Source organism: Glutamicibacter nicotianae (assembly GCF_002797775.1).
Lineage (GTDB): Bacteria > Actinomycetota > Actinomycetes > Actinomycetales > Micrococcaceae > Glutamicibacter > Glutamicibacter nicotianae.
The window spans coordinates 3153041-3266733 of record NZ_PGEY01000001.1 but is presented as its reverse complement, the minus strand read 5'-3'; the positions used below and the strand labels follow the sequence as shown (position 1 = coordinate 3266733).

Annotated in this window: 99 protein-coding genes, 1 tRNA gene, 1 other RNA gene, 2 pseudogenes and 5 riboswitches (2 of these 108 running past the window's edge); of the genes and pseudogenes, 58 read left to right on the top strand and 45 right to left on the bottom strand. The window is 62.6% G+C overall.

Annotation, left to right across the window (positions count from 1 at the left end):
* Both ATK23_RS15205 and ATK23_RS15200 read right to left on the bottom strand, forming a co-directional pair.
* Positions 1 to 128, bottom strand: the 5' portion of a protein-coding gene (locus ATK23_RS15205; RefSeq protein ID WP_066143760.1) for a VOC family protein. The gene continues 238 nt to the left of window position 1, outside the view; 128 of the gene's 366 nt are visible here — the first part of the coding sequence; it begins with the start codon at positions 126 to 128; its stop codon lies beyond the left edge, outside the window.
* 127 nt (positions 129 to 255) lie between these two features.
* Positions 256 to 343 (bottom strand) — tRNA-Ser (locus ATK23_RS15200).
* 188 nt (positions 344 to 531) lie between these two features.
* Between ATK23_RS15200 and ATK23_RS15195 the strand changes: the two genes are divergently transcribed.
* The 10 genes and pseudogenes from ATK23_RS15195 (at position 532) to ATK23_RS15150 (ending at position 12271) form a co-directional block, all read left to right on the top strand.
* Positions 532 to 2073, top strand: a complete 1542-nt coding sequence (locus ATK23_RS15195) for an HNH endonuclease signature motif containing protein (RefSeq protein WP_083515682.1) — start codon at positions 532 to 534, stop codon at positions 2071 to 2073.
* Positions 2074 to 2165: 92 nt separating this feature from the next.
* Positions 2166 to 2262: signal recognition particle sRNA small type (gene ffs, locus ATK23_RS15190), an RNA gene on the top strand.
* 28 nt (positions 2263 to 2290) lie between these two features.
* Positions 2291 to 3208 carry a tRNA glutamyl-Q(34) synthetase GluQRS gene (gluQRS, locus tag ATK23_RS15185; protein WP_066143754.1) on the top strand — a complete coding sequence of 306 codons (918 nt, stop codon included), beginning with the start codon at positions 2291 to 2293 and terminating at the stop codon, positions 3206 to 3208.
* Positions 3209 to 3220: 12 nt separating this feature from the next.
* Complete coding sequence (locus tag ATK23_RS15180; protein ID WP_083515681.1) at positions 3221 to 6697, top strand: DNA polymerase III subunit gamma and tau; 3477 nt, start codon at positions 3221 to 3223, stop codon at positions 6695 to 6697.
* A gap of 90 nt (positions 6698 to 6787) precedes the next feature.
* Positions 6788 to 7378, top strand: a pseudogene (gene recR, locus ATK23_RS15175) (recombination mediator RecR); the annotation flags it as partial.
* A 391-nt stretch (positions 7379 to 7769) separates the two neighbouring features.
* Positions 7770 to 9392 carry an MFS transporter gene (locus tag ATK23_RS15170; protein ID WP_066143745.1) on the top strand — a complete coding sequence of 541 codons (1623 nt, stop codon included), beginning with the start codon at positions 7770 to 7772 and terminating at the stop codon, positions 9390 to 9392.
* Positions 9393 to 9400: 8 nt separating this feature from the next.
* On the top strand, positions 9401 to 9877 hold the full coding sequence (locus tag ATK23_RS15165; protein ID WP_066143742.1) for a MarR family winged helix-turn-helix transcriptional regulator: 477 nt from the start codon (positions 9401 to 9403) through the stop codon (positions 9875 to 9877).
* A gap of 144 nt (positions 9878 to 10021) precedes the next feature.
* Entirely contained in the window at positions 10022 to 10231 is a 210-nt protein-coding gene (locus ATK23_RS15160; RefSeq protein WP_066143739.1) for a hypothetical protein, read from the top strand.
* A 20-nt stretch (positions 10232 to 10251) separates the two neighbouring features.
* Entirely contained in the window at positions 10252 to 10803 is a 552-nt protein-coding gene (locus tag ATK23_RS15155; protein ID WP_066143736.1) for a hypothetical protein, read from the top strand.
* Between the two features lie 181 nt (positions 10804 to 10984).
* Positions 10985 to 12271: an aspartate kinase gene (locus ATK23_RS15150; RefSeq protein WP_038991922.1), complete on the top strand. Its 1287-nt coding sequence runs from the start codon at positions 10985 to 10987 to the stop codon at positions 12269 to 12271.
* Between the two features lie 69 nt (positions 12272 to 12340).
* On the opposite strand, the gene ATK23_RS15145 is transcribed toward ATK23_RS15150, so the two are convergent.
* On the bottom strand, positions 12341 to 13948 hold the full coding sequence (locus ATK23_RS15145; protein ID WP_066143734.1) for an alkaline phosphatase D family protein: 1608 nt from the start codon (positions 13946 to 13948) through the stop codon (positions 12341 to 12343).
* Between the two features lie 178 nt (positions 13949 to 14126).
* Between ATK23_RS15145 and ATK23_RS15140 the strand changes: the two genes are divergently transcribed.
* The gene (locus ATK23_RS15140) at positions 14127 to 14882 is read left to right on the top strand and encodes an aminoglycoside 3'-phosphotransferase (RefSeq protein ID WP_083515680.1); all 756 of its coding nucleotides are present in this window, start codon (positions 14127 to 14129) and stop codon (positions 14880 to 14882) included.
* A 10-nt stretch (positions 14883 to 14892) separates the two neighbouring features.
* Here the strand turns inward: ATK23_RS15140 and ATK23_RS15135 are convergent, their stop codons facing one another.
* A complete protein-coding gene (locus ATK23_RS15135) occupies positions 14893 to 15564 on the bottom strand; it encodes a response regulator (RefSeq protein ID WP_066143728.1) in 672 nt (223 codons plus the stop codon).
* Positions 15561 to 17255 (bottom strand): sensor histidine kinase, encoded by a 1695-nt coding sequence (locus ATK23_RS15130; RefSeq protein ID WP_066144147.1) that lies wholly within the window; start codon positions 17253 to 17255, stop codon positions 15561 to 15563. The genes ATK23_RS15135 and ATK23_RS15130 overlap by 4 nt, the downstream gene beginning before the upstream one ends.
* Before the next feature lie 186 nt (positions 17256 to 17441).
* Here ATK23_RS15130 and ATK23_RS15125 point away from each other — a divergent pair, with 186 nt between their 5' ends.
* The 4 genes from ATK23_RS15125 (at position 17442) to ATK23_RS15110 (ending at position 22024) form a co-directional block, all read left to right on the top strand.
* Entirely contained in the window at positions 17442 to 18866 is a 1425-nt protein-coding gene (locus tag ATK23_RS15125; protein WP_066143725.1) for a CitMHS family transporter, read from the top strand.
* A gap of 255 nt (positions 18867 to 19121) precedes the next feature.
* Positions 19122 to 20015 (top strand): LysR family transcriptional regulator, encoded by an 894-nt coding sequence (locus ATK23_RS15120; protein WP_066143723.1) that lies wholly within the window; start codon positions 19122 to 19124, stop codon positions 20013 to 20015.
* Between the two features lie 167 nt (positions 20016 to 20182).
* Complete coding sequence (locus ATK23_RS15115; RefSeq protein ID WP_083515678.1) at positions 20183 to 21565, top strand: LCP family protein; 1383 nt, start codon at positions 20183 to 20185, stop codon at positions 21563 to 21565.
* A 78-nt stretch (positions 21566 to 21643) separates the two neighbouring features.
* Complete coding sequence (locus ATK23_RS15110; RefSeq protein WP_245858455.1) at positions 21644 to 22024, top strand: twin-arginine translocase TatA/TatE family subunit; 381 nt, start codon at positions 21644 to 21646, stop codon at positions 22022 to 22024.
* Positions 22025 to 22251: 227 nt separating this feature from the next.
* Here ATK23_RS15110 and ATK23_RS15105 read toward each other — a convergent pair whose 3' ends face one another.
* The 3 genes from ATK23_RS15105 to ATK23_RS15095 form a co-directional block, all read right to left on the bottom strand.
* A complete protein-coding gene (locus tag ATK23_RS15105) occupies positions 22252 to 23382 on the bottom strand; it encodes a ferrochelatase (RefSeq protein ID WP_066144142.1) in 1131 nt (376 codons plus the stop codon).
* Between the two features lie 223 nt (positions 23383 to 23605).
* Positions 23606 to 24955, bottom strand: a complete 1350-nt coding sequence (locus ATK23_RS15100; RefSeq protein WP_066144139.1) for a TIGR01777 family oxidoreductase — start codon at positions 24953 to 24955, stop codon at positions 23606 to 23608.
* 183 nt (positions 24956 to 25138) lie between these two features.
* The gene (locus ATK23_RS15095; protein ID WP_066144136.1) at positions 25139 to 25696 is read right to left on the bottom strand and encodes a DinB family protein; all 558 of its coding nucleotides are present in this window, start codon (positions 25694 to 25696) and stop codon (positions 25139 to 25141) included.
* A gap of 78 nt (positions 25697 to 25774) precedes the next feature.
* On the opposite strand from ATK23_RS15095, the gene ATK23_RS15090 reads away from it, so the two are divergent.
* From ATK23_RS15090 to ATK23_RS15080, 3 genes are read left to right on the top strand one after another with little or no spacing between them, the layout of a single operon-like run.
* On the top strand, positions 25775 to 26674 hold the full coding sequence (locus ATK23_RS15090; protein ID WP_066143722.1) for a 3-methyladenine DNA glycosylase: 900 nt from the start codon (positions 25775 to 25777) through the stop codon (positions 26672 to 26674).
* A gap of 32 nt (positions 26675 to 26706) precedes the next feature.
* Complete coding sequence (locus tag ATK23_RS15085; protein WP_052253837.1) at positions 26707 to 27138, top strand: hypothetical protein; 432 nt, start codon at positions 26707 to 26709, stop codon at positions 27136 to 27138.
* A 47-nt stretch (positions 27139 to 27185) separates the two neighbouring features.
* Positions 27186 to 28763, top strand: a complete 1578-nt coding sequence (locus ATK23_RS15080) for a cation:proton antiporter (protein WP_066143719.1) — start codon at positions 27186 to 27188, stop codon at positions 28761 to 28763.
* Here ATK23_RS15080 and rlmC read toward each other — a convergent pair.
* Positions 28760 to 29890 carry a 23S rRNA (uracil(747)-C(5))-methyltransferase RlmC gene (gene rlmC / locus ATK23_RS15075; RefSeq protein WP_066143717.1) on the bottom strand — a complete coding sequence of 377 codons (1131 nt, stop codon included), beginning with the start codon at positions 29888 to 29890 and terminating at the stop codon, positions 28760 to 28762. The genes ATK23_RS15080 and rlmC overlap by 4 nt on opposite strands.
* 179 nt (positions 29891 to 30069) lie before the next feature.
* Here rlmC and ATK23_RS15070 point away from each other — a divergent pair, with 179 nt between their 5' ends.
* Complete coding sequence (locus ATK23_RS15070) at positions 30070 to 31059, top strand: ankyrin repeat domain-containing protein (RefSeq protein ID WP_083515677.1); 990 nt, start codon at positions 30070 to 30072, stop codon at positions 31057 to 31059.
* 18 nt (positions 31060 to 31077) lie between these two features.
* Here ATK23_RS15070 and ATK23_RS15065 read toward each other — a convergent pair whose 3' ends face one another.
* Positions 31078 to 31488: a YchJ family protein gene (locus tag ATK23_RS15065; protein ID WP_066143708.1), complete on the bottom strand. Its 411-nt coding sequence runs from the start codon at positions 31486 to 31488 to the stop codon at positions 31078 to 31080.
* A 220-nt stretch (positions 31489 to 31708) separates the two neighbouring features.
* Here ATK23_RS15065 and purS point away from each other — a divergent pair, with 220 nt between their 5' ends.
* The 9 genes from purS to ATK23_RS15020 all read left to right on the top strand — a co-directional run bounded on the left by purS (position 31709) and on the right by ATK23_RS15020 (position 42017).
* Complete coding sequence (purS, locus tag ATK23_RS15060) at positions 31709 to 31960, top strand: phosphoribosylformylglycinamidine synthase subunit PurS (RefSeq protein WP_038991933.1); 252 nt, start codon at positions 31709 to 31711, stop codon at positions 31958 to 31960.
* Complete coding sequence (purQ, locus tag ATK23_RS15055) at positions 31960 to 32712, top strand: phosphoribosylformylglycinamidine synthase subunit PurQ (protein WP_038991934.1); 753 nt, start codon at positions 31960 to 31962, stop codon at positions 32710 to 32712. Before purS ends, purQ begins: the two co-directional genes overlap by 1 nt.
* The gene (gene purL / locus ATK23_RS15050) at positions 32709 to 35024 is read left to right on the top strand and encodes a phosphoribosylformylglycinamidine synthase subunit PurL (RefSeq protein WP_066143705.1); all 2316 of its coding nucleotides are present in this window, start codon (positions 32709 to 32711) and stop codon (positions 35022 to 35024) included. The genes purQ and purL overlap by 4 nt, the downstream gene beginning before the upstream one ends.
* Positions 35025 to 35173: 149 nt before the next feature.
* Positions 35174 to 36553 (top strand): AraC family transcriptional regulator, encoded by a 1380-nt coding sequence (locus ATK23_RS15045; protein WP_066143703.1) that lies wholly within the window; start codon positions 35174 to 35176, stop codon positions 36551 to 36553.
* Positions 36554 to 36749: 196 nt separating this feature from the next.
* The gene (gene fepB / locus ATK23_RS15040; protein WP_066143702.1) at positions 36750 to 37772 is read left to right on the top strand and encodes a Fe2+-enterobactin ABC transporter substrate-binding protein; all 1023 of its coding nucleotides are present in this window, start codon (positions 36750 to 36752) and stop codon (positions 37770 to 37772) included.
* A gap of 10 nt (positions 37773 to 37782) precedes the next feature.
* Positions 37783 to 38802: a FecCD family ABC transporter permease gene (locus ATK23_RS15035; protein ID WP_066143699.1), complete on the top strand. Its 1020-nt coding sequence runs from the start codon at positions 37783 to 37785 to the stop codon at positions 38800 to 38802.
* Positions 38799 to 39818: a FecCD family ABC transporter permease gene (locus ATK23_RS15030; protein ID WP_066143696.1), complete on the top strand. Its 1020-nt coding sequence runs from the start codon at positions 38799 to 38801 to the stop codon at positions 39816 to 39818. Before ATK23_RS15035 ends, ATK23_RS15030 begins: the two co-directional genes overlap by 4 nt.
* A 14-nt stretch (positions 39819 to 39832) precedes the next feature.
* On the top strand, positions 39833 to 40681 hold the full coding sequence (locus tag ATK23_RS15025) for a siderophore-interacting protein (protein ID WP_066143694.1): 849 nt from the start codon (positions 39833 to 39835) through the stop codon (positions 40679 to 40681).
* A complete protein-coding gene (locus ATK23_RS15020) occupies positions 40665 to 42017 on the top strand; it encodes an alpha/beta hydrolase-fold protein (RefSeq protein WP_167550525.1) in 1353 nt (450 codons plus the stop codon). Before ATK23_RS15025 ends, ATK23_RS15020 begins: the two co-directional genes overlap by 17 nt.
* A gap of 56 nt (positions 42018 to 42073) precedes the next feature.
* Here ATK23_RS15020 and ATK23_RS15015 read toward each other — a convergent pair whose 3' ends face one another.
* The gene (locus tag ATK23_RS15015) at positions 42074 to 42694 is read right to left on the bottom strand and encodes a GerMN domain-containing protein (RefSeq protein WP_245858453.1); all 621 of its coding nucleotides are present in this window, start codon (positions 42692 to 42694) and stop codon (positions 42074 to 42076) included.
* A gap of 209 nt (positions 42695 to 42903) precedes the next feature.
* On the opposite strand from ATK23_RS15015, the gene ATK23_RS15010 reads away from it, so the two are divergent.
* Positions 42904 to 43947 (top strand): LLM class flavin-dependent oxidoreductase, encoded by a 1044-nt coding sequence (locus ATK23_RS15010; protein WP_066143690.1) that lies wholly within the window; start codon positions 42904 to 42906, stop codon positions 43945 to 43947.
* Between the two features lie 16 nt (positions 43948 to 43963).
* Positions 43964 to 44635, top strand: coding sequence for an NADPH-dependent F420 reductase (locus tag ATK23_RS15005; protein WP_083515673.1), 672 nt, complete (start codon positions 43964 to 43966; stop codon positions 44633 to 44635).
* On the opposite strand, the gene ATK23_RS16755 is transcribed toward ATK23_RS15005, so the two are convergent.
* The 3 genes and pseudogenes from ATK23_RS16755 to ATK23_RS14995 all read right to left on the bottom strand — a co-directional run bounded on the left by ATK23_RS16755 (position 44627) and on the right by ATK23_RS14995 (position 46558).
* Complete coding sequence (locus ATK23_RS16755) at positions 44627 to 44986, bottom strand: oxidoreductase dimerization domain-containing protein (protein WP_322787552.1); 360 nt, start codon at positions 44984 to 44986, stop codon at positions 44627 to 44629. The two genes, ATK23_RS15005 and ATK23_RS16755, sit on opposite strands and share 9 nt — an antisense overlap.
* 84 nt (positions 44987 to 45070) lie before the next feature.
* Positions 45071 to 45994, bottom strand: a pseudogene (locus ATK23_RS15000) (FAD-dependent oxidoreductase); the annotation flags it as partial.
* A gap of 216 nt (positions 45995 to 46210) precedes the next feature.
* Complete coding sequence (locus tag ATK23_RS14995; protein WP_066143687.1) at positions 46211 to 46558, bottom strand: zinc ribbon domain-containing protein YjdM; 348 nt, start codon at positions 46556 to 46558, stop codon at positions 46211 to 46213.
* A 207-nt stretch (positions 46559 to 46765) separates the two neighbouring features.
* On the opposite strand from ATK23_RS14995, the gene ATK23_RS14990 reads away from it, so the two are divergent.
* From ATK23_RS14990 to ATK23_RS14970, 5 genes are all read left to right on the top strand, one after another.
* Positions 46766 to 47959 (top strand): siderophore-interacting protein, encoded by a 1194-nt coding sequence (locus ATK23_RS14990; protein WP_083515672.1) that lies wholly within the window; start codon positions 46766 to 46768, stop codon positions 47957 to 47959.
* 83 nt (positions 47960 to 48042) lie between these two features.
* Positions 48043 to 49206 carry a Fe2+-enterobactin ABC transporter substrate-binding protein gene (fepB, locus tag ATK23_RS14985; RefSeq protein ID WP_157801666.1) on the top strand — a complete coding sequence of 388 codons (1164 nt, stop codon included), beginning with the start codon at positions 48043 to 48045 and terminating at the stop codon, positions 49204 to 49206.
* A 144-nt stretch (positions 49207 to 49350) separates the two neighbouring features.
* Positions 49351 to 50058, top strand: coding sequence for an HNH endonuclease family protein (locus ATK23_RS14980; protein ID WP_066143678.1), 708 nt, complete (start codon positions 49351 to 49353; stop codon positions 50056 to 50058).
* 170 nt (positions 50059 to 50228) lie between these two features.
* Positions 50229 to 50441 carry a hypothetical protein gene (locus tag ATK23_RS14975; protein WP_100339297.1) on the top strand — a complete coding sequence of 71 codons (213 nt, stop codon included), beginning with the start codon at positions 50229 to 50231 and terminating at the stop codon, positions 50439 to 50441.
* Between the two features lie 175 nt (positions 50442 to 50616).
* Complete coding sequence (locus ATK23_RS14970; protein ID WP_083515670.1) at positions 50617 to 52647, top strand: 5'-nucleotidase C-terminal domain-containing protein; 2031 nt, start codon at positions 50617 to 50619, stop codon at positions 52645 to 52647.
* A 65-nt stretch (positions 52648 to 52712) separates the two neighbouring features.
* On the opposite strand, the gene ATK23_RS14965 is transcribed toward ATK23_RS14970, so the two are convergent.
* The 12 genes from ATK23_RS14965 to ATK23_RS14910 form a co-directional block, all read right to left on the bottom strand.
* Positions 52713 to 53036 (bottom strand): putative quinol monooxygenase, encoded by a 324-nt coding sequence (locus ATK23_RS14965; protein WP_038991945.1) that lies wholly within the window; start codon positions 53034 to 53036, stop codon positions 52713 to 52715.
* A gap of 4 nt (positions 53037 to 53040) precedes the next feature.
* Positions 53041 to 53460 carry an MmcQ/YjbR family DNA-binding protein gene (locus tag ATK23_RS14960; RefSeq protein WP_066143674.1) on the bottom strand — a complete coding sequence of 140 codons (420 nt, stop codon included), beginning with the start codon at positions 53458 to 53460 and terminating at the stop codon, positions 53041 to 53043.
* A gap of 10 nt (positions 53461 to 53470) precedes the next feature.
* Positions 53471 to 53887 (bottom strand): CoA-binding protein, encoded by a 417-nt coding sequence (locus tag ATK23_RS14955; protein WP_038991947.1) that lies wholly within the window; start codon positions 53885 to 53887, stop codon positions 53471 to 53473.
* A 103-nt stretch (positions 53888 to 53990) separates the two neighbouring features.
* Complete coding sequence (locus ATK23_RS14950; protein ID WP_066143671.1) at positions 53991 to 55409, bottom strand: NtaA/DmoA family FMN-dependent monooxygenase; 1419 nt, start codon at positions 55407 to 55409, stop codon at positions 53991 to 53993.
* 2 nt (positions 55410 to 55411) lie between these two features.
* Positions 55412 to 56653 carry an acyl-CoA dehydrogenase family protein gene (locus tag ATK23_RS14945; RefSeq protein ID WP_066143668.1) on the bottom strand — a complete coding sequence of 414 codons (1242 nt, stop codon included), beginning with the start codon at positions 56651 to 56653 and terminating at the stop codon, positions 55412 to 55414.
* A 38-nt stretch (positions 56654 to 56691) separates the two neighbouring features.
* The gene (locus ATK23_RS14940) at positions 56692 to 58314 is read right to left on the bottom strand and encodes an ABC transporter ATP-binding protein (protein WP_066143664.1); all 1623 of its coding nucleotides are present in this window, start codon (positions 58312 to 58314) and stop codon (positions 56692 to 56694) included.
* A 28-nt stretch (positions 58315 to 58342) separates the two neighbouring features.
* Positions 58343 to 59230: an ABC transporter permease gene (locus ATK23_RS14935; RefSeq protein WP_083515669.1), complete on the bottom strand. Its 888-nt coding sequence runs from the start codon at positions 59228 to 59230 to the stop codon at positions 58343 to 58345.
* Between the two features lie 14 nt (positions 59231 to 59244).
* Positions 59245 to 60201 carry an ABC transporter permease gene (locus tag ATK23_RS14930; protein WP_066143661.1) on the bottom strand — a complete coding sequence of 319 codons (957 nt, stop codon included), beginning with the start codon at positions 60199 to 60201 and terminating at the stop codon, positions 59245 to 59247.
* A gap of 11 nt (positions 60202 to 60212) precedes the next feature.
* Positions 60213 to 61844: an ABC transporter substrate-binding protein gene (locus ATK23_RS14925; protein WP_245858451.1), complete on the bottom strand. Its 1632-nt coding sequence runs from the start codon at positions 61842 to 61844 to the stop codon at positions 60213 to 60215.
* A gap of 124 nt (positions 61845 to 61968) precedes the next feature.
* A riboswitch (SAM riboswitch) is annotated at positions 61969 to 62060 on the bottom strand.
* Between the two features lie 294 nt (positions 62061 to 62354).
* Positions 62355 to 63266 (bottom strand): MetQ/NlpA family ABC transporter substrate-binding protein, encoded by a 912-nt coding sequence (locus ATK23_RS14920; RefSeq protein ID WP_066143656.1) that lies wholly within the window; start codon positions 63264 to 63266, stop codon positions 62355 to 62357.
* A gap of 33 nt (positions 63267 to 63299) precedes the next feature.
* On the bottom strand, positions 63300 to 63995 hold the full coding sequence (locus tag ATK23_RS14915; protein WP_066143654.1) for a methionine ABC transporter permease: 696 nt from the start codon (positions 63993 to 63995) through the stop codon (positions 63300 to 63302).
* The gene (locus tag ATK23_RS14910) at positions 63992 to 65011 is read right to left on the bottom strand and encodes a methionine ABC transporter ATP-binding protein (protein ID WP_066143650.1); all 1020 of its coding nucleotides are present in this window, start codon (positions 65009 to 65011) and stop codon (positions 63992 to 63994) included. The genes ATK23_RS14915 and ATK23_RS14910 overlap by 4 nt, the downstream gene beginning before the upstream one ends.
* 92 nt (positions 65012 to 65103) lie before the next feature.
* Positions 65104 to 65195, bottom strand: a riboswitch (SAM riboswitch).
* Positions 65196 to 65479: 284 nt separating this feature from the next.
* On the opposite strand from ATK23_RS14910, the gene ATK23_RS14905 reads away from it, so the two are divergent.
* Positions 65480 to 66343 carry an SDR family oxidoreductase gene (locus ATK23_RS14905; protein WP_066143647.1) on the top strand — a complete coding sequence of 288 codons (864 nt, stop codon included), beginning with the start codon at positions 65480 to 65482 and terminating at the stop codon, positions 66341 to 66343.
* A gap of 216 nt (positions 66344 to 66559) precedes the next feature.
* Positions 66560 to 68383 carry a gamma-glutamyltransferase gene (gene ggt, locus ATK23_RS14900; RefSeq protein ID WP_066143644.1) on the top strand — a complete coding sequence of 608 codons (1824 nt, stop codon included), beginning with the start codon at positions 66560 to 66562 and terminating at the stop codon, positions 68381 to 68383.
* A gap of 83 nt (positions 68384 to 68466) precedes the next feature.
* Here the strand turns inward: ggt and ATK23_RS14895 are convergent, their stop codons facing one another.
* Positions 68467 to 69870 carry an LLM class flavin-dependent oxidoreductase gene (locus tag ATK23_RS14895; RefSeq protein ID WP_066143642.1) on the bottom strand — a complete coding sequence of 468 codons (1404 nt, stop codon included), beginning with the start codon at positions 69868 to 69870 and terminating at the stop codon, positions 68467 to 68469.
* Between the two features lie 58 nt (positions 69871 to 69928).
* The gene (locus tag ATK23_RS14890; protein WP_066143640.1) at positions 69929 to 71260 is read right to left on the bottom strand and encodes an acyl-CoA dehydrogenase family protein; all 1332 of its coding nucleotides are present in this window, start codon (positions 71258 to 71260) and stop codon (positions 69929 to 69931) included.
* A 15-nt stretch (positions 71261 to 71275) separates the two neighbouring features.
* Positions 71276 to 71367: riboswitch (SAM riboswitch) on the bottom strand.
* Positions 71368 to 71634: 267 nt separating this feature from the next.
* A riboswitch (SAM riboswitch) is annotated at positions 71635 to 71737 on the top strand.
* Between the two features lie 5 nt (positions 71738 to 71742).
* Between ATK23_RS14890 and ATK23_RS14885 the strand changes: the two genes are divergently transcribed.
* The 4 genes from ATK23_RS14885 (at position 71743) to acs (ending at position 76522) form a co-directional block, all read left to right on the top strand.
* Positions 71743 to 72558 carry an ABC transporter ATP-binding protein gene (locus ATK23_RS14885; protein WP_038992052.1) on the top strand — a complete coding sequence of 272 codons (816 nt, stop codon included), beginning with the start codon at positions 71743 to 71745 and terminating at the stop codon, positions 72556 to 72558.
* 84 nt (positions 72559 to 72642) lie between these two features.
* Positions 72643 to 73665 carry an aliphatic sulfonate ABC transporter substrate-binding protein gene (locus ATK23_RS14880; protein ID WP_066143637.1) on the top strand — a complete coding sequence of 341 codons (1023 nt, stop codon included), beginning with the start codon at positions 72643 to 72645 and terminating at the stop codon, positions 73663 to 73665.
* Between the two features lie 6 nt (positions 73666 to 73671).
* Positions 73672 to 74499: an ABC transporter permease gene (locus tag ATK23_RS14875; RefSeq protein ID WP_066143634.1), complete on the top strand. Its 828-nt coding sequence runs from the start codon at positions 73672 to 73674 to the stop codon at positions 74497 to 74499.
* 61 nt (positions 74500 to 74560) lie between these two features.
* Positions 74561 to 76522 (top strand): acetate--CoA ligase, encoded by a 1962-nt coding sequence (gene acs / locus ATK23_RS14870; RefSeq protein ID WP_066143631.1) that lies wholly within the window; start codon positions 74561 to 74563, stop codon positions 76520 to 76522.
* An 84-nt stretch (positions 76523 to 76606) separates the two neighbouring features.
* On the opposite strand, the gene ATK23_RS14865 is transcribed toward acs, so the two are convergent.
* A complete protein-coding gene (locus tag ATK23_RS14865; RefSeq protein WP_083515668.1) occupies positions 76607 to 78484 on the bottom strand; it encodes a BCCT family transporter in 1878 nt (625 codons plus the stop codon).
* Between the two features lie 663 nt (positions 78485 to 79147).
* On the opposite strand from ATK23_RS14865, the gene ATK23_RS14860 reads away from it, so the two are divergent.
* Together ATK23_RS14860 and katG are read left to right on the top strand one after the other, a co-directional pair.
* The gene (locus tag ATK23_RS14860) at positions 79148 to 79600 is read left to right on the top strand and encodes a Fur family transcriptional regulator (RefSeq protein ID WP_174520621.1); all 453 of its coding nucleotides are present in this window, start codon (positions 79148 to 79150) and stop codon (positions 79598 to 79600) included.
* 79 nt (positions 79601 to 79679) lie between these two features.
* The gene (katG, locus tag ATK23_RS14855) at positions 79680 to 81860 is read left to right on the top strand and encodes a catalase/peroxidase HPI (RefSeq protein WP_066143628.1); all 2181 of its coding nucleotides are present in this window, start codon (positions 79680 to 79682) and stop codon (positions 81858 to 81860) included.
* Between the two features lie 98 nt (positions 81861 to 81958).
* Here the strand turns inward: katG and ATK23_RS14850 are convergent, their stop codons facing one another.
* The 3 genes from ATK23_RS14850 to ATK23_RS14840 form a co-directional block, all read right to left on the bottom strand.
* Positions 81959 to 82588, bottom strand: coding sequence for a methylated-DNA--[protein]-cysteine S-methyltransferase (locus ATK23_RS14850; protein WP_066144126.1), 630 nt, complete (start codon positions 82586 to 82588; stop codon positions 81959 to 81961).
* Positions 82585 to 83082 carry an RNA polymerase sigma factor gene (locus ATK23_RS14845; RefSeq protein WP_066143625.1) on the bottom strand — a complete coding sequence of 166 codons (498 nt, stop codon included), beginning with the start codon at positions 83080 to 83082 and terminating at the stop codon, positions 82585 to 82587. Before ATK23_RS14845 ends, ATK23_RS14850 begins: the two co-directional genes overlap by 4 nt.
* Positions 83083 to 83197: 115 nt before the next feature.
* Positions 83198 to 83758 (bottom strand): histidine phosphatase family protein, encoded by a 561-nt coding sequence (locus ATK23_RS14840; protein WP_066143622.1) that lies wholly within the window; start codon positions 83756 to 83758, stop codon positions 83198 to 83200.
* Positions 83759 to 83868: 110 nt separating this feature from the next.
* Positions 83869 to 83980: riboswitch (SAM riboswitch) on the top strand.
* A 97-nt stretch (positions 83981 to 84077) separates the two neighbouring features.
* Here ATK23_RS14840 and ATK23_RS14835 point away from each other — a divergent pair.
* Together ATK23_RS14835 and ATK23_RS14830 are read left to right on the top strand one after the other, a co-directional pair.
* On the top strand, positions 84078 to 85451 hold the full coding sequence (locus ATK23_RS14835) for an O-acetylhomoserine aminocarboxypropyltransferase/cysteine synthase family protein (RefSeq protein ID WP_066143620.1): 1374 nt from the start codon (positions 84078 to 84080) through the stop codon (positions 85449 to 85451).
* Complete coding sequence (locus ATK23_RS14830; RefSeq protein ID WP_066143617.1) at positions 85451 to 85945, top strand: CoA-binding protein; 495 nt, start codon at positions 85451 to 85453, stop codon at positions 85943 to 85945. The genes ATK23_RS14835 and ATK23_RS14830 overlap by 1 nt, the downstream gene beginning before the upstream one ends.
* A gap of 130 nt (positions 85946 to 86075) precedes the next feature.
* On the opposite strand, the gene ATK23_RS14825 is transcribed toward ATK23_RS14830, so the two are convergent.
* From ATK23_RS14825 to ATK23_RS14815, 3 genes are all read right to left on the bottom strand, one after another.
* Positions 86076 to 86792, bottom strand: coding sequence for an NADPH-dependent F420 reductase (locus ATK23_RS14825; protein ID WP_083515667.1), 717 nt, complete (start codon positions 86790 to 86792; stop codon positions 86076 to 86078).
* Positions 86793 to 86835: 43 nt separating this feature from the next.
* A complete protein-coding gene (locus ATK23_RS14820) occupies positions 86836 to 87762 on the bottom strand; it encodes an NADP-dependent oxidoreductase (protein WP_066143616.1) in 927 nt (308 codons plus the stop codon).
* Between the two features lie 112 nt (positions 87763 to 87874).
* A complete protein-coding gene (locus ATK23_RS14815) occupies positions 87875 to 88345 on the bottom strand; it encodes a MarR family winged helix-turn-helix transcriptional regulator (protein ID WP_066143613.1) in 471 nt (156 codons plus the stop codon).
* 78 nt (positions 88346 to 88423) lie between these two features.
* Here ATK23_RS14815 and ATK23_RS14810 point away from each other — a divergent pair, with 78 nt between their 5' ends.
* The 4 genes from ATK23_RS14810 to ATK23_RS14795 all read left to right on the top strand — a co-directional run bounded on the left by ATK23_RS14810 (position 88424) and on the right by ATK23_RS14795 (position 92855).
* Complete coding sequence (locus tag ATK23_RS14810; protein WP_066143611.1) at positions 88424 to 89191, top strand: SDR family oxidoreductase; 768 nt, start codon at positions 88424 to 88426, stop codon at positions 89189 to 89191.
* A gap of 33 nt (positions 89192 to 89224) precedes the next feature.
* Positions 89225 to 90607: an FAD-binding oxidoreductase gene (locus ATK23_RS14805; RefSeq protein WP_066143608.1), complete on the top strand. Its 1383-nt coding sequence runs from the start codon at positions 89225 to 89227 to the stop codon at positions 90605 to 90607.
* 84 nt (positions 90608 to 90691) lie between these two features.
* Positions 90692 to 92020, top strand: a complete 1329-nt coding sequence (locus tag ATK23_RS14800; protein ID WP_066143605.1) for an MFS transporter — start codon at positions 90692 to 90694, stop codon at positions 92018 to 92020.
* 79 nt (positions 92021 to 92099) lie between these two features.
* Positions 92100 to 92855, top strand: a complete 756-nt coding sequence (locus tag ATK23_RS14795) for a polysaccharide deacetylase family protein (protein ID WP_066143600.1) — start codon at positions 92100 to 92102, stop codon at positions 92853 to 92855.
* Positions 92856 to 92875: 20 nt separating this feature from the next.
* On the opposite strand, the gene ATK23_RS14790 is transcribed toward ATK23_RS14795, so the two are convergent.
* The 5 genes from ATK23_RS14790 to ATK23_RS14770 all read right to left on the bottom strand — a co-directional run bounded on the left by ATK23_RS14790 (position 92876) and on the right by ATK23_RS14770 (position 98681).
* Positions 92876 to 93307 (bottom strand): SRPBCC family protein, encoded by a 432-nt coding sequence (locus ATK23_RS14790; RefSeq protein WP_066143597.1) that lies wholly within the window; start codon positions 93305 to 93307, stop codon positions 92876 to 92878.
* Positions 93308 to 93449: 142 nt separating this feature from the next.
* A complete protein-coding gene (locus ATK23_RS14785; RefSeq protein WP_038991978.1) occupies positions 93450 to 93824 on the bottom strand; it encodes a hypothetical protein in 375 nt (124 codons plus the stop codon).
* 132 nt (positions 93825 to 93956) lie between these two features.
* The gene (locus ATK23_RS14780) at positions 93957 to 95585 is read right to left on the bottom strand and encodes a tetratricopeptide repeat protein (RefSeq protein ID WP_066143594.1); all 1629 of its coding nucleotides are present in this window, start codon (positions 95583 to 95585) and stop codon (positions 93957 to 93959) included.
* A 23-nt stretch (positions 95586 to 95608) separates the two neighbouring features.
* Positions 95609 to 96889 (bottom strand): AAA family ATPase, encoded by a 1281-nt coding sequence (locus tag ATK23_RS14775; RefSeq protein WP_066143591.1) that lies wholly within the window; start codon positions 96887 to 96889, stop codon positions 95609 to 95611.
* 136 nt (positions 96890 to 97025) lie between these two features.
* Entirely contained in the window at positions 97026 to 98681 is a 1656-nt protein-coding gene (locus ATK23_RS14770; protein WP_066143588.1) for a thiamine pyrophosphate-dependent enzyme, read from the bottom strand.
* A 367-nt stretch (positions 98682 to 99048) separates the two neighbouring features.
* Here ATK23_RS14770 and ATK23_RS14765 point away from each other — a divergent pair, with 367 nt between their 5' ends.
* Positions 99049 to 100563, top strand: a complete 1515-nt coding sequence (locus ATK23_RS14765) for a sodium:solute symporter family protein (protein WP_066143585.1) — start codon at positions 99049 to 99051, stop codon at positions 100561 to 100563.
* A gap of 104 nt (positions 100564 to 100667) precedes the next feature.
* Here the strand turns inward: ATK23_RS14765 and ATK23_RS14760 are convergent, their stop codons facing one another.
* Positions 100668 to 101957, bottom strand: a complete 1290-nt coding sequence (locus ATK23_RS14760) for an adenylosuccinate synthase (protein ID WP_038991981.1) — start codon at positions 101955 to 101957, stop codon at positions 100668 to 100670.
* A 264-nt stretch (positions 101958 to 102221) separates the two neighbouring features.
* Here ATK23_RS14760 and ATK23_RS14755 point away from each other — a divergent pair, with 264 nt between their 5' ends.
* Complete coding sequence (locus ATK23_RS14755) at positions 102222 to 103019, top strand: MerR family transcriptional regulator (RefSeq protein WP_066143582.1); 798 nt, start codon at positions 102222 to 102224, stop codon at positions 103017 to 103019.
* Here ATK23_RS14755 and ATK23_RS14750 read toward each other — a convergent pair.
* Positions 103016 to 104251, bottom strand: a complete 1236-nt coding sequence (locus tag ATK23_RS14750; protein ID WP_066143579.1) for an ROK family transcriptional regulator — start codon at positions 104249 to 104251, stop codon at positions 103016 to 103018. The genes ATK23_RS14755 and ATK23_RS14750 overlap by 4 nt on opposite strands.
* 133 nt (positions 104252 to 104384) lie before the next feature.
* Between ATK23_RS14750 and xylA the strand changes: the two genes are divergently transcribed.
* From xylA to ATK23_RS14735, 3 genes are read left to right on the top strand one after another with little or no spacing between them, the layout of a single operon-like run.
* Positions 104385 to 105572 carry a xylose isomerase gene (gene xylA, locus ATK23_RS14745; protein ID WP_066143576.1) on the top strand — a complete coding sequence of 396 codons (1188 nt, stop codon included), beginning with the start codon at positions 104385 to 104387 and terminating at the stop codon, positions 105570 to 105572.
* A gap of 41 nt (positions 105573 to 105613) precedes the next feature.
* On the top strand, positions 105614 to 107068 hold the full coding sequence (gene xylB / locus ATK23_RS14740) for a xylulokinase (RefSeq protein WP_066143573.1): 1455 nt from the start codon (positions 105614 to 105616) through the stop codon (positions 107066 to 107068).
* Between the two features lie 33 nt (positions 107069 to 107101).
* Complete coding sequence (locus ATK23_RS14735) at positions 107102 to 107635, top strand: TetR/AcrR family transcriptional regulator (protein WP_083515665.1); 534 nt, start codon at positions 107102 to 107104, stop codon at positions 107633 to 107635.
* A 9-nt stretch (positions 107636 to 107644) separates the two neighbouring features.
* On the opposite strand, the gene ATK23_RS14730 is transcribed toward ATK23_RS14735, so the two are convergent.
* From ATK23_RS14730 to kynU, 3 genes are all read right to left on the bottom strand, one after another.
* Entirely contained in the window at positions 107645 to 108268 is a 624-nt protein-coding gene (locus tag ATK23_RS14730; RefSeq protein ID WP_066144123.1) for a thymidine kinase, read from the bottom strand.
* A 105-nt stretch (positions 108269 to 108373) separates the two neighbouring features.
* Positions 108374 to 109756 (bottom strand): amino acid permease, encoded by a 1383-nt coding sequence (locus ATK23_RS14725; protein WP_066143564.1) that lies wholly within the window; start codon positions 109754 to 109756, stop codon positions 108374 to 108376.
* 123 nt (positions 109757 to 109879) lie between these two features.
* The gene (gene kynU, locus ATK23_RS14720; protein WP_066143561.1) at positions 109880 to 111160 is read right to left on the bottom strand and encodes a kynureninase; all 1281 of its coding nucleotides are present in this window, start codon (positions 111158 to 111160) and stop codon (positions 109880 to 109882) included.
* A gap of 197 nt (positions 111161 to 111357) precedes the next feature.
* On the opposite strand from kynU, the gene ATK23_RS14715 reads away from it, so the two are divergent.
* The 4 genes from ATK23_RS14715 to ATK23_RS14700 form a co-directional block, all read left to right on the top strand.
* Positions 111358 to 111774, top strand: coding sequence for an Lrp/AsnC family transcriptional regulator (locus ATK23_RS14715; RefSeq protein ID WP_245858449.1), 417 nt, complete (start codon positions 111358 to 111360; stop codon positions 111772 to 111774).
* Between the two features lie 71 nt (positions 111775 to 111845).
* Entirely contained in the window at positions 111846 to 112250 is a 405-nt protein-coding gene (locus ATK23_RS14710; protein WP_066143556.1) for a hypothetical protein, read from the top strand.
* Positions 112243 to 113691, top strand: coding sequence for a sensor histidine kinase (locus tag ATK23_RS14705; RefSeq protein WP_245858447.1), 1449 nt, complete (start codon positions 112243 to 112245; stop codon positions 113689 to 113691). The genes ATK23_RS14710 and ATK23_RS14705 overlap by 8 nt, the downstream gene beginning before the upstream one ends.
* On the top strand, positions 113688 to 113693 hold the start of the coding sequence (locus tag ATK23_RS14700; RefSeq protein WP_066143553.1) for a response regulator transcription factor. It continues 663 nt past the right edge of the window; the window shows 6 of its 669 coding nt (coding positions 1-6); it begins with the start codon at positions 113688 to 113690; its stop codon lies beyond the right edge, outside the window. The genes ATK23_RS14705 and ATK23_RS14700 overlap by 4 nt, the downstream gene beginning before the upstream one ends.

Sequence of the window (113693 nt, the reverse complement as noted above, 5' to 3'; positions counted from 1 at the left end):
TCGGATCCAATGCTGACCAATCCGGCTTCTTCTTCCAGCACCTCGAAGTCCAGTGCTTCGCACCAGAACCTGGCCACCAGCATCGGGGTGGCGCAATCGACAGCGATCTCGCTCAATACACTTGCCATAGTCTTACCTTGTCGAAAGATTGCTAAACAGTTGCCACGGATACTACCCCTCAGATTCGGGCAATGCCGGCAAGCAAAAAAATAATGTCTCGGGACATCGTTCGTACGATGTCCCGAGACATTACATTGGCGGAGGATAGGGGATTTGAACCCCTGAGGGCGTTAACCCAACACGCGTTCCAGGCGTGCGCCATAGGCCGCTAGGCGAATCCTCCTCAGTTTGCTCCGAGGAGCAGGATCCAGCATATCTAAATTCTCGCTCAATCACGAATCGAGCACTCCCCCGACGATCCCCGGAGCATCTCCAAGGTGCCAAACCCCTGAAATTCGGCGGTATTTCACCTTTTCACCACCTCGATTCTTTCTTTGAAAACCGCAGTTTGAACAGACCGATACTGTAAGCATGAGTAAAAGAGAGGCATTTCACAGCCAAGATGATCCTCGGCGGCTGCCCATTAGCCCTCCGGGGACAAGGCGCATCCCCGGAATTGACGGGCTTTGGGCAGCGAACCTGGATAAGGACAATCTCTTTACCCAGATTGCCGCCACCGCCACACACCTCTACGAGCAGCCACCGGTCACAAGTTCCGCCCAAGGGCTGGAACGGCTGAAGGCCATTGCACGGTTGCACAGCATGCTCGATGCTGCCGAGGCAGCAGTATTGGCCGATAGCTACGAATATTTGGTTGCCGAGACAGTCAGCCAGGGATCCCAAGAACCTCTGCTGGATGACCTTGGGGAAATTGAAGAGCCCGTTGAAGATCAATCCGCATATTTCTACGGCGTCAATCGTTCCGATGAATCGCTGATCCGTTCATCTTTTGTCGCCGAAGCAGCGGTGGCCCTGCGATCCTCAGAAAGGAAAGTCCAGGACAAGTTATTCTTTGCCGAAGGGCTGCGCCATCTTTGCCCAGATATCTTGGACGCGCTGAGCGTCGGCGAGATCACGACGAGATCCGCGCAAGAGATCGTCAAGCACTCCCAGGATCTAGCACCCGAGGATGTGCAGCTGATGCAGCAAACCTTGCTGCCGATAGCTCGGCAGGCCACCGACTCCGCAGTTGCCCAACGCGCTCGGAAAATGCATGAACGCCTGCACCCCAAGCCGATCGAGGAACGCCACAAAAAAAGTGCAGAGGACCGCAAGGTCATCTATTGGCACGAGGCCAATGGCATGAGTGTCATCCAACTCCACCTGCCAGCAGAAAAAGCATTGGCCATCATCAATACGGTCAATTGGCATGCAGTACGCAATGCTGATCCAGCTGATCACCGGACCGAACAGCAACGACGGCTGGATATTATCTGCGATGCCTTGCTCGATGGCTGGCCGGCAACCGAAGGGACCCCGCTGAAAGCCCGTGTCGCTGTCACGATTCCTGCCCTGGAAATGCTCGCTGATCCTAAACGCGCATTGGCGGATCTCGAAGGCTACGGACCCATCCCCGTAGGGACGGCACTGCTGATTGCCAAGGATGCCCCGTCTTTCATCAAGGTGCTCACCGACCCCTGGTCCGGGGCGGCCATAGACGTCGGCCGCGAAAAGTACCGTCCGTCGAAGGCACTGCGTGATCTGCTGCGGAGCCGAGATGTGGCTTGCAGATTCCCAGGATGCAATCGGCCAGCCGAATCAGCTGAGATAGACCATATCGATGCATGGGCCAAGGGCGGGCATACCACCCGGAGCAACACTCATCTATTGTGCAAGCGGCACCAGATGTTCAAGCATGTGCTGGGGTGGCAGGCGACATACCTTCCGGACGGTTCGGTGAACTGGCGGTCCCCCAACGGCATGATCTGCGTTGAGCTTCCCGGCAGCGTCACCAGCGTGCAGAACTTCGATTTCGAGAAAGAGCAAACGCCCATGCTGCCGACCATCGAACTCAATGACCGTGTTCGCCGCGTGCTTGGCTGGTTAGAACCGCCTGAAGAAAGCACCGCCTGAGAACTAACAGCAACCCTGCTCAGGATTGGCCAGTTGAGATCAAGCGCACGCCTGCCGATTTTATCCAAGCGCCAACCTCAGGTAGTATTTTGGGTGACCCCTCGTGTGGTGTCATCCTGTTGAACTCCCCCAGGACCGGAAGGTAGCAAGGGTAGATGGGCTCTGGCAGGTGCATGAGGGGTCTTTTACTTTCTTACGCAAGCCGAATGGAGTCCACGTGGGCGCTGGCCGTTTCGCCCCTAGCCCTTCGGGGCCGCTCCATCTTGGCAATTTGCGCACGGCAATTCTCGCCTGGCTTTTCGCCCGCTCCACGCAACGCGAATTCCTGTTGCGCATTGAGGACCTGGACCGTGTTCGTTCCGGCGCCGAAGCCACCCAGATTGCCGAGCTAGCGTCCTTGGGCATTGACTTCGACGGTGACATGCTCCGCCAGTCCGACCGCCTTCCGATATATCTTGAAGCCGTTGAGCGGCTCAAAGCGCGCGGTCTGGTCTACGAATGCTACTGCTCGCGCAAGGATATTGCCGAAGCCGGAAGCGCTCCGCATGCTGCGCCCGGTGCCTACCCGGGAACCTGCCGCAATCTGAGCGCCAGCGAGCGCTCGGCCAAAGCGCAGAACCGCCCGGCCGCCTTGCGCCTGCGTTCAGAAGTGAACGAATTTTCCGTTCACGATGAACTATTCGGCGACTACACCGGCGCGGTTGATGATTTTGTCCTGGTGCGCAACGACGGCGCACCAGCCTACAATCTTGCGGTGGTCGTCGATGATGCTTTCTCAAGCATCGACCAGGTCGTACGCGGAGATGATTTGCTCTCTTCCGCGCCACGTCAGGCCTATCTGGCAACGCTTCTGGGCCACCCAATCCCCTCCTATGCACACGTCCAGCTTGCAGTGAATGCCAAAGGCCAGCGCCTGGCCAAGCGCGATGGCGCAGTAACACTCGAAGAGATCACCGAACAAGGTGTGCATCCAGCCAACGTTGTGGCGGTTTTGCTAGAGTCATTGGGCTTGCCCAGCACAAGTTTGCAGGCAGCCTTGGAAGCTTTCGATCCGGCGAATCTGCCACGCGAGCCGTGGATCGTCGAACCAGAGAATATTGTCCAACAGCTGATGCCCAGGGCATCAGGAAACTGATAGGGAACCGGTGTGAGTACAGCGCTTTATCGCAGATATCGTCCCGATACGTTTGGCGACGTCATCGGGCAGGAGCACGTTACTGCGCCCTTGATGACGGCTCTGGAGAAGAACCGCGTCAACCATGCGTACTTGTTCTCCGGCCCGCGCGGTTGCGGCAAGACGACTTCTGCCCGCATCCTGGCCCGCTGCTTGAACTGCGAGCAAGGTCCTACTCCGGTTCCTTGTGGCACCTGCCCAAGCTGCGTGGATCTGGCCAATGGCGGACCAGGTTCGCTGGATGTCATCGAGATCGACGCGGCCAGCCACGGTGGCGTCGATGACGCCCGCGACCTGCGCGAGCGCGCAACGTTCGCGCCTACCCGCGACCGCTACAAGATCTTCATCATCGATGAGGCCCATATGGTCACCGCGGCAGGCTTCAACGCCCTGCTGAAGATCGTTGAAGAGCCACCGGCGCACATCAAGTTCATCTTCGCGACAACCGAGCCGGAAAAGGTCATTGGCACCATTCGCTCGCGTACCCACCACTACCCATTCCGCCTGGTTCCGCCCGAGGCGCTGCTGGCGTACCTGCAAGTGCTCTGCGAACGGGAAAGCGTCGCAGTAGCCGAAGGCGTGCTGCCGCTGGTGATCCGTGCTGGCGGCGGTTCGGTCCGCGATACCCTCTCGGTGCTGGACCAGCTGATCGCTGGTGCCCGCGATGGCAGCCTTGATTACGAGACCGCAGTTGCGCTGCTGGGCTACACCCACTCGACGCTGCTCGACGAGGTCACCTTGTCGCTGCACGAATCCGATGGCGCCGGGCTGTTCGGCGCGATCGACCGCATCATCCAGACCGGTCTGGATCCTCGGCGCTTCGTTGAAGATGTGCTGGAGCGCTTCCGCGATCTGATCATCGCCAAGGCGATGCCCGAAGGCCTTGAGAAGATCTTGCGCGGCGTGCCAGAAGACCAGCTCGAAGCCCTGCGTTTGCAGGCGGGACTGGTCGGCGCAGGCGAACTGTCGCGATGGGCAGACGTCACCAACAAGGCCCTGAGCGAGATGACCGGCGCTACCTCGCCTCGGCTGCACTTGGAATTGCTGGCGGCGCGCTTGATGCTGCCGGGTTCGCAGAACTCCGACAGCTCCTTCGCTGCCCGTCTAGATCGCCTGGAGCGCCATGCGATGACCGGTGGAGCGCTGCCTGCGCTTAATGAAGACGACGCAGAGGGTGCTGCACCCTCAACGAATGCTGCCCCGAATCCTGGCGCCGCGCGTCAGGGTGCTGCCGCTGTGCGCGAGGCCTTGGCCGCTGCCAAGTCCCGTCGAGGCGCTGCCCCGGAACCGGCTGAAGAGCAGGAACCACAGGTCCAGTCGGCCCAGGCTCAGCCGCAGCAGGATGCGCAGGCTCCCGCACCGGCACAGCAGCCTGCGCAGCACGCAGAACCAGCGCAGGCACAGCGCACCGAGCAGCCGCAGCAGTCCATGCCGCCACAGCCACAGCCACAACCGCAGCCGCAGCCGCAGCCGCAGCCGGCTGATGATGACCCAAATGCCCCGCTGGATCCTGGCGCGGCAGCTTCCCTGAACACCGGCGAAGCCGCTGACTGGGGCGCCACTTGGGGGCCAAAGGGCGAAAACTACTCGGTGACCACCGAGGTGCAGCCTGGTCCGAGCATTCCGGCAGCCCGTCCGGAAGGCGTGGCACCATTCAGCTTGGTTCCTGATCCGTCCAGTGGTGAAGATCTGTCGTTCGGCACCGGTGTCTCCATCGATAACGTGAAGCAGAATCCTGCCATGGCCGAATTCGCACGTCGCGCGGCAGCCAACCGCGCAGCACAAGCACCGCAGCCTGCCCAGCCGCAGCAGTCGCAACAGGCGCCGGAGGCCAGCAAGCCTGGCATGAATGCCCAGCGCAACGCTGCCCATCCGGCGCAGGAACATGCCCAGCGCCAGCAAGCAGAACGCGAAGAACAACAGCGCGCCGCACAAGAACAAGCACAACGCGAGCAAGCAGAACGCGAAGCACAACAGCGCGCCGCACAAGAACAAGCACAACGCGAGCAAGCACAACAGCAACAACGGCCGCAGTCTCCCCAGCAGCCTCAGCACGGCGCACCCGGCGGAACCCCGCAGGGCCAGCAGCCAGCACCACAGGGCGCCGGCTCGCCGGTGGCGATGTTCCAGCAGGCGTGGCCTACGATTCTGCAGCAGTTGCAGGGCAGTTCGCGTGTCCTGCATTCCATGGTCGCCACCTATGGCTCCGTGGCAGGCTTCGATGGCCGTACACTTACCTTGGCGTTCAGCAACACCGGCCCCATCGTGAATCTGCGCAACCGGCCGGATTTGATGAATACATTGACCGGAGTCCTCTCCCAGGTCGCAGGTTCGCCAATCGAAGTGGTCCTGACCGAAGGCGGATCCAACCCCAACGGTGGTGGTTCCCCAAAAGGTGAGCGCCGGCCAATCCCGGCGCCAACCCCAGCACCAACTAAGTTCACCAAGGCTGTAAGTTCTGCTGGGGCTGCTGCGCGCGCCGCAGCACGGGCCCAAGCTGCCGCTCCGGCACCGCAGCAGCGTCCTGCCTCTGCAGTGCAGACCTCGGCACCAGCCGCACCTGCGCCACGCGCCCATGAGGGGTACGCCAGCTCCTACGATGACGTTCCGCCACCCGCGGAAGAGCCGTATTTCGACGAGCCGCCGTTCCCGGATGACCCGTACTATTCGCCGGCTGGCTCCGTCCCGGTGGCACCGCAGGTTCAGCCGCAGCAGCAGTCTCCGGCCCCGGCTGCCCAGCCAGAGCCGGTGGCGCCCGCCCCGGCAACCAGTGCGCCACGCAGTTTCGACGGGCCTCCGGTGGCCCCCAAGCCCCGGATGACTGCCGGCATGGCAGCGCGCCAGGCCGAAGGCGGAGTTCCGAATATTGCGCGCCCGGTGTCTTCGACTCCGTTGCACCCGGACAGCACCACCGATTCCTTCGAGGATCTGGCGGTTGATGCACCAGAACAGCCGGCTCCGCAAACTCCAGAGCGATCGGTTCCGGAGCCTGCGCCCGCCCCTGCACAGCCTCAGGTTCGCCCACGCGAGCAGGAGCAGCCCCGCCCGGAGCCGGTTGCACCGGCGCCTTCGCCAGCAGCCCCGGCACCCGCTCCGCAGGCGGCACCGCGCTGGGGTGCTCCGCAGCCTGAGCCTGAACCAGCCCCCGCTGCATCGGCACCGGCAAGCACGGGCCGCATGAGCCGGTACCAGCAGCTGATGAACCAGGCGAAGAACGCACCAAGCGCGCCAGCGCCTGCCCAGTCGGCACGCGGCTGGGGCGGCCCGGCATCGGCTCCCGATCCTGCCCCGGTGCAGGAGCCGGAGGAGTTCGTCCCCAGCGACGATGACATCGAGGTCGAGGATTCGGCACTGATCGGCGTTCCAGCCGTGGAGCGCCTGCTTGGCGGGATGGTCATCGAGCAGCGCGACGTGAACGGGAATGTAGTGGAAATCAAACGCAGCTTGTAGCCGGCACCACGGCGAGCTGTCGGAGTGAGACACTAGGGTGTACCACGGAACAATTTCAAGGTAGTGAAGCAAGCTAGAAAGTAGGCGCACGTGTACGAAGGTGCTGTACAGGAATTGATCGACGAGCTCGGTCGCTTGCCTGGCATCGGCCCGAAGTCGGCTCAGCGCATTGCTTTCCACATTCTCGATGCCGATGCCGAGGACATGACCCGGCTCGCCGCCTCGATCCAGCTGGTCAAGGAAAAGGTGAAATTCTGCGAGATCTGCTTCAACATCTCGGAGCAGGATACCTGCGCCATTTGCCGCGATGAGCGCCGCGATGGAACAAAGATCTGCATCGTGGAGGAGTCCAAGGACGTCCTGGCCATTGAACGCACCCGGGCGTTCTCCGGCAAGTACCACGTGCTCGGCGGTTCCATCAATCCGCTGGCAGGCATTGGCCCGGAACAGCTGCACATCCGCGAGCTGGTCACCCGCTTGGCCGATGACTCGATCACCGAGCTGATCCTTGCCACCGATCCGAATCTCGAGGGCGAAGCCACCGCCGTGTACCTGGTGCGCGCGCTGGCTCCCTTGGGCATCCGCATTACCCGCCTGGCTTCCGGCCTGCCGGTGGGCGGCGATTTGGAATACGCCGATGAAGTGACCTTGGCCCGCGCCTTCGAAGGTCGCCGGTCCGCCGGCCGCACCGCACCCGGCCCGGCCCGGCTCAAGGCAGAGAAGCAGGAATCCGAGCAGGAAGCACCGCAGGCAGAAGCCGGGGATGCCGCAGAAAAGCCGAAGGCGCAGCTTTCCGAGCCGCGCCTGCTGCGCGTTGCCGGCGACACTGGCGAAGCGTCGTCGCATCCAGTTGTTCCCGAGATGGACAGCCGCCGCAGCCACTAATTCCCGCAGTTCTTGAACGCCCTGCACTCGACCGCTTCACCGGCATGAGTGCAGGGCGTTTTTCCATTCCTGCAGCGCGATGTGCGGTGAAACACGCTTAGTTGATAAAGGTCAACTATCGTCGTATAGTTGACATCAATCAACCATTCAGGCTTTCCACGCCTGACCCTATTTTTTTGGAGCTTTAATGACCGCAACCGCACCGGTCGCCAAGCCCAAGATGACTCACCGCGAAATCCTCACTGCCCTCACGGGCATTCTGATGGGCATGTTCGTCTCCATCTTGGCCAACACCGTTGTTTCCAGCTCGCTGCCGCTGATCGTCTCGGATCTCAACGGCAGCCAGACCTCCTACACCTGGGTGGTCACCGCCACGCTGCTGGCGACCACCATCGCCACCCCGATCTGGGGCAAGCTCGCCGACCTGGGCAACCGCAAGCTGCTGCTGCAGATCTCGCTTTCCATCTTCGTCCTGGCCTCGGCCTCGGCAGGCTTCTCGCAGGACACCAGCTTCCTGATCGCCATGCGCGTGGTCCAGGGCCTGGCTGGCGGTGGCGTTGGCGCCTTGGCACAGATTGTCATGGCCGATTTCCTCTCCCCTCGTGAACGCGGCAAGTACATGGGCCTGTTCGGCGCTGTCATGGCCGTTGGCACCGTGGGCGGCCCGTTGATCGGCGGCTTCGTTACCGATGCCATCAACTGGCGCTGGAACTTCTTCATCGCCTTGCCGTTCGCCATCGCCGCGGTCATCCTGATCCAGCGCACCTTGCACCTGCCGGCCATTGCCAAGCGCAAGGTCAAGATCGACTACTGGGGCATCGTCCTGCTGTCCGCCGGCGTCTCGCTGCTGCTGATCTGGATGTCGCTGGGCGGCTCCCAATTCGAGTGGGCCTCGGCGACCAGCTACCTGATGATTGCCGGCGCGGTAGTCCTGCTGGCACTGTTCATCCTGGTTGAGACCAAGGCTACGGAGCCGCTGCTGAGCCTGGGCCTGTTCAAGAACCGCACCTTCACCTTCGCGGTCATCGCCTCGCTGGCCATTGGTGTTTCAATGTTCGGCACCTCGGTGTTCCTCAGCCAGTACATGATCATGGCCCGTGGCGCATCAGCCACCATGGCCGGCCTGATGTCCTTCCCGCTGATGGGCGGCTTGCTGGTCATCTCCACCATCGGCGGTGCGCTGATCTCGCGCACCGGCAAGTGGAAGGCGCTGGTCGTCACCGGTTCTGTGCTGGTTGTCATCGGCTTGTTCCTGCTGGGAACCATCCACTACGACACCAACTATGCGCTGGTCGCTACCTACATGTTCATTCTCGGCGCCGGCATGGGCCTGGTCATGCAGAACATGGTGCTGGTGGTGCAGAACTCGGTCCACGTCAAGGAACTGGGCGTAGCTTCCTCAGCCGTGAACTTCTTCCGCACCCTAGGCGGCACTGCAGGTACCGCGGGACTGGGCGCCGTACTGGCGACTACCGTGCCGAGCATGATCGCCGACCGCCAGTACGATTTGGCCGCAGCCCTGGCCTCCCTGGGCGACCAGGCCAAGGAACTGACCGCGGCTCTGGGATCCGGAAACCTGCCTTCGGTGGCCGCGATGCCTGAACCGGTCCGCGTGATCTTCGAGTCCATCTACGGCGATGCAGTGCCTTCGCTGTTCTCCATTGCCGCTCCACTGTCGCTGATTGTCGTCGTGGCTGTCTGCCTGATCCCCAACCAGTCGCTGAAGACCCAGACCGCAAGCGAGCGCATGCAGGACCTGGACGCTGAGGACAAGGGTGCGGGCAAGGCAGAAAAGCCAGCCGGCAACTAGGAGATCCAGTGCAGGTTCCTAGCAAAGCTGGCGACGCCCCGGTGGCAGAACGCCCCGATCTGTACGCAAGTGCCGAACAAGAGCTGTTCTCGCTGATCGCGCTGACGGCGCGCGCCAAGCGGGAACTGGCCACCCGGCTCGACAGCAGGCTCACCCCAGGCTATCTACCGGTGCTGGGCATGATCCTGCGCAGCCAGCGCATCACCCAGTCTGAAATCTGCGAAAGACTGCTGGTCGACAAGGCCTCGCTGTCGCGAATGATCACGAAACTGGAACAGCTGGAATTGGTCAAGCGTGAAGTCGATCCGGAAGACCGTCGGGTGTCCCACCTCCTGCCTACCGATCTTGCGGAAGAACGGTGGCATGAAACCTTCCAAGGATGGCGCACGGAACTGCGCTCGCGGATGACCGGTTGGGACGACGAGGATCTGTCGAAACTCATCGATCTACTCAGTCGCTTGAACTTGGAAATCCAGTCCCTGTAGTTCGCTTCGCCCTCTGGCCGGTCTTCTCGGAAATACCGAGAAGACCGGCCAGAGAAGCTTAAATTCCCTTGCTTGCAGGGGCATTCCTCCGCGCTGAAATGTGCAGCAGCCATCCTGTCGGTTCGGGTTGCTACGTTCATGCACATGAGCGAATCCTTGAGCAAAGCAGAGAAAATCGAAGACCACACCGGTTCAAGCATGGGCGAATGGGCAGGCACGATGGACGCCGCCGGCCTGCGCGACTTGAAGCAGAGCGAACAGGTGCAGATGCTGCTTCCACTGATGAAGGACCGCGATGAAAGCCAGAGGCTTCTCTGGGCCCGGCGCATTGCCTCCGAGTACCGGCAGCTCTAAGCGGGTCGTAGACTGAGCTCATGGCAATCAAAAGCAGCAACACGTCAGCCATCGCCAATGCCACCGGCATCGAGTGGGACCAGTGGTGCGCCAAACTGCGTGCCGGCGGAGCCGACGAGATGACGCATAAGGAGATGGCCGGACTGGCCATCACCGGCATTCCCGCAGCAGTCGAAAATCCAGAATGGTGGGCCCAATCCGTCGCGGTGGCCTATGAGCAGCACATCGGAAAGCGCGTACCTGGCCAAGCCCAGGACGGCACCTTCCAGGGCTCGGTCAGCAGCACCATCGATGCCGATTTGGATACGGCACTGGAGCGCTGGGTCGCCTGCGTGAAAGACCGCAAGGAATTCAACGGGAACGAACTATCCGAACCTGCACGCACCAGCGGTTCCGAGCGCTGGCGCTACTGGCGGGCGGACTTCAGCGATGGCACCAAGGCACAGGTAGACATTGGGCTCAAGGGCGAAAAATCCTCGGTAGCCATAAACATCACTAAGGCTGAATCACCTGAGCAGGTGTCTGAATGGAAGAGCTTTTGGCGACAAATTTTGGCTGAATTCAAGGGATAGCCACTGCTTTTCGACAACTCACACTGGGGTTTCTAGGCAATATGACCAATGGTTACCGCCCCAACTAGGACATGGCACCTCGTAGCTGTCACAATATTTATCTGGTAGATGCCTCACGCCAAAGTTCTATCAGCAACCCCCGGCGGCGAGGCACAGCTTTCAACAGGTGGAGTGAGTGCCCATGGGCCTAATTGTTCAAAAATTTGGCGGTTCTTCCGTTTCAGATGCCGACGGCATCAAGCGTGTAGCGCGCCGAATTATTGATACCAAGTCCAAGGGCCATGACGTCGTCGTCGTTGTTTCCGCAATGGGCGACACCACCGATGACCTGCTGGATCTGGCAGGCCAGCTCACCGACAATGCACCTGCCCGCGAAATGGACATGCTGCTCTCCGCCGGTGAACGCATCTCGATGTCGCTGCTGGCAATGGCCATCAACCAGTTCGGCGAGCAGGCCGCATCATTCACCGGCTCGCAGGCAGGCCTGATCACCGATTCGACCCACGGCAAGGCCCGCATCATGGAGGTCTCCCCGCAGCGGGTGCGTCGGGCCATCGACCGCGGATTCGTTGCCATCGTCGCTGGATTCCAGGGCATGAGCAAGGAATCCAAGAACATCACCACCATGGGCCGTGGCGGCTCGGACACCACTGCCGTGGCACTGGCCGCGGCTCTGGGCGCCGATGTCTGCGAGATCTACACCGATGTGGACGGCGTCTACACGGCCGACCCACGCGTGGTCGCCTCGGCAAAGAAGATCGAGAAGATCACCAGCGAGGAAATGCTGGAAATGGCCGCCAGCGGCTCGAAGATCTTGCACCTGCGCTGCGTTGAATACGCTCGCCGCTTCGGCGTGCCGCTGCACGTGCGCTCCTCATTCAGCACCAACGAGGGCACCTGGGTGCTCCCGGATCCCGAAGACAAAATCAAAATTCAAGAGGGAGAACCCTTGGAACAGCCAATCATCTCAGGTGTCGCCCACGACCACTCCGAAGCCAAGGTCACCATCATTGGCGTACCTGACATTCCGGGCAAGGCCGCACAGATTTTCGGTGTGATCGCCGCTGCGCAAGCCAATATCGACATGATTGTGCAGAACATCTCGACCCGCGGCTCTGGTGCCACCGATATTTCCTTCACCCTGCCGATGACCGAAACCAAGCACGTGCTGGAAGCGCTGAATACCGCAAAGCCTGAGATTGGCTTCGAGGATATCGAGCACAATGACGAGGTTGGCAAGCTCTCGCTGATCGGCGCAGGCATGCGCTCGAACCCAGGCGTATCCTTCACCTTCTTCGAAGCACTGCACCGTGCAGGGGTGAACGTGGACATGATCTCGACGTCCGAAATCCGCATCTCCGTGGTCACCGATGCCCACAAGCTCAATGACGCAGTACGCGCAATCCACACCGCGTTCGATCTGGACACCGACGTGGAAGCCACCGTCTACGGCGGCACCGGACGCTAAGCGCTGATTAGCCAAGCGAAGAACGCCTGCGAAACAATTCCTGTTTCGCAGGCGTTTTCATTTTGGTTTCTACTTGGCCGGTTCCAGCGTCTTGGTGTAGACGATGTCGCCCAGCCCATTGCGCAGCGTGACGGTGAACAAGTCCTGATCGTCAAGATCGACGTGGCCGAAGAACTGGCCCTTGCCATCGCGCGGCGACTGGTTCGTGGTGCCTGCGAGCGAGAAGTCCACACGCGGCCCGAAAGTACCGTCCATCTGGTTCGGCCCGAAGGAACCGGCATTCACTGGCCCGGCCACGAATTCCCAGAACTCATTGAACTCGCGGAATGCCGCGCGTTCGGGCGAGTAGTGGTGGGCTGCGCAGTAGTGGACATCGGCAGTCAGGAAAACGACGTTCTTGATGCTGCGGTCCTTGACCGCCTTGAGCAGCCGGGCCAATTCCAGCTCGCGGCCCAGCGGTGCCCCGTGGTCAGCGTTGGAAATTGATTCCTGGGCTTTGCCATCTGGAACGATGATGCCCAGCGGAAGGTCATTGAGAATGACCTTCCAAGTGGCCTTGGACTTGGCTAGGGAATCCACCAGCCAATTCAGCTGATCTTCGCCGAGAATGGATGTGGACTTCCCTTCCATTCCAGCGGTGTTCTCCGACTTGTAGCTGCGCATGTCCAACGCGAACAGGTCAAGCGCAGGGCCGCGGGAGATCTTGCGGTAAATTCGAGCCGCCTCGAAACCGGTGCCAGGGCGCAGGGCGCGCGGGTCGGCGATGGGCTGGTATTCCTGCCAGGCCTGGCGTCCGCGAGCTGCCAAGGTGTTGATATCGCGAACGGTGTAGCGCTCATCTTCGATGATCTCGCCCGGCCACCAGTTGTTGTGGGTCTCGTGGTCATCCCACTGGGCAATCACCGGGACTTCGGAATACATGGCCCGCACGTTGCGGTCCATCAGGTTGTAGCGGTGCCGGCCGCGGTACTCGTCCAGGGTTTCGGCCACCTTGGAGACTTCTTCGGTGACCAGGTTGCGCCAGATCTGGCCATCAGGCTCCACGACCTCTGCGGCGATCGGGCCATCGGCGTAGATGGTGTCGCCGCTGTGCACGAAGAAATCCGGCTTGGTCGCATGCATGGCCGCGTAGGCGCGCATGCCGCCGATCTCTTCATTGATGCCCCAGCCCTGGCCAGCGGTGTCGCCGGACCAGACAAAGCTCTGGGCTCGGGAGGCGTCATGATTGCGGCGACCGGCCAGTGCAGGTGCGGTGCTGAACCAGCCATCCTGCGTCTCGCCAAGGGTTCCATTGTCGTCCTCAAAACCGATGGTGACTGCGAAGCGGGTTCCGGCAGGCAGATGCTGGGCATTGATCTTTGCGGTGAAGTCGGTGGCCTCGCGGGCGTAGGCGCCGTGCAGTGTCCTGGCGAATGATCCACGGCCGCGGATGATTTCCCCGGTCTCGTCTACCGCGCGCAGTTGAGCACGCAAGCGGCCTTCGCCGGAGCTGCGTGCCCAGAGCACGGCATTGCTCGTGGAGACATCACCCATGGAAAACCCGCTGGTCAGGCCAAGTCGGGAACGCACGAGGCGGGGGCTGCTGGAAGCCAGCGCTGCTCCCGTCGGCCCGACCAAGGTCAGGGCGCTGGCACCGAGAGCACCGGTGAGCAATTTGCGACGCGAAATATCAGTCATGCGCCTCAGTGTTCACGACTCGATTAGCCGTTTCCTTGAGCCAAGATGAACACAAGAAGAAATTATTTCCTGGCAATCCAGTGGCTGTGCACGAGCGAGCGCACCTGCGCGAGTTTGCAAGCCGCTTGGCGTTCCTCCAGCCTGCCACCGGAACTCCGATTGCTGGCAGACTTGGACAATGAGTTCAACGCGAGTGATTTCTGGCCCGCCCTCGGCGGATCATCCTGTTCCCCCGGCGGTGCGCGCAGCAGCTGGTCCGGCAGAAATCGAGGGTATCTGGCAAAACGCGCTTGGCGGAGTCACCTACCGCATCGGCTCGGGCGAACAGATACGCTTCGCCAAGTGGTCACCGGGATGCCCTCCGGAAGCGGAAGGCGATCTGAAAACTGAAGCCCAGCGCATGACATGGGCAGGAAAATTCATTCGGGTCCCGGAAGTGCTCTCCTGCGAAGAACAGGCTGACGGCCAGCTGCTCATCCCCGCCGCATTGCACGGGCACAGCGCAGCCAGCAGCCTGGGCAAAAGCGACCCTGCGCGTTCAGCCCACGCTGTCGGCCACGGACTGCGGCAAATGCACGATGCCTTGCCCATTGGAGCATGTCCCTTCGACTGGGATCTGGAATCCCGTATTCAGCATCTGCCAGCCGATCAGCAGGCCGAGTTTCTCGACAACGCCCCGGAACTGGATCTTGTGGTGTGCCATGGCGATGCGTGCCTGCCAAACACGATCATCACCGACGACCATGAATTCAGCGCGCATGTGGATTTGGGCATGCTGGGACTCGCAGACCGCTGGGTAGATCTGGCCATTGCCGCGTGGAGCTCCGAGTGGAACTACGGGCCTGGTTTCGAACAGTACGTCTACGCGGGCTACGGCATCGAACCGGATGAGCGGAAGATCTCTTTCTATCGCCGGGTCTGGGACGCCGCCTAGGGCGCCTTCGCTAACGTGCCACGTATCGGTGTTCAGGTCGGCCACGGGTTCCGTATCCAAGCTGGAGCTCCAGGGATTCATTGGCCACCAGCGCCGCCAAATAGCGTTGCGCTGTCGCACGGGCAACCCCCACCGCTTCTGCAACCTCGGCAACGCTCATCGGTTCGGCCGCTTCTTTCACGCAGGAAAGCACTGCATGCTCGGTCGGGGCGGCGCCCACTGACGCACTGGATTCCTCGCCGCCTTGGAGCGACCGGTACAACCGGTCCACGCCCTGCTGGTTGAACTCCGTGGTCCCGGCCAATTGGCGGCGGTAGCGCGCCCAGCCTCTGAGCTTGGAAGCCAGGGTCTTGGCATCGAAAGGCTTGATGACGAAGGCCAGCGCGCCTGAGCGCAGCGCCTTGTCGATGTTCTTCGGCTCAATCGCCGCGGAGATCATGATCGCATCGACATCGAGTTCTCTGAGCAGCTCGATTCCGCTCACATGCGGCAGGTAGAGGTCCAGCAGGACCAAATCGGGTTTCAGGCTCTGCACCAATTTGGGGACCACGCGCGGATCCTGCACAGGTTCCAAAGCCTGGAACCCGGGGATGGCATTGACCATCTCCGCATGCAGCTCGCCAACCCGGAAATCGTCATCAACGATCAGCACCCGATAATTTCCGCTGCTGTTCTCGTTCAAAGTTGCACTCCTTCACTGTGGTCATTTTCTGAACTGGATGGTTCAGCCAGCACCGCCGGCAAGCGTGCTGCAAACACTGCACCTGAACCATCGGTGCCGCGATCCGCGATCCAGACATCCCCGCTGCGGGACTGGGCGAGCCGCTTGATCAGCGGCAGTCCTACGCCACGCCCATGCTCGTTGCCCAGATGGGATCCGGTGCTGACGTCCCGCGCGAAGACATCCTCGTCGGTGGTGATGCCAGGTCCCGAATCGGCCACGGCAATGTGCAGGGTGTTCCCCTCGGACAGCAGATCGATTTCCACCCAGGGTTCAGCATCCGCACTAAGCGCCGCGGTGAAGGCGTTATCCAGCAGATTTCCCAGGACCGCGGTGGCATCCTGGGCATCATGGGCCGAGGCGATCTGCCCGAAAAGCATGGATTGCGGGGACACCCGCAGTTCGATACCCAATTCGTGGGCACGCACCGCCTTCGCCGAAATGAACGCCGCGAGGTAGGCATCCTGGATGGCCTCCAGCCCGGGAACCTGGGCGATCTTCGGCCCTGCTTCCATCACCTCGCGCAGGTAGTCTTCGGCCTGTTCAATCTTCCCCAGATTGATCAACCCGAGGACCGCATGCATGCGATTGGCGAATTCATGGCGTTGGGCGCGCAGCGCGTCGGCCATGTCCTGCACCGCGTCGAGCTTGGTGCCCAGCGCTTCGAGCGTGGTGACGTCATGCAGCAGCACGACCAGCCCGAGATCCACCCCGTCACGGACCACCTTGTTCACGCGGGCGATAAGCGAATTCCCATTCGCCCCGATGCGAACCGGCGCGGGGTCGCATTCCTTGATCGCCTTGACCAGCCGGGGATCCAGGCCAGCGGATTCGAAGTGGCGGCCCACCACGTCTTCCAATTCCGTGCGGTGCGGCAGGCCCAGCAGCTGCCGGGCAGCCTTGTTGCGCACGGTGATCCGCTTGTCTGCGCCAATGCCCATGACGCCTTCGGTGACACCGTAGAGCACAGCCTGCTGGTCCCTGACCAGCTGGGCGATTTCGGCCGGTTCCAGCCCCAGGGTCTGGCGCTTCAAGCGGCGGACGGTCACCCGTCCGGCGAACACTGCCACGCCCGCGGCGAGCACCGCGAACAAGACGATCCAGGCGAAGGATTCAAGCAGCGCCCCGGTCAGGGAATCAGTGGTAACGCCCACGGAAACCTCGCCGACAACGGCACCCGAGGCAGCATAGATCGGGACCTTGGCGCGCACCGATTCCCCGAGGGTTCCGTGTTCCCGGGAAACCGCTTCAATGCCCTCCAAAGCGACCGGGTCGGTGGAAACCATCTGGCCCAGTTCTTCGGGGTTCGGATGGCTCAGGCGCAGTCCGCGGTCTTCGGTGATCACCACGAAATAGGCTTGCTCCTGCTCGATGACGGCGTCAGCAAGACGTTGCAGCTCTCCCTCGGCGAGCGCCTGCGGATCCAGCTTGTCCTGCTGGGCGTAGCGTGAAACCTGCTCGACGACTTCCGGCAGCACCGCCACGGTGCGGGCGATGGTCAGCGAAGTGTCCTCCGCTTTCGAATACACCCGGTCATAGCTGGCGAAAAGCGTTCCTGCGGTAACCAGGACAATCAAGACACCTACGACCAGGAACTGCAGTCGCATGATGCGGGAGGCGAAATGCCGGGTGCCGGCGCCAGAACGGAACATGCCACCCAGCATAAGCCCATCCTCCCACGCTCGTGATTTTAATGAGCAAAAAGATGGCAAAGAACTTAACCGTTCAACAATAAGCACAAGACGCGTAAAGTGAGCACCGCCACGTACCTTGGATTAGTGCCTCGCCCGGCTTGCGGGGCCAAAGGATTCACTCACACTGAAATGGAGGTCGGGTCAATGCTTGTTGCACTCGGATTCCTCATGGTCGCCACCTTCATGGTGCTGATCATGACAAAGCGCATGACGCCCTTGCTGGCATTGATTCTGGTACCGACCATCTTCGGCTTATTCACCGGTGCCGGATTCGGCCTGGGCGACATGGTCATGGACGCAGTCAAGGACATGTCCGGAACCGCAGCCCTGCTGATGTTCGCGATCATGTACTTCGGCATCATGATCGACGTCGGATTGTTCGACCGCCTGGTCTCCGGCATCCAGAAACTGGTTGGCAACGACCCGGCCAAGGTCGTCATGGGCACCGCGCTGCTCACCGCAGTCATCTCGCTGGATGGCGATGGATCGACCACCTTCATCGTGGTCACCGCCGCCATGCTGCCGATCTACCAGCGCCTGGGCATGAGCCCAGTGGTCCTGACCTGTGTCGCCGGCCTGACCAACGGCACCCTGAACATCGTTCCGTGGGGCGGCCCAACGGCCCGCGCCGCCGCGGCACTGGGTGTGGACGCTTCGGAAATCTTCGTGCCGATGCTGCCTTCGCTGGGCATTGCCCTCATTGTCATTGCCCTGTTCGCCTGGCAGATGGGTGTTTCCGAGCGCCGCCGCCTGCAGCGCGAGCGTCCGGAAATCTGGGGCACCGAGCTCGGCGGCGGCAACGTTGCCACCCCAACCGAAGGCAAGACCCCGGGTGGCACCTCCCCTGCCGGTGGCAACCTGGCAGTTCTGGAATCCGTGGCCCGCAAGGGCGATGGCACCGAATTCTCCACCATGGACGGCACCGTGCTGGATCCGGACCGCGAGACCCTGCGTCCCAAGGTGTTCTACTTCAACCTTGCGTTGACCGTCGCCATCATGGTGCTGCTGGTGGTCGATGTCATGCCGCTGCCATACCTGTTCATGGTGGGTACCGCGATCGCGCTGATTGCCAACTTCCCGAAGGTCTCCGACCAGGTGAAGATGATCGCCGCTCACTCCAGCGAAATCATTGCAGTGGTCTCCATGGTGCTCGCAGCGGCAGTGCTCACCGGCGTGCTCTCCGGCACCGGCATGGTTGACGCCATGAGCCAGTGGCTGGTGGATGTCATTCCTGCCTCCATGGGCCCCTACATGGCGGTGCTGACCGGCTTGATCTCGATTCCTGCCACCTTCCTGATGAGCAACGACGCCTTCTACTTCGGTGTCTTGCCGGTTCTCGCCGAAGCCGGCGCGCACTTCGGTGTTCCAGCGGTGGGTATGGCTCGCGCCTCCATCACCGGTCAGCCGGTGCACATGCAGTCTCCGCTCGTTCCAGCCATCCTGCTGCTGGTGTCGCTCTCTCGTGTGGACTTGGGCGATCACCACAAGAAGGTGCTGTGGCGCGCGTTGGTGGTCTCCCTGGTCATGCTTGCTTCAGGCATGCTCCTCGGTGTCATCCACATGGGCTAATGCCCCAAGGACCGATGGTCCGTCGTCAGCCTGGCTCCGCGCCACCCGGATGTCTCGATTCGGGCAGCGCGGAGCCCGGTGTTTAAGCTGGGCCCAGCACTTTGAGCCGGACACCCATAGCGGCTCTCCGCAAACCGCCACTTCCGCATCCGCTCGGCAAGCTCGGCCTCTCGTGGAATGCTGGAGTCAGGGCCAACCCTCCGGGATTCAAGGAATTCACCCACCCCGTCCCCAAGCGAAGGAAGCATCCAGCGCATGGAAAGAGAACCTCTCGAGAACAGCATTTCCCTGGCCCAGCTCGAAGCCGTGGTCATGATCGTGGACTACGGCTCATTCACGGCCGCCGCGGATATCCTCGGAATTTCCCAGCCCTCCTTGTCCCGCCGCATCAGCGCCCTGGAACGCACCTTGGGCCTGCCCGTCTTCCGGGCCTCCGGCAGGGACATGGTCCTGACCGAGATCGGCCGGAGCATCATTCCCGCCGGACGCCGCGCATTGCGCGAAGTCGCCGCGATCGGAAGCATCGCTTCCTCCACCCGTGCGCTGGCCACCGGGTCCCTGCGCATCGCAGGCCTGCCCTCGCTGGTTGGCGGAATCATGCCCGAGTTCATCGGCCCATTCCATCGCCGCCATCCCGGCGTCCGGATCGAGATCCTGAGCTTGGAGGATGGCGAGCAGCTTGCCGACGCCCTTCGCTTGAATCGCGCCGATCTGGCCTTCGGCGTGAACGAGCGCATCCCTGCAGATCTCATCGGAAAATCATTGCGCGATCAGCAGTTCTCGGCGGTCGTATCCGAGGAGACCGAGGTGGACCCCGATACCGGGCTGAGCGCTGAACTGCTCAATTCCCTCACCCTTGCCACGCTCCCGCAGGGCACCTCGATCCGCAAGATCACCGACGAGGTGTACCGCAGCTTCAAGGCCACGGCTCCACGGCTCATCATCACAACGCAACGTGACGCGCTGGTGCATCTGAGTGTCGCGACCGGCGGGATCACCCTGGTTCCGCGAATCATGGCCAGCACCGCCGTGATCTTCGGCGGCAAGCAGGTTCCACTGCTCTTGCCGGCCAGCAGGCCGCTGGGCGTGATCTATCGACGCGACGAGTACCGCAATCCCTCAGTGGACGAGTTCCTCAAGTTCCTCTGAGACCGAAGTCTCGGTGCGGCCGCAGTGCCCTTGGGCTTCTGCGGGAAATTGGCGTTTCATGCGCTGAATGCATGGATCGTCCCAGCCTTGCTATTGGTTCCTTCCGCGTTTGACGTGGTCAGCTGGAGGGGTAATCCAGCCAAGGCTTGACCAAGGAGTGCAGAATCGTGAATTCCCTGCGGACGGCATCCGCTGCCATGCGAAATTCCAAGCGGACGCGGCGCAGGATGTTCGCCATCATGGCTGTTGCCCTGGTTCTGGCTCTCCTCGTGACTGCGGGCTTCGCGTTCCTGCGTCTGCAGGGGAACATTTCGGTGTCTGCGCTCAGGGCGTCAGACTCGGAAATCCCCGATTCCAGCGAAGGGCTGAGTGTGCTGGTGCTCGGTTCGGATAGCCGGGATTTCAGTTCCGCCGGTTTCGGCTCCGACACCGGTTCCCGACGCAGCGATTCGATGCTTCTGGTCCATGTGTCTCCCGGGAATGAGCGCATCGAAGCGATCCAGATTCCCCGCGATACCGTTATGCAGCTTCCCGCATGCGCGGATACCGGATCTGGTGCCTATGCCGGTGGCTACGGCATGATCAACTCCGCGCTGAATTACGGGCCCGCGTGCTCCGTCGCAGCGGTGGAAGCCCTCACGGCAGTTCGCCTCGACCATTTCATCGAAGTGGACTTCGAAGGATTCATTTCGATCATCGACGCGCTGGGAGGTGTCAAGGTGTGCCTTGCCCAGCCGATGTCGGATCCGAAAGCGAATCTGGATCTTCCGGTCGGGCGGCAGGAACTGGACGGAACCGACGCGCTGGCCTTGGCCAGGACGCGCCATGCCGTTGGCGATGGCAGCGACCTGGCTCGGCTGGGAAACCAGCAGAAGGTCATGTCCGCGATAGTCCAGCGTGCCACGAGCAAGGAAGTCCTCGCACGCCCTGACCGGCTCTATTCCTTCCTCGACGCCACCACCTCTTCGATGACCGTCGACCCGCAGCTCAGTTCGCTGCAGGACCTTGCGTCACTGGCTGCAAGGATCAAGGAGGTCCCCACTGACAAGATCGTCTTCATGACCATGCCGAACCAGCCTGCGCCATCAAACGCCAACCGGGTGGTCCCAGCCCCTGACGCAACCCTCATCTTCGAACGCATCAAGCAAGGCATCCTAGTTAATCCCGGCTCCGATTCCGCGACCGGAACATCTGCTGCTGAGCAATCTGCCAACCGGAAGTTGCCTCTCAGCATCGTCAACGGCGCGCACGTAAGCGGTCTTGCCGGACAGTTCGCGAACGACCCCACGAAGCAGGGCTACACGGTCATCTCGATAGCTACCGCCGCGACTTCGCAGGCGCAGTCCAAGCTGCTGATTCCGGACACCAATGACGCCAGGAGAACGGCCGCTGTTTTCGCAAAAGCAATGAATCTCGATATCAAGGCCTCGGTCGCCGAGGTCGAAAGCATCGAATTAATCCTGGGCCAGGACTACCAGGATCTGGAGCGGCCCGAGAAGAAGCCCATCCAGATGGACAGCCGCAGCGCCGACCAGGATCTTTGCGGCTAGCCCGGCGCCAAGGCGGGCAAGACCGGGAATCCCGGCTGCTTTCGTCTGTCCAAGCTCTACATTGCGAGGTGGTTCCCCGTGAGCATTGCAGGCATCAACGGCAATGAATTCATCGTCCTGGCCATTCTGGCGGCCGTTCTGCTCGGGCCCGAGAAACTGCCGGACTATGCGCGGAAAACTGCCACGCTGATTCGGCAGTTGCGCCGTCTCGCCGCTGATGCCGAAGAACAGCTCCGCGAGGATCTCGGTGATGAATTCGAGGATCTGGATCTGAAAAGGCTCGACCCTCGGCAATATGATCCTCGCAGGATCATCAGCGACGCGCTACGCGAGAATCTCGATGAACTGACAGGCCAGGCGCTCTCGGATTCCGCTACTGCGAGGAAGCCGGCCCCGCCTCGCTCACCGCCACCGCCAGCGCCTTCTGACCCGGCTCCCTTTGACGACGAAAGCACCTAGTTGGCTTCGCTCTCAGGTGCCCGGGCGGCCGCGGGCCACGCAGGGTCGGCAAAGCCAGGCTTGATCCAGCAGAAACCAATCATCGATGATTCGGAAAGCCGGCCCTGTTTCGTAGCCCGCGGCACTCGGGATCATCATCGCGTGCACACGAATTCCGGCCCCACGGGGACCGTTGCAGTTCCGGTGGCTTGCCAGCCAACAGTGATGGCCAGCAAGCAACTGCCTGCCTAGCTTGCGGGCTTATCGAGGTTCCAATTCGGAACAGTATTTTTTCCCCTGGTGCCTTCGCAGCAATTCCGGGAGCAGGCACCGCTGCCCGGGCCCAGCGCCTTACTGCCGGAGATGGTTCTTTGCTCCGGGTGCTCTCCACGCACTTGAGCTGCGCGTTCCAGGACCAAATCGACCAAGCCGCTGACAAAGGCGGGCAAAATGCCGACGCTATCGGCACGGAGAAACGCCATCCCCAACTCACGCGCTGTCTGCGCCGCTTCGGTATCCAAATCGAATTTCACCTCCATGTGGTCGGAGACGAAACCTAGCGGAACCACCAGTACCGCTTCAGTTCCAGATTCCGAAAGCTCGCGCATGCGGTCATTGATGTCCGGTTCCAGCCAAGGGGTGTGCGCAGATCCGGATCGGGAGCAGAACACCAGCTCGGCATCCAATTGTTCATCTCCATGCAATTCCCCGCTAAGCCACGCCATGAGCTCTTCATGCTGCCCCTGGTAGCCAGCGGTGAACTTCTCCGATGATCTCTGCATCGCCGTCGGAATTGAATGTGTTACGAAGAGGATCTTGTGGCGACTGCGATCCAGGCTGCCGACAAGCCGCTTGACATCTGCCAGCCCTCGCCGGAGGCATTCGAGCTGGGCCTGGGCGAATCCCGGGTGGTTATAGTACTGGCGGACTTTGTCAATCATCACCTCGATGCCTTCTGCTTCCAGTGCGGCCACGGCACCTGCAAAGTCCTCCCGGTATTGCCGGCAAGAGGAATACGAGGAGTATGCCGAAGTATCAATAGCCAGGAACCTGCGCGAGCCGTGCATGCGCGCATGGTTACCGACCACTTCAGCGAGATACGGTTCCCAGTTCCGGTTGCCCCAGAGCAGCGGCGCATCAATGCCGCGGTTCGCGAATTCATCTTGGAGCGCCCGCAGCAAAGCCTGGTTCTGCTCGTTGATCGGTGATTTTCCACCGAACATGTAGTAATGCTCGCCCACCTCTTCGAGACGTTCATCTGGAATCCCTCGTCCCCGAGTGACGTTCTGCAGGAAGGGAAGAACATCAGCTGGCTTCTCCGGTCCGCCAAACGACATCAACAGGATTGCATCGAACGGGGCTACGGACATGTTTCCCATCAGGATCTTCCACACTTTCTCCTGGAACAACTGCCGGCATGGGCAAGCTCCTCCCGCCGCCGGCAGATGCAAAAACTTATCTAGATTTTCTATTATCTAGCTAAGCTAATGATAATCCGTAGGCTGGCTTATCTCCAATTCGCCCGCACCCGGCTGGGCGAGCCCGGTTCCCTGCAGCGACATAGCGCTGGAGCATTCGAAGCGTGACAGGGGGTTCCAGCACCTAGCTCGCGCCGAGGCTATGGGCCAGTTCGAGCTCTATCCGCTCGTTGCGGAATTGATGCCCGGAATCAAGCAGCTTGCGCGGGACGATCCGCTGATCGGCCATGGCCAGCAGTTGCGACCCTTCGGCGCCAAGCACCAATTTCGGGGCAGCACCGGGGACTGGTATTACTGCGGGCCGGTGCACCGCGCGCGCCAGGGCCCGGGTGAATTCGGCGTTGCTGACCGGCTGCGGCGCTACCGCATTGACGGGGCCAGCCAATTGCGAATCCCAGAGCGCGCGATGGTAGATGTCCAGCAGGTCATCAAGGCCGATCCACGACAGCATCTGCTGTCCACCGCCCAAGGGTCCGCCCAGGCCTGCGGAGAATATCGGGCGCAGAACAGCGAGCATCCCGCCCTTGGGGCTGAGCACGACACCGGTGCGGATCTGCACCCGGCACATTGAACCGCCGCCTTCTTCGGCGGCTTGCTCCCAGCGCTGCACGACGCCGGAAAGGAAGTCCGGGGTGCCGGCCGGCGGGGAATCGAACTCGTCCAGCGGGTCCGCTCCGGCTGAAGCGCCATAGAACCCGATGGCCGAGGCGCTGATGAAGGTGCGGACATCTGAACGTGCCGCCAGCAGGGCGAGGGAGCGGGTGGGTTCGATCCGGCTGGAGGCAATTGCCTGGCGATGGGCCTGGCTGAACCGTCCGAAGATGCTCGCCCCAGCCAGATGGATGACCGCATCGCACCCTTCGAGCAGGCCTTCGTCGGGGTCCGCCGGGTCCCAGCGCCGTTCGCCAGCCGTGTTCGGCGCGTGCCGCACGAGCTTGATGACCCGGTGCCCTCCGGTGGACAAGAAGGCGCAGAGGGCCTGGCCGACCAGTCCGCTTGAGCCGGTTACGGCGATCACCTGCGGTTCCAGCCCGGACTGTGCTGCCCGATGGTGCGCGGCAAAGTCGTCCGCCAACTGGCGGTGCCGGTAGGCGATCATCGATTCGATCTGCCGCCCGGGCATATTCGACTCGATGCAGTCGCGCGCAGTGGTGGACTGCGGCCCAGCGGGCTCGAAGTAATGCTCATGCCGCCACCGCACGGCACGTGCAGGAAGGCCGCGCAGCCCAACGGGTTCGAGCTGGTCGACGAAGCTGCGGTTCTGAGCGAAGCCTTCGGGCTGGTGCTTGGCGTTCCACAGCAATCCGCCAGGAAGACCCAAGACGGCTGTTCCGTCTTTCAGCGAGTCCGCTTCCTCGATGACCTTCAGCGGAAGCCACGGTGGCAGGAGCCGCTGGATGGCCCCGGGTCGCGAGAACCAGTCGAAGACGACAGGGGCAGATACCGGCAGCTGGCTGGAGCGCTCAATGTTCATGGCCCCATCGTAGGAGCGAGGGCATGATTTCCCCATGGGCTTTCAGGTTTCTTCCATAACTCGCGCCAAGCCGGTCCCCATTGGAGTATGCGGGAAGGGACTGAGTCGGCACCGGCTCAAAGGCCCATCATGGTTCCAGGCCTCTGGAAACCGCCACTGCTCAAGGGAAGCTGTCTTCAGCCGCTAATCCCCGTACCAGGCGGGCAGATAATCCCACGGAGCATCTTCGCCCACTCGCCCGTCAACTGCTTCCCGCAGGAGATCTGCATGCCCTGCATGCCGGCCGTACTCTTCGATCAGATCGCAGATGATTCTGCGTATCGACGCATGCTTGCCTTCGAATTCCAATCCCGAGTCCGCATCCAGCGTCCCTTCCTCGATGATCGACTGCTGGATTTTCCGGCTCTTGGCCACCGCATGGTCGTAGCGTTGGTAAAGGACCTCCGGGTCGTCGTCCAGATCCACAACGAACTGCTCACGCCCGTCGGCTGTGGGCTCAAGGAGCACCTCGGGCCGTTGCCCGGCGATGAAGTAGGTGAATTTCTCATCCTCGACCAAAGCAAGGTGCTGCAGCAATCCGCCCAGGCTCAGCTGGCTACTGGGCAGCCTCGTGGCCAGCTGGCGGATGTCCAGCCCGTCGGCCTTGTACCGGAAAGTGGTGCGCAGCCTGTCGAGCATCCCGAACAGATGCTGCTGCTCGGTACCGCCCATGGGCGGTTCCCAGACAGGAAAGTCTTGCATCGCGTCCCCCTTTTCCAGGAAGTGTGAGTTGGCGTACCAAACTGGTTTCATCGGCCCATGAATTGAATAATTAGAAGTATGCCTCTGACCGCCACCATTTTGGAACCTTCGCAGTGGATGCCTGATGCCGCCGAGCATGAAGCACGGGCGCGGGCCTTTGGCGAACCTTTCGTGGATCGGCGCATGAAAGGCAAGAAGCACCCTATCGAGGATTTCCTGTTCACCTACTACACGCAAAAGCCTGGCCAGCTCTACCGGTGGCATCCCGGAATGGACGTGGTTCTCACCGGAGAGGCCGCCCAAGAACGCCGCGACTGGAAGTTCTACCGCGTTGTCCAGGGCAGCCACGGCCCGGGCTACCAATTTGATGCGCCGGCGTTCGGCAAGGCGCGCGCACGCGCCATCGAGTTCGCCCGAATCATCCTGGCCGGCACCTCTCAGCGTCCAGGCAATTTCTCCTGCTTCGGCCTCCACGAGTGGGCGATGGCCTACAAGTCGGAGGAAAACGGCATCCGCCATGAGTACCTTCCGCTGCGCCTGGGCGCGCAGGGAACCGATGAAGTGGTGGAAACCCACAAGATCCGTTGCACCCACTTCGATGCCTTCCGCTTCTACGCACCCCAGGCCATCGAACTCAACGAGCTGCAGCCAACCAGGGAAACCCAGCGCGATCTGGAACAGCCCGGTTGCTTGCACGCCAACATGGACCTGTACAAATGGGCCTACAAGCTCTCCCCGGCGGTACCCAGCGAACTGGTCATGGATTGCTTCGAGCTCGCTTGGGACATCCGCACCATGGACATGCAGGCCTCCCCTTATGATTTGGGCGATTGGGGCCACGAACCCATCCGGATTGAAACTCCCGAGGGCAAGGCCGAGTATGTGCGGTTGCAAAAGGAATTTGCGCAGCGCGCCGATGCGCTGCGCAAGCAATTGCTGGACGTCGCCAACAAACTGCCAATCTCCCCGGAAGACTAGAACTCTGGTTAGGGCCGGGGCATCATGGATGCATGGGCGCAGCACGCGGAAACCACCTGCTGCTGGCCGGCATCGCGGCCAGCGCCGTGGGCCTCTTGCTGGCTTCTTGCGCCGCCGGCAGCGGCCATGAAACTCGCACCCGACTGGAAATCACCATCCGCGATGACGGCACCGAAATCTCGCAGCAGTACACCTTGGAATGCTCTGGCGAGCAAGCCGCTGATTCCAGCACCCTTCCCGACGCGTCCAAGGCCTGCTTGCAGCTCGAGCTTGAACCCGGCGTCATCACCGGAAAGCCCGGTCCGGACGAGATCTGCACCGAAATTTATGGCGGGCCGCAGCGGGCCGAAGTCAGTGGAACGCTGCGAGGCGATCCGGTCGATGCGAGTTTCTCTCGGCATAACGGCTGCGCTATCGAGCGCTGGGACACCGCGGCATTTCTCCTCGGTCCAGTGAAACGATAAGTCAATAATCCCGATTAGGGACGTGGAGAAACTAGAATAGTTAGACTATGGAGTTTTTCCTGCTGATCATCGCACTGCTATTCGCCACGATTCTGATTGTCGGCGTCGGGGAACGCATTAAATTGCCCTACCCGATCTTGATGCTGATTTTCGCGACGTTGGCGGGCTTCTTGCCGTTCATGCCCGAAATGCACATCGAGCCAGAACTGATCCTTCCGATCTTCTTGCCCCCTTTGCTTTTCGCTACGGCCCAGCGCAGCAGCTGGTCAGTATTCCGCTTCCGATGGAGGGCCTTGATCAGGCTAGCCGTGGTGCTGATCGTAGTGACAGCAGGCACAGTGGCCGCCACCGCGTTGGCGTTCTCCCCGATCGTTTCCATTCCGCTGGCCCTGGCGCTGGGAGCCGTTGTCGCCCCGCCCGACCCGGTGGCCGTGGATGCCATTGCCACCAAGGTGAAGATGCCGCGGCGCCTGACCTCCCTGCTGGAAACCGAGGGCCTGTTCAACGACGCCATGGCCATCGTGATCTTCCAGCTGGCAGTGCAGGCAACCCTGAATGGCTCGGAGGTCGGGCTCGAGATCATTCCGCAATTCCTGCTTGGCGCCGCAGGCGCCGTAGTCCTGGGCCTGGCCATGGGCTGGGCCATCGGCGCACTGAACCGCTTCGTTCCCAACCTGGCGGCACGTTGCGCAGCCACCCTGGTGGCACCCTATGCAGTCTATATGATTGCCGAGGAACTGCATATTTCCGGCGTCATCGCGGTCGTGGTCACGGCCCTTGAAATGGTGCGCCGCGACCGTCCCCAGGACTCCGCCGAACGCCTGACCCGGCAGTCCTTCTGGGAAGTGCTCGAGCTGCTGGCCACCGGCTTGGCCTTCGGCTTGATGGGCATCGAGATGAACCAGGTGATCCAGGAGGAAGGCAGCAATCTGATTGGCTTCATCCCGGGCATTGCCGCGATCTGCTTCGTGGTCATCGCCGTGCGTGCGCTGTGGATGCTGGGGACCTACTACCTGCCCAACCGCGCCAAGCCCGCGATTCCTGCACGCAAGGACGCGCTGGTGCTCACCTGGTGCGGCATGCGCGGCCTGGCGACACTGGCCCTGGCGCTGGCGCTGCCAAAGGTCACGGCCGATGGAACTGCCATCGAGGGCCGCAATTTCGTGGTGGTGGCCGCCTGCTCGGTCTTGCTGTGCACCCTGGTGCTGCCGGGCCTGACCCTGCCGGCGCTGATGCGCGTGCTGAAGCTGCGCAACAACGAACAGGACACCAAGCGCGCCCGCCGCGCCCTGGCCCGCCGTGCCGAAGCCGTCGCCTTGTCGGCGCTGCGCAAGAACGTCGAGCTGGAAGAGCTGCCGGAGAACTACCAGCAGGCGGTGCGTCGGCGCATGAACTCGCTGCACACCATCCTGGCCAAGGACCCGGATCCGCATGATGCGATCTCGGACGAGAAGTACACGCAGATCCGTGCGGTTATCGCCAAGGCGGATTCGATCCAGGCCATCGCGCTGGAAGCCGCCCGCGACGAGCTGCTCAAGGCCCGCCGCGAACCGAATATCGACCCGCACCTTGTTGATGAGATTGTCGGGCGCCTCGACCGGCGCACCGCAACCCTGGATCGCTAGGCGGCCTTGCGTTCCAGCTTCACGATGACCTCGTAGTGGCTGGTCTGCGGGAACATGTCCATCACGCGGGCCAGCTGCGGGGTGTAGTTATCCAGCCACTCCAGGTCCCTGGCCAGCGACTTCGCATTGCAGCTGGAGTAGATGACGTGCTGGACATCCGACTCGTTCAGCCACGCCGCCAGCTGCGCGGAAATGCCGCGGCGCGGCGGATTCACGATCACCGCGTCCGGTGCCCAGCCGGCATTCAGCGCGAATTCGGTAGCGTCCTGGGCTTTGAAGTGGACGTCTTCCAATTCCATGGCTTTCGCGCTGGTCTTGGCCGCTTCGACAGCGTCCGCGCTGGTCTCGATACCGTACACGGTGCGGTCCTCCGCAGCGCAGTGCAGCGCAAAACCGCCCACCCCGCTGTACAAATCCCATACGCTTTCCGGGTTGGCATCGTTAATCCATTGGCGGGCCTGGCGGTACAACGCGGCGGCGATCTCGCTATTGGTCTGGAAGAAACCCTGGGGACGCAGGTGCATCGGGACACCATTCAACCCGAATTCCAAGGTGCTGCGGCGGGTCAGGATGATTTCCTCTTCGCCTTCCAGCACCGCCTTGTGCTCGGGCAGGAAGTTCACCGACACCACGCTGTGGCGCGGAAGCTGCTCGAGGAACTGCGGCAGCGAATCTCTCAGCGCGACAAAATGCTTCTTGGTGCGCAGCACCCAGCGGACCATCACCGCCCCGGTATCCGACAGGGTGAGAATCACATGCTTCAGTTCGCCCTTGCGCTTGGGAACATCGTAGGGAATGAGCTTCAGATCATGGATGAACTGCTCGATGACCGGGAACACCGCACGCAACGGCGCGGCGATGACACCGCAGTTGCGCAGATCGACGCCGTGGCCGTCGGCATCCAGGATGCCGATGGTCGGCTGCTCGGTGGTCCCGGAAATGACCATCTTGGCCTTGTTGCGGAAGCCCTGCTCGTTGCTGGCTTGGGGCGGAAGGAATTCCAGGGACTGGAAGCCGGAGAGCAGCTGCTGGCAATCCTCGACTTTTGATTGCAGTTGCCGGGCGTAGGGCACCGTCATCAAGGTGCACGAGCGGCAACGTGAGGCAGAAAAGTAAAGGCATTCCATGGTGCTAATGATTTTAGCGAAGATCGGCAGGGGCCGGGCACAGAGCAATCTCGGCGCCGATTGACCGCAAATTTTCAGCTTTGGCCGCTAAGCTCGCAAGTGATCAAAAGTTACTGAGCAGAGTCCCTGGATGGTGCGAAAACCATTTCGGGATGGGTTGTTGAACCGCGAAAGGACAGATGGCACTTCATACCGGTCCCACCACGAACCGCCGTGGATTGGCATTGCTGGCGCTACCGCTGGCCGCGATCATGGGCGCATGCTCCAGCTGTTCCGCTTCCTCGCCCCAGGCCCAAGAAGTTGCTTCCAACCCGGCTCCCGCCCCTGCCTCCACCGCTTCAGCCCAGGCATCCATGCCTACCCCGGGCAGGGCCGCATCTGGCTCCAGCCTCCCGGCTCCGGCTTCCCCCCAAAGCGGCACCACCGCACCGGCCACGACGCCGGACAATACGGCCCAGCAGACCAGCAGCCCTGCCGCCCCGGAAAGCTCCGAGACAACTCTCTCGCCACTGGCTTCGGGCGCCAACACCGGCGCTTCCATCAAGGCCCTTCCCAGCGCATCGGCTGGCATGCCCAAGTCCACTACCCAGCTCTTCGCTGCGGTGAACGAGGGCAAGCTGAAGGACGTCAAGGCGGCATTGAAGAAGGGCGCCGACGTTGATGCGCAAGACCAGTCCGGCCGCACCGCGTTGATGCGTGCTGTCATCAACAAGAACCATGCCATTGCCAAGGAACTGTTCAAGGCCGGTTCGGATCCCAATAAGAAGGACGACTTCTACGAGACCCCGTTCCTGCGTGCCAGCGCCAACGGCCAAGTTGAAACGCTCAAGATGCTCATTGACGGCGGAGCGGACCTCGCCTCGGTCAATCGCATGGGCGGCACCGCGCTGGCAGTCGCAAGCGAGAATGGCCAGGTCCAGGCCGTACGCCACCTGCTGCGCACCGGCATCCCTGTCGACCAGGTCAATGACCTGGGCTGGACTGCCCTGCACGAAACCATTGTCCTGGGCCAAGGCACCAGCAACGCCATCACCATTGCGCGCTTGCTGATTACCCACGGGGCCAACCCGCACCTGGAGGACCATTCCGGTTCCGATGCGTTCAAGCTGGCCCGTGAACGCCAGCAGACCCAGATGCTGACCATGCTGCAGGCCGCGGCCAGGCGCTGAGCGGCTGAACCCCCAGCCCTAGAGCGCGTCGAGGTAGTACCAGGCGCCCTCCTGCTTCACGAAGGTGCTCACCTCATGCTGCTGCGCCTCATGCCGTCCATCGCGGTAGTGCGCGGCGAACTCCACCACCCCGCGGGAGGCTGTTGCACCGCCGGCGCGGGTTGAAATGATCTCCAAACCCCTCCAGCGCAGCTGCGCATCCAATCCCAGCTCCTTGGGCCTGGTGCTCTCATGCCAGGTCGCCAGCAAATACCGTTCCAAGCCGAGCACGAAGGCGCTGTAGCGCGAGCGCATCAGCTGCTCTGCGGTCTCAGGCAGCACCGAACCATCTTCCCTTCCGTCGTGCAACGGTTTGCAGCAGTTTTCGTAGGACAGTTTCGCGGCGTCCAGAACACGGCAGGCGCAGACGGTTTGACTAGCATTTTTCACAGTTTCAGCATACGCGCCAAGCGCTGCCCGGAATCCCGTGAGCCAAAGATCACATGACTTAAACCGCGAGATATCGGTGCTATCGCACACAGGCACGTTTTCCCTATCACATTCACGGGTAGACTATGAGGGCAAGCTCGCGGAGCGCCAAATCCCCCTGGTGTGAGACGGCATCTCCGTGTGGCATTTAACTTAACCTCGCCAACAGGAGATATGCCGGATGCCCCGCATCGTTGTAGATGTCATGCTCAAGCCAGAAATCCTTGACCCACAGGGCAAGGCCATTGCGGGAGCGCTTCCCCGCCTAGGCTTCACCTCCTTCGAAGCTGTCCGCCAGGGCAAGCGCTTTGAACTGTCAGTGGACGGCGAGGTGACCGAAGAAATCCTCGCACAGGCTCGCGAGGCAGCAGAAACCCTGCTGTCCAACCCGGTGATCGAAGATGTCGTCAACGTCGAGGTAGTCGAAGACTAATGAGCGCCGAACTCCCCCTGATTGGCGACTATTCAACGCCAAGCACCGAAATTTCCGGAGCGCGCATCGGCGTGGTGACCTTCCCGGGCACCCTCGATGACCGCGACGCCGCGCGTGCAGTGCGCGCCGCCGGTGCCGAAGCCGTGTCCCTGTGGCACGCCGACACCGACCTGCAGGACGTCGACGCCGTGGTGATCCCCGGCGGCTTCTCCTACGGCGACTACCTGCGTGCCGGCGCGATCTCCCGCTTCGCACCGATGATGGCGAAGATCGCCGATGCCGCGAACTCCGATGCCAAGCTGCCCGTGCTGGGCATCTGCAACGGTTTCCAGATCCTCACCGAGTCGCACCTGCTGCCCGGTTCGATGATCAAGAACGATCACCTGAAGTTCATCTGCCGCGACCAGCTGCTGCGCGTGGAGAACAACCAGACCGCGTGGACCAACGGGTTCGAAGCCGGCCAGGAGATCACCATCGTGCTGAAGAACCAGGACGGCCAGTACGTCGCTGACGAGAAGGTGCTGGACGAGCTCGAAGCCGAGAACCGCATCGCGTTTTCCTACGTGGGCTGGAACCCGAACGGCTCTCGCCGCTCGATCGCCGGCGTGAGCAACAAGGCGGGCAACGTTGTCGGCCTGATGCCGCACCCGGAGCATGCCATCGAAGCCGGCTTCGGCCCCGATCACCGCGGCACCGACGGCCTGGCATTCTTCACCAGTGTTCTGACCCACCTTGTTGGAGGCAAAAAGTGAGCCAGGAAGCCACTAAGGAATTCAATATCGACACCGTCGATAACGCAGCGGGCACCCCGGACGTGGAACTGCCCTGGGCAGAGCTGGGCCTGAAGGACAACGAGTTCGCCGAGATCGTCAAGATCCTCGGCCGCCGTCCGACCGCCGCTGAATTGGCCATGTACTCGGTCATGTGGTCCGAGCACTGCTCCTACAAGTCCACCAAGAACCACCTGCGCCAGTTCGGGCAGAAGGTCACCGAGGAGATGAAGAAGGACCTGATGGTCGGCATGGGCGAAAACGCCGGTGTCACCGACCTGGGCGACGGCTGGGCCGTGACCTTCAAGATCGAGTCCCACAACTCCCCGTCCTACGTGGAGCCCTACCAGGGGGCTGCCACCGGCATCGGCGGCATCGTGCGCGACATCATCTCCATGGGCGCCCGCCCGATCGCCGTGATGGATCCGTTGCGCTTCGGCGCGATCGACCACGAGGATTCGCAGCGCGTGGTGCACGGCGTGGTCTCCGGCATCGGAGGCTACGGCAACTCGCTGGGCCTGCCGAACATCGGCGGCGAAACCGTATTCGACCCGATCTACCAGGGCAACCCGCTGGTCAACGCGCTGGCTGTCGGCGCGCTGCGCCACGAGGACCTGCGCCTGGCCAACGCCTCGGGCGTGGGCAACAAGGTCGTGCTCTTCGGTGCGCGCACCGGCGGCGACGGCATCGGCGGCGCCTCCGTGCTGGCCTCCGAGTCCTTCGACGACACCAAGCCATCCAAGCGGCCGGCCGTGCAGGTCGGCGACCCGTTCGCCGAGAAGGTGCTCATTGAGTGCTGCCTGGAGCTGTTCAAGGCCTCGCTGGTCGAGGGCATCCAGGACCTGGGCGCCGCGGGCATCTCCTGCGCCACTTCCGAACTGGCCTCCAACGGCGAAGGCGGCATGCAGGTCGAGCTGACCAACGTGCTGCTGCGCGACTCCACCCTGACCCCGGGCGAAATCCTGATGTCGGAGTCCCAGGAACGCATGATGGCCGTGGTGACCCCAGAGAACGTCGAGGCGTTCGAGGCAGTCATGGCCAAGTGGAACGTGGAGTACTCCTGGCTGGGCGAGGTCACCGACACCGACCGGCTGATCATCACCTGGGACGGCGAAGTCATCGTCGACGTGGACCCGAAGACCGTCGCCCACGACGGACCGGTCTACGACCGCCCGTACGCCCGCCCCCAGTGGCAGGACGCGTTGCAGGCCGACACCTTCAAGTCCTCGGCAGCGGGCGCCAACCTGCCAGCCACCGGCGAGGAGCTGAAGGCCGCCACCCTGGAGCTGATCGCCAGCCCGAACCTGTGCGACAAGTCCTGGATCACCAGCCAGTACGACCGCTACGTCGGCGGCAACACCGCGCTGGCCGCCCCGGATGATGCCGGAGTGGTCCGCATCGACGAGTCCACCGGACTCGGCGTGGCCATCGCCACCGATGCCAACGGCCGCTACACCTACCTGGATCCGTACGCCGGCGCGCAGCTGGCTCTGGCCGAGTCCTACCGCAACGTCGCCACTTCCGGCGCCGTTCCTGCTGCCGTCTCCGACTGCCTGAACTACGGCTCCCCCGAGGACCCGGATGTCATGTGGCAGCTGGCCGAGGGCATCCGCGGCCTGTCGGACGCCTGCATGGAACTGGGCGTCCCGGTCACCGGCGGCAACGTCTCGCTGTACAACCAGACCGGCGACAAGGCCATCCACCCGACCCCGGTAGTTGCGACCCTGGGCAAGCTGGATGACGTCGCCCGCCGCACCCCGTCGGGCTGGCGCGAAGAGGCCGACGGCCAGGCCATCTACCTGATCGGCACCACCGCCGATGAGCTGGACGGCTCGGAGTACGCGAACCTGCGCGGCCACCTCGGCGGCCTGCCGCCGAAGGTCGATCTGGCAGCCGAGAAGGAACTAGGCGAGATCCTGATCAACGCCAGCCGCGACGGCATGATCGACGCGGCGCACGACCTGTCCGAGGGCGGCCTGGTTGCCGCGCTGTCCGAGATGGTCCTGCGCTACGGCGTCGGCGCCCGCGTGGCCCTGGACGAGATCAAGCAGCGTGACGGACTTGATTCCTTCACCGCCCTGTTCTCCGAGTCCCAGGCCCGCGCCCTGGTTGCGGTTCCACGCAGCGAAGAGGTCCGCTTCAACGACATGACCAGCGCCCGCGGCGTCACCGTGGCCCGCCTGGGCATTGTCGATGCGCAGTCCGGCGCCCTGGAAATCCAGGGAGAGTTCACCGTATCGGTGGACGAGCTGCGCGAAGCATCCGAAGGCACCATGAAGAAGTACTTCGGCTAGGCTCCAGCCAACCTGTCAACGGCGGCTCTCCTCATCGAGGAGGGCCGCCGTTGTCCATCTGCACCCAGGCTGTCCCCGCGCGCCGCACCTCGGAAACGATAATCTGGGAACACCACAGTTCCCGTTCCCGGCTTCCAAAGGATCTGACCATGACTGAACCCGACGGGCTGCCCGCCGCGGCCCTGCAGCCAGTGGTGGTGAACTGGAAATGCAATCTGACGTACAGCATCGTGGTCTGGGTCAGCAACGGGACGGCGCGCGTGCATTTCGAGGAAACGGTGCAGCTGCTGCAGGCCGGCCAAGCGCTGTGGATCCCGCGGTTCATTGCGCACAAGGTGGAGCATGATGCCCACTCCCTGGCCTTGTCGATCATGGTCAGGACAACGTCCAACCACAGGCTGGGCGACGGGTGGCGGCTGATCAACGTGCCGCCGGCCCAATCGCAGTGGATGTTCCATCTGATGCTGCTGACCCTCTCGCCCGTGCACCAGGGCCAGGCCAGTGCGCAGCGGGTGCTCGATACGCTGGCGCATTTCGCCGTCGCCTCCCCCTCCTCCACCCGGCCCGTTCCGCTGGCCATGCCACGGCACAGCGCAGCCCGGAAGGTAGTCGCCCACCTGCTGGCCCATCCGCACGGCACGCTGCACTTGGCCGATTATGCGCGGAAGTTCGCCGTGTCCGAACGGACCTTGCGCCGCGCATTCCTCGCCGAAACCGGACTGAATTTCCGGCAATGGCGCCAGCAGGCACGGCTCGGCGCGTTGGACCGCGTGCTTCCGCACAGCGCCAGCCAGCCTCCGGCCTTGACCACCCGCTGGATGAACCTCGCCAACCAGGATCTGGTGCTCTGGGCGGTGCGCGGAAGAGCCAGCATTTGCCAGCTGGCCCATGGGGAAGGCACCGGACGCGAACGCACCCAGCAGCTGCAGGGCGGGCAATTCATGCTGGTCTCCGCCGGGCAGTCCCTGCGCCTGCAGATCGAGCAGGGCTCGCTGCTGATCCCGCTGTCCCTGCCAGCCGGTTCGCTGCCGTCCGGGCAGCAGCACCGGATGCCCTGCCAGCTGCCGGTCGAGTTCTTCCAGGCCATGCTGCACCGCGCGGTTTCGCACATCACGCTGCTGCGTCCGGTCCACTTCGACCCGCTCGACACCGTGAAGCTGCTGCAGCTGGTGCCGAATTATCCCGGATTGCCCTGGCCGAACTCTGCCGAAATGCGTTCGCTGGCCGGCACCCTGGCCGCCGATACCCGGGGCAAGCTGCCGGCGTCCGCTGCCGCCGCGCAGCATGGCCTGAGCCTGCGCCAGCTGCAGCGGCGCTGGAGCGCCGAGACCGGCATGAGCCTGCGCGCCTGGCGCCAGGCCTCCCGCTTCCAGCATGCCGAAGCCTTGCTGAATGCAGGATTCCCGGTGCCGATGGTCGCCCTCCAGCTCGGATTCAGCGACGCCGGGAACTTCTCCCGCGCCTACGCTAAGACCCGCGGACGCCGTCCCAAGCCGGCAGACTACACCCTCCCAACGGACATTTTTTGATCACTTAACGACATCTTTGCCTTCTCAATCCACCACCGGAACCCGCTGGAAATCCCGGAAATTCCGGCAGATAATGCTCGGTTGGACCCATAGGGGCAAGGTGAGCCTAAATTAACCCCGGATAGGGTGGGAGACCGTCACCCTTGAACTCCACCGCGCCGCCTTCGGCGCGGATACCCACCGAGGAGCAACCCCCGTGCGTTCATCCGCTCGCAAATTCGCATCCCTGGCCGCCGCAGCGGCCCTCACCCTTTCGCTTGGCGCCTGCGCCGCAAACGGAACTGCCGCAGCAGACGGCTCTCCGGCCGCCGATTCCGCGGACACCGGCAGCTGGCCGCGCACGCTCACGGATGACGCCGGAAACGAGGTGCAGATCCCGGCCAAGCCGGAGCGCATCATCTCCACCACGGTGTCCACCACCGGCACCCTGCTGGCCCTGGATGCCCCGGTCGTCGGCTCCTCCACCGCCGCCATCAGCCCGCAGAGCGACGAGAACGGATGGTTCACCCAGTGGGCCGACGTGGCAGTCGAGCGCGATGTGGCACCGGTCTACCAGCTGGGCAACTTCAATCTGGAGGCCGTCGTGGCCCAGGATCCGGATCTGATCGTGGTCTCCACCTCTGGCGCCGACTCCGAAATGGACAACCTCGAGCAGCTGCAGTCGCTGGCCCCGACCTACGTGGTCAACTACGGCGACAAGGACTGGAAGTCGCTGGCCGAGGAGCTGGCCGAAGCCACCGGCACCGAAGCCAACGCCGAATCGATCGTCAGCGAATTCGACCAGCGCGCCGCCGAGATCAAGGAGAAGCTGGCCATCCCGGCCGGCAGCACCGCTTCGATCGTCTCCTACAACAAGGGCGCCGATTCCCCCGTGGGCAAGCAGAGCGGACCGCATTCGGCACTGATCGGCGCGATGGGCTTCGAGATTATCGAGCCTCCGGCCGAGTTCGACACCTCCGCCCAGAAGCGCGAGGACTTCGCCTTCACCAGCTACGAGGGCCTGTCCGAATCCGCCACCGGCGACTCGGTCTTCCTGATCTCCGCCAACGACAAGACCGCGAAGTCCTTCGCCGCGGATCCGACACTGTCCAACCTGCCATCGGTGACCAGCGGCAACATCTTCCCGCTGGCCAATTCCTTCCGCCTGGACTACTACTCCTCCAACGACATACTGGACTACTTCGAGAACGAGTTCCCGGGATTGAACGCGGGCAAGTAGGCCTCCGGCAGTGCTTCAAGAACGCGGTGCTCGCCGCCGGCCAAGGGTATCGCCCTGGCTGGCGGCTTCGGCCGTCCTGATGCTGCTGGGGCTGCTCTCCTGCGCGTTGGGCACCAAGAACATTTCCCTGGCCGAGTCCTGGGCCGCCCTGGCCAGCTTCGATGCGGGGAACAACGACCACCTGCTGGTGCGCGAGCTGCGCGTGCCGCGCACCTTGCTGGCCGTGGTGGTCGGTGCCGGGCTGGGCCTGGCCGGCGCGCTGATGCAGTCCATGACCCGCAACCCGCTGGCCGAGCCCGGGCTGCTGGGCGTGAACGCCGGTGCCGCCTTCGCGGTGGCCATCGCGATCACCCTCGGCGTCGTGCAGCCCGCCGGCTACATGTCCTTCGCCTTCGCCGGGGCGGCCGCGGCCAGCGTCATCGTCTACCTCATGGGCAGCCGCAGGCAATCGGGCAATGACGTGGTGCGCCTGGTGCTCGCCGGTGCCGGCCTGTCGGTGATGCTGATGGCCGTCACGCAGATCCTGGTCATCGGCGGCGGCACCGAAACCCATGAGCGCTTCGCCGCCTGGACCACCGGCTCGCTGCAGGGCCGCGGCTACGACGTGCTTCCGATCGCCGCGCTGGTGGTGATCACCGGCGCGATGATCGCCTTGGGCCTGTCCCGTTCGCTGGACGCGCTGGCCCTGGGCGAGGACAGCGCCCGCGCGCTGGGCGTGAGCCCAGCCCGTGCATGGCTGCTGTCCTCGATCGCGGTGATGCTGCTGGCCGGGGCCGCCACCGCGGCCGCCGGGCCGATCAGCTTCGTCGGGCTGGCCGCGCCGCATGCGGCGCGGATGCTCGTCGGGGCGCAGCACCTGCGCAGCCTGCCGCTGTCCATGCTGCTGGGCGCCGGGGTGCTGCTCATCGCGGATATCTCCGGACGGCTGGTAGCCGCCCCAATGGAAATCGGCGCCGGGGCGATGAGCGCCCTGATCGGCGCGCCGGTATTCATCTACCTGGCCCGGCGACGGCTGAAGGCAGGCAAATGAGCACCCGACCCCCCGCACGAGCGCGATTCACCCGCGCGCGCACCCGCCTGGTGCTCGGCATCCTGGCGCTGCTGCTGGCGCTCGGCGCGCTGCTGGCCATGGGCACCGGAACCATCACGCTGGGCCCGGGCCAGGTGCTCGGCGCACTGCTGGGCTCCGGCGATCCGAAGGACGTGCTGGTGGTGCAGAAGATCCGCGCCCCGCGAGTGCTCACCGCCATCGGCGTGGGCGCGGCCCTGGGCGCGGCCGGCGCCTGCTTCCAGTCGATCTCGCGCAACCCGCTGGGCAGCCCCGACATCATCGGCTTCACCACGGGAGCCGCGACCGGCGCCGTGGCGCAGATCGTGCTGTTCAACGCCGGCGCCTGGGCCACCGGCCTGGCCGCCATGGCCTGCGGGCTGCTCACCGCCGCTGCGGTGTACGCGCTGTCCTTCTCCAAGCGCACCACCGGCGGGCAGCGCCTGGTGATCATCGGCATCGGCGTGGGCGCCATGCTCGGCGCGGTGAACACCATCCTGCTCTCCAAGGGGGACGCGGACCTGGCCGCCCAGGCGAACCTGTGGCTTTCGGGTTCGCTGGGCGGGCGCAGCTGGGCTGATGCGGCGCTGGTGGGCTTGTGCCTGCTGGTGCTGCTGCCGCTGCTGATGGCGCACGGCCGGCACCTGACCCTGCTGGAAATGGGCGATGACACCGCCCAGGCGCTGGGTGTCAGCGCCGAACTGGTCCGCCGGATCACGATTTTCGCCGCCGTCTGCCTGACCGCCGCGGCCACCGCCGCCGCCGGCCCGATCGCTTTCGTGGCTTTGGCCTCTGGGCAGATCATCCGCCAGCTGATCGGCAACCGCACGGTGCCGATCTGGCAGGCAGCGCTCACCGGGGCGCTGCTGCTGCTCGCCTGCGACGTGGCCACCCAGCATCTGCCGCTGCGCGCGCAGGTGCCCATCGGGTTGGCCACCTCGCTGGCCGGCGGCCTCTACTTGCTCTACCTGCTCACCCGACCGAATACCCGAACCTGATTCGAGGAACAAATATGCCAGCCAATGAAATGATCGTCGAGGAGATAATCGACTACACCCCGCGCATGCGCCGGGTGGTGTTCCGGGGAGCCGGGGTGGCCGACTACCTGGCCTCCCCGCCGTGCGTGCCGAACATCAAGATCTATTTCCCTGCCCCGGGCAAGGCGCTGGACCAGCCCGGCGAGGACGAGCGCGGACGCTGGGTCTTCACCGGCGACCAGCGCTCGCGGGTGCGCACCTACACGGTGCGCTTCATGGACCAGCAGGCCTCGCAGCTGGCCATCGACTTCGTCCGGCATGGGGACGAGGGGCTGGCCAGCGCCTGGGTGGAGCGCATCGCACCGGGCGAGGTGCTCGGCGCCCTGGGCGGCGGCGGGCTGGTGCTCAGGCCCGGCGGCCATGCCCTGCTCTTCGGCGACGAGACCGCGCTGCCTGCCATCAGCGACACCCTGGAGCAGATGCCCGCCGACCAGCTTGGCCAGGTGTTCATCGAGGTGGCGGACGAGGACGAAATCCACCCGCTGGCCAAGCCCGAGGGCGTGCAGGTGCACTGGCTGCCGCGCGGCGGGGAGCCGGCGGGAAGCGCCGGGCTGCTCATCGAGGCGATGGACCGGCTGCAGCCGCCGGCCGGGCACGCGGACTTCTCCGGGGTGCACCTGTGGGTCGGGGCTGAATCCCAGGTGGTGCGCTTCGCCCGGAAATGGGCGGCCCGCGTCGGGATCGAGCGCGCCAACCGGCTGATCATCGGCTACTGGCACCAGTCGTTGGACGAGGTGGCCTACGGCAAGGACTCGGACCACGACCGGGTCAAGGACGAGATGGACTACGAGCGCCCGGGACATGAGCATGCCCATGCACACTGAGCGCGCCCAGCACGCCATGGCAGCACCGCAGGCCGGGGCCCGCGGCAACGGGGCGGCAACTCCGCGGGTGCGCGGATTCCTCGCTTCCCGGGTCAGCCCCGAGGGCATTGCCGCGCTGCCGGCGGCCCTGGCCGCAGGCAGCCTGGACTACCCGCTGGTCGACCGCTGCGCGGCGACAGGCGTTGGCGGCCAGGAGATGGTGCATGCGACATTCCTGTTCATCGACGAGCAGCCAGCGGATCCAGCGCAGGCGGTGATCCTCTCGGCCAATGCGCTGGTGGACCATGAGGATCTGGCGGCCAGCGAATTCGAGCAGGCCGGCGAGCGCCTGTGGAGCATTACCCTGCTGGTGCCTGCCGGCTGGGTCGCCTCCTACCGGATCACCGTGCACCGCGGTGCCGGCCCGGCCCCCTGGCATCAGGCAGCGGACCGCCGCGCGATCCGGCTGGCGGCAGATGCCGGAGGCCCCGATCCGCTGAACCCGCGGGGTTCAGCAACCATGAACGGCGCCGCGGTGTCGGTGTTCCGCGGCCCCCAGGCCACGGCCAACCCGCATCTGGCCCCGGCGGTTCCCGCCGCGGGGCACCGTGGCCCGTCACTGGGCGGCTGGGGTGCGTTCGAGGCCGGCACGCAGGGGTTGCCTCCGCGGGTGAGCCACCACCTCTTGCAGGACGAGAACTGCGGGCGCGAGCGCAGCGTGTGGATGTACCGGCCGCCGGGCAGCGAATCCGGCGTCCAGCAGGAACCGACCCCGCTGGTGATCGTGCATGACGGGGCTACCTGGGTGAATCACCTGTCCTTCGCCCAGAGCCTGGACAATGCCATCAACGCCAGGGCACTGGCGCCGGTGCACGTGATGTTCGTGGATTCCACCTCCATCCCCCTGCGCTCCGCCGAATTGCCGCACACCTCGGGCACCACCCGCTCGCTGGCGAGGCAGTTCCTGCCCTGGGCTCGCAACAACTTCAATGTGCGCGCAGATCGCGCAGGGACGCTGCTCACCGGCTCGTCCTTCGGCGGTCTTGCCGCCATGCTGGGGGTTCTGCATTACCCGGAGCTGTTCGGCAGGGCGGTGGCGCAGTCCCCCTCGCTGTGGCATACCGATATCTCCGCCCAGCTGCAATCACTGGCTCCGCACGTTGAGCTGGAAATCCAGGCAGGGCGCTATGAAACGCGCATTGCCGAATGCTGTGCGCAGACCCTCGGCGCCCTGCAAGGCGGCGACGCGGCACAGCGCATCCGGTACCAACTTATCTCCGGTGGCCATGACTGGGCCTGGTGGGCGCCGGAACTGCTTTCTGCGCTGGTCCGGGCCTTTCCCGCAAATGGCCACTGAGTGCAGCTGACGGCGGTTCTGCTCAATGAGCAGGGCCGCCGTTTTGCCTAGGCTGGTTATTTGGCACTGAGCACTTCTTCGAGCTCTTTTCCGCCAACAAGGATCCGGGCCTCGCCGGTACCGGCCGCGGTCATCGCCGTGTACTGGAGCTGACCGATAATGCGCGGATCATCGCAAGTGCCGCCGGAGCTCACGGTTCCGCTCAATTCGACGGTCACCGCATCGCCATCCACTGCCGATGAAACGTAGTCGAGGTCAGAACCGGCCAAGGCGTTGCGCAGCCCGGATTCTCCGAGCATTTCCTCCTCATCATCGAGCAGCGCGTCAATCGAGGCCTCAATTTGGTTGGTGAATTCCTCTGGCCCCGTTTCGGTCGCGACCAGCGAGTCGCCGCAGCCGATCTCCGGCCCTGCTTTCCCTTCATCGCCTACGGCAACATAGAACAGCGTCAGGGCCGCTGTAGTTGGCTCCGCGACGCTTGCCGCCGGCTCCGTGCTCTGCGCCGGTGTCGATGCGGCAGGGCTAGTTGGCGACGCCGAGGTTTCGGCGCCAGCGCTGGTTGGCGGCGCCGGGCTTTCGGCCGTCTCGCCACCGGGGCCTTGGCTGCAGCCGGCAGCGAGCATGAGCACCGCAAGAACGAGCGCCAGTGGCGCTGGGGAGGTTCGTTGAATTCGCATGGTGATTCCTCCTCGCCAGACTCGAACGAATGGTTTTCCTACCTTAGCCATGCGCGGTGAACCCAATCCAGCACGAATCCATTGCAGTTTGGCTCCTTTGCAGCCCCCAAGAGATCAGCTGGAAAGGACCGGACTAAAGTAGTTGACACGTCAATGATATTGAGTGATAATTGATGCATCAACCAAGTATTTGAAACGGGGAACACGCAATGACCGCCAGCGAGACTATCGAATTCGGCCTTGACACCTTCGGCGACGTGCCCAGCGACAAAACGGGCAAGCTGACAACCCACGCGCAGGGTATCCGCGCCACCGTCCAGGAGGCCATCGCGGCCGACCAGGCAGGCGTCGACGTGATCGCCGTAGGCGAGCACCACCGCCCGGAATACGCCATCTCCAGCCCCGAAACGGTACTGGCCGGCATTGCCACGGTGACCGAGCGGATCCGCCTCGGATCCGGCGTGACCGTGCTGTCCTCAGATGATCCGGTCCGCGTCTTCCAGCGCTTCGCTACCGTGGATGCGCTGTCCAACGGCCGCGCCGAGGTCATGCTGGGCCGCGGCTCGTTCACCGAATCCTTCCCGCTGTTCGGCTACGACATGGCCGACTACGAACTGCTCTTCGACGAGAAGATCGACCTGTTCCACAAGCTGCTCGACGAGAAGCCGGTCACCTGGCAGGGCACCAAGCGTGCGGCGCTGGTGGACATGGATGTCTTCCCGAAGACCGAGTCCGGCCGCCTGAACACCTGGGTGGGCGTGGGCGGCTCCCCGCAGTCGGTCATCCGCACCGCGCACTACGGATTCCGCATGATGCTCGCGGTCATCGGCGGCTCGCCCGAGCGCTTCGCACCCTACATCGATCTGTACCGCCGGGCCAACGACCAGTTCGGCCACGCAACCCTGCCGGTGGGCCTGCACTCCCCCGGCTTCGTGGCGGAAACCGACGAGCTGGCCCGCGAGCACATGTTCGACGCCTACAAGGAGCAGCGCGACCGCATCGGCTCCAGCCGCGGCTGGAGCCCGATGAGCCGCGGCGAATTCGAGCATGAGATCAGCGAAGGCTCGCTGTATGTCGGCTCGCCGGAAACCGTGGCGCGCAAGATCGCCAAGACCATCAAGTCCCTGGATATCGGCCGTTTCGATTTGATCTACTCCGGCGGCGCGGTGGAAGCCGGCGCCCGCCTGCGTGCCGTGGAGCTCTACGGCGAGAAGGTCATCCCGCTGGTGCGCGACATGCTCGCCCAGAGCTAGGAACGGATTCGCGAACATGCCTGAAGGAGAGAAAATGGCTCAGCAGACCATCGGCATCCTCGGTGCCGGGAAGATCGGCACGGTACTTGCCCGCCGCGCCGTGCAAGCCGGCTACAAGGTGCTCATCGCCGGCTCCGGCGACCCCGGCCCCATTGCCCTGACCATCGAGATCCTCACTCCCGGAGCGGTGGCCGTGGATCCGGAAACTGCCGCACGGGATGCCGATATCGCCATCTTGGCGCTGCCGCTGGGCAAGTACCGGAACATTCCGGCGGCCGCACTCGAGGGCAAGCTGGTGATCGATGCGATGAACTACTGGTGGGAAACCGACGGCATCCGCGAGGATCTGAACGATCCTGCGGTGTCCACCAGCACCCTGGTCCAGGACTTCCTGCCAGCCTCGCGGATCGTCAAGGCCTTCAACCACATGGGCTACCACGATCTGGAGGACGAGACCCGTCCGTCCGGCGCCGAGCGCCGCAAGGCCATCGCGGTGGCCGGGGATCTGCCCGAAGACGTTGAGCAGGTGGCACGGATTGTTGACGAGTTCGGCTTCGACCCGCTGCCCATCGGTTCCCTGGACGAAGGCTTGCGCCTGCAGCCTGGCCAGCCTGCCTTCGGTGCGAACAAGCCGCGCGCGGAGCTCGCCGAGCTGATCAGTTCCGCACAAATCCAGGCCTCAGCCTAGCTGCCCGAGCACCTCGTTCAGCGCCTCGGTGGACGAGGGATGGGTGAAGATCTGGTCGCGCAGTTCGGCAGCGCCTATGCGCTGCCGCATGGCCAGTGCCACCAAGTTGATGACCTCCTGGGAGTCCACGTGCATCAGCGCCGCGCCGAGGATCCCATCGCTGCGCTCATCGACGACGAACTTGATGATTCCCCGCGGATCACCAACGATCTTGGGGCGCGGCATTGCCGCAATCTCCGCAACTTTCTTCACTGCGATCCTGGTGTCCAGCCCTTGCTGCGCCGCCTGCTTTTCGCTCAAGCCGACGCGTGCCAGCGGCGGGGTGGTGAAGATGGTGTACGGAACGGCCACCCGGTCCTTGGTGCTGCGCGATCCGTCGCCCAGCAGCCGGTTGGCCAGCACCCGATGGTCATCAAGCGAGATATAGGTGAACTGCGGACCGCCATTGGCATCACCCACGGCATAGATGCCCGGAGCGCTGGTGGCCAGGAACTCGTCCACCACGATTTCCCCGCGGGAACCCGTTTGGACCCCGGCCGCTTCCAGGCCCAGGCCGGCAGTGTTCGGCACGCGCCCCAGCGCGATCAGCACCGCATCGGACTGCAACCGATGCACCTCGCCCTCGCGTTCATAGCTGACGGTGGCATTGTGCTCGTCCTGGCTGATTGAGCGCACCGAGGCCGAGCTGATGATCTCGGCTCCCGCATCTTCCAAGCACCCCTGGACCTCGGCGGCCACATCCGCATCTTCCTAGGACAGTGCACGGCTTCCGCGATCCAGCACCGTGACCTTTGATCCGAACTGGGCGAACATCGACGCGAACTCGATGCCGACATATCCGCCGCCCACCACGGCCAGGGTCTTGGGCAACGGGGCGTGCTGGATGGTGGTGGAGTCATGCACCCGCCCGCCGATCTGCGCGCCGTCGATTTCCGGGACTGCAGGGAGGGCGCCGGTGTTGATGATGATCGTTTCTGCGCTCAGTTCCAGCTCTTCTGAACCGGCATTGACCTTGATGCTCTTCGGCCCGGTGAATGCAGCCGTGCCGTTGACCACCAGCACCGAGTCCAGCTCGTCAAGCATGGAGAAGTTCTTGGCGCGCATCTTGGCGGTGAGCTTGTCCCGGCGATCGACCGCCGCGTCGAAAATCTGCTGGTCATATCCGCTGCCGTCCCGGTTTTCGGCATCGTGGATCAGCGCCTTGGTGGGGACGCAACCGATATTGATGCAGGTGCCGCCGTACATCTGGGAAGACTGCTCGATGATTGCCACGCGCTGGCCTGCCCGGGCCAATGTGCCGGCCAGGGTCTTGCCGCACTTGCCCCACCCGATGATTATCGCGTCGAGCTTTTCGTCCACGCTTGCTGAATCCACGGCAAACCCCTCGCTGCTGAAACCTTCTTTCCAGCACGAGTCTTGTTCCCGCGGGCCGCTTCCGTCAACACTTCACGGATCTTCCCCAGCGGCAGACAGAAGCGCTGGGCATGCCACTTGTGGGAACTGCCATGAGCGTCTGAGTTCGGGATGCTTTCCATCGGAGGATTCTGGGACCTTATGGGACTCCGGATTGGAAAACTAGATCTTCTTGACGATGGAAGACTTCAATTCCATCTGCCCAAAGCCATCGACCTTGGCGGCGATGTCATGGTCGCCTGAACCCTGGACCAATCGGATGCCGCGGACCTTGGTTCCGGCTTTCAACGCGCTTTGCGCACCCTTGACCTTCATGGTCTTGGTGATGCTGACGGTATCGCCGTCCTGCAGCACATTGCCGACAGCATCCTTGATCACAGCTTCGGCGGTTTCAGTGTGATCGGCCTCGGCATTCCATTCATGCGCGCACTCTGGGCAGACCAGCAGGGCATCCATTGCGTAGGTGTATTCGCTGGAGCAATCAGGGCACGGTGGCAAGGTATCAGACATGGGGCTAATTTTAGTGACCGGATCTGCTTATTGTCGAATGAATCGAATATCGAATAATCCGCGGAAAACCGCGGTAGAAATGGCCAAGGCGCCAGGCGCATAGAGCTTGGCGTTCTGCAGATTAAAATGACTTGTTTTCCATGCCCGATATCCCCCATACTCAGGCATACAGGCGGGTGCTCACACCGGCCGGGTTAGGGGCACACCATGTCTAAGCATCACAAGTACAAGAGCTACGGTCCGCAATACACGGTGACACCTAGGGAAGGGTTCACCCTGGAAGTCCTGGCCCAGGCAGAAAAGGCTGGAGCGAAGGCCGGATACGCGGTGGCCAAGGAGCAGTTATACCGGAATATTGGCGACAACTCGGTGCTCAACGAGCAGCAAACCGACGAACTGCTGGCAGCTGCCGAACGTGCCGGTGCCGCCGCAGCGCTCGCCGCTGCACGCAAAATCCTGGATAAGACGCTGCGCACCTCTTTCAAGCACTACCACCACCCGCCGGCGCAGGCCTCGCCCGCCCCTCTTGCTCCGCCACCCGCAGTCCCTTCGGAAACGCGCAGCTACGCAGAAGCCTATGAGGAGCCCCTCGCCAGGCACACCCCTGCCCTGGGATATCAAGAACCGCCAAGGAAAAAGGTTGATCAGCACGTTCTGACGATCACCCGGGTAGAGCGGCTGAATGACCAGATGGTGCGCATCATCGCCGGTGCCCCAGATCTGGATGGCTACCGTTCCAATGGAGCAATCGACGAATATGTCAAAGTCTTTGTCGCTGATCCTACGCTTGGACTCGAGCCTCCCTATGATTTGCGGGCCTTGCGACAACGCCTGCCCCGCGAACATGTCCCACGTTCCAAGTCGTACACGATCCGATGGATCGACGCGCTGGTCCCGGAAATCGCTATCGACTTCGTTGCTCATGGCGAGCCGGGCACCGTTGGCCATTGGGCTGGAACGGTGCAGCCCGGGGCTCCGCTGGTCATTTCGCCATCGCGCAGCAAGTCCTCGCTGTCGCTGAACGCCGACTATTATTTGCTGGCAGCGGATGAAGCCGGCATCCCGGCGATCTGCAAGGCTCTGGAAGCATTGCCCGCCGATGCGCACGGCATAGCGCTGCTCGAGGTTGCGGATCAGAACGCAATGTTTGACGTGAAACATCCTCCTGGAGTTGATTTACGCTGGTTGCCACGCGATGGCATTTCGGCGGGACGCAGCACATTGCTGGCCGATGAGCTCCGTTCCCTGCCACTGCCTCATCTTCGGATTGGGTTAATCGCTCATGCAGAGCGTTCCGCGGTCAAGGAGATCAGCCACGTTGCCCGGCACTGGCACCTCGACAAGCGTTCCACCCATATCTCCTCATATTGGACCCTCCGTGAAGAGAGGTTGCGCCGCTAAAGACCAGGCTGCATGCGCGCGGGCATCGGCAATGGCTCTTCCGCGGCTCCCCTGCGCAAGAAGCAGCGGTTTACGCAGTCAACGTGATCCGCTTGTTCTTGCGCCAAGGGGCGTGCCTGCGGCTGGGGAACATAAAATGGGTTCGGAAAGAGATTTCGAGTAATACATTGCCGTCATATGCCGCCTGGCCAGTTTTTGGCCATCGGCCCAGGAGAACTTTAGTGCGCCCCAGCTTGTCACGAATCGCAGTTGCCTTGTTCATCAGCGCATTAGCCTTCTCCCTTGGCTCGTGCGCGACGACACCTGCCGAGCCAGCGCGGGATACGGGCACAGCGGCATTTGACGTCGGGCACTGGCCTCGCACGTTCACGGATTCAATGCAGAACACCGTAAGGATTCCGGCAAAACCTGAACGCATAGTCTCGACCTCGGTAGGGCTTACGGGCTCTCTGCTGGCCCTGGACGCGCCGGTCATTGCCAGCGCGACGGCACCGGAAGGACCAGGCGCTGATCGCGACGGCTTCTTCAAGCACTGGGCTGATGTTGCCTCGGCTCGCAAAGTCGATCCGCTCTATGAAGTTGGAAAGTTCGATCTGGAAGAAATCACTGAGCAGAAGCCTGACCTCATCATTGTGGCGGCGACAGGCGCAGACTCCGAATTAGGCAAGATTGGTGCGCTGCGAAAGATTGCACCAACCATTGTCTTGGACTATGCGGATAAGGATTGGAACGAACTTTCAAAACTGCTGGGGGAAGCCACCGGCACCGAAGACAAGGCACAGCAGAACACCGCAGCCGTTGCCGAACGGATCTCAACACTGAGAGCGAAGCTGTCAATCCCTTCCGGAACCACCGCCTCGCTCATTTCCTATGCTGCCCGTGGCACCTCTCCGATCGCCAAGGCCGCCGGGCCGTACGCGCAGCTGCTGAGCGGACTCGGCTTCACGATGGTTTCAACGCCAAAGCAGTTCGACACGTCCACGCAGCCAAGGGAGGATTTCAGTTTCGTCAGCTACCAAGACTTGCCAGCGGCGCTCACTGGCGATGCCACCTTCCTGCTGGCGGCGAACAAGAAAACCGCCATGGAGTTTACCGCGGATGAATCATTAGCCCAGCTGCCTTCGGTGCAAAGCGGCTCCGTCTTCCCGCTCAGCGCCCCGCACCTGCTGGATTACTACGCAGCCCAGGAGATCCTGGACTATTTCGAGCACGATTTCCCAGAGCTGAGTTCTTCCGAGCTTGAATAGCAGCAGTCTCTTATGCCTGTGCATTCAAAGTCACGCCACCACACGAAGCAGGCACGGCTAAATCGTCAGCCCCACTGCCTATAGTTCAAGTCAGAGGCATTTTCATGCTCAAGCACCGGCCACTTTTAGGAGTAGTACCACCGCATGCGTCTGCTGCGTCGCACCTTAGCGTTTTTCACCCTCGTATCCACTCTTGTACTCAGTTCGTGCTCTTCACTGGATAGCGCAGAGTTCCCTCCCCTGCCTGATGCGCAAGGCGCACCTGCCCCAAGCACCGCAGTGCAACGTGAGATCTATGCGGAATCCCTCGAACTGCTCGACGAAATTGCTGTGAAGGGCCGCGCGCCGAAAACCGGCTACGACAGAGCAAAGTTCGGCAAGGGGTGGAAAGATCCGGACCGCAATGGATGCGACGCGCGCAACGACATCCTGTCGCGAGATTTGGTGGACGTGACCTATAAGTCGGCCGCTCGACCCTGCGTTGTCCTGAGGGGACGGTTCGATGATCCCTATACGGGCAAGACCATTGAATTCAAGCGTGGCCAAGGCACCAGCACCGCGGTGCAGATCGACCATATTGTCGCGTTGTCCGATTCCTGGCAAAAGGGAGCGCAGGGCTGGGATGCCGACACCCGACTGGAATTTGCCAACGACCCGTTGAACCTGCTGGCTTCCGATGGGCCGACTAATGCCGCTAAGGGCGACAAGGACGCCGCATCGTGGCTGCCGCCGAACAAGAATTTCCGCTGCGACTATGTCTCGCGGCAGACCCAGGTAAAAGCCAAATACGGAGTTTGGATGACCAAGGCAGAGCACGCCGCGATCGGGAAACTGCTGAATTCCTGCATCTAGCAGCCAAGCAGCTTTGCCTGCATCAATAGCCGGACACAGGATATCCCAAGGTAATATCCACCTTAAGGCCTATCGTAAAGTCGATGGATTTGTGGCAAGATGGATGTTATTCAACACGATAGCGATTATGTTCTGCGATCGCTTGGCCTAATCCTCCACTGCAAAGGCGCATGATGAAGACACGAATTCCCGGAGTCCTCCTGCTGGTTTCCAGCGGATTCATCTTCTCTTTTGCCCTGAACACCGCGCAGCGCGATACGGCCACTGCCTGCTGGGTCGTCTCCACCCTCATGTTCATTGGAGCAGCGATGCTGCTGCTGAAAGCGATTGTTGCCTCCTCCACCGTTACCGCGGGAGACCCTCCGCGAAAGCGTCGGCAATAGTTGCAAACTTCCATTTCCAGAAGCAACCTCTCGGCCTATGGCTGGGAGGTTGCTTCTGTTGAATAACCGCCAGAACTTGTACTTCTGCACCTAAATTTAACGCTAAAGCATCGACATGTTCATTCAGATGCGATAGACATATACCTTGTCACACTCGTCACATTTAGGAGTACCCATGTCTGCATTCAGGCAGATAAGCAAACTCGGTCTCGCCTCGCTGGCGACGATTTCGCTGGCGGCCGGCGGTGCCGCAGCAGCCCAGGCTACGTCCACGCAGAGCCCATCTTCTTCCGCAGCCGCGAATGCCGCAGCAGTCACCGTGGACCTAGTCGGCATCAACGACTTCCACGGGCGCATTTCCGCAGACAGAAGCTCCGCCGGTGCTGCGGTGCTCGCCGGCGCCGTTGATGAACTGCGCGCAGAAAACGAGAACACCCTGTTCGTCTCTGCTGGGGACAACATTGGCGCTTCGACCTTCGCTTCCGCGTCCCAGGATGATGAACCAACCATCGCGGCGCTCGGTGCCGGCGGCCTGGATGTCTCGGCAGTAGGCAACCACGAGTTCGACAAGGGCTTTGCTGATCTGGGTGGACGCGTCATCGACAGCTACGCTGATTCCACCGGTGAAAACGGTGCAGACTTCGCATTGGGCGCCAATGTCTATGAAAAGGGCACCAAGACTCCTGTCCTGCAGGAATATGCGATCCGTGAAGTCTCCGGCGTTTCCGTGGGCTTCATCGGCACCGTTACCGAGGACATGCCCTCGCTGGTTTCCCCAGCCGGCATTGCCGATCTGGATTTCGGCAGCGAACTGGAAGCAGCGAACCGGGTAGCAGCCCAGCTCTCCGACGGCGATGAAGCGAATGGCGAGGCCGATGTGGTGGTGCTGCTGACCCATAATGGTTCCGCTGGCGACAAGTGCGCTGATATTGCTGCCGAAGACAGCACCTATGGCAAGCTCATCCGCGAAGCCAGCGATGAGATTGACGCGATCTTCTCGGGCCACACCCACCAGTCCTACGATTGCGACATCGCGGACCGCCCAGTGATCCAGTCCCACCAGTACGGCACCACCTTGGGCAAGGTTTCCCTGCAGGTGGATCCCGAAACAGGCGAAGTCACCGAAGCCGGCACCGAACTAATCGCCTTGGCCACCGAGGGCGCCGACGGCGAATGGGCGGGCAACTTCGAGGCCAACGCCCAGGTCGCAGAAATCGTCAGCAACGCTGAAGCCGAAGCCGAAGTGGTCGGCAGCGTGAAGATCGGCGCCATTTCCGAAGACATCCTGCGCGGCGGCGAAGAACCAGGCTCAGACCGTGGAGTCGAATCCACCCTGGGCAACACCGTAGCCGACATCCACCTGTGGGCCACCTCGAACGACGACTTTGCCGGGGAACCAGCCGAGATCGCTTTCATGAACCCGGGCGGCCTGCGTGCCGACCTGCTCTACGGCGAAGACGGCACCGTGTCCTACAAGGACGCGGCCGAAGTCCAGCCATTCGCCAACACCCTGATCACCTTCAACCTCACCGGAGCGCAGATCCGCGAGGCGCTGGAGCAGCAGTGGCAGCCGGCTGGCTCGGAGCGCTCCAAGCTGCATCTGGGCATTTCCGAGGGACTGTCCTACACCTACGTTGAGGAAGCCGCCCAGGGCGAGCACATCAAGGACATCACCTTCAAGGGCGAGCCGCTGGACGAGGAAGCAACCTTCCGGGTCGCGGCTAATGCCTTCCTGGCCACCGGTGGCGATAACTTCATCGCCTTCGCGGACGGCACCGATCACGCCGACTCCGGCCAGATCGATTTGGACGCTACCGTGAACTACTTCAAGGCGCACGACGTTGTCGAGCCGGCTCCATTGGGCCGCTCTGTCCTGCTCGAAGAGGAAGAGCCAACTCAGTCGCCGGTTCCTTCGGATGACCCGACGGAGGATCCAACCGAGCCAACCGCTTCGCCGGAACCATCTGAAGATGCGACCGACGAGCCCACCGGAGAGCCAACCAGTTCGCCAGAGCCAACTGGGGATGCAAGCGAATCCCCAGATGCTTCTGACGAGCCAAAGAAGGACTCCCCGGATCAGAACACCGATGATCTGGCCGACACCGGCTTCAACGCCAGCTGGATCGGCATCATCGCCGGTGTGGTTGTCCTGGCCGGCATCGCCTTGATTCTGGTACGCCGCTTCGGCAACAAGGCCGGCCGCTAAGGTCCACAGGCAAAGGCAAAGGGAAGAACCGCTGAGGTTCTTCCCTTTGCCTTTATCCCGGTAAATTAATCGATGACCAATTCGCCCATGGAATCCCAGCCCTCGCCATCCACCTTGCGGGAGACGATCTTCGGGGTGGAGACCAAGTGTGGCCGCATGGATTCAAGACCTGCAGCGAAGTGCGCCGAGTTCACATGTGCCGCAGCGGCCTCGTCATCACGGAAGGCCTCGACCAGCACGAATTCGTTGGGGTCTTCGACACTCACGGACCAGTCGAAGAAGATGTTGCCTTCCTCGGCGCGGGTAGCCGCGGTGAATTCAGCGACCTGATCCATGAAGGTCGGGGTTGATTCTGGCTTTACCTGGTATTTAACAACGATGAAGTACATGCCTCTAGTCTATGCTCCCCTTGTTAATTGTGCCTTGCAGGCGGATGTATTCTTTGTCCCTCCGGGGCATGCCGTCGACCACCAGATCATAGGAATCCTCGATGAGTTCACGCATCAGGTTCGGGTCGAGTCCAGCACGCACGGAATTCCAGTGCTTCTTGTTCATGTGATAGCCCGGGGTGATCTGCGGATGCTCGCTGCGTTGCTGGTCAGCAAGGGCAGGCTCGCATTTCAGGTTCAGCACCAATTCACCATTCAGGTGCATGATCAGCCCGAACATCTTGCCTTTGCCAGGATCCCTGCCCGCCACCTTGAATACGGTGCTCTCAGGGCCAAAAGGATAATCGGCATAAGCGCACGGCATGCTCAGGCACAGCTGCGCCCACGCATTTTCCAGTTCATCTTGAGCAGCTGATATTGCCATCAATTCCTCGCTATCGGAATGGGTACTCAATCTTAGGGCAGGTATCCATCACCACGTCCAATCCCGCGTCCTTGGCCCGCTGGGCAGCGGCTTCGTCGATCACGCCGAGCTGCAGCCACACCGCTTTGGCGCCCACGGCGATCGCCTGGTCAACGATGTCCCCCGCCTTGGAGGAGTTCACGAAGCAATCCACCACATCGATGGGTTCTGGGATATCAGCAAGCTTTGCGAATCCCGGTTCGCCCATCACGGTTTCCCCGCTCAATGACACAGGAAAAATCTTCATCGACAGCTCGTCGCGCAGGAACCGTGCGATGGAAGGAGCCACGCGAACGGGATTATTGGTCAGGCCGACAACGGCCCAGCGTCCCGGTGTGCTCAACAGCCTGCGGATCGTCTCTGGATCATTTACGTGATGGGTGTCCATGCACGACACCCTACCGCGTTGCCGGCGATTCAGCTTCCGGGTATCAAAGAAAGACCAGTGGCCCGGACCCATCCATGCCACTGGCCTTTCAAGCTTGCGGAATTCAGTGCTGCAGCTGCGCTGCTTTCTGGGTGGATGCTGCGCTGTTCTGCGTGAACGCTCCGCGGTATTGGGCCGCCGGATGATTTTCCGGAAGCTTGTCCCCGTGGCCGAACACCTTCTGCCGCAGGCTCCCCGGCGTGTACCCGGTTTGCGCCAGGCCGCGGCGACGCAGCTCCGGAAGGACGCCTTCGATGAAGTTGTCATAGGATCCGGGCAGTACGTGGTTCATGATGTTCAACCCATCAATCCCCGCGTCCTGCCATTGTTCCAGCTCATCAACGATCTGTTCCGGAGTACCGACGATCTGCTGCGCCTTGGCGCGGTAGTGCGCCAGGTCGCGAAGGGTTGGGTTGCGTCCCGGTGTCGAGGCAAGCGCCGCTTCCAGCACGCCTTGGGCGCCTTCGGTCTTCACATCCCCCAGCGGGGTATCCAGATCCAGTCCACCCAGATCCACTCCGATGCCTCCGCCGATGTGGGCGATGATGGCGTGCGGATCCAGGTACTGGTCGTATTCAGCTTCAAGGGCCTTGGCTTCAGCTTCCGTGGAACCGACCACGAAGGACAGTCCGGCGAAGACCTTGATGTCTTCGCGGGTGCGGCCAGCGGCCTGCAGGTTGCTGGTCAACTGCGCATTCTTCTTCGCCACATACTGCGGGTGCGGGGCGAACAGGAACGTTGCCTCCGCATGCGTCGCGGCGAATTGGGAACCGCGTGGCGAAGAGCCTGCCTGGAATAGGAATGGGGTGCGCTGTGCGCTGGGCAGAGCCAGATGCGGACCATCGATGGAGTACAGCTCGCCACGATGGTTGATCTTATTGACCCGAGCAGGGTCGGCGAAGATGCCCGACTCCTTGTCGGCCAGCAGCGCGTCGTCCTCCCAGGACCCTTCCCACAGCTTGTAGGCCGCTTCCACATATTCCTCGGCCCAGGCGTAGCGGTCATCGTGCGCGACCAGGCTCGCACCGCCGAAATTGCGGTGTGAGTTCTCCAGCACGCTGGTGACGATGTTCCACGCCACGCGGCCCTGCGACAGGTGATCCAAGGTGGAGATCTGCCGCGCAAACTGGAATGGGTGGGATTGGATGACCGAGCTGGTCATCGCCAGGCCAATGTCCTTGGTGGTAGCGGCCAGCGCGGAGAGCAGAACCATCGGGTCGTGGCTGGGCACCTGCATGCCCTTGCGCATGTGGGAGGCCCAGCCGCCTTCGTGGTCGCCGTAGAGGCCCACCACGTCGGCGAAGAACAAGTTGTCGAACTTGGCGTCTTCCAGCTTCTTCGCCAGGTCCACCCACAGATCCAGCTCGTTGAACTTGTGCTGCTGCGCCTCGGGGTGGCGCCACATGCCGCCGAGGATGTGGCTTGAGGTGTTCATGAGGAAGGCCGACAGCAGGAAGCGCGGCCGGGATTCGAAGGTTCCCATGGCTACTTGGCTCCCTTGGCTTCGCCGATCGAGTGCAGACCCGTCGGGATGGTTCCGTTGATAAAGTAATCGCCCACCGAACGCGCCTTGAAGGCCACTGGATTGTGGGTGGCGACGGTGCGCGCATTGCGCCAGAAACGGTCCAGCGACTTGGAAGTGGATACCGCCGAGGCGCCGGTGACGTCGAAGAGTTCGCTGGTGGCATCCAAGACCAGCTTCGGTGCGGCCACGTGCGCCTGTTGCACGGCAAGCTCGGCGCGCAGGAAGGCTTCCTCCGCGTTCAAGCCGAGGCTCGGGTCCAGTGCTGCGTCAAGGTCGCGGGCCGCCGACACCACAATTGATTCTGCGGCGAATACGTTCGAGGCAAGGCGTCCTACGAGCTCTTGGATCTGCGGGTCGTCCTTGAACAGCACGCCGGAGCCGGTGTTGAAGGTACGGGTGCGGGTCGCCACGATTCGGGCGGCTTCGTTCCGGGCTGCTTTGCCGATGCCAACCAGTACCGAGAGCAGGCAGAGCTGGAAGAACGCCGGCTCCAGGGTGGAAGCCACCTTGCGCTGGATGATGTTCTGCTCGTCCACCGCGACGTCGGTGAAGATCGCGGTGCCGGTGCCGGTCAGCGGCTGGCCGAATCCGTCCCAGTCGTCCAGGATTTCGACGCCTTTGGCGTGGCGTTCGACTACCGCGTACTGCCGCCCCTCAACGCCTTCGGTGGTGGCCATGACGACAACCCAGTCCGCGAAGATCGATCCGGTGGTGTAGTACTTCTCGCCGTGCAGCACCCACCCGGCGTCCGTCTTGACGAGTTTGGTGTTGGTGCTGCCCAGGGCGTTGCCGCCGCGCTCGGTGGCGGCATTGCCGAAGATTTCCCCCGCAAGCACCCGCGGGAACCAGCGCTCCTGGAACTCCTGAGGCTGCAGGGCAATGGTTTCCACGAACGAGAAGTGGCTGCGCAGCAAGTGGGCTACGTTGGAGTCGGCTGCCGCCAGCTCGATAAGCAGGCGGAACAGGTGCTCATGGCTAATCGGCGAGCCACCGTGGCTGGCTGGCACGCGCAAGGTGGTGAATCCTGCGTCCTTGAGCCACTGCACCTGTTCGAAAGGCAGGATGCGCTGCTGTTCGCGTTCGGTGGCGCCCTGCGCGATACGGGCAAATACCTGGCTGAAGTGTGCCAAAAGTTCTTGGTAAGCGGCTTCGGTGTGCTGCTGGGCGGAAGGACGGAATGTTGCCAAGGCTTCAGTGCTCATGGATGCTCCTAGTAGATTCTGGAATTGGTGTGAAATGGCTAGGCGGTACGCGAATCGGCCAATTCGCGAAGTACCTTGCCGGGATTCGCCGCAAGTAGGGTCCTGGTGTACTCATGCTGGGGATTGGAATAGATTTCATCGACGGTTCCCGACTCGACAATTTGCCCACGGCACATCACGCCAACGCGGTGGCTGATCCGTTCCACCACATGCAGATCATGGGAAATGAACAGGTAGGTCAGTTGTTCTTCGCGCTGCAACTGGTCGAGCAACTCAAGTATTTGTTCCTGGGTGAGTACATCAAGTGCGCTCAATGCTTCATCGAGGACGAGAATTTTGGCACCGCTTGCCAGAGCCCGGGCAATGGCGACGCGTTGGCGTTGTCCCCCGGAAAGCTCTCCTGGGCGTCTTCCGACCAGCTGTTCTGGCAGATTCACCTGATCCATCAACTGCGCGACTCGCTGGGCACGCCAAGCGGCATCACCCAGACGGTAGTTGACCATTGGTTCAGCGATGATCGAGCCGATGGATTGTCGCGGGTCCAGGGCAGAGTCGGGGTTCTGATAGACCAGTTGCGCGTCTCGCCAAAGGTCGTAGCGCTGCTTGCCGCTGATGTTGGCGACTTCTCTGCCGTTGACCAGCACGGATCCTTCGGTGGCTGGATGCATTCCCATGATGATTTTGGCTGTTGTGGATTTTCCGGAACCGGATTCGCCTACCAGCGAGAACGTGGTGCCTCGCTGCACTTCGAAACTGACGTCGGAAAGAACCTGGTGCCCGTTGCGGCCTTTGCCGAAGACCTTGCCGAGTCCCTCCACTGTGATCGCGATGTCGTCTGAGGTTGAAGGTTGCTGCCGGTCCTGGTGTGCATAGGCCTGGTCGAGCAGTGCCTTGGTGTACGGTTCAGTGCTCTGTGCAACCAGCGCCGGAACGCTGCGATCTTCGAGGAGCCTCCCCGAATTCATGACCAGTACCCGGTCTGCGATGTCAGTCGCAACAGCCAGATCGTGAGTTACGAAGAGTACAGTGGTTCCCTTCTTCCGAGCCAGCGAAACGAAAACTTCCAAAACTGTGCGCTGGACGGTGACGTCCAAGGCGCTGGTGGGTTCATCCGCAATGAGCAGTTGAGGATTCAACGCGAAGGCGATGGCAATCAATACACGTTGCTTCAGCCCGCCAGAAAGCTCGTGCGGAAATTGATCCAGCCGGCTTTCCGCCCGGTCGATGCCAACGCTCTGCATCAGTTCGATTGCCTTGGAGCGCCACTGGGCCTTTGGAACTGAGCGTGACGGATGCAAACGGAATACTTCGATGATCTGGGAGCCAATGGTCTTCACGGGATCCAGCGAGGCGCCCGGATCCTGCGGGACTAAGCCGATTCCGGCACCACGAATGGCACGCCAGTCGGACAAAGAAAGATTGGTGACTTCAGTACCGCCGAAACGCACGCTTCCCTGGACCTCAGTCCCCTGTGGCAATAGGCCAATCAGGGTCTTGGTCAGCGTTGATTTGCCCGAGCCGGATTCACCGACAATGGCAACGATTTGTCCCGCTGGGATTTCCAAGTTGATGCTGTCAGCAGCTACGGTGCCTTGGGCATACTGGACTGTTAAGTCCTCGATGCGGATCACCGCAGAAGAAGCGTTGCTGGTTGCGTTCATGGTCTTGTCCGTTCATCGAAGTGTAGAGCTAGAATCGGAATGCCTTGTTGATGGCACGTCCCAGTACGGCTGTCAGCATGACCGCCGACACGATGACCAATCCCGGCAATGTCGTCAGCCACCAAGCCACCGAAAGGTACTGGCGGCCTTCGGAAATCAGCAGTCCCCATTCAGGGGTTGGCGGTGGCGACCCGAAGCCGAGGAACCCTAAACCGGAGATCGCAAGAATTGCAGCACCCAGATCCACAGCTAGCAAGGACAGCACCGGACCGACAATATGCGGGATGATGTGCCGACGCAGCACCGTGAAGTACTTCCCGCCACTCATTAACGCTGCCTGCACGAAATCTCGAGAGCGGACCCTCAGCACCTCTGTGCGCACGAGGCGCGCGAATGCCGCGATCGAGGCGATGCCTACACCCAGGCCCAAGGACAGCGGTCCAGGTTCAGTCGCGGTGACCAGGATCAGCGCAATGAGGAAGGCCGGAACTGCCAGGACAATATCGACAAATCGCATTGCCACGGTATCTGCGAAACGTCCAGCAGTGCCCGCCAGCAGACCGAGGATCGAGCCGACAACGCTTCCAACCAAGCACGCCAGGCCCGCGGTCAGCAGGGTCTGGCGCGTTCCGTAGACAACTCGGCTGTAGATGTCACGCCCCAGATGGTCGGTTCCGAACAGGTGTTCCGCGGATGGCGCTTGCAGCTTGTCGGCCGGCACACCAGTAATCGGGTCGTGGCCCGTAAAGAGCGATGGGAAAAAAGCCCACGCCGCAAATACGGCCAGCGGAATGAGAACCCACCAAGCGGCAAACCAGCGTGCTGCTGGATTTCCTATTTTGGTTGCAGTCTTGGTTGAAGCTAGCGGCTGGTCAGCAGTGTCCACCGATCCAACGTGTTCGGTTATGAGACTCATTAGTCCTACTTTCCTTACGCAACAAGCGAGCGGGTTGCGCCGCTTGTTGACGTGACGATGCGTGGATCGAGCTGCGGGTGGATGAGATCAACGAGCAAGTTGACTGCGGTGAAAACGACTGCGGTCAGCAGCACCAATCCCTGGACCAGTGGAATGTCCTGCGCCGTCACTGACTGCAAGATCAGCTGGCCTAATCCCGCGCGGGAAAACACGGTCTCGGTGATGACGGAACCAGCGAGCAAGGCACCAATGGTGATACCGGCAATGGATAGCGCGGCCGGGGCCGCGTTCTTCAAGGTGTGCCGGTAGAAGATCCATGCTTCCCTTGCGCCTTTGGCGCGCAAAACTTCAATAAACGGTTGCCTATTCACTTCCTGCACGCTCTTGATCAGAACTTGGGCAATCGGAGCGCTCAGGTGCACGGCCAGCACGAAGATTGGCACCGCCAACGACATGAACGATCCATCCGGGAACAGCGACATCACGCCGAGCTGCACGGCCAACAGCTGCAAGAGCAGCAGACCCAACCAGAAAACAGGTATCGAAACCATCAAAGGTGGCAGGTTCAGCAGCGCCTTGCGCAACTTCCCGCCTCTGGCCAGGCTCGCAGCCGACGCGATAATCAGGGCGAATACCACTGAAAGAACGAATGCACTGCCAGCCAGAATCAAGGTTGATCCAGCGACTTCCCCGATGCGCGTTGCCACTTCCGAACCATTGGATAACGAATATCCAAGATCCCCGCGAAGCAGCCCGAGCAACTGCGAGAAGTACTGCACGAAGAGCGGCTGGTCGTATCCGTAGTATGCCTTCATCTGGGCAATGGTGGCCGGATCCGCCGCCGAGTCAGTGCTCAGGAAGATCGTGACCGGGTCATTCGGCAAGGATTGCACGGCAATGAAAACCGCTGTGTAGGCAAGCCAGATGACCAGAAGCGCCTGTCCCAGTCGTTTTACGATGTAAGTGCCCATGGATTTGGTTCCTAGCCTTCGCTCTTCCAAGCACCTTGGAAGATGGGCGCGGTACCGGAAGTGAACTCGACGTTCGCCGAGCTATTGGCGCCATAGACCTGGACTTCGTCCCAAAGAACCAGCGTCAGCGCCTTGTCCAGCACCAGGGCACGCTGTTCTTCTTCGACCAGCTTCAGGTGTTCCTCATCGGTGGTCGCCGACTGCTCTTTGGTGAAAAGCTTATTCAGTTCAGGATCAGCGCGAAGGGTCTGGTTGTTGTTCGCAGGTGCATAGACCGGGCCCAGTCCGCCGTACGCAAACTGGCGAGTTCCGAAGAACTCCACCTTGTCGTCGACAAGTGCGTTGGTCAGGAAAGTATTGTCCGCCGCGCGGTTGATCAGCTGGACGCCGATCTCGCGCCATTGCTGCTCAATCAGTTCGAACGCTGGCTTGATGACTACGGAGTTATTGGAGGTGGAAGCCGTGACTTCCAACTTTTTCCCGTCCTTCTCCCGAATGCCATCTGCGCCCGGCTTCCATCCGGCCTCGTCCAATAACTGCTTGGCCTTTTCCGGGTTATAAGCCAATTCTGCTGACAGGTCTACAAACCCTGGTGCCTTGTGGTTGAGGATCGATCCCGAAATGACATAGCTATCCGAGAGAACGGTGTCTTTGATGGCCTGGCGGTCGATTGCAACCTGCAGTGCCTGGCGGACTTTGACGTCTCCCAGCTTTCCCGAGCCAATGCGCACGGCTGCGTGGTTGGTGGTCAGGTCCACCCCTTCGGCGGCATAAACCTTGCCGCCGCTGGAGGCCAGCACCTGTTCGTCTACCGGCTGCAATCCTCGGACGAGATCCACCTGCCCGGACTGGGCGGCGCCGGCACGGCTAGCGACCTCTGGAAGGTACTTGATAACCAGGGTATCCAGGTAGGCATCGCCCTGGTTCGGGGCAGTTTCTGGCGCCCAGGCGTAGTCATCCCGGCTGCTGAAAACGACTTCTTCATCAGGCTTTTCCGATTCGAAGACGAATGGGCCGGAACCAACTATCTTGGAGATCGAAGACTGCGCGGCATTGTCCAGTTCAAGGGTCTTCGGGGACACCAAACCAGCAGTTACGGAGGAAGTCGACCTGAGGAAATTGGCATCTGGTCGCTTGAGCGTTACCTTGACCTTGTTGCCCCCTACGACTTCTGCCGACTTATAGGCGGCAAAATCAACGTTTGGCGCAATCTGGGCAGACTTGATTCCCTTTCCAAGGGCGTCCAGGTTCAGCTTCACAGCCTCAGCATCCAGCTTGGAGCCGTCTGAGAAAGTGACACCGTCGCGAATGGTGAAAGTGAACTCCGTCTGGTCCTCATTGGCTTCGAACTCGCTGGCGATCCAGCCAACCAGTTTGCCGGCTTCCACGTCATAGTAGGTCAGTCGATCAAGCACTGAGTTTAGAACATTCGCCTTCTCATAGAAGCGTGCTGCCTGAGTCTGCCAATTGTTGATAGGGGTGACTTCAGCGAAGGTGAAGGTGCCTCCTTCAACCGGCGTCCCTGGATCGGCTACCGCCTGCGCTGCGCCCGTCTTATTGGCGTTGCCGCCGCACGCGGTGAGCGATAAGCCCAGAACGGCAAGAATCGCAGTGGTCTTCAGTCCAAAATGTGCTGTACGCATGATTTCAAATGTCCTCTCGGTTGGTGACCCGAGGATTACGCCTAGATTCCCTGTACGTTCTGCCATGATTCGTGGGACTACTCTTGGCGAGTTTCTCCCGGCAGACTGTCGTGAAAATTAGCAATCTCCATCGGTCCCGGCCTTAGCACCGCTCCCGTTTACGGGTGGTTGCTGCGACTTCAACGAGCCAGGTCTCTCGGTCGCTCTGGATGGGGTGTCCGGCTGTACCGGCCGAACAATTCAAGTCTGCAACCCGTGAATTCAGCAGACAAGCGTTACGTAAGACAGGGGTCATGAAGTCACACAACGCATTCTGAAATGCCCGATGCTCGTCATATTGGACGTAATGCTCTGTCACAAGTCCAAGGATTAAGCACCTTGACAGGAAATCCTTGACGCTGCTGGCCTCGGCGGAGACAATGCGTCATCAGGAGCGCGAAGCGGCCCGGCTCCTGTCGGTGCCGGGCCGCTTCGCGCACGCCGAAACGTGCGGCGCAATGGGGGTTGCCGTCAGGAACCGGAGACCGGGGTGAGCACTCCCTGGACCAGTGGATCCTCGGTCGTGGCCAGGTACTCCTGCAGCCGCGGATCGGAAAATGCTTCCGCCAGCTTCTGCGCATCGGCGCTCTTGGCATACTCCGCGCCCATGATCAGGCGGGAGGCAAAGGTCTTGGGCGGCTCGGGGAACAAGATCCCCTGGTCGCGGTCGACCTTGCCCGCATCGAACTGGGAGACGTAGCCGATCGCCACACCGACGTCGTCGAGCATGCGCGGCATCGCCAGCAGGTCGGCTTCCTTCAGCTCGAAGCCCCGGGGGTTATCGATGACATCGGAGATCTTCGCGGTGCGCGGTTCGATGTCCGGGTCCAGGCCGAGCAGGCCCTCGCGTTGCAGCAGCCACAGCGCCTGGCCCTGGTTGGCCACGTCGTTGGGCAGCAGCAGCGAGGAGCCGCGCGGGATCTCCTCGACCGAGTCGTAATGGTTCGAGTAGAGCCCGAAACCCCACTGGAAGAGCTCCACCGTGGGTTCCAGCTCGACTCCGGCAGCCTCGGCGGACTGCTCCATGTACCACTGGTGCTCGAAAATGGTGGCATCGAATTGGCCGCTGGCCACCGCCTGGTTGGCCTGGATCGGATCCTGCAGCCCGACCTTCTCGATTTCGATGCCGTAGTCAGGCGCGATCTGGCGCGCCACGAAATCCAGGATCTTCTCCTCCCCGGCCATGGCCGGTTCGAAGTGGACCGTGAACTTCGTCTGGCTTCCGGCGGCCGAGGCGGCGGCAGGGGCGGAACGCTGCTGGCCCAGCAGCACGCCGAGGATGAGGGCGGCCACGGCCGCGAGGGCGGCGATGGTCCAGGGAAGGGCATTGCGGTTCTTGCGCAGCGTGAAGCCGTGGTCGTGCCCGGTGTGCGGTGTAGTCATGGTCTCGCTCGTTCGTTCGTTCGTCGATGGTGTTCAGGGACGCGCCAGGGCGCGGGCGATGCGGTCGCCGAGGAATTGAACAATTTGCACGGTCAGGATCAGCACCACGATGGTCGCCAGCATGACATTCATGTCGAAGCGCTGGTAGCCGTAGGTCACGGCGAGATAGCCGATGCCCCCGGCCCCGATGGTCCCGGCGATGGCCGAGTACTCGATCATCGAGATGGTGTTCAGCGTGATGGCCGAGGCCAGGGCCGGCAGCGCCTCGCGGATCTGGGTGGTGCCGATGATCTGCGCGGCCGAACCGCCGGTCACCAGCCCTACGGCCAGGTTGTGCCTCGGCAGGTCGTTCAGCGCGTTCTGCACCAGCCGGGCGAAGAACGGGATGCCGGCAATGGTCATGGGCACGGCGGCCGCGGCAATGCCGATGGTGGTGCCGGTGACCCATTTGGTGAAGGGGATGATCGCTGCCATCAGCACCAGGAACGGCAAAGAGCGCCCCATGTTGGCGATCCAGCTGAGCACCGCATGCAGGCGCGCCCGCGGGAAGAGCCCCTGCCGATCGGTGTTGTACAGCGCGGTGCCCATCAGTCCTCCGAGGCTGATGACCAGGGCCATGACGATCCCGACCATGGCCCAGGTCTGGCCGTAGGCCGGCAGCATCAACGCCGGCAACTGCTGCCACGGGGTGTCAGTACCCACCGCTGCGCTTTCCAAGGGGATTCTCATGCGTTGGCCTCCACCAGTTCGTGATTGTTGCGGGCCAGGCTGCCCGGGTCGGCCTGCAGGCCCCACCCGTCCAGCAACCGGACCAGGTCCTGAGGGCTCGCGCCCCGCACGCCCAGGCGCACGCGGCCCAAGGTCCCGTCGTGGTGCGCCTCGACGGCCCCGCCAAGCAGGGCCACCGCGATTCCGTGCTCGATGCCCAGCCGGGAGATCCAGCCGGGATCGACCCGGTCTTTGCGGTAGGCCACCGTCACGGCATAGTCGAAGCCTGCCGGCAGGTCCTCGGCCCGCAGCGGCAGCAGCTTCTCCCCGGTCGCCGAGCCTGGGGAGGCCACCAGCTCATGCAGCGCTCCATGCTCGGCGATACGCCCACCGGCCAGCTGGGCAACCTCGTCGGCCACATGTCGCACCACATCCATCTCATGGGTGATCAGGATGATGGACAGGCCCAGGTCGCTGCGCAGCGAATCCAGCAGCCCCAGCACCTGGTGCGTGGATTCGGGATCCAGGCCCGAGGTGGCTTCGTCGGAGAGCAGCAGCCGTGGCCGCAGGGCCAGGGCCCGGGCGATGCCGACGCGTTGCCGCTGGCCGCCGGAGAGCTGCCCGGGATAGGCGTTCGCCTTCTCCAGCAGCCCGACCCGGTCCAGCAGCTGGGCCACCCGCTGCTGCATTTCATAGTGAACCACCCCGAGGTTCCGCAGCGGAAGGGCCACGTTCTCGGCGACGCTCAGCCGGCTCAGCAGGGCCGAGTTCTGGAAGATCGTGCCGATGGCACGGCGTTCGGCGCGCAGCGCCCTGCCAGAGAGCGCGCCGAGATCCTTGCCGTCAACGAGGATCTGCCCGCTGCTGGGCTTCTCCAGCAGCGAGATGCAATGGGACAGGGTCGATTTGCCTGCCCCGGAAGGGCCGACCACTGCGGTGATCGAGCCTTCCGGCACCGACAGGTCGATCCCCTTGAGCACCTCGATGCGCCCCTGCGCGGTGTCATAGTGCTTGTGCAGATCCTTGATCTCGATCATGCTGCGTGCTCCTTGGATGTTGCACCGGGAAGGACTGCCCAGGGCCGAGCCTGTGCCGGCTCGTAGCCAGGCGTGGCCCGGTGGCAGCCACTGCTCCATCGGTCCTGGCGGTAGCACCGTCCCGCGGTTCGGGTGGTTGCTGCGACGTCAACAAGCCAGGTCTCTCGGTCGCTCTGGATGGGTTGCCCGGCCTTTGGAGGCCAGGTGTTCCCAGCATGCGTTCCCTGGCCGGACCAAGCCAAGAGTTGCGCAACACTGCGACATCACGTCATTTCCGATCCGGCACTGCGGGCCGTCGGCGTCATCTTCGGCGTCATGATTCGCCGCATTGCCCCGCGTGTGACCTTCCGGGACGCAGGTGCCCTCGCGGATTTGACCTCGGCCTTGGGTCCTGTGCCCGGCTGGGCATCGGGAATACGTGCAGCTGGCCTACGGTTGGAATCACCGAATGCCTTGGAAAGGAATGCCATGAAGATTGCCGTGACCGGAGCCACCGGACAACTCGGAGGACTCGTCATCGATGCGCTGCTGGAGCGCGGGGCCGTTCCCGCGCAGCTGGTGGCCATCGGCCGTTCGGAAGAAAAACTGGCCCCGCTGGCAGGCAAGGGCTTGGAAACCCGCGTTGCCGATTACAACGTCCAGCCAGATCTGGTTTCTGCGCTTGAAGGCGTCGACAAGCTGCTGCTGATCTCCTCCAGCGAAGTGGGCCAGCGCGTTGCCCAGCATGAGAACATCATCAACGCCGCCAAGCAGGTGGACGTCTCGCTGATCGCCTACACGTCCATTGCCAACGCGATGACCGGCGGCATGGAGCTCGCCGAGGAGCACATCGCCACAGAGCGATTGCTGGCCGGATCCGGCATCGGGTACGTGCTGCTGCGCAACGGCTGGTACATCGAGAACTACACCGACCAGCTCATGGGCTACCTCAATAGCGGCGTAATCCTCGGTGCCGCGGGCGAGGGCAAGATCAGCGCTGCCGCCCGGGCCGATTTCGCGGAGGCAGCCGCGGCGGTGCTGCTGTCCGATGAAGAGCAGAACGGCAAGATCTACGAGTTGGGCAGCGACAAGCCATTCACCCTCAACCAGCTTGCTGGCGCTGTCGGCGCCGCCGCTGGCCAGGACGTCGCCTACAAGGAAGTGGATCCCGAGCAGCTGGAAAAGATCTACGCTGATGCCGGAGTCCCAGGACCCTTCGCGCACATCCTCGTCGATACCGACGTGCGCATTCGCGAAGGAGCACTGGAGGTCAGCACCGGTGATCTGGCCAAGCTGATCGGCCGCGCTCCAGCGTCCTTGGGCAAGGTCATCAAGGACAACCTGGACAAGTAGCACCGATCATCGAGGGTCCAGCGGGCAGGCACTCGCGGCAGTCGCTGCCGCGGTGCCTGCCCTGCAGCATTTAAGCTTCATAACCGCGAATATTCGCGCGACAAGGGGGCAATTTAACGCCCAGATAGATTGTGCTGCGTGTCACAAGCTCGCTGGGAGGTTCCGCTCCCGTAAATTTGCGCATACTTCATCCCCACCTGAAGAGGAGATAAAAGTATGCCACGAGCACGTTTGAGGCCAGTTGCCTGCGCTGCAGCCCTCGCCTTGGGCCTGGGAGCTTTCTCGGCTGTCCCGGCGAGCGCGGATCCACGCCACACCGAAAAAGTCCCGACTGCCATTGGAACCGGAGGCGCGGTGTCTTCGGTGGACCCGGAGGCCACCGCCGCCGGTATCGAGGTCCTGCGCAAGGGAGGCAACGCCGTGGATGCGGCTGTGGCCACCGCGGCGGCACTCGGCGTCACCGAACCCTACAGCGCCGGCATTGGCGGTGGCGGATACTTCCTCTACTACGATGCGCAATCGGGAAAGGTCAGCACGATCGATGGTCGCGAAACCGCCCCGGCAGGCATGGCCAATGGCGCATTCATCGATCCTGAAACCGGCGAGCCGTACAACTTCACCCCGGAACTGGTTTCCAGCGGCGTGGCAGTCGGCGTGCCCGGAACCTTGGCCACATGGCAACGCGCCCTGGACAATTGGGGTTCGCAGAACCTGAAGCAGGTCTTGCGGCCGGCAACCAAAATCGCTTCCCGCGGCTTTGCCATTGATGAGACGTTCCGCGAGCAGACCTTGGATAACAAGGAACGGTTCGCCGCGTTCCCTGCCACGAGCGAATTGTTCTTGCCCGGCGGGGATGCTCCCCAGGTCGGGACCATCTTCAGGAATCCGGATCTGGCGGACACCTACCGGATGCTGGCCAAGCAAGGCCTCGATGGGTTCTATGCGGGAGACTTGGCTGCCGAGATCGCCCATACGGTGCAGGAACCGCCAAAGAGCGCAGATACCGGCCTCCCGGTTCCCGCGGGGCAGTTGTCCACCGCCGATCTGGCCGGCTACGAAGTGGTTGAGCAGGAACCCACCCAAGTGGATTATCGGGGCTACGATGTCTTCGGCATGGCTCCATCTTCCAGCGGAGGAACCACCATCGGCGAATCGCTGAACATCCTGGGCCAGTTCGACGTGGCGGCCATGGACGAAGCCGAGGCGTTGCACCATTATTTCGAGGCAACTGCTCTTGCCTACGCTGATCGCGGCAAATTCGTCGGCGACCCGGCTTTCGCCGATGTTCCGACCCGGACGCTGACAGACAAGCTGTTCGGTGCGGAGCGCGCATGCGCCATCAATCCGGGCCAGGCCGCGGCCAAGCCGGTCGCTCCTGGCGATATCGAGAACTATGATGGCCAGTGCCCGGCTGCCACAAGCGAGCCGGTTGAAGAGCGGGACACGGAAAACATCTCCACCACCCACCTGTCGGTGGTGGATCGCTGGGGCAACGTCGTTTCATACACGCTGACCATCGAGCAGACCGGCGGCTCCGGCATGGTGGTTCCCGGCCGCGGATTCCTGCTGAACAATGAGCTGACCGATTTCTCCACGGTCTACGATCCGCAGGATCCGAACCGCATCGAGCCGGGCAAGCGCCCGCGCTCATCGATGGCGCCAACCATTGTCCTGCAGGACGGCGAACCGGTGCTGGCCATCGGTTCCCCGGGCGGTTCAACCATCATCACCACGGTGTTGCAGACCCTGGTGAACCGCATCGACTTGGGCATGAGCATCAGCGAAGCCATCGCCGCGCCGCGGGCATCTCAGCGCAATACGGCCGCGGTCACCGCCGAACCCGAGTTCATCGAAACCTATGGCCCTGCGCTTGAGGCCTTTGGCCACAAGCTCACGCCTGCTGGCGATTCCTTCACCCCGCAGGCTGAAATCGGTGCCGTTGAAGCGGTGGAAATCGCAGCCGATGGCACGCTCACCGCGGCGGCCGAGCCCACCAGGCGCGGCGGCGGTTCGGCCATGGTGCTGGAGCCAACCGAGTAGGCGTGCAGAAAAACGGCGGCCTGCGGCAACATTCTTGCGAAGTTGCCGCAGGCCGCCGCCTATTGCGCTAGCTGGCCAGCCGCTCAGGCCTGGGCGGCCAGCCGGTTGGCGACCTTGTACTGGGCTGCGCGGTGGGTGCCCTTCACGCGGTCCCCCTCGCCGAACAGCTTGTTGCGCAGCGAGCCCTTGGCGTACTCGGTCTTGTATGCGCCGCGCGCTTGCAGCTCGGGAACCACGTACTTCACGACGTCCTCGAAGGTGCCCGGGGTGATTGCGTAGGCCAGGTTGAAGCCGTCCACGTCGGTGTAGTCCACCCAGTCGATGAGCTTCTCGGCGACCTCGGCGCCGGATCCGACGGTGATCGGGCCGAAGCCGCCCACGCCCACCCATTCGGCCAGCTGGCGGATGGTCCACGGCTTGCCCTCGTCGCCGCTGGCCTTCTGGAAGGTTTCCACCGAGGACTGGATGGCGTTGGACTTCACGTTGGCTCCGATGACGTCGTCCGGGCCGTACTCGGACAGGTCAACGCCCATCCATCCGGAGATCAGTACTTGGGCGCCCTCGATGTCGGCGTAGGACTTGTAGTCCTCGAACTTCGCCTGCGCGGCGGCCGAGTCCTCACCGGTGATGATGGTCTGCATCGCGAAGATCTTGATGTCGTGGCGGTCGCGGCCAGCGGCCTGGGCCGCGTCGCGGATCTTGGTGACGGTGGCCTTGAGCATTTCGCGGGTAGGGCTGGTCACGAAGACCGCTTCCGCGTTTTCCGCGGCGAACTTCATGCCGCGCGAGGAGGCGCCGGCCTGGTAGATAACCGGGGTGCGCTGGGTGCTCGGTTCGGTGATGGCGATGCCAGGCACCTTGAAGTACTTGCCCTCGTGCTCGATCGGGTGCACCTTGGCAGGGTCGGTGTAGATGCCGCTGGCCTTGTCTGCCTGCACCGCGTCCTCCTCCCAGGAGCCTTCGAGCAGCTTGTAGACGACCTCAAGGTACTCGTCCGCGTGGTTGTAGCGCTCGTCGTGCTCCATCTGGTCGTCCTGGCCCATGTTGCGCGCGGCGGAGGGCAGGTAGCCGGTGACCACGTTCCAGCCCACGCGGCCGTTGGTCAGGTGGTCCAGGGTGGCCAGGCGGCGGGCGAACGGGTACGGGTGCTCGTAGGCGGTGCCGGCGGTGACACCGAAGCCCAGGTTCTCGGTGACCGCTGCCATCGCGGAGACCAGCATGAACGGGTCGTTGACCGGGGCCTGGGCGCCGGTGCGCAGCGGGGACTCGTTATTGCCGTTGAACACGTCGTAGGTGCCCAGCACATCGGCCAGGAACAACCCGTCGAACTTGCCCTCTTCCAGCACCTTGGCCAGGTGGGTCCAGTAGCCGATGGTCTTGTAGTCGGCGGCTTTGTCCTGCGGGTGGCGCCACAGACCCGGCGACTGGTGCACCACGCAGTTCATGTCGAATGCGTTGAATAGGATCTCGCGCTTGTTCTCGCTCATGTCTTTGCCCCCATTAGGTCGATGTTCATGGAAAGTATCTGGTTTGCGTCGCGGGCGCTCAGGCCCGCTGGGTCGAATCTTCGCCGGTGACGGACAGCCGCTGCGGCTGGACTCCGTTGATCTCGTAGTCCCCGACGATGCGCGCCTTGTAGATCGCCGGGTTGTGCGTGGCGATGGTGCGCGCATTGCGCCAGTGCCGGTCAAGGTTGCAGCCGCTTCTGGTGGACGAGGCCCCCAGCCCGTCGAAGAGCTTGCTGGTCACCCCGATGGCCAGCGGCTGCACCACGGTTTGCGCACGGTTGGCTGCCAGCTCGCAGACCGCGTAGCGTTCCTCGTCGTTCAGCCCCGGATCGCCCAGGGCCGCCTCGACTTCGAGCACCGCGCCGATCACCACCGAGTCGGCGGCGAAGGACTCCGCGGACACCTCGCCCACCAGCTGCAGGACCTGGGGTTCCTGGTACACCGGCACCCCGGTTCCGGTGGTGAAGATGCGGGTGCGTGCCTGCACGGCGCTGCGCAGGTCGTTCAGCGCGGCGCGGGCGATGCCTGCCTGCACGGACATGAGCACCAGCTGGAAGATCGCCGCTTCGGAGTCGTTGCGCTGCTGCGGCATGAAGCAGTCCACCGGGACCTGATGGAATTCGGTGGTCCCGGTTCCGGTCAGGCCCTGGCCGAATCCGTCCCAGTCATCGAGGATCTTGACGCCGCTGTGCTGGGTGGAGACCACCGCGATCTGGCGCCCGGCCAGCTCCGGATGGGCCACCGCAACAGTGGTCCAGTCGGCAAAGATGGTGCCGGTGCAGTAGTACTTCTCGCCGTCGACTACCCAGCGCCCGTCCACGAAGCTGGCCTTCGTATTCAAGGTGCCCAGGGCGTTGCCGCCGCGTTCGGTGTAGGCGTTGCCGATGATCTGCCCGGCGGCGATGCGGGCCACCCACTTCTTGTGCAGCGCCTCGTCTTCCAGTGCCAAGACGTTCTCGACGAAGGCGATATGCGCGCGCCACAGCTGGCCTACATGGGAGTCGGCCTCGGAGAGCTCGATGAGCAGGCGGAAGACATCCACCAGCCGCGCACCGTAGCCGCCGTCGGCCACGGGAAGGCGCAGCGCGCCGAAGCGCTCGCGGTTCAGCAGGCCTACCTGCTCGAAGGGAAGCACGCGGTTCAGGTCGCGGTCCTTGGCGGTCGCGGCGATCTGAGCGAAGACCGGGCGGAAGATTTCGGCCAGCCGGTCGTACTGCTCATCCGCGCCGGGACCGGGAGTGATCTTCAGCAGCTGCCGGGTGGGCAGCTGCTCCTCGAACTTGTCCAGTTCCAGCGCGCTGGCTTGCGAAGGATCGCTGAGCTGGTTGAAGTCCAGCCCTGGGGCATTCGGTGATTCGCCAATAGGCATCAGGGTTCTCAATTCTTTCCATCGGTCCTGGCGGTAGCACCGTCCCGCTCTTCGGGTGGTTGCTGCGGCGTCGTGGAGCCAGATCTCTCAGCCGCTCTGGATGGGTCGTGATTCATTTGTAACGGTAATAATCCGGCGCTTCCAAGCCGCGAAGTCATATTTCGCCTCAGAGCGGGGAGGCCCTAGGCTCAATTCCCACAGCCTAATCCCCGTCCCATCGAAGATGAGTTGCACGGATTGACTTGCAGTCGATCAAACCGGCCCTAGGTAAAATAAATAACGAAATTTCTGGGAAATGTGACGCAGGTGTCGAAGATTTTTTCATGTTACGCAAGATTTGCGTCCAAATCGTTCGACTCGCTGTAATAGAGGGGTAACCATCCCGAGCGGCCGAGAGATCTGGCTCTTTGACGCCGCAGCAACCACCTTCGGAGCTCCACCTCCGCAGGCCGGTGCTACCGCCAGGACCGATGGAGATTGATATGGCTCTTACCATTGCAGCGCCCGAGGCAACTTCAACCACCTCAACCGCACTGGACGTCCAATTCAGCAACGTGTCGCGGACCTTCACCACAAAGAAGGAAAGCCGCACCGTGCTGGCCGACATCAACTTGCACATTCCAGCCGGCCAAGTCCTCGCGATCCTAGGCGCCAGCGGCTGCGGAAAATCCACGCTGCTGCGTTCGGTCTCCGGGTTGGACCACCCCTCCACCGGTGACATCCGCACAGGCACCCACGAGGTCAACGGCATCAACGAGCTATGCGCCGTTGCTTTCCAGGAACCACGGCTGCTGCCGTGGCGATCGGTGCGCGAGAACATTGCGCTGGGTCTGGCCCCAGGAACCGAGAAGGCCTCTGGCGACGCGCTGATTGATGAGCTGATCGAGCTGACCGGGCTGAGCCATGCAGCCAGCCTGCGCCCGCGGGAGATTTCCGGCGGCATGGCCCAGCGTGTTTCGCTGGCTCGCGCGCTGGCCCGCCGCCCGGGCGTATTGCTTCTCGATGAGCCCTTCGGCGCACTCGATGCCCTGACCCGCCTGAAGATGCAGGATTTGCTGCTCTCAATTCACGCATCATTCCCCACCACGGTACTCATGGTGACCCATGACGTGGACGAGGCTTTGACCTTGGCTGACCGCGTTATCGTCTTGGGACGCAGCACCGGGAACGGCGCGGCTGGTGTCATCGAAGACCTAGCGATCTCCGCCGGGCAACCGCGCCGGCACACGGACGAGAAGTTCGTTGCCGATCGCCTGCACCTGCTGCGCCTGCTCGGCGTCGACCCAACCAACCATTAATCCAGGGAACGCATTGGATCCTCGGCGATCCTTGCTCTCTGCCCTATCGTCCATCCGCTTGCACGCATAATTCTAGGATTCTCCATGCTCTTGAACCGCTTCTCCCGCCGCACCGCACTGTCCGCCGCCGCTTTGCTCATGGGCGCAGTTGCCCTGACCGGCTGCGCTGGCGAAAACGCTACGGCCGACTCCGGTGATCAGACCTTGTCCATCGACTTTGCCACGTACAACCCGCTGAGCCTGGTGCTCAAGGAAAAGGGATGGCTGGATGCGGCCGCCAAGGAACAGGGCGTTGACGTCGAGTGGATCCAGTCCGCAGGTTCCAACAAGGCCAATGAGGCGCTTCGCGCCGGTGCTATTGATGTCGGTTCCACCGCCGGTTCCGCAGCGCTGCTGAACCGTTCCAACGGTGCACCAATCAAGACCGTCGCCCTGTACTCCCAGCCGGAATGGGCAGCCCTGGTAGTGGACAAGGATTCAAAGATCGAGTCCGTTGAAGACCTGGCAGGCAAGACCGTGGCCGCCACCAAGGGCACCGATCCCTACTTCTTCCTGCTCCAGGCTCTGGACACCGCGGGACTGAGCGAAGATGACATCAAGCTGCAGAACCTGCAGCATGCCGATGGCCGCACCGCGCTGGTCAACGGTTCGGTCGATGCCTGGAGCGGCCTGGATCCAATCATGGCCGCCGCCGAAGAAGACGGCGCGCAGCTGGTTTACCGGAACCTGGACTTCAACACCTACGGTGCGCTGAACGCCCGCGAAGATTTCATCGAGCAAAGCCCCGAACTGGCCCAGCTCGTGGTCGACGCCTATGAGAAGGCTCGCGGCTGGGCTGCCGAGAACCCTGGGGAAACCGCTGAGATCCTGGCCGACGTTGCAGGGCTCGAACCAGAAGTTGCCAAGACCGTGATCGAGGAACGCTCCAATCTGGACGTTCCGGCGGTTCCCGACGCCAAATTCACCGGAGTGCTGAGCAACATTGGCCCCACCCTGGTGGCCAGCGGCGATGTTTCCAAGCAGGAATCCGTAGATGAAGCACTGGCAACCCTCGTTGACGACCAGTTTGCCCTCAAGGCAGATGCTACGAAGATCTCCGGAGAGTAACCAGCGATGAGCACCGCAAACGTAGCTGATACCCGGGAAAATCCGACACCTGCCAAGCACAAGGCAGGCATCGCCACAACGATCCTGCGAGCACCCAAATGGCTGCTTGCGCTGATCCTGCCGCTGGCCACCCTGGCTGTCTGGCAATTCGTCACGGTGAGCGGCACCGTTGCCCCGTGGACGCTGCCGACTCCAGGCTCGGTCGTTGCCGCCGCCTTTGAGCTCCTCGAAGATGGCGATCTTGGCAAGCACATCGGCATTTCCACCCAGCGTGTTCTGCTCGGCTTCGCCTTTGGTTCCCTGCTCGGCCTGGCGCTGGGCGCCCTCGTCGGCCTGTCCAAATTGGCAGATGCGTTTCTGGGCCTGAGCATCAGCGCCCTGCGCGCCGTCCCTTCGCTGGCTTGGGTTCCGTTGCTGGTGCTCTGGATGAAAATGGGCGAAGATTCCAAGGTCACGCTCGTGATCATCGGCGCGTTCTTCCCGGTCTTCACCACCGTCGCCTTGGCATTGCGCCATGTCGATGCCCACCTGATCGAGGCCGCTCGCTCCTTCGGCTTGAAGGGACTGAAGCTGCTGCGCACAGTCCAGCTGCCCGCGGTAGTCCCTTCCATCTTCTCCGGACTGCGCTTGGCACTGGCCCAAGCGTGGCTCTTCCTGGTCGCGGCTGAACTGCTCGGAGCATCGATGGGCTTGGGCTTCCTGCTCACCGATTCGCAGAACAATGGCCGCCTGGACCGCCTGATCATGACCATCGTGCTGCTGGCCGTCTTCGGAAAAATCACCGATGCCCTGCTATCGATAGCCGAACGCTGGGCGATCAAACGCTGGACCTAGCCCCGGACTAGCTAGCACCGGCTGGCAACGCTATCCCTTCCCCCACCAAAGAAAGTTTGCAATGACCACCGAATTGGCAACAACCTCAGCACCTGAATCAGAGGCGGCACGCCAGGAATTCTGGGACGAAGCGGCGCACCTTTTGGATTGGGACACCCCGTGGCACACCACCAGCCGCATCATTCCGGCTGACCCCCAGGCGCAGCGCGGCCCGGAAATTTCCTGGTATCTCGGCGGCAAGCTGAACGCGGCAGTGAACTGCGCCGACCGCCACGTCGCCGCAGGACGCGGCGAGAAGGTTGCGCTGTACTTCGAAGGCGAACCCGGCGACCGCGTTGCAGTCACCTACAAGAATCTGCAGGAGCGGGTTTCCCAAGCTGCCAATGCCTTGGAATCCCTGGGCGTGGTGAAGGGCGACCGCGTGGTCATCTACCTGCCGGTGCTCATTGAAACCATCGTCATCACCTTGGCATGCGCCCGCATCGGCGCCATCCACTCGCTGGTCTTCGGCGGGTTCTCTGCCGAAGCGCTGAAGTTCCGCGTGGAAGACACCAAGGCGAAGGTGCTGGTCACCACCGACGGCCAGTTCCGCCGCGGCACCTCGGTCCCGGTTAAGGACAACGCCGATGCGGCAGTTGCCGGCGAGAACGTAATCGAAAAGGTGCTGGTGATCCGCCGAACCGGAGATGAGATCCCGTGGACCGAGGGCCGCGACGTCTGGTGGCATGAGGCGGTTGATACCCAGTCCACCGAGCACACCCCGGAGTTCTTCGACTCCGAGACGCCGCTGTTCATCATGTACACCTCGGGGACCACCGGCCAGCCCAAGGGCCTGGTGCACACCACCGGCGGCTACCTGACGCAGGCGGCCACCAGCTACAACATGTTGTTCGCCAATCCAGACGAGTCCCAGCGCGAGCACGATGTGCACTGGTGCACCGCTGACCTGGCCTGGGTCACCGCCCACACCTACGAGATCTACGGTCCACTGGCTAACGGCGTCACCCAGGTCATCTACGAGGGCGTGCCCAACGCCCCGCATCCGGGCCGGCACTTCGAGGTCATCGAACGCTACAAGGTCACCAGCTACTACACCGCTCCCACCTTGGTCCGCTCGCTGATGGGCTGGTTCCCCGACGGCATCCCGGCAGAATACGACCTGTCGTCGGTGAAGATCGGCGGCACCGTGGGCGAAGCGGTCAACCCCGAGGCGTGGAAATGGTTCCGCCAGCAGATTGGCCGCGACACCGCGGCGGGCCTGCCCATGGTCGATACCTGGTGGCAGTCGGAGTCCGGCGCGACAGTGCTTTCCCCATTGCCTACGGATGAGCACTTCAAGCCGGGTTGCGCCGCACGTCCGCTGCCGGGCATTTCGGTGGACATCGTTGACGCCAATGGCCGCAGCATGCCGGCCAACGAGCAGGGAAATATTGTCATTACCCGCACCGGCCCGTCTATGGCCCGTACCGTTTGGGGCAATCCGGCACGCTACTACACCAGCTACTGGGAACAATACGTCGAGCAAGGCTGGTTCCTGGCCGGTGACGGTGCCCGCTTCGATGAGGACGGAGACATCTACATCCTGGGCCGCACCGATGACGTGATCAACATTTCCGGCCATCGGCTGTCCACCATCGAGATCGAGTCGGCGCTGGTCACCAACCCCGGTGTGGTGGAAGCCGGGGTCTGCCCCACCCCGGATCCCAAGACCGGACACGCTGCTACCGCCTTCGTGGTGCCGCTGGACAAGACCCTGATCGCCGAGTCGCCTGATGCGGATCTCGCTGCCCGGCAGGCCGAATTCATCGCCGAGCTTCGCGAGACCGTCGCGGTCCAGATCGGCCCGATTGCCAAGCCGCGTGAAATCGTCCTGGTTCCAGATGTGCCCAAGACGCGTTCTGGCAAGATCATGCGCCGCCTGCTCACCCAGTTGTTCGAGGGCACCACGCTCGGCGATACGACAAGTCTGCAGAATGAGCCGTGCATCCCGGAGATCAACGCGATCTGCCGCGCTCGCGGCTAATCAGCCAGGCCAAGCCACCAGAGGTTAAATAAAGTGAAGCTTCTTCCCGGAATCGGGAAGAAGCTTCACTTGCTTTGCCGGTAATTACTCCCCGGCAGTTGGCTTCGGGCTCTCGCCGTCGCCCTCAGTTTTCTTGCCGTCCTTCACCGGGTCAATGGTGGCCTCGGTGGCTTCGGTGGCGAAGATCTTCACTTCAGCCTCCTTGCCATCGACACTGACCAAAGGAATTTCGGTGGTCATCAAGCTGAACTGGCTGCCCTCATGGCGGTCAATCGCCTGGCCCACGGAATGCTCAAGCACCTTGCGGGCCACCTTGTCGCCCAGCACCAGCGGATCGTTGCTCAAGTCCTTCCACAACGCCACGCAGAGCAGCAGCATCACGATGACGAACGGCAGCGCCGAAACAATGGTGATGTTCTTCAGGCCGTTCAATGCCTCCGCCGGATGATCACCGCCAGCCAGCAGCATCACCGCGGCAACAGCACCGGTGGCCACGCCCCAGAAGATCACCGCCTTCTTGGTTGGCTCTTCGGCGCCGCGTTCGCTGAGCGCACCCATCACGATCGAGGCCGAGTCTGCGCCGGTCACGAAGAAGATCGCAATCAGCAGCACGGTGACGACCATCAGCACGGTAGCCACCCAGCCTGCCAGCGGCAGGCGGCCGAGCATGTCGAAGAGGATCAGATCGAAGTTGATATCTGGGGCGCCATCGACGATATTGGCCAGCTTTTCCCCGGTTTCCCCGGCGCGTTCGGCACGTTCCTGAATGCCGATTGCGCCGCCACCGAAGATCGAGAACCAGATCAAGGTGACAGTCGATGGCACCAGCAGCACGCCGGTAACGAACTGGCGAATCGTGCGGCCGCGGGAGATGCGGGCGATGAACAGGCCGACGAATGGGCTCCAGGAGATCCACCAGGCCCAGTAGAAGACGGTCCACGAGGACAGCCAATCAGACATTGCAACATCGCCAGCCGCCGTGCGCGAAGCCATCTCCGGCAAGTCGCCTATGAAGGAGCCAATGGCGTTAGGGATGACGTTAAGGATGAACAGCGTTGGACCGCCAATGAATACGATCAACGCGATGATCACTGCCAGCACCATGTTGGTGTTGGACAGCCACTGGATGCCGCGCTCGATGCCGGAAACAGCGGAAGCAACGAACAAGGCAGTCAAAATCGCGATGATGACCACCAGAACGCCGGAACCGACTTTCTCCATCATCCCGGTGGCCTGGATGCCGCCGCCAATCTGCAACGCGCCAAGGCCCAGCGAACAGGCCGAGCCGAAGAGCGTGGCGATGATAGCCAGGATGTTAATCGTGCGGCCGCCCCAGCCGTGGATGGCGCGGTCGCCGAAGAGCGAGCTGAACATGGCGGAGAACAGCTGCGGGCGTCCCAGCCGGAAGCTGCCGTAGGCCATGCCCAAGCCGACAATCGCGTACATGGCCCATGGGAACAGCGTCCAGTGGAAGAGCGTGGTGCCCATAGCGGTGCTCAGTGCCTCGCTGGTGGAGCCTTCCACGGTTCCCGGAGGAGGCGACATGTAGAAGTACAGCGGTTCACCGACCCCGTAGAAGACCAGTCCGATGCCCATGCCGGTGGCAAACATCATCGAGATCCACGAAACCGTGGAGAACTGTGGCGATTCACCGTCCTTGCCCAGCGGGATGCGCCCGAAGTTCTTGGCCGCTACGACAATAGCGAAGACCGCGAATAATGCGGCGGCGATGACAAAAAGCCAACCAGTGTTGGTGATAACCCAGTCCAAGGCTGCGCTGGAGGCCATGCCCAGCCCCGACGGGGTGGAAAAACCCCAAATGATGAATGCCAGCGCGATAACGCCGGCGATTCCGAATACCCAATAATCCGTACCGGAAAGGGAGTACTTCTTAGGTCGCCTGTGGCGAACTGAATGCAGTTCCTCGACGAGGTCTACGATTGATTGATCCGTCTGCTTCATTGCGTTCTTCCTTCACTGGTGAGATCCCGTGGAGAAGTTCCAGACGGAATCTGCCCAGCCATCGTTTCTCGAGTCAACGATCGCCATGCAGTGTGATTGATTGCGAATTGCTTTTCGGGTGTCGGTCCGTTGTGTTTAAATCTAGCTTCAGAACTGCTTGAATGAAACAGCTATTCTGCGCAAATATCCCGCGAATTATTCCTGCGAGCTGAACCGATTTAACACGGAATTGACACGATAAATCCCAAAATGGGCCTTTTCCAGCATTGTCGACATCTCACCGAGGGTCAAATCAGATCCTTGATTTCACGCCATTTCCAACGCTGGATACGCTCTGGATCACGATGTTTTCGCTGGTACCGCCATCCGTGTGAGCTTCCTCGCCTCGCTCGGATTTCCGGTTTCCGCTTCCACGAAATCCTTACCCGCCCCGAATTACTTCCGAAGTCGGAATGACCTATTCTCCACTTTGTTTATTCGTCTGAAATATCCGGGATTCAACAATCGCCTCAGCTTCGATCCCCTCCCACCAAGGCATTCCTCATAAGGCATACTTCCTGCACAGAAAACTTTTCGACCCATTGTTGCCACTCACCAACTTGTAACCTGAAATACAGTCGAACTTATCTTGACTCGTTCAAAATAAGCAGGCATGCTGGTTACATGACATCAAAGGCAGGGATCGAGCAGGTGCTGAAGGCGGCATCGATGCGGGTTACGCAACCCCGCGTTGCGGTGCTGTCCGCTGTCGCTGCGCACCCGCACGCGGATACCGAAACCATCATTTCGGCCGTTCGCGAAGGGCACCCCAATGTGTCGCACCAAGCTGTCTACGATTCGCTGAAGCTTTTCACGAAGCTGGGAGTCATCCGGCAGATACAGCCGCAGGGCCATACCGCCCGCTACGAAGCCCGCGTTGGCGACAATCACCACCATGTGGTGTGCCGCCAGTGCGGCAAGCTGGCGGACGTCGACTGCGCTGTCGGCGGCGCCCCGTGCCTGCATGCGTCCAACGATCACGGCTTCAGCATCGACGAGGCCGAAGTGATCTACTGGGGCACATGCCCTGATTGCCAGGCCGCGAATGCGCAGAAAGATGTCGTAGTAAATCCCTAGATTTGCCATCACGCAGGACTCGTTCCCGCGTGGCGGACATGAACCGCACAATCCCCTAAAAATCCGGAAGGAAGAGCACATGTCTGAGACGACCGCAGGTCAGTGCCCAGTAGTTGGCGCGGGTCGAGTTCACCCAACCCAGGGCAACGCCAATACCGAATGGTGGCCGAACAAGCTGAACCTGAAGATCCTTGCTAAGAACCAGCAGGTATCGAACCCGTTGGATGAGGACTTCGATTACATCGAGGCGTTCAACGCACTGGACATGGAGGCCCTGAAGGCCGACTTGGCCGAGATCATGACCCAGTCCCACGACTGGTGGCCAGCAGACTTCGGACATTATGGTCCGTTCTTCATCCGCATGGCGTGGCACTCCGCCGGCACCTACCGCTCCCACGATGGGCGTGGTGGCGGCGGCGCAGGCCAGCAGCGTTTCGCCCCATTGAACTCGTGGCCAGACAACGTATCGCTGGATAAGGCTCGCCGCCTGCTGTGGCCGGTAAAGAAGAAGTATGGCCAGGCCATCTCCTGGGCAGACCTGATCCTGCTGGCTGGCAACGTGGCTCTGGAGGACATGGGCTTCGAGACCTTCGGCTTCGCCGGCGGCCGCAAGGACGTCTGGGAAGCTGACGACGACGTTTACTGGGGCCCGGAAAAGGTGTGGCTGGACAACGAGCGCTACACCGGCAAGCGCGATCTGGAAGCCCCTCTGGCTGCAGTCCAGATGGGCCTGATCTACGTCAACCCCGAGGGTCCAGATGGCAACCCGGATCCGCTGGCTTCGGCCATCGACATCCGTGAAACCTTCCGCCGCATGGGTATGAATGACGAAGAGACCGTAGCGCTGATCGCTGGCGGCCACACCTTCGGCAAGACCCACGGCGCCCACGCCGATGACAAGATCGGTCCGGATCCAGAAGCAGCTCCGCTGGAAATGCAGGGCCTGGGTTGGAAGAACGGCCACGGCACCGGCAAGGGTGCAGACACCGTGTCCTCCGGTCTGGAAGTGACCTGGACCTACCACCCAACCCGTTGGGACAACGAGTTCTTCCACATCCTGTTCGCTTACGAGTGGGAACTGTTCGAGTCGCCAGCAGGTGCTAAGCAGTGGCGCCCGGTCAACGGCGGCGGAGCCGGCCTGGTTCAGCCTGCGTTCGATACCTTGGAGAAGCGCGAACCGCGCATGCTGACCAGCGACCTGGCACTGCGCTTCGATCCGATTTATGGTCCGATCTCCAAGAACTTCAAGGAGAACCCGGACAAGTTCGCCGACGCCTTCGCCCGCGCCTGGTTCAAGCTGACCCACCGCGACATGGGCCCGAAGTCCCGCTACTTCGGCCCAGAGGTTCCAGCCGAGGACCTGCTCTGGCAGGATCCGCTGCCGGCTGCTCCAGAAACCACCCTGGGTGCCAAGGAAATCGCCGAGCTGAAGTCCCTGATCAACGGTGCTGGCCTTTCGGTGCAGCAGCTGGTCTCCACCGCGTGGAAGGCCGCAGCGACCTTCCGTTCCTCGGATAAGCGCGGCGGCGCCAACGGCGGCCGCATCCGCCTGGAGCCACAGGTTTCCTGGTCGGTGAACCAGCCGGAGCAGCTGAAGCCAGTGATCGCCAAGCTCGAGGAAATCGTTGACCAGTTCAACGCCACTTCCGAGATCAAGGCATCCTTCGCCGATGTTGTGGTCTTGGCCGGCAACGTCGGTGTTGAGCAGGCTGCCCTGGCAGCCGGCCAGCAGGTCGAGGTTCCATTCACCCCGGGTCGCGTTGACGCAACCCAGGAGCAGACCGACGTAGAGCAGTTCGCCTGGCTGGAGCCAGTCGCTGACGGCTTCCGCAACTACGACTCCGGTTTCCTGAACTTGCCTAGCGAGTACCTGCTGATCGACCGCGCGAACCTGCTGGGCCTGTCGGCTCCGGAGATGACCGTGCTGCTCGGCGGCCTGCGTGTCATCGGCAACAACTGGGACGGCTCGAACAAGGGCGTCTTCACCGACACCCCGGGCGCTCTGACCAACGACTTCTTCGCGAACCTGCTGGAACTCGGCCTGGAGTGGACCCCGTCGGCAGACGAGCAGAGCTACACCACCACCGACGGCCGCTGGACCGGCAGCCGCGTGGACCTGGTCTTCGGCTCCAACTCGGAACTGCGTGCTCTCGCCGAGGTTTATGCCTCGGACGACGCCAAGGAGAAGTTCGTCAAGGACTTCGTCGCTGCATGGGCCAAGCTCATGGACGCGGATCGCTTCGAACTGCTGGCCAAGTAGCCGCTAACCGGCCGCTAGCTTCTGGCAGATAGTGCTGGGCTGTTGCTCCCCCGATGGGAAGCAACAGCCCAGCATTTGTTTAATCCGGCTATGGGCAGTTAGAAAAGCGTCGCCGCGCTGCCGGCGAAGTCCGGATTCTCCAGTTTCAGCAGCTCCGTCTTGGCTTGCAGCCCTCCCAGATAGCCGCCCAGCGAACCATCGGTGCGCAGCACCCGGTGGCAGGGCAGCACGATGGGAATCGGGTTGGTGGCGCAGGCCGAGCCGACGGCACGCACCGCCTTCGGCTTGCCGATCTGCTGCGCCAGCTGGGCGTAGCTGCGGGTCTGCCCGTACTCGATGCGCCCCAGTTCCAGCTGCACTTGGCGGCGGAACTGCGTAGAGAGCTGCAGATCCACCGGTAGCTCGAAACTGTGCCGTGTGCCGGCGAAGTACTCATCGAGTTGCCGGGCGGTCCCATCCAGGCTCGACTTGTCGCGCAGGATGCGTGGGCTGAGCTTTTCCGAAAGCAGCTCAAGTATCCGGTCATGGCCCTCGGATTCGAATGCCACCCGCACCAGCCCGGCATCGGTGCTTGCCAGCAGCAATGAACCCACTGGGCTGTCGACCACCCGATAGGCGACATCGACAAGTTCAAATGCCCAGGCTCGCTCAACGAGCTGGCCATGCAGCGCGTCGAGGATCTGCATTTCAGCGGCCGTCGCCTGCGGCCGATATTTTTTTTCGTTCATGGCTGCTCCCGCCATAGTTCTTGGTCTGCTAGCTGGGCACGCAGGTTCTTGATCCCGTCGGCACTGGCCCTGCGGGCAGCGGCTTCGCTGCCGGAAAGGATTTCGGCAATTTGCGCGTAGCTCATCCCGCCCAGGTACCGATAGGCCACGACCTGCCGTTGCTTGCCGGGAAGCTGATTCACCTCGTGCCACAATTGCAGATTTTCCAACTGCAGATCCGGGCTGTGAGTCCCGGACGCGGGCCTGTCCACATCTTGGTTGATGAGGATCTCCGGCTTATGCTTGCGCAACTCGTCAATGGCCTTGTTCCGGGCAATGCGCACCAGCCACGCCAGGACATTGGCATCATCTGGCAGCTGCGGGTACGCCTTGAGCGCGGCGAGGAAGGTTTCGGACCAGGCATCCTGCGCGCGGTGCTCATCCAGCAGGGCGCGGCAAACACGCAGGACGTTCAGTCCATAGTCTTGGACTATCCGCTCGAATGGTGCTTGCATGGCTCTCCTGGGATTTCGCGGCCTGCTGGCCTCTCACCATGTAAACGCAACGGCCACCTGTTCTGTGAGGTGTGAATGAAAAATTTTTTCATTCACCCCGCTGCCGCACGGATTCCTAGAATGCCACCAAGTCGGATTCACCGGCGAGCTGCTCGAGCCGGGCCAAGTCCACGTCGATAATTTCACCGTTCTCCACACCCTGGGCTTGCCTGGTTCCCGCCAAGGCATCGCGAATGGTGCGCATGGTGGCCCCATGGCTGACAATCATGATCTTGCGCCCGGCATGCTTTCTGGCTAGGGCCAGCAGCGACGGCACCGCGCGGTTCAAGATGTGCGTACGCGGCTCAACTTGGTCTGCGGCGGCAGCCGATTCCTCGTCGCTGACCTCCGCCATGATCCGGCCTTCCAGCGGGCCGAAACCGCGTTCAATAAGTTCCGGAACTGCGTTGCCCGTCGCTGCCCCGATCTGCTGGGCAATCAGGACGGCAGTTTCCTGGGCACGTGCCAAGGGGGATGCCAGAATCAGCGAAAAATCTTGGCCGATGAGCTTGCGCCCGACCTCGCGAGCTTGTTCGCGTCCGGTCTCGTTCAGGGGAATATCGGTTTGCCCCTGCAGCCGGCCTGCAAGGTTCCAATCGGTCTGCCCATGCCGTACCAGTGCCAGCGAAGTATCCATGGCTCCAGCCTACCGGTGCCATAGATGTCGAAGAATCTCCGATAGCAGACCCAATACGCAACGTTACGACTCATAGTTGGGTCATGAACGGTCATGTTGCGAAGATTATTACACCATCCCGAGCGGCTGAGAGATCTGGTTCGATGACGCCGCAGCAACCTGCCACATCCGGTGGTTACGGTGCTACCGCCAGAAACGATGCAGCCGCTTACCCGTTGGAGAACGGCAGGAAGCGACATTGATTCCGGGATTCCTGCCTCGATCGCGGCCCGCCCTGCGGTGCACGTGAAACCCCGTCGACAAGGAGCCGTAAGCCACCATGGCAGATCACAAGTTTGGATTCCGCACCCGCGCCCTGCATGCCGGAGGCACCCCCGATGCCGAGCATGGCTCACGCGCAGTGCCCATCTACCAGACCACGTCGTTCGTGTTCAAGGACGCTGACGATGCGGCCAACCTCTTTGCCCTGCAGAAGTACGGCAACATCTACTCACGCATCGGCAACCCGACCGTGGCGGCCTTCGAAGAGCGCATGGCTTCGCTGGAAGGCGGCATCGGCGCGGTAGCCACCGGCTCGGGCATGGCCGCGGAATTCGTCACCTTCGCGGCGCTGGCCCAAGCAGGCGACCACATTGTCGCCTCCTCGAAGCTCTACGGCGGCACCATCACCCAGCTGGATGTCTCGCTGCGCCGCTTCGGCGTGGACACCACCTTTATCGACTCCAACGATCCCGCGGACTTCGAGGCCGCGATCCAAGAGAACACCAAGGCCGTCTACACCGAGGTGGTGGCCAACCCGTCCGGCGACATCGCCGACCTGAAGGGCCTGGCCGAAGTCGCTCACCGCCACAACATCCCGCTGGTAGTGGACTCGACGCTCACTCCCCCATACATCCTTCGCCCCATCGAGCACGGCGCGGACATCGTGATCCACTCGGCCACGAAGTTCATCGGCGGGCACGGCACCACCCTGGGCGGCGTGGTCATCGAGTCGGGCAAGTTCAACTGGGGCAACGGCAAGTTCCCCACCATGACCGAGCCGGTAGCCAGCTACGGCAACGTCTCCTGGTGGGACAACTTCGGCGAATACGGCTTCTTGACCAAGCTGCGCAGCGAGCAGCTGCGCGACTTCGGACCATCCCTGCCGGCCCAGTCGGCATTCCAGCTGCTGCAGGGCCTGGAGACCCTGCCGCAGCGCATGGACAACCACCTGTCCAACGCCAAGCAGGTCGCCGCCTGGCTGGAATCCGATGAGCGCGTCACCTACGTGAACTACGCAGGCCTGGATTCCCACCCGCAGCACGAGCAGGCCAAGGAGCTGCTGCCCCTGGGCGTCGGCTCGGTCTTCAGCTTCGGCGTGAAGGGCGGACGCGAAGCCGGTGCCAAGTTCATCGAGGCGCTGCAACTGGCCAGCCACCTGGCCAACATCGGCGATGCCCGCACCCTGGTGCTGCACCCTGCCTCCACCACGCACCAGCAGCTGAGCGCCGAGCAGCTGGTCTCCGCTGGCGTGCCGGAAGACCTGATCCGCTTGTCGGTGGGCCTGGAAGACGTCGAAGACATCCTCTGGGATCTGGACCAAGCGCTGGCCGCTTCGCAGGAAGCTGCCGCCGGTTCCGCCGCGCAGTTCGAAGCACCGGCTTATGACGGTTCCGCCTGCGCCTTGCCAACCGCTTTGAAGGGAGCAAACTAATGACTGCCGTTGAAACCACCTGGGAAGGCCCGGGAGCCGCGCAGCGCCTGGAGATCCTGCGCGAGACGAAGACCATCGCCATTGTCGGCGCTTCGAACAAACCGTCGCGTGCCAGCTACTTCGTGGCCACCTACCTGCTCTCCTCCTCACGGTACAAGGTGTACTTCATCAACCCGGTACTCGATGAGATCCTGGGCCAGCCGGTGTACAAGTCGCTCGCCGATCTTCCAGAGACCCCGGATCTGGTGGAGGTCTTCCGCAAGCATGATGACCTGCCCGGCGTACTGGACGAGGCCCTGGCCGTGGGCGCGAAGACCCTGTGGCTGCAGCTGGGTTCCTGGCACGAGGAAGTGGCCCATCGCGCCGAGGCCGCGGGCATGAACGTGGTCATGGACCGCTGCGTGAAGATCGAGCACGCCCGCTTCCATGGCGGATTGCGCCTGGCCGGCTTCAACACTGGCGTGATTTCCTCGAAGCGACAGGTCCTCGCCTAGGAAATCCGGAATTGCAACTAATGAGTGCATGCAACATCCCGTTGCATGCACTCATTTTTTTCGTCTCGGCGTCGGAAAACTTCCAGCGCAAGGATCACTGGATTTTCGTTCTTCATCCAGTCAGCACAAGTCAGCCGTGACGCCCAGTCCGACCGGACTCGACTCCGGTTAAGGAGTCTTCTGGGCCAGAATACTCGAGCATCTCCTTGGCATCGAGGCGTGAACGGCCGTAGCGGCCGTGGACAGCATTGTATTTTCCGCCGATTTCCACGTGCTTCGACTCGGAAATCCCTCCAACCAGCCAGGGTTGCCAACCGGTCAGCTCCAGGTAGTCGCGCACGACCCGTTCGGTGTCGGCGGAGTCCGCCACGAAGGGCAGAACCGCTCGTGGTTCCATGTCCGCGCTCTCGTTAATGAAGGCAGTCGCCAGATTCGAGAATGCCTTGGCATGGCCCACTCCTGCTGGGAGGATGCTGGCCAGAAACTGGCCAGCGGAGCCTTCGACGGGAGGCCGGGGGATGATGCCTGCCGGGGTCACATCCAGTGGGTTGGATACGTCCAACAGCACCTTGCCGGTGAGCTTATCGCCGAGCTGGGCGATGACCTCCCGCTGCGGCTTGTCCCACAATGTTGTCAGCACGACTAGCTCCTGGCCTTCCACCGCGGCGGCCAAGTCATGGGCTATGCGGACCTCGGCGTTCTTGGCAACAGCTCGCACCTGCGCGGCTGCGGTCTGGGCCTTTGGCTCGCGGTGGTGGTAGAGGTGGACATCAACGCCGTGGGACGCAAAGAGCTGGGCAATCGCGGTGCCGTGACGGCCGGGGCCGATCAGTGCAATAGAAGCCATGGGGAGGATTCCTTTCTGTAATTCTGCGCCTGATAATTCGAAATCAGGCTGCGAGGTAGGGATTGTCGGCCAAGTCGAGCACGAGCTTGCCGCGGGAGTGCTTGGCATCCATGTTCTTGTGGGCCTGCACGATTTCCGTGAACGGCAGCGGGTTGACTTCCAGGCGGAACGTTCCTGCTTGGTAGGCCTTGGCCATTTCGCCGAAGTAGGACGGATCATGCTTCACGCTTACCAGCGGCAGGCCATGGGACTGCCAGGTTTCTGGAACCAGGGTGATTGCCTGGCCGCCGCTCTGCCTGATTTGCTGGGCCAGGTCGCCTGCTTCGATGCTGCCGGCCAAGTCGATGGAGCCATCCAGCGACTTGCCGTCGGAAGCCTGCGCTACGCGGTCGATGAGCCCCGGGCCGTAAACCACGGGCAGCGCACCGAGCTCACGCAGATAGTCCTGGTTTGCAGTGCCGGCGGTGCCGATGACTCGGTAACCGCGGGCGACCGCGAGCTGCACCAGGGCGCTGCCAACGCCGCCGGCTGCACCGTGAACGAGGATCAGCGCTCCCTCGGGAAACTTCATTGCGTCCAGTGCGGTGAGCGCGGTGTAACCTGCTCCGCTCAGGCCGCCTGCCACCAGCCAGTCCATGCCCTCGGGCTTGGCGGCAAGCTTGGCTCCATCCGTGACCACCAGGTCGGCTACCGCACCGCTGGCGCCCCAACCCACGACCTCGTCGCCTGCGTTCCAGCGCGGATCGTTGGACTGGTAAACCACTCCGGAGAACTCGGTGCCGAAGACCAGCGGTGGTCGACCGCCGAAGGTGCCGGCCCGGCGGCGGGCATCGACCGGGTTCTGCCCAGCGGCGCGAACCGCGACGCGGACGACGCCTGAAGGCAGTTCGGTCAGCGGATGCTTTTCGATTTCGATGACTTCTGGTGCGCCAAAGGAGCGGGCGACCGCGATTCGGAATGTCTGTGACATGGGAATTTCTCCTAGATTAGGTAGCGGTTCAGTTTAATATCTGTAATAACAGATAAATATCCAAGCATATTCCAGCTCGCAAGCAACCACCGGCGACGGGAAGTGCGCAGGGCTATCCAGCAGAGAATGGTTGCGAAATAACGCCTTCCTTGGCTGCAAGCTTCCGGGCGAAAGCCAGCAGCACCGACAGGTCCCCGTCGTCAATCAGGTCGTCGAACTCGCGGGCCAGCGAAGCCGTGTGCACTTCCAATGCGGAGTTGATGAGCTCCAGGCCGCTTTCGGTCAGCGCGACCACTACCACGCGGGCGTCCATCGGATCCCTGTCGCGGGTAACGTGCCCCATTTCTTCCAGACGGGCAATGAGATGCGAGCCGGAGCCCGAGCTATAGAGCAAGCGTTGCGCAAGCTGGGTCGCCGGCATTGAGTTATCCGGAGACTCGACCAGGGTCAGCATCCCTTCGAATTGAGCCGCACTCAACCCGAAGTCGCGCTTCAACTCCGCGGAGAGGCGCAGCATCATGGAACGCTGCCCATAGAGCAGTCCGCGCCATATCTCTTGGCGTTCATTGAGTTGCGAAAGCATGTGGGGACCTCGATGGAATGAATCTGAACTATCTGTAGTTACAGTAATTGAAAACTTTACGAAAAGAAAGGACACCCCATGAACACCACCGTTATCGACAGCTTCCCTCGGCCAGACCTCAGCGCACGCCGCGTCGTGATCATCGGCGGCACTGGCCGAGTTGGCGAAGGCATCGTTAGCGCCTGGCTGCGGGACGGTGCCGAGGTCGTCGTCCCTACCCGCGCTGAATCCCGCGGCGCGGAACTTCGCGAATACCTTGCCGACGTTGACTCCCAACGCCTGCATCTCGCCATTGGCGAATACACCAGCTTTGCCACCGCCCAAGCCATGGCCGAAAGCATCACCTCCCAGTACGGCCCCGTCACCGATGTCATCGCATCCATCGGCGGATGGTGGCAGGGCAAGCCGCTGTGGGAGGTCACGGAAGACGAGTGGCAACACTTCAACCAGGACCTGTCCACCGCTCATGTGGCCAACATTCGCGCATGGCTCCCGATCCTGCCGAGCACCGGCAGCTATCACCTGATTCTCGGCGGCAGCGCCAGCAAGCCGGTGCCTGGATCCTCGATTATCAGCATGGAGCAAGCCGGCCTGCTGATGATGCACCGCGTGCTCACCGCGGAAGCCGGAGACCAAAGGCGGGTTTTCGCCCACGAGCTAGGTCCGGTGGCTACCCGGCAGCGACCGTTCATCGATCCCGACTGGGTCTCCAACCAGGAGCTCGGCTTGGTCAGCGAAACTTTGGCCGCCAATCCGGGCATGGCTTCGGAGCATTTCCTGTTGCGCGGCAAGCACCATGTCCGCCAGGTCCTGGAACAGGCAACCGCCGGAACGACCCGCAGTTAATCCGCCATGACTTTCCGAGGAACGAACTTCACGATGACAGGCACCAGCAATCACTCCCCTGCTGCACCACCCCACTGGCCAGCCCTCCCTCCAGCCTTGGCCGGAACAGCAATCACCGCGCAGGACAGCGGCTACGCGGCGGCCCGCTCCAGCTACATGGCAGTCGGATCTCCCCAGCTGGTATTCAAGGCGCGCACGGAAGAGCATGTGCAGCAAGCGGTGCTATATGCAGCGCAGGTGCGTGTCCGCACCGGCGAACGCATCCCTTTCAGCGTCCGCTCTGGAGGCCATGGCATCTCCGGAATGTCCACCAACAGCGGCGGGATCATCCTGGACCTATCGGGACTGCGCGCTTTCGAGCTGCTGGATCCGGAAAGCGGAACCTTCCGCGTGGAGGCAGGGGCCACCTGGGGGCAGATTGCGTCCGCGCTGGCTGCGAACGATTTGGTGATCAGCAGCGGAAATTTCGGGGACACCGGCGTGGGCGGACTGGCGACAGCTGGCGGGATCGGCTACTTTGGCCGCGCACAGGGCCTGACCCTGGATGCCATGATCCGCGCCCGGCTGGTCACTGCCGATGGAGAGGTCCGCTGGGTGGATGATACGCATGAACCCGAGCTGTTTTGGGCGGTGCGCGGCGGAGCCACCCAAGCCGGTATCGCCACCGCGTTCGACTTCAAGGCCACGGCCTTGGACTCGGTACCGGGCAACTCCCGCATCCTGCACCAGCAATTGACCTATGTCAGCCGGAATCTAGCCAGTTTCACGGCCGAATGGGGCCAGTGGATGCGTGAAGCGCCGGACCAGATGGAAAGCTTCCTGACGATCCAGGCGCTGGGCGACGGGCAGCATGCCATTCAAGCGCGCAATGTCTGGGCCGGTGATGACGCCATGGCAGCCCGTCCAATTTTGCAGGCAGCGATGGAGATCGCGCAGGTGCACGACGAGCACACGCAGGCGGTACCCTACCCCTTGATCGTCCCCACACCGAACACGCCGCACGTTGGCCAGCAGCGCATCCAGATGCGCGATGTACTGGTCGATGTGGCCGATGAAGAACTCGGCGCCGCCCTGGCGGACTCGCTGGGACAGCGCGGCACGCTGCTTGCCGAATTGCGCGGACTCGGCGGAGCCATCGCCCGAGTTCCCGCGGATGCCACTGCTTGGGGAAACCGGCACCAGGAAGTGCTGGCAGGCACATGGATGCATCCACTGCAAATGGCTGAACAGGATGCCGCATTCGCCCCACTCCAGCAGCTAGGCACGGGAACCTACGGCGCATACTCGTCGGATATCCGGCAGGACGCCGCTGCTTTGGCTTGGCCGGGGGCAACAGGGAGAAAACTCATCGAAATCAGTGAACAGGTTGACCCGCAACTGCTCTTTGACCGGGGCCTGACCCTGCGCCAGCATTAGAAGGTCAACTTAATTTCACTACTGATTGACAGAACTCAATCACTGGATGGATGATAGTTCCTACGCACTACCGCAGGAGCTTTCATGAGCGCGCTCAAAACCTCTGCGCTGCGCCTCATCAAGCCGTTAGCCTTCCCCGACTACGCCCTGTTGGCCAGCGCACTCGTCTTCTCCACCTTTGCCGCCGGCATGTGGGCCGTGGCAATGGTCTACCAGGTGCGCCGCCTGGGTGGTGGACCGGTGGAGCTGTCTGCGGTTGCCACCGCGAACGCCGCCGGGCTGCTGTGCTTCGTGCTGCTCGGCGGGATCATGGCGGACCGCCATTCCTGTCGGCGGATCGTGATGTTGGTCGAGGCGCTGTCGCTGGCGGTCATGGGCGTCACCGCGGTGTTGGCTATGACCGAGGTCCTGCAGCTGTGGCACCTGATGCTTGCCGGCTTCTGCACCGGGGCCGGCTCGGCCTTCTTCTACCCCGCCTACTCCGCGCTGCTGCCCAAGATGCTGCCCGCCGAGCAGCTGCTGGCGGCTAATGGACTGGAGGGAACCGCCCGTCCGGTGGTGCACACCGCCCTGGGCCCGATGGCCGCCGGCTTCGTGGTGGCCGCGCTGTCGCCGGCGCATGCCATCGTCGGCATCTCGGTGATCCACTTGGCGGCGCTGCTGATGCTGCGCAGGATCCCCAACCGCCAGGCGTACAACGCGCCGGGGCCGGTTGACGGCCAGGGGCAGCCCGGGATGCTGCGCCAGCTGCGCGAGGGCATCGGCTACACGGTGCGCACCCGCTGGCTGCTGTGGACGCTGCTGTTCTCGGTCATTTCCGTGTTCACGTTCATCGGCCCCTTCGAGGTGCTGCTGCCGTTCATTGTCAGCGGCAACCTGCACGGCGATGCGAGGCTGTTCAGCTTCGCACTGGCGTTCTTCGGCCTCGGCTCGGCGATCGGCTCCCTGCTGGTCGCCTCCGCGAAATTCCCGCGGCGCTACTTGAGCCTGATGACCGCCTGCTGGTGTCTGGGCACCCTGCCCCTGGCCCTGGTGGGCTACGTCGATGCCGCCTGGATGCTGTTCGCGATCCTGCTGGCCTTCGGCATCACCGATGCCGTCGGCATGGTCATTTGGGGCACCTTGCTCCAGCGCCGGGTCCCGGGCCATCTGCTCGGGCGGATCTCCAGCCTGGATTTCTTCGTTTCGCTGGCGCTGATGCCGCTGTCCATGGCGGCCGCCGGGCCCTTGACCCAGGTGCTCAGCCTGCAGGAGATTTTCGTCATTGCCGGACTCGCCTCGCCGCTGTTCGGAATTATCGCCTGGTGGGCAGGGAGATTTGCCCGCGACGAGATCGCGCATCCGCTCTCGGATCCGGTCCCGGCGGCGCTGGACGGCGAGCGCGGTGGTGAGGCTCCAGCCAGCTCGCGTTAGGCGAGCGCAGATCAAACTCCCAGCAGCTTTGGGCGTGTGGTTCCCCGGTATCAATCGTGGATAGCGAGAGGGTGGAAGGATGATCTCGCGTTTGCCCGGCCTGGCGCGCCGGTCCCTGCTGCGGCCGCTGTCACTGGCATGCCTGGTTTCATGTTCCCCGGTATCAGCACCTGAGCCCGATGCGCAGCCGATCGCCTCAGCAACGAGCGAGCAGGTGGACTGCACCGTGGACCGGTGCGTGGCGTTGACCTTTGATGACGGCCCCGGCCAATACTCCGGACGGCTGCTCGACGAACTGGAGGAGGCGGATGCGCCAGCGACCTTCTTCCTCGTCGGGAAGAACATCGCCAAGTACCCCGAGACGGTCAAGCGCATGGCTGCCGAAGGCCACCAGCTGGGCAGCCACACCTGGGACCATGCGGATCTCACGTCGCTGACCCGGGAGCAGATCGAGCATGAGCTGGGGTGGACCAGCGATGCGGTGGAAAAGGCTGCCGGGAAGAAGCCGACCGTCTTCCGGCCTCCCTATGGAAGCCACGGCGCCGTTTATGATCGACTGGTCCCCTACCCGTTGGTGCTATGGGATGTGGACACCCTGGATTGGAAGCACCATGATCCGAAGAAGACCGTGCGCATCGCCATGGACGAAGTCCAGCCGGGATCGATCATCCTGATGCACGACATCCATGAGAGCTCAGTCAAGGCCGTGCCGGATCTGGTGAAGAAATTGAAGGCCGATGGCTACACCCCGGTCACCGTGGACCAGTTATTCAATGGCCAGCTGGAGAATTCGAAGGCCTATGCCTCGGCGCCAGCACCTGGCACTGCCAAATAGCTGCGCGTCCCGGCTGCCGCTCAGGGAGCCTGCTCTGCGTAGAGCCGCAGCTGGTCCAGCTTGTCACCTTCGCTTTCGCGGATATTCGCTGCCAGTTCCTCGCACTGCCCCACCGTCAGGTCAGGGTTGATGATCGCCACCTGCAGCACTACCTCGGTATGCCCGGCGTCGTCCTTCAAATCGTAGCGGTAGGAGAGCCCATCGGGATTCTCCGAGGTGTGCAGGATCAGCAGGCGGTTCTCAATCAGGTCATGGACGCGATACACGCGTTCATGCCCGGCCACGCGGTACACGAGGTTGGTGCCGACCTTGAGTTCCGGATCGTCTGAATGCATGGAACCGATCCCATGGATCCACAAGGGTGTTGCTGCCCAATCGGTAAGCAGCTCCCAGACACGGTGCACCGGCAGGTGGATGACCACGCTGCTCTCGAAGACGCTGAACTGGCTCATATGCGCATAGTGCCACCCTCGGCGGCCAAATGGAATAGTTCCATGGCTGTTGCCATGCGATCCATTTCCCGCTATCCAACGGCAAAGGCCGGCACCCAGCGAGCATGGTGCAGCTGGGTGCCGGCCTTAGCCGGGCGAAGACTTACCAGTCTTCGTCGCCGTCGTCATCTGCCTCGGAGATGCCCAGTTCGGGCTCGTTCTCGAGGTCGAAGTTGTACCACGCCTCGGTGAAGTCGGCCATAGCGTCCAATGCGTCCTGCGCGTCGGAATCCAGCACCTCCATCGCCTCAGGGCTGTTGAGCACCGCGGTCACTGCGAGGAACGGGTGATTGTCGAAGTAATCGGTGGGGGTGGCATCCCCGTTGAACGTCAGGTTCTCGCTCTGCGCGAAGAGTTCGACGTACTGGGCCACTGCCTCGGGAAGACGGGTCAGGTTAATACCAGTCAGAGACTCATTGTAGATTTCAGCAGTCGCGTCGGCCCACTGCTCAATGAGCTCTTCGCTCATCTGTGCCATCAGATTATCCACCTCGTGGTCGGGGTTCTAGTGCTCACGGGATTCGGTAGCAATTCATCTTATTTCCTCAGCGGGCGCGTGCCAAGACAGAACGGCCCGCGCAGCTGTGAACTTTTACGCGCTGCCTGCCGCTTACTGTTCCGAGACGCTGAGCGAGGGAATGTCGGGCAGCTCGGGCAGCGTTGGGGTGGCGTATTCGCTGATTCCCGGATCCCTGGTTTCCAATTCCTCGAGCCGCTTGAGCAGGTTCTCATCGCTGACGTTCTCCTGGCGTGGCGTCCGGTCTTCTGACGCCGGGTCCAGTGAGGAATCCATCCCCGATGCGAGCAGCGTGAACGAAGCCGTTGCGGCAATCAGCCCGATGAACAGGTGCACCCCGATGAAATACAGTCCGCCGATATTGCCGCGCAGCAAGGCCAGATTCCGGTTCTTGGCCGAGGTGGTGGCAGCCAGTCCGAAGGCGAAGGCGTTCTCCTTGAATCCCAGGCGGAATTGAGCCGCCAGCAGGCTGAATCCCGGGAACAGCAGCCCGGCCGCTATCGATCCGGCTGGCACGGCTGCAATCCGGCTTCCATTGGCCAGGCAAATCCCGAAGATCACCAGCTGGCACAGCACCAGGCCCACCCGCTTCCAGAAACCTTCCGCGTGCATGCCGCTGCACCGGATGAGGTACCGGCGCTGCTCGTGGCGATCGGCCGTGCCTGCCGGCGGACCGGCATTTACCTGCAGGATCCACAATGCGCCCAGCTGGCTGGCCAGCACGCCGAGCAGCATCACGATGATGCCGGCCACCGGCAAGAAGCAGCCCAGCGTTGCGCCGCCTGCGCCCAGCAGCCAGGCCAGCTGATAGGCACGTATGGCTCGCGGCAGCTTGGGGTAGCGCGCAGCAATGTCTTTGGTGTAACCGGCGGGCAGGGACTTCGCCGCTTCGCTGTACTGCCGCTTGTTCCACCATCCGAAGAGGCCCGCGAGGACGGCAATGGCGATAATCGCCAGCACCGTTCCTGCACCCGCGGCCCGCTGCCCCAGCGCCGCGGCGGCTGCCACGACCGGGGCGAAGAGCCAAAAGCGATGGGCATAGACCGATTGCTTCGCGACGAAGGATTCCGCATAGTCCTGATGCAGGCCCTCATTCATCGGATCAATGGAAATCAATCCACGCAGCACATCGCCTTGGTCCCCGACGATTTTTTCGCCATTGCCGATGCTGCCTGCCACCCGCAGCAGCCCCTGGTGGTTGGGGTCGATCTGCAGCCCGGCTTGGAGGAAAGCAAGTGCCGCGCGATTGTCGTCCTGGGCCTCGGCAACGATCGCGGCACCCTGGTAATAGGCGGGGTTCCCGGGATCCAGCCGAATCGCGTGCTCGATAGCTTTGCGGGCCAGCACCCTGTCATCATTGCTCCGGATGCCACTCAGCGTGATCATGCTCAGCCAGTAGTGCCCGTTGCCGTATTCCGGATCAGCTTCAATGACCTGCCGGATCGCCAGCAGCGCTTCGTCCCGGCGATGCTGGCGCATCAAGGCGATAGCCAGGCATTCCCCGGCGACCGGGTCGGCAGGATCCAGATTCAGCGCGGCCCGGGCGGTGGACTCGGCTTCCGCCCACTGCTCGAGATTCAAATGGCATGACGAATAGAGGATCCAGAATGCAGGAACCTGGTGGTGTTCGTTGAGCTGGTCCTTCAGCAACGCAATCGCTTCGGTTTCACGTCCGATAGCCAGGTTGTGCGTGATCCGGTGATGCAGTCGCTCGAATTCCATGCGGTGTTCTCCCCCGGTGCTTCCTAGAGCATGTTCCGCGAAACCAGATACTCGGCCAAGTCATCGTAGCGGCCATGCTGGTTGCTGAATCGCACCACATTGCGGGCGGATTCCAGCCACGGGACCGTCGACGCCTTGATTTCCGCCAATGCTTTGCGGATATGCTCCATGCCCAGGGGAAGCACCTCGTTGCGCTCGATGGATTGCATCATCGCCTTTTCCGCGGCGGTGGTGCAGACATGCTCCAGGTCTGCGCCCGAGAACCCGTCGGTCTGCGCCGCGATCCAATTCAGGTCGATTCCGGCGATCGGGCGGTTCTTCAGGTGGTAGCGCAAAATGGATTCCCGGGCCGGAGCATCCGGCGGAGTCACCAGCAAGGTGCGATCCAGCCGTCCCGGACGCAGCAGTGCTTCATCCAGATCCCATGGGTGGTTCGTGGCGCCCAGAACATACAGGCCGTCGTTGTTGCCTGCGAGCGAATCCATCTCGATCAGCAGCTGGTTGACCATCTGGCGCATCCACGCGCCCGACCCGTTCAGCGAACCGCGGCGGATGCCAATGGCATCGATTTCATCGATGAAGAGCACGGTTGGGGCGTTCTTGCGGGCCTGGTCGAAAATCGCCTTGAGCCGCTTCTCCGTCTCGCCGATGTAGGAGTCCACGACATCGGTAATGGTGACCGACATGAAATTGGCTTTCAGCTCGCCGGCCACCGCGCGGGCCAGGAAGGTCTTGCCACAACCTGGCGGACCGTACAGCAGCAGGCCGCCGCGCAATGATTTGCCAAAGGCCTTGGCGATTGCGGCGTTGCGCATCGGGGCCAGGAAGGATTCATTCAACCGGTTCTTGACCGCTTGCAAACCGCCCACATCATCCAGGGTAATACCCGGTCCAGCAGGGTTTTCGATAGGAATGCCCGGAACCTCGGACCCCGCATCTGCCTGCACGGGGATCCGTTCTTCGACAAACGGCGCCGGCAGCGAACTGCCGAACTCCTTGGCCCCTGCCTCCCAGTCGTACCCTGATGGCGTGCCATGCTGCGGTTCATCCGGTGCAGCATCGGCTGCGGGTTCGGCCCCCTGTATTTCAACAGTGGTTCCGGTAATCGACGCGCTAATGGTTCCAAGCATTGCCAGCGCGGCCGCATTTCCCGGATCCTGTTGCAGCACGGCGCTGACATGCGCGAGCGCCTCTGCGGATCGGCCTGCGGCATTCATCTGCTCAGCCAGATGCAATCGCAGGGCATGGTCTTCCGGCGCTGCTTGGACTGCACGCAGGAGGCTGGCAATAAGGGCATCATTCATTTTGGGCCGATCCACGGTTGTAAGCTTCCGGTCTGCTGCGCTTAACTGGTTAAAGCGCCCGGCGGGCATCGCTAAAAACGATACCCGCTGGAATTATATGTCGCAGACCCGACGGTTTGCTGAAGACGGCAAGCGCCTAGTAGGCCTTGACGCCCTGCTCCACCACCAAGTGGATCAACGCGAACTGCTTGTTCTCATCGATAGCCCGCAGCGCACGTTCCAGTGCCGCCGGAACATCCGCATCATTCTCGACGCGGACGCCGAAGCCGCCGAAGGACTGCGCCATCAACGCGAAGTCGGGGTTCAGCAGCTGGGTTCCGGAAACACGTTCCGGGTACTGGCGTTCCTGGTGGGTGCGGATGGTTCCGTACTGCTGGTTGTCCATGATGATCACCAGCGGGGTGGCGCCGTATTGGGCGGCGGTTGCCAGTTCCTGGCCGTTCATCAAGAACTCGCCGTCACCGGCTATGCTCACCACGCGGCGGCCCGGGTAATTCAGCGAAGCGGCGACGGCCGAAGGGATTGAGTAGCCCATGGAACCGTTGCGTGCCGAGAGCATGGAAGCGTACCCGTTGGTTGGGAAGTAGCGGTGGGCCCAGTTGGTGTGCTCGCCGGCACCGAAGGTCACCATGGCGTCTTCCGGAAGGGATTCGACCAGATTGGCCATCATGGTGGCCATCTTTGCCTGGCCTTCGGATGGCTGTGCCGGTGGAAGCTCGGCGAACTTCTCCTGCTCGCCACGCATCCGCGAGGTCCATTCCTTCCAGGATTCCTTGACCGGCAGATCCATCAGCAGCAGGTCGCGGACGAAGACATCCGGCTTGGCGACAATCTGGTGCGATACCGGGCCGGAACGCCCACGCAGCGACGGGTCGATGGTGACCAGGAAGTTCTTCTTGTCCCAGTTCTGGCGGACGTTGAACCCGTCGGTGATGACATCGCCTGGAACCGTGCCGACGAAGATCAGCAGGTCAGTTTCCTCCAGCAGATCGTAGGTTGGCTTGGGGCGGCCATAGCCGATCGGTCCGACATAGGATGGCGAGTTGAACGGCACAGTGCCCTCGCAACGCCATTCGGCAGCGGCCGGCAGGTCATGTTCCTCGAGCCAACGGGTGAAGTCCGCAGCGCCCTCGTGGGACCAGTCGTTGCCGCCGAAGATGAACAGCGGCTTGTCCGCTTCCTGCAGCGCCGAGTTCAGCGCCTTCCAGTCGGTCACGGTCATGCCGCCGGTGGCCACCGGGATTTCCGGGTGGATTTCGGCAGAAATTTCGTTGCGGATGATATCTTCCGGCAGGCCGACAACCACCGGGCCCGGGCGTCCGGACATCGCGGCGAACATTGCCTCGGCAACGACTTCGCTGGCGCGATCGGCGTGGTCTAGGATCATGACGCGCTTCGCGCCGGTGCCGAACCATGCCTTCGGATCGAATTCCTGGAAGGCTTCCTTTTCACGGTGCTCGAACGGGATCAATCCCACGAACAGCACCAGCGGGGTCGAGTCCTGCCATGCGGTGTGCAGGCCGACGTGGGCATTGGCAGCTCCGGGTCCTCGGGTCACCATGGCAACGCCGGGACGCTGGTGCATCTTGCCTTCGGCTTCGGCCATGTAGGTGGCTCCGCCTTCGTGGCGGCAGACCACGGTTTCGATTGGCGAGTTATGCAGCCCGTCCAGGACATCCAGGTAGCTTTCACCCGGTACTACGTAGGCTCGTTCCACGCCGTGCGCGGCAAGCGTGTCGACAATGACGTGTCCGGCCGACTTCTTCGTCAGGCCCTGACCTTTTTCACTCATCTTCTAGGCGTCTTTCTGGTTTCGAGAAATCATCTGACGCAACGGCGGGGAAACGGCCCTGCTGGCCAACGATGCAACGCTGCGTCAATCTGAAACAGTACTAAACAAGCTGTGACTGCACACATTGCCGATCGAATGCTACGCATATGTGACACGATGTCGTACGTGAAGCATATTTCGACGCAAAATGTCTAGAAAGTTTCACTGGATGGAACAGTTTGATTCATCACATTACGGCTGGCGCGAGCCGGGCGGTAGGCAACAATTGCCAATTTCATTGATCGGCGTCCTGAGCGCAAGTAGCCTATCGTGCAACAAAAGTTTACTTACGGTAAGCGCTGCATGCGCCCGGACATCGAGGTTCTCCATGGAAGTCATCAACGGCGCAATTGTCGCCGCCTACCTGGCCGCTATGCTGGCCTTTGGCTGGTGGGGCAAGTCCCGCACCAAGAACAGCAGCGACTACCTGGTGGCCGGCCGCCGCCTCGGCCCGTTCCTCTATACCGGAACCATGGCCGCAGTGGTGCTTGGCGGCGCCTCCACCGTGGGCGGTGTGGGCCTGGGCTACAAGTGGGGCATTTCCGGCATGTGGCTCGTGGTCGCCATCGGCGCCGGCGTGATCCTGCTGTCACTCGCATTCGCCCCGACGCTGCAGAAGCTCAAGGTCTTCACCGTTTCGCAGATGCTCTCCCTGCGCTATGGAAGCCAGACAGCAACCAACACCTCCGGCATCGTCATGCTGGCCTATACGCTGATGCTCTGCGCCACCTCCACCAGCGCCTACGCCACCATCTTCGTGGTGCTCTTCGGCTGGGAGAAATGGCTGGCCATCGCCATCGGCGGCGCCATCGTGGTCGTCTATTCGACCATCGGCGGCATGTGGTCCATCACCCTGGCCGATCAGGTGCAGTTCATCATCAAGACCATCGGCATCTTCGCCCTGATGCTACCATTCTCCATGCATGCCGCCGGCGGCCTGGACGGCATCCGCGAACGCATCGGTGCAGAATTCTTCGACATCACCGGCATCGGCGTGCAGTCCATCATCACCTACTTCGTGGTCTACACCCTGGGCTTGCTGATCGGCCAGGACATCTGGCAGCGCGTGTTCACCGCGAAAACCCCGAAGGTCGCCCGCTGGGGCGGCACCACCGCCGGGATCTACTGCATCGTCTACGGCATCGCCGGCGCACTCATCGGCATGGCGGCCAAGGTCGCCCTGCCTGACATTGTCGGTGCGGCTGAGAACAAGGACGTGGTCTACGCGGAGGTCGCCACCCAGCTGCTGCCGGTCGCCGTGGGCGGATTGGTCATGGCCGCCGCCGTGGCCGCGATGATGTCCACCGCGTCGGGCGCTCTGATTGCAGCGGCTACCGTGGCCCGCACCGACGTGACCCCATTCGTCGCCAGCTGGTTCGGCAAGAACATCCAGGTGAACACCGACGTGAACCCGGAGCACGACGTGCGTGCGAACCGCATCTGGGTGCTGGTGCTCGGCATCGTCACGGTGAGCTTGGCGATCCTCGTCGACGACGTGGTCGCCGCGCTGACCATCGCCTACGACATCCTGGTCGGCGGCCTGCTGGTGGCCATCATCGGCGGCCTGCTGTGGAAGCGCGGCAACGGCGCGGGCGCAACTGCGTCCATGGCCGTGGGCACCGTGGTCACGCTGGGCACCATGATCATCTTGGAGATCCAAGCTGAGAACAAGTTCGATGGCGTCTACGCCAACGAACCGATCTACTACGGCCTGATCGCCTCCGCGGCGACCTTTGCCGTGGTCTCCGCTGTCACCAAGGCCACCGATTCCAAGGTGCTCACCCAGTGGAACTTGCGGGTCTCGGGCAAATCCAAGGAAGAAGGCGTCAGCGTCGAACCGTAGCCGCTCCGCAGGCGGAAGGCCACCGGGCGCCGGCACTCCGCCTACGCCAGGTACGGGGAAACCCCCAGCAGGATGCTCCTGCTGGGGGTTTCCTCTTCATGGGATCAGTCGTTGATCAGATCGTGGCGCACGATGGTCTGGTCGCGGTCAGGACCCACGCCGATGGCGGAGATCCGGGTGCCGCTGATCTTCTCGAGGGCCAGGATGTAGTTGCGGGCGTTCTCCGGCAGGTCTTCCAGGGTCTTGGCTCCGGAGATGTCCTCGGTCCAGCCCGGGAAGTACTCGAAGATCGGCTTCGCGTGGTGGAACTCGGTCTGCGTCATCGGCATCTCGTCGTGGCGCACGCCGTCCACGTCGTAGGCCACGCAGACGGGGATCTGCTCGATGTTGGTGAGCACGTCCAGCTTGGTCACGAAGTAGTCGGTGAAGCCGTTCACGCGCGAAGCGTGGCGGGCCAGCACCGCGTCGTACCAGCCGCAGCGGCGCGGGCGGCCGGTGTTCACGCCGTACTCGCCGCCGGTCTTCTGCAGGTAGATACCCATGTCGTCGAACAGCTCGGTGGGGAACGGGCCGGCACCCACGCGGGTGGTGTAGGCCTTGATGATGCCGATCGAACGGGTGATGCGGGTCGGGCCGATGCCCGAGCCCACCGAAGCGCCGCCGGCAGTCGGGTTGGAGGAGGTCACGAACGGGTAGGTGCCGTGGTCCACGTCCAGGAAGGTGGCCTGGCCGCCTTCCATCAGCACGACCTTGTCCTCGTCCAGCGCCTTGTTCAGCTCGTAGGTGGAATCGATGACCAGCGGGCGCAGGCGCTCGGCGTAGGACAGGAAGTACGAGACGATTTCCTCGACCTCGACGCTGCGGCGGTTGTAGATCTTGACCAGCAGCTCGTTCTTCTGGCGCAGCGCGCCTTCGACCTTCTGGCGCAGGATCGATTCGTCGAAGACGTCCTGCACGCGGATGCCCAGGCGTCCGACCTTGTCCATGTAGGCCGGGCCGATGCCGCGGCCGGTGGTGCCGATGGCCCGCTTGCCCAGGAAGCGTTCGGTGACCTTGTCCATGGTCTGGTGGTACGGGGCCACCAGGTGGGCGTTGGCCGAAACGCGCAGCTTGGAGGTATCGGCGCCGCGGGACTCCAGGCCATCGATCTCTTCGAAGAGGGCCTCAAGGTTCACCACGCAGCCATTGCCGATAATCGGAGTGGCGTTCGGCGAAAGGATGCCGGCTGGAAGGAGCTTGAGCTCGTACTTCTCGCCGCCCACGACCACGGTGTGCCCGGCGTTGTTGCCGCCGTTCGGCTTAACTACGTAGTCGACCTTGCCACCGAGCAGGTCGGTAGCCTTTCCTTTGCCTTCATCGCCCCATTGGGCTCCGACGATCACGATTGCTGGCATGGGATCCTCCCCCTTGCTTATAAGCAGCGGTTGCGGCGTGCTTAGCGCCGTCCCGGCACGGTGCCGGGCAAAAAATATGCCCCTGTCCTGCTCACTGAAACCCGGAGGTCCGTTGCAAGAGTTAGGGGCTCTTACGACCAAAGTTTACCGAAACGATTAGCGAATCTCGAGCTGTGCGTCACCGAGCCGGTGCGATTCATGGATATCCGCGGCTTTTTCAAGCAAACTTGACTCTGACACTGTGTGAAGGCGGAGAACTGAAGCATGTTATCCATCGGCGCGTTTGCGCAAATCGGCCAGGTGACCCACCGCATGCTGCGGCACTGGGATGCCGCCGGGGTGCTCAAACCCGCCCACGTGGACCCGTTCAGCGGCTACCGTTCCTACGACCCCTCCCAGCTGCAGCGCTTGCACCAGATCGTTGCGCTGCGCGAGCTGGGTTTCGGCTTGGAAGAGGTTTCCTTGATCCTGGATCAGGGAACCTCCACGGAAAAAATTGCTGAGCACTTGCAGCACCGTGCCGCGCAGGTCGAGGCCGAACACCGGCTGGCCATGCAGCGGCTGGCCGATGTGCAACGGCGCCTGCGCTTGATCTCGAAGGAGAATCTCATGTCACGCATTGAAATCATCCATAAGCCACTGCCCGCAGTGCGCTTGGCCGCAGGCCGCTTCACGGTGGCCGAGCAAGCTGAAATCGCTGGTCGCATCGGCCCGCTCTTCGACAGCATCGCGCAGTCCATTCAGGGCCAAAGCCTTGCCACGCCCATTGCGCAATACAACGGAACCGTGGATGGAGTAGAGGTCATTGCCGGATACGCCACTAGCGCTCCCGACCTTGCCGATGTCGAAATCATCGAGCTCCCCGCGGTGCCCGAAGCCATCTGCGGAGTGCACCTTGGCTCCATGGACACCATCCATGAAAGCTGGCAGGCCGTGCACGAAGAAGTCCTTGCCCGCGGCTTGGTTCCGGCCGGTCCATGCCGCGAAGTCTACGTGCGTGCCATCTCCGCGGACCAAGCCGATTGGGTGACCGAACTGCAGCAACCGGTAGGCGTCGATTAACCCACCAGCTGATGCGGGGTCTCAAGCAGGTCCCCCGCCACGCTGCGCGCGGCACCGACCAGCGCACCTGTTTGGCCCAGCGGCGAGCACAGCAGCCGGGCATGGCCGGCGATACTCGGCGCGTGCACCCGGAGGCTGGCTTCCAGGGCAGGACGCAGCCACTGTTCCAAGGATGCAAAGTGCCCGCCAAAGACTACCGTGGAAACGTCATACAGGCGCATGGCCGAGGCCACCGCAATGCCCAAGGATTTTCCGGCCTCGGCCACCGCGCTTACAGCGGGTTCGGTTCCGATTTCCAGCGCTTGGAATAGCTGCTGGATCCGCTGTTGGCGCGAGGCGCTGTCAACCACCGCTCCTAGACCAGCGGAAGCCAGGATCGCTTCCTGCCCGGCAATGGTTTCCAGGCATCCACGACCACCGCAGCTGCAGGCCCTGCCTTCGGGGGCAATCACCACATGTCCGAGCTCGCCGGCATGCCCCTGGGGACCGGCAAAAAGTTCAGCGTCGATTATCAATCCGCCACCGATACCCACTTCCCCGGAGACAAACAGGAAGTCGCGTTCTTGGACGTCCATCAGCTGCTGCTGGGCCAGCGCTGAGGCGTTGGCTTCGTTAAAGAGCCTGAAGCGGGTTCTGCCTCCGGGCAGCAATGCTGCGACATCAAGGTCTTGCCGCTCCCAGCCGAGGTTAGGGGCCTGAAGGACGGTGTACCGCTCCTCGTCGACCAAACCCGGAACAGCCAACCCGCCGCCGAGAATCATCAGCCCTTGGGCCCGCGCTGCAACTTGGAGCCTTTGGCTCAGCTCCCCCAGGGCGGCGAGCACTTCGCTGGCTGCTGCGCTGTGGTTTGCACGGGGCAGGATTTCGTGTGCCAGCAGCTTGCCGCTGAGATCAACCAGTCCGGCGGCTATGTAGTCAACGTTGATTTCCATGCCCATGACGCAGCGTGCAGGGTTCAGGATGAGCCCCACCGAGGGCCGGCCGCGTTCCCCGTCACGGTGCACGCCAATTTCAATAACCAGGCCGGCCGCCAGCAAATCGGCGACCAGGCTGGAGACCGAGGCCTTCGTGAGCTGGCTGAGTTGGGCAATATCGGCGCGTGAGAACCGCTGGTCCTCCCCTGCGGCTGCGATCACCGACAGGACCCTGGCCAGGTTGGCTTTGCGCACGTCGCCGACGTTGCCCGGGGCCGAAGAGCTTGCGGCACGGGCGCTAGACGCTAGTTGGCGCATGCCTTCTCCTTGGGAATTCTTGGGGACGAATCGTTCACTGCTCGCTATTGACTCTAGCGTATTCCCACCCATATAGTTCAGGACATAAACTAAATGGTGGAAGCCATACCACCCCGATCCAAGGATGCATCCCATGACTCTTCAGCCAACCGCCGCCGACCGCTTCACTTTTGGATTGTGGACCGTGGGATGGACCGGTGCCGACCCGTTCGGCGTCGCCACCCGCGAGAACCTGGATCCGGTGGAAGCTGTGCACAAGCTGGCCGAGCTCGGCGCCTACGGCATCACCTTCCACGACAACGACCTGGTTCCCTTCGACGCCACCGAGGCGGAACGTGAACAGATCCTGGCAGGCTTCCGCACGGCGCTGGAGGAAACCGGGTTGAAGGTCCCGATGGTGACCACCAACCTGTTCAGCCACCCGGTGTTCAAGGACGGCGGTTTCACCTCCAACGACCGCTCGATCCGCCGCTTCGCGCTGGCCAAGGTGCTGCACAATATCGATCTGGCGGCCGAAATGGGCGCCGAGACCTTCGTCATGTGGGGCGGCCGCGAAGGCTCCGAGTACGACGGCTCCAAGGATCTGGCAGCGGCGCTGGACCGCATGCGCGAAGGCGTGGACACCGCTGCCGGCTACATCAAGGAAAAAGGCTACAACCTGCGCATCGCGCTGGAGCCGAAGCCGAATGAGCCGCGCGGCGACATCTTCCTGCCTACCGTGGGCCACGGCCTGGCCTTCATCGGGCAACTGGAACACGGCGACATTGTCGGGCTGAACCCGGAAACCGGCCACGAGCAGATGGCCGGACTGAACTTCACCCACGGCATCGCCCAGGCGCTATGGGCCGGCAAGCTGTTCCATATCGACCTCAACGGCCAGCGCAGCATCAAGTATGACCAGGACCTGGTCTTCGGCCACGGCGACCTGGCCAGCGCCTTCTTCACCGTGGACCTGCTGGAAAACGGCTTCCCGAACGGCGGGCCTACGTACGATGGCCCGCGCCACTTCGACTACAAGCCATCGCGCACCGACGGCTACGACGGGGTCTGGGACTCGGCCAAGGCCAACATGTCCATGTACCTGATGCTCAAGGAACGCGCACAGGCATTCCGCGCAGACCCCGAGGTACAGGAGGCCATGGAGTTCTCGGGCGTGTTCGAGCTGGGCGAAAGCACCCTGGGCGCCGGCGAGAGTGCGCAGCAGCTGATGGCCGATGCGACGAGCTTCGCCGACTTCGACGCCAACGCCGCCGCGCAGCGCAATTTCGCGTTCGTCCGCCTGAACCAGCTGGCCATCGAGCACCTGCTCGGCGCCCGCTAAAGATCCAGCACCCGCCCACCGCAGAAAGCAGCCGAAGAACCATGACGCTCGTTGCCGGCATCGATTCCTCCACCCAGTCCTGCAAGGTGGTGATCCGCGACGCCGCCACCGGCAGGCTGGTCCGTTCCGGGCGGGCCGCGCACCCCGAGGGCACCGAAGTGGACCCCGAGGCCTGGTACAGCGCATTGCAGGAAGCGATCGACCAGGCAGGAGGCCTGGATGACGTGGACGCCGTCTCGGTGGGCGGACAGCAGCATGGCATGGTGGTGCTCGATGCCAGCGGCGCGGTGATCCGCCCGGCACTGCTGTGGAACGACACGCGCAGCGCGCAGGCGGCCAGCCAGATCATCACCGAGGCAGGCCAGGGCGATGCCGCGGCGGGCGCCAGGTACTGGGCGCAGCGCACCGGCACCGTCCCGGTCTCCTCGATCACGCTGGCCAAGCTGCGCTGGCTGAAGGACCATGAGCCGCAGAACGCGGCCAAGGTCGCGGCCGTCTGCCTGCCGCACGATTGGCTGTCCTGGCGCCTGGCCGGCTACGGCCCCGGCTCCGGGGCCACCGGACTGGCGGCCCTGCGCACCGACCGCTCGGATGCTTCGGGCACCGGCTACTACCGCGCCGCAGAAAACGCCTATGACCACGAAGCGCTCGCGCAGCACCTGGGCCATGTCCCGCTGCTGCCGCAGGTTGCTGGCCCGCTGGAGTCCATCGGCCGCACCGCTTCCGGCGCACTGATCGGTGCCGGCGCGGGCGATAACGCCGCGGCCGGCTTGGGCGTAGGCGCCACGGTGGGCGACGTGGTCATGTCCCTGGGCACCTCCGGCACCATTTTCGCGGTTGCTGATTCACCCGCGGCCGATGCCTCCGGGGTGGTGGCAGGCTTCGCCGACGCCACCGGCAACTACCTGCCATTGGTCTGCACTCTGAACGCCACCCGAATCTTCGATGCCACCGCCAGCCTGCTGCAGGTCAGCCTCGAGGAATTCAACGACCTTGCACTGTCCGCCTCCCCCGGCTGTGACGGCCTGGTGCTGATGCCCTATTTCGACGGCGAGCGCACCCCGAACCTGCCAGAAGCCCGCGGCTCACTGCACGGCATCACCCGGGCCAACTACACTCCCGCAAACCTGGCCCGCAGCGCCGTGGAAGCCGTGGTCTGCTCCCTGGCCGACGGGCTGCGCGCGCTTGAAGCGCAGGGAGTGCAGGCCCAGCGCATCGTCCTTGCCGGCGGCGGCGCGCAATCCCCCGCAGTCCAGCAGATCGCCGTCCAGATCCTCGGCCTGCCAATCCTGCTGCCCGTCCCGGGCGAATACGTGGCCGATGGCGCGGCGCGCCAGGCGGCCGGCGTGCTGGCCGGGGAATTCCCCGACTGGGCCCAAGACACTGCCGAGCTCCCGGCGAGGGAACCTGCCCCGCAAATTCTCGAACGCTACCGCGCACTGGCTTCCAGCCAGTTCCGCAACGATTTCCTTGCCCGCACGGAGCTTGGCGCCTGAGCGCGCACCGGCGGTGCGACTAGACTTGTCACCATGGCATTGACTCAGTTAACGGTCGTGGACACCGCGGTTGGCATCCTGCAGCAGTTCGGGCTGGCTGACCTGTCCATGCGCCGGTTGGCCAAGGAACTCGATGTCCAGGTCGGCGCCCTGTACTGGCATGTGAAGAACAAGCAGGAGCTGCTGGCGCAGGTTGCCGCCCAGCTGCTGAATACCCCTGCGTTGTCGGTGGCTGCCGCCGACTATGAATCCCCTGCCGAGGCAATCCTCCAGCTGGCGCGCAAGCTCTACCTCGCATTGCTGCCGATCCAGGACAGCCCCGAAGTCATCGAGGTCGCCACCGCCATGCAAGCCACCGAACTGCAACCTGTGCTGCAGCTTCGCGCCCTGCTGGAAGCGGCGGGCCTGGCTGCCGAGAACGCCCGCCATGGGCAGCAGCTGATCCTGAACCACGTGCTCGGCTCGGTGGCCTACCGGCAGAACCTCGTCCAGCTCGATGTCGACGCACCCCTGGCTGACGGCTTCGACTGGGGGCTGCAGCGGGCAGTATCCGGCCTCATCGGCTAGCTCGCCGAGCTAGCCCAGGTTGCCGCCGGATGCTTCCAGATAGCAGGCGGCGCACAGCGACTCGTACCAGACCTCTTCGCCGTCGATCGCGACCTGGTCCCCATCAAAGACAATCGTCTCTCCCGAGCGGCGGGTATTGAACATGGCCTTGCGCCCGCAACGGCAAATGGTCTTCAGCTCTTCAAGAGAGTGCGCCAGTTCCATCAAGCGCGCCGAGCCAGGGAAGGCACGGGTGCGGAAATCAGTGCGGATGCCGTAGGCAAGCACCGGGACATCATCGAGCACGGCAATGCGCAACAGGTCATCGACCTGGGCGCGGGAAAGGAATTGCGCTTCATCCACCAGCAGGCAGGCCACCGGTGGCGCATCCACATGCGGCAGCAGGGCATCGGGGTCATCGCCCAGGGAATGGGCCGCGAACTTCTCGCGCAGGTTCTCTTCGGGGCCCACGCTGAAGTCGACCTCGCGTTCGATGCCGAGCCGGGAAACGATGGAGCTCTCGCCCTTGGTATCGATCCCGGGCTTGGCCAGCAGGATGCGCTGGCCGCGTTCCTCGTAGTTGAAGGCAGCCTGCAGCAAGCTCGTGGATTTGCCCGAGTTCATCGCTCCGTAGCGGAAATACAGCTTGGCCACCATTGCTCCTCGATAGTTGCGGCACCTGCCAACTGGCACGCCCTTTAAGATCTTAGTGCCCGTGCCGCCGTTCTCCAGTGGAACAGCACGCGGCGGCCAGCTCCGCTACTTCGCCGCCGGCTGCTTCTTCCCGGCGAAGACCAGCTTGTAGAGCATCGACATCACGATCACGAAAGGCACACCGAAGATCAGCGTGTACTTGAATTCCGGCACGAAGAACGAGGTTACCAGCAGGCCGCCGAGCAGCACAGCGCCGAGCATCGAGGCGGCCGGGTAGCCCGGCAGCTTGAATTCAAGTGCTGCCTTCTCCAGGCGCACCTGGCGGCGGAAGGACACATGGGTCAGCAGGATCATGAACCAGGTGGCCAATGCGCCGAAGGTGGCCAGCGACATCATGATGCCGAAGCCTCCCTCCGGGACCATCGCATACACCCCTGCCGCCACAGCGATGCCGCCGGCCGACATCCACACCGCGTGCACCGGTGCGCCCGCGCGGTTGGTCCGGTGCGCCAGGCGTGGCGCGTGGCCGGAATCGGCCAGCGAATGCAGCATCCGGGTGGCCGCGTAGAGCTGGGCGTTCATCGCCGAGAGCGCTGCAATGATGAGCACGAAGTTCAGCACCGAGTCCGCGAACGGGATGCCGATCTGCGACATCACAGTGACAAATGGCGAACCCCCGGCCAGCAGTTCGCTGGTTGGGGCCACCGCGAGGATCAGGGCCATGGTGAACACGTAGAAGAGCAGCAAGCGCAGGAAAGAGACCTTGAAGGCCTTGCGCACCGCGAGCTTGGGGTTCTTGGCTTCGGCGGCGGCAATGGAGATCGCCTCGACGCCCATGTACGAGAAGATCGCTACGATGACAGCGCTCCACGTGCCGAACAGGCCGTTGGCGAAGAAGCCGCCCTCGGCCAAATAGTTGTGGAACCCGAACTGGTCGCTGGGGTCGTGGAAGACCAGCCAGAGGGCTATGATGATGAACGCGATCACCGCGAAGACCTTGATCGCGGAGAACCAGTATTCGGTGGTTCCGAAGATCTTCACGCTGGAGAAGTTCACCCCCAAAAGCGCGGCCGAGAAGACCAGGACCCAAACCAGCCCGGGGATTGCGGGGAACCAGTACTGCATGTACTCGCCCACGGCGCTGACTTCGGTGCCCACCGCGAAGATCAGCGCTGACCAGTACAGGTACTTGGTCAGGTATCCGGCGAACCGTCCCAGGTAGCGTTCGGCATAGACGCCGAAGGAACCGGCCACCGGCTGCTTGACAGTCATTTCCGCCAAGGCGCCCATGACCAGCAAGGCGACGACGCCGCCAATGAGGTAGCTGATGATCACCGAAGGACCAGCCATGGCGATGGCGAGCTTGCTGCCGGCGAACAGGCCGGTGCCGATGGCGCTGCCCAGCGCGATCATGGACATCTGCCCCGGAGTCAGCGACTTCTTCAAACCCGAACCGACTTCAGTGGCGCGTACCGGCTGCTTGCCCAACGATGCTCCCTCTAGACCTATGCGAACAGCACGGCATCGAAAATGCCGTGCTGTTCTCAAGGTTACTCCCGCGCCAATTCGCCAATTCCGGGGCCACCGGGCCCGCAACCGGCGGAATTTGCATCATGTCACGGCATTACGCACGGCGTACTCTTCGCGCTGCCACGCATTGGTGTGCAGAATTTCACGCAGTTTCTCCACGGCATCCCAGATATCGGTGCGCGTCAGGTACAGCGGGGTGATGCCGAAGCGCAGGACTTCCGGCTCGCGGTAGTCTCCGATGACGCCCTGGTCGATGAGTGCGGCGATGATTTCATATCCATGCTCATGGCGGAAGCTGACATGGCTGCCGCGGGCTGCATGCTCGCGCGGAGTCACCAGTTCCAAACCGTAACCGGCGCAACGGGTTTCCACCAGCTCGATGAACAGATCCACCAGCTCCAGCGAGTTCGCGCGCACCTTGCCCATGTCAGCTTCCAGCGCGATATCCAGGCCGGCTTCGATCATTGCCAGCGAGGTGACCGGCTGGGTGCCGCACATGAAGCGGCGGATGTCGTTGGCCGGGGTGTAGCTGTCGGCCATCTCGAAGGGCGACTTGTGCGACCACCAGCCGGACAGCGGCTGCCAGAAGCGTTCGTGGTGGCGGGCATTGACCCAGATGAACGCCGGGGAACCCGGGCCGCCGTTGAGGTACTTGTAGGTGCAGCCCACGGCGTAGTCGGCATCCGCGGAGTTCAAGTCAATCGGCACTGCCCCCGCGGCATGGGCCAGGTCCCAGACCACCAGTGCACCCGAGGCGTGGATGGCCGCGGTGACTTGGTCCATGTCCCACATGGATCCGGTGCGGTAGTTCACGTGCGACAGGGCCACCACAGCCACGGTTTCGTCCAGTGCGGCACGCAGCTGCGCCTCGGAGTCGATGAGCTTCACTTCGTAGGCGACGCCGGTTTCCTGTGAGAGCGAGTTGACCAGATCGGCCAGACCCTGCGCGATATAGATGTCGGTTGGGAAGTTGTCGCGTTCGGTGAGAATCACCCGGCGCTGCGGGGCATCGGCCTTCTGCGTGCGCAATGCAGAGGCCAGGGCCTTGAACAAGTTCAGGGTGGTGGTGTCGGTGATCGCGGTTTCGCCGGGGTTCGCGCCCAGCAGGCGCCCCAGCTTGTCGCCGAGCTTCAGCGGCATCTCGAACCAGCCGGCGGTGTTCCATGAACGGATCAGGCCCTGGCCCCATTCTTCAGTGACTACCTGGGCGGCCCGTTCGGCTGCTCCCTTGGGCAGCGCACCCAGGGAGTTGCCATCCAGGTAGATGACGCCTTCCGGGAGGTTGAAGCGGTCGCCGAACGCCACCAGCGGGTCTGCCGCGTCCAACTGTGCAAGCGACTGGCGGGTCAGTGGGGTGGTCATTGGATCTCCTGTTCGGCCACGATCAAGGATGGAAAACTTCCAGTTCTCCATGATGAATCCATCGTAGAATCAGATTCGATACTGTGCGAGCAGAACTGAACTTATTAGAAGAATCGAGTTGATCAGCCGTGCCAGGTTCATTATGGACGGTTCAAGGCGACGCCCTGCCGAATCCTGTTCGTGTCGACGGAACGGACTTGTCCATCCTTGCTGAGCTGAGCCAGGATGCGCGGATCGCCAACAATGTCCTGGCAGCAAAGGTCGGCCTGGCTCCCTCCACCTGCTTGGGTCGGGTCAAGGCCCTCTCCAAGGCGGGGGTGATCACCGGCTACCATGCAGCGATCAATGAGCGGCTGCTTGGCGTTGCCGTCAACGCCATGATTTCCGTTGTGGTCTCCTCCGTTGCCCGGGACCGCCTGCTGTCCTCGGCGCATCAGCTCAAGGAGCTCGCCGAGGTCAAGGAAGTCTTCGTTCTCGGTGGCTCGCCGGATTTGCTGGTGCGCGTGGCGACCCGGAGCATCGAAGATTTGCGGACATTCGTGGCCACGCACTTGGGGTCCAACCGCGCGTTCGCTTCCACCCAGACGGTCATAATCTTCGAGCATTTGGCCTAGCACCGGGAAGCCTTCGTCATCTAACGGCATCTCTCATCTGGATCTCATTTATTTCAGCCACAATGAAAAACATGGGAAAGGAAGCTTTGCGCCGTGTCTTTGCGACGATCGCTGTCGTGGCAGTCGTATGCCTGGGCGCGTTCGGAATCAGCCAAGCCTTGGAAGGCCCGGCGGACCAAGACCTCGGTGAAGGGTTCATCTTCGAAGAAGCCACCCCTGCTCCGACCAGCAGCACCCCCAACGGCCCATCCTCCTCGCCTTCCGCCTCGGCGACCGAATCCCGCAGCTCGAAAAATCCGGAGCCTTCGGAGAAACCCAAGCCGAGCGCTACTCCCAAGCCGAAACCGAAACCTGCTCCGCCACCCCCGCCGAAGAAGACCGTCGTCCCATTGCCTCCATCCGGCAACCAGTACGACGATGATGACGACGATGACGACGACTACGAAGAAGCCGACGACGACGGTGACGATGACTAGCTCACCCGAACGCCGGTGGTCCATCCGGGCCCGGGTGCTGACCGGCATGATGCTGCTCGTGGGCCTGGCCCTGCTGGTGGCGGGCACCGCAAGCTTTGCCGTGCAGCGCCACGAACTGAACGAACGCCTCGACGAGTCGTTGACCCGCACCGTCAAGGAATTCAAAGTCCTCACCGAAACCGGTGTCGACCCGCGGACCATGGAGCGCTTCAAGCACGCTGAGGACCTGCTGTACATCGCCATGCAGCGCACCCTGCCGTCGCCGAAGCAGGGCATGCTCGCACTGGTTGGCAACAAGGTGCGCTGGACCGCACCGGATATCGTCAACACCCGGCTGGAAGATGATCCGGAGTTCCTCGAATGGGCCAGAACCGTCCAGGATGCCAACCATATCCGCCTGGGAACTGTAGACACGGACATCACTACCTATCGCGCAGTGGTCGTTCCGGTCAGCCTTCCTGCCGACCATGAGCACGGCGCCTTCGTGCTGGCCTACGACTACTCGGCCGAGGCCATCGCCAACGACCGCAACTTCATGATCTACGCCGCCGTCGGCGGCTCGGTCATGCTCGTCGCCGCGCTGGCCGCCTGGCTGGTGGTGGGACGGATGCTCGACCCGATTCGCCGCCTGCAAACCACCGCGCAGCAGATTTCCGAGACCGATGTCTCCCAGCGCATCGAGGTTTCCGGAAATGACGAGTTCGCCGAACTGACCGTCACTGTCAACGAGATGCTGGACCGCTTGGAAGGCGCGCTGAGCTCGCAGCGCCAGCTGCTCGATGATGTCGGGCACGAATTGCGCACGCCGGTGACGATCATCAACGGGCATCTGGAACTGATGGACCCCAGCGATCCAGAAGATGTCGCGCAGAGCCGCGATATCGCCATGGACGAGCTCGGGCGCATGTCCTTGCTGATCAACGACCTGGTGACCCTGGCGAAATCCAACCGCATGGACTTCCTCCAGGTTGAGCCGACGGAAGTCGGCAAGCTGCTGGACGACATCCTCGACAAGGCCCGCGGCCTGGGACCGCGCCAGTGGCGCGTCGACTACCGCACCGAAGCCACCGTGTCGCTCGACCCGGTCCGGACCACCCAGGCCATGCTGCAGCTGTGCGCCAATGCGGTGAAGTTCTCGGCCGAGGGCAGCCGCATCGGCTTGGGCAACGAGATTGTCCGCGATGGCCAGGGCAACACCACCTTGCGCTGGTGGGTTTCCGATGCGGGCGTGGGCATCCAGGCCGAAGATCTTGAACGCATTTTCGAGCGCTTTGGACGTGGCCAGAACTCTGTGCGTTCCTCCGGTTCCGGCCTGGGGCTGAACATCGTGCAGGCCATCGCTGAAACCCACGGCGGGCGAGTGTGGGTGAATTCGGAGCATGGCAAGGGATCCACGTTCTACATTGACATGCCGTTGTCGACTGGAAGCAAGGAAGCATGAGC

What these genes read in the sequence shown, in the direction of transcription:
- ATK23_RS15195 (WP_083515682.1), top strand. Translation starts at nt 532, where the DNA reads ATGAGTAAAAGAGAGGCATTTCACAGCCAAGATGATCCTCGGCGGCTG.
- ATK23_RS15170 (WP_066143745.1), top strand. Translation starts at nt 7,770, where the DNA reads ATGACCGCAACCGCACCGGTCGCCAAGCCCAAGATGACTCACCGCGAA.
- ATK23_RS15160 (WP_066143739.1), top strand. Translation starts at nt 10,022, where the DNA reads ATGAGCGAATCCTTGAGCAAAGCAGAGAAAATCGAAGACCACACCGGT.
- ATK23_RS15155 (WP_066143736.1), top strand. Translation starts at nt 10,252, where the DNA reads ATGGCAATCAAAAGCAGCAACACGTCAGCCATCGCCAATGCCACCGGC.
- ATK23_RS15150 (WP_038991922.1), top strand. Translation starts at nt 10,985, where the DNA reads ATGGGCCTAATTGTTCAAAAATTTGGCGGTTCTTCCGTTTCAGATGCC.
- ATK23_RS15145 (WP_066143734.1), bottom strand. Translation starts at nt 13,948, where the DNA reads ATGACTGATATTTCGCGTCGCAAATTGCTCACCGGTGCTCTCGGTGCC.
- ATK23_RS15140 (WP_083515680.1), top strand. Translation starts at nt 14,127, where the DNA reads ATGAGTTCAACGCGAGTGATTTCTGGCCCGCCCTCGGCGGATCATCCT.
- ATK23_RS15130 (WP_066144147.1), bottom strand. Translation starts at nt 17,255, where the DNA reads ATGTTCCGTTCTGGCGCCGGCACCCGGCATTTCGCCTCCCGCATCATG.
- ATK23_RS15125 (WP_066143725.1), top strand. Translation starts at nt 17,442, where the DNA reads ATGCTTGTTGCACTCGGATTCCTCATGGTCGCCACCTTCATGGTGCTG.
- ATK23_RS15120 (WP_066143723.1), top strand. Translation starts at nt 19,122, where the DNA reads ATGGAAAGAGAACCTCTCGAGAACAGCATTTCCCTGGCCCAGCTCGAA.
- ATK23_RS15105 (WP_066144142.1), bottom strand. Translation starts at nt 23,382, where the DNA reads ATGGGAAACATGTCCGTAGCCCCGTTCGATGCAATCCTGTTGATGTCG.
- ATK23_RS15100 (WP_066144139.1), bottom strand. Translation starts at nt 24,955, where the DNA reads ATGAACATTGAGCGCTCCAGCCAGCTGCCGGTATCTGCCCCTGTCGTC.
- ATK23_RS15095 (WP_066144136.1), bottom strand. Translation starts at nt 25,696, where the DNA reads ATGCAAGACTTTCCTGTCTGGGAACCGCCCATGGGCGGTACCGAGCAG.
- ATK23_RS15090 (WP_066143722.1), top strand. Translation starts at nt 25,775, where the DNA reads ATGCCTCTGACCGCCACCATTTTGGAACCTTCGCAGTGGATGCCTGAT.
- ATK23_RS15085 (WP_052253837.1), top strand. Translation starts at nt 26,707, where the DNA reads ATGGGCGCAGCACGCGGAAACCACCTGCTGCTGGCCGGCATCGCGGCC.
- ATK23_RS15080 (WP_066143719.1), top strand. Translation starts at nt 27,186, where the DNA reads ATGGAGTTTTTCCTGCTGATCATCGCACTGCTATTCGCCACGATTCTG.
- rlmC (WP_066143717.1), bottom strand. Translation starts at nt 29,890, where the DNA reads ATGGAATGCCTTTACTTTTCTGCCTCACGTTGCCGCTCGTGCACCTTG.
- ATK23_RS15070 (WP_083515677.1), top strand. Translation starts at nt 30,070, where the DNA reads ATGGCACTTCATACCGGTCCCACCACGAACCGCCGTGGATTGGCATTG.
- purS (WP_038991933.1), top strand. Translation starts at nt 31,709, where the DNA reads ATGCCCCGCATCGTTGTAGATGTCATGCTCAAGCCAGAAATCCTTGAC.
- purQ (WP_038991934.1), top strand. Translation starts at nt 31,960, where the DNA reads ATGAGCGCCGAACTCCCCCTGATTGGCGACTATTCAACGCCAAGCACC.
- ATK23_RS15045 (WP_066143703.1), top strand. Translation starts at nt 35,174, where the DNA reads ATGACTGAACCCGACGGGCTGCCCGCCGCGGCCCTGCAGCCAGTGGTG.
- ATK23_RS15030 (WP_066143696.1), top strand. Translation starts at nt 38,799, where the DNA reads ATGAGCACCCGACCCCCCGCACGAGCGCGATTCACCCGCGCGCGCACC.
- ATK23_RS15025 (WP_066143694.1), top strand. Translation starts at nt 39,833, where the DNA reads ATGCCAGCCAATGAAATGATCGTCGAGGAGATAATCGACTACACCCCG.
- ATK23_RS15020 (WP_167550525.1), top strand. Translation starts at nt 40,665, where the DNA reads ATGCCCATGCACACTGAGCGCGCCCAGCACGCCATGGCAGCACCGCAG.
- ATK23_RS15015 (WP_245858453.1), bottom strand. Translation starts at nt 42,694, where the DNA reads ATGCGAATTCAACGAACCTCCCCAGCGCCACTGGCGCTCGTTCTTGCG.
- ATK23_RS15010 (WP_066143690.1), top strand. Translation starts at nt 42,904, where the DNA reads ATGACCGCCAGCGAGACTATCGAATTCGGCCTTGACACCTTCGGCGAC.
- ATK23_RS15005 (WP_083515673.1), top strand. Translation starts at nt 43,964, where the DNA reads ATGCCTGAAGGAGAGAAAATGGCTCAGCAGACCATCGGCATCCTCGGT.
- ATK23_RS14995 (WP_066143687.1), bottom strand. Translation starts at nt 46,558, where the DNA reads ATGTCTGATACCTTGCCACCGTGCCCTGATTGCTCCAGCGAATACACC.
- ATK23_RS14990 (WP_083515672.1), top strand. Translation starts at nt 46,766, where the DNA reads ATGTCTAAGCATCACAAGTACAAGAGCTACGGTCCGCAATACACGGTG.
- ATK23_RS14980 (WP_066143678.1), top strand. Translation starts at nt 49,351, where the DNA reads ATGCGTCTGCTGCGTCGCACCTTAGCGTTTTTCACCCTCGTATCCACT.
- ATK23_RS14975 (WP_100339297.1), top strand. Translation starts at nt 50,229, where the DNA reads ATGATGAAGACACGAATTCCCGGAGTCCTCCTGCTGGTTTCCAGCGGA.
- ATK23_RS14970 (WP_083515670.1), top strand. Translation starts at nt 50,617, where the DNA reads ATGTCTGCATTCAGGCAGATAAGCAAACTCGGTCTCGCCTCGCTGGCG.
- ATK23_RS14965 (WP_038991945.1), bottom strand. Translation starts at nt 53,036, where the DNA reads ATGTACTTCATCGTTGTTAAATACCAGGTAAAGCCAGAATCAACCCCG.
- ATK23_RS14960 (WP_066143674.1), bottom strand. Translation starts at nt 53,460, where the DNA reads ATGGCAATATCAGCTGCTCAAGATGAACTGGAAAATGCGTGGGCGCAG.
- ATK23_RS14955 (WP_038991947.1), bottom strand. Translation starts at nt 53,887, where the DNA reads ATGGACACCCATCACGTAAATGATCCAGAGACGATCCGCAGGCTGTTG.
- ATK23_RS14950 (WP_066143671.1), bottom strand. Translation starts at nt 55,409, where the DNA reads ATGGGAACCTTCGAATCCCGGCCGCGCTTCCTGCTGTCGGCCTTCCTC.
- ATK23_RS14945 (WP_066143668.1), bottom strand. Translation starts at nt 56,653, where the DNA reads ATGAGCACTGAAGCCTTGGCAACATTCCGTCCTTCCGCCCAGCAGCAC.
- ATK23_RS14940 (WP_066143664.1), bottom strand. Translation starts at nt 58,314, where the DNA reads ATGAACGCAACCAGCAACGCTTCTTCTGCGGTGATCCGCATCGAGGAC.
- ATK23_RS14935 (WP_083515669.1), bottom strand. Translation starts at nt 59,230, where the DNA reads ATGAGTCTCATAACCGAACACGTTGGATCGGTGGACACTGCTGACCAG.
- ATK23_RS14930 (WP_066143661.1), bottom strand. Translation starts at nt 60,201, where the DNA reads ATGGGCACTTACATCGTAAAACGACTGGGACAGGCGCTTCTGGTCATC.
- ATK23_RS14925 (WP_245858451.1), bottom strand. Translation starts at nt 61,844, where the DNA reads ATGCGTACAGCACATTTTGGACTGAAGACCACTGCGATTCTTGCCGTT.
- ATK23_RS14920 (WP_066143656.1), bottom strand. Translation starts at nt 63,266, where the DNA reads ATGACTACACCGCACACCGGGCACGACCACGGCTTCACGCTGCGCAAG.
- ATK23_RS14915 (WP_066143654.1), bottom strand. Translation starts at nt 63,995, where the DNA reads ATGAGAATCCCCTTGGAAAGCGCAGCGGTGGGTACTGACACCCCGTGG.
- ATK23_RS14910 (WP_066143650.1), bottom strand. Translation starts at nt 65,011, where the DNA reads ATGATCGAGATCAAGGATCTGCACAAGCACTATGACACCGCGCAGGGG.
- ATK23_RS14905 (WP_066143647.1), top strand. Translation starts at nt 65,480, where the DNA reads ATGAAGATTGCCGTGACCGGAGCCACCGGACAACTCGGAGGACTCGTC.
- ggt (WP_066143644.1), top strand. Translation starts at nt 66,560, where the DNA reads ATGCCACGAGCACGTTTGAGGCCAGTTGCCTGCGCTGCAGCCCTCGCC.
- ATK23_RS14895 (WP_066143642.1), bottom strand. Translation starts at nt 69,870, where the DNA reads ATGAGCGAGAACAAGCGCGAGATCCTATTCAACGCATTCGACATGAAC.
- ATK23_RS14890 (WP_066143640.1), bottom strand. Translation starts at nt 71,260, where the DNA reads ATGCCTATTGGCGAATCACCGAATGCCCCAGGGCTGGACTTCAACCAG.
- ATK23_RS14885 (WP_038992052.1), top strand. Translation starts at nt 71,743, where the DNA reads ATGGCTCTTACCATTGCAGCGCCCGAGGCAACTTCAACCACCTCAACC.
- ATK23_RS14880 (WP_066143637.1), top strand. Translation starts at nt 72,643, where the DNA reads ATGCTCTTGAACCGCTTCTCCCGCCGCACCGCACTGTCCGCCGCCGCT.
- ATK23_RS14875 (WP_066143634.1), top strand. Translation starts at nt 73,672, where the DNA reads ATGAGCACCGCAAACGTAGCTGATACCCGGGAAAATCCGACACCTGCC.
- acs (WP_066143631.1), top strand. Translation starts at nt 74,561, where the DNA reads ATGACCACCGAATTGGCAACAACCTCAGCACCTGAATCAGAGGCGGCA.
- ATK23_RS14865 (WP_083515668.1), bottom strand. Translation starts at nt 78,484, where the DNA reads ATGAAGCAGACGGATCAATCAATCGTAGACCTCGTCGAGGAACTGCAT.
- ATK23_RS14860 (WP_174520621.1), top strand. Translation starts at nt 79,148, where the DNA reads ATGACATCAAAGGCAGGGATCGAGCAGGTGCTGAAGGCGGCATCGATG.
- katG (WP_066143628.1), top strand. Translation starts at nt 79,680, where the DNA reads ATGTCTGAGACGACCGCAGGTCAGTGCCCAGTAGTTGGCGCGGGTCGA.
- ATK23_RS14850 (WP_066144126.1), bottom strand. Translation starts at nt 82,588, where the DNA reads ATGAACGAAAAAAAATATCGGCCGCAGGCGACGGCCGCTGAAATGCAG.
- ATK23_RS14845 (WP_066143625.1), bottom strand. Translation starts at nt 83,082, where the DNA reads ATGCAAGCACCATTCGAGCGGATAGTCCAAGACTATGGACTGAACGTC.
- ATK23_RS14840 (WP_066143622.1), bottom strand. Translation starts at nt 83,758, where the DNA reads ATGGATACTTCGCTGGCACTGGTACGGCATGGGCAGACCGATTGGAAC.
- ATK23_RS14835 (WP_066143620.1), top strand. Translation starts at nt 84,078, where the DNA reads ATGGCAGATCACAAGTTTGGATTCCGCACCCGCGCCCTGCATGCCGGA.
- ATK23_RS14830 (WP_066143617.1), top strand. Translation starts at nt 85,451, where the DNA reads ATGACTGCCGTTGAAACCACCTGGGAAGGCCCGGGAGCCGCGCAGCGC.
- ATK23_RS14825 (WP_083515667.1), bottom strand. Translation starts at nt 86,792, where the DNA reads ATGGCTTCTATTGCACTGATCGGCCCCGGCCGTCACGGCACCGCGATT.
- ATK23_RS14820 (WP_066143616.1), bottom strand. Translation starts at nt 87,762, where the DNA reads ATGTCACAGACATTCCGAATCGCGGTCGCCCGCTCCTTTGGCGCACCA.
- ATK23_RS14815 (WP_066143613.1), bottom strand. Translation starts at nt 88,345, where the DNA reads ATGCTTTCGCAACTCAATGAACGCCAAGAGATATGGCGCGGACTGCTC.
- ATK23_RS14810 (WP_066143611.1), top strand. Translation starts at nt 88,424, where the DNA reads ATGAACACCACCGTTATCGACAGCTTCCCTCGGCCAGACCTCAGCGCA.
- ATK23_RS14805 (WP_066143608.1), top strand. Translation starts at nt 89,225, where the DNA reads ATGACAGGCACCAGCAATCACTCCCCTGCTGCACCACCCCACTGGCCA.
- ATK23_RS14800 (WP_066143605.1), top strand. Translation starts at nt 90,692, where the DNA reads ATGAGCGCGCTCAAAACCTCTGCGCTGCGCCTCATCAAGCCGTTAGCC.
- ATK23_RS14795 (WP_066143600.1), top strand. Translation starts at nt 92,100, where the DNA reads ATGATCTCGCGTTTGCCCGGCCTGGCGCGCCGGTCCCTGCTGCGGCCG.
- ATK23_RS14790 (WP_066143597.1), bottom strand. Translation starts at nt 93,307, where the DNA reads ATGAGCCAGTTCAGCGTCTTCGAGAGCAGCGTGGTCATCCACCTGCCG.
- ATK23_RS14785 (WP_038991978.1), bottom strand. Translation starts at nt 93,824, where the DNA reads ATGGCACAGATGAGCGAAGAGCTCATTGAGCAGTGGGCCGACGCGACT.
- ATK23_RS14780 (WP_066143594.1), bottom strand. Translation starts at nt 95,585, where the DNA reads ATGGAATTCGAGCGACTGCATCACCGGATCACGCACAACCTGGCTATC.
- ATK23_RS14775 (WP_066143591.1), bottom strand. Translation starts at nt 96,889, where the DNA reads ATGAATGATGCCCTTATTGCCAGCCTCCTGCGTGCAGTCCAAGCAGCG.
- ATK23_RS14770 (WP_066143588.1), bottom strand. Translation starts at nt 98,681, where the DNA reads ATGAGTGAAAAAGGTCAGGGCCTGACGAAGAAGTCGGCCGGACACGTC.
- ATK23_RS14765 (WP_066143585.1), top strand. Translation starts at nt 99,049, where the DNA reads ATGGAAGTCATCAACGGCGCAATTGTCGCCGCCTACCTGGCCGCTATG.
- ATK23_RS14760 (WP_038991981.1), bottom strand. Translation starts at nt 101,957, where the DNA reads ATGCCAGCAATCGTGATCGTCGGAGCCCAATGGGGCGATGAAGGCAAA.
- ATK23_RS14755 (WP_066143582.1), top strand. Translation starts at nt 102,222, where the DNA reads ATGTTATCCATCGGCGCGTTTGCGCAAATCGGCCAGGTGACCCACCGC.
- ATK23_RS14750 (WP_066143579.1), bottom strand. Translation starts at nt 104,251, where the DNA reads ATGCGCCAACTAGCGTCTAGCGCCCGTGCCGCAAGCTCTTCGGCCCCG.
- xylA (WP_066143576.1), top strand. Translation starts at nt 104,385, where the DNA reads ATGACTCTTCAGCCAACCGCCGCCGACCGCTTCACTTTTGGATTGTGG.
- xylB (WP_066143573.1), top strand. Translation starts at nt 105,614, where the DNA reads ATGACGCTCGTTGCCGGCATCGATTCCTCCACCCAGTCCTGCAAGGTG.
- ATK23_RS14735 (WP_083515665.1), top strand. Translation starts at nt 107,102, where the DNA reads ATGGCATTGACTCAGTTAACGGTCGTGGACACCGCGGTTGGCATCCTG.
- kynU (WP_066143561.1), bottom strand. Translation starts at nt 111,160, where the DNA reads ATGACCACCCCACTGACCCGCCAGTCGCTTGCACAGTTGGACGCGGCA.
- ATK23_RS14710 (WP_066143556.1), top strand. Translation starts at nt 111,846, where the DNA reads ATGGGAAAGGAAGCTTTGCGCCGTGTCTTTGCGACGATCGCTGTCGTG.
- ATK23_RS14705 (WP_245858447.1), top strand. Translation starts at nt 112,243, where the DNA reads ATGACTAGCTCACCCGAACGCCGGTGGTCCATCCGGGCCCGGGTGCTG.